This is a genomic window from Streptomyces sp. NPDC051109 (genome assembly GCF_044455885.1).
Lineage (GTDB): Bacteria > Actinomycetota > Actinomycetes > Streptomycetales > Streptomycetaceae > Streptomyces.
The window spans coordinates 1-91,289 of the sequence record NZ_JBITFF010000007.1 but is presented as its reverse complement, the minus strand read 5'-3'; the positions used below and the strand labels follow the sequence as shown (position 1 = coordinate 91,289).

Genomic DNA, 91,289 nt, shown 5'->3' with positions numbered 1-91,289 from the left:
GACCAGGACCAGGACCAGGACCAGGACCAGGACCAGGACCAGGACCAGGACCAGGACCAGGACCAGGACCAGGACCAGGACCAGGACCAGGACCAGGGGCCGCGCTCGCTGCCCCGCCAGCGGCGAGTGAGGTGGTCATGCGGACCTCCAGCGGTTGCCGAACGTGGTGACGACGTACGAGGCGGCCCCGGCGACCAGGGCGAGGAGCAGGGCGCTCGCGGCCGCCAGCCCGTAGTCGTGGCCCTTGAACGCGGCGCTGAAGACGTACATGGTCGGGGACCAGGACTCGCCCATCTCGGTGGCCCGCAGCTGGAGCAACTGCGGGGCGTCGAAGAGCTGGACGGCGCCGACGCAGGTGAAGAGGACGGTCAGGACGAGGGTGGGCCGGATGCTCGGCACCTTGACCTGGATCGCGGTGCGGACGGCCCCGGCACCGTCCATGGTGGCGGCCTCCAGGGTCTCGCGGGGGACGGCCTGGAGCCCGGCATAGAAGATGATCATGTTGTAGCCCATCCACTGCCAGGCCGAGATGTTGACCACGGAGAGCAGGGCCTCGTCGCGGCCGAAGAAGTTCCAGGAGATCCCGGCCGAGCCGAGGGCGTCGAGGACGGGACTGAGACCGGGTGTGTACAGGTAGAGCCAGACCATCGCGGCGATCAGGCCGGGGACGGCGTGCGGCAGGTAGAACGCGATCTGGAAGAACCGCCGGGCGCGGGCGAGGGCGGAGTCCAGGAGCAGGGCGAGGGCCAGGGCGCCGCCCACCATGACGGGTATGTAGAGCAGGCAGTAGACGGCGACGTGGCGGAACGAGGTGAGGAAGAGGGGATCGGACAGGGCCTTGGTGTAGTTCCCGATTCCACTGAAGACCTGCTGGGCTTCGCCGAATCCGAGGCCGGACCGCTCCTCGCGGAAGAGGCTGAGCCAGGCGGCGTACCCGATGGGGGCGACGGTCACGAGCGCGAAGAGGAGGAAGAAGGGCGCCATGAAGCCCGCCGCCGCGCTGCCGCCTCCGGTGGACCGGCCGGGGGAGTCAGTGCGGCGCATCAGCCGGCCAGGCCCAGGCCGCGGTCCTTGATGGCCTTCTCGGCGGCCGACTGGCCCTCGCTCAGTGCCTTGACCAGGTCCGGGCCGGAGGCGTTCTGCGCCGAGTTGACCTGGAGGTGGACCGGGCCCCAGGTCCAGCCGGGCACGATGGTCGCCGCGGCCGCGCCGGCCAGGCCGTACGGGTCCTGCCCCTCGAAGTAGCTCGTGTCGAACAGCTTCGCGGCCTCGGCCCGCATCTCGGCATTGGCCGGCAAGGCGCTGCTCGGCGACTTGAGCGAGCTGAGCCGCGCCTTGATCGCCTCCGGGTCGGTGGTGACCCAGGTGATGAACTCCGCCGCGGCCCTGGTCTGCTTGCTGCCCTTCGGCACGATGTACGAGGTGCCGCCGTACATGCCGGTGGCGGGCCTGCCGTCCCAGGTCGGCAGCGGGGCGATGCCCCACTTCCCCTTGAGGTCGGGGTAGTTCGCGAGGAACGTGCCGGCTGTCCAGGCCGCGCCGATGACGGTCGCCACCTGCCCGGATGAACGTTCCTTCGCCTCACCCTCACCCCACAGCGGGGTCTTCGACGCCACCCCGGAGGCCATCAGGCCGTTCCAGTACTCCGCCACCTTCTTCGAGGCGGGATCGTTGATCGCGACCTTCCACTTCTCCCCCTCGGTCCCGTACCACCGTGCACCCGCCTGCCAGGAGAGGCCGGCCAGCACCGCCGGGTCCCCACCGCCGAAGTTCGTGATCTTCACCGACGGATCGGCCTGGTGGATCTTCTCCGCGGCCGCCTTGTACTCGTCCCACGTCGTCGGCACGGCCACCCCGTGCTCCTCGAAGATGTCCTTCCGGTAGAAGAGTTCGAGCGGGGTGACGTCGAACGGCACGGCCCAGGTCTTGCCGCCCAGCTTCACCAGTGACTGGACCGCCTCCGGGAACTTCTCCGAGACGAGCTTCCCGGAAGTCCCGCTCAGGTCCTCCAGGTTCCCGCCGCTCGCGAACTCCGGGAGCGCCGAGTAATCCATCGTCGCGATGTCCGGTGCGTTGCCGCCCTTGACCGCGTTGGCCAGCTTCGCCGCCCCGTCCGGCCCGCCCGGTACCGCCGAGAACCGCACCCGGATGCCCGGGTGCGTCTTGTTGAAGGCGTCGGCCGTCTGCTGCGCGCCCGCGGACGAGGACCAGTAGGTCACGGTGACCGGCTGCGCCGGCGAACCGCCGGCCGCCCCGGCCCCGCCCGGCTTCTCCTCCCCTCCACATGCGGCGGCGAGCAGGGCCAGGCAGGCGACCGAGGCGGTCAGGAAGAGTCGGGGCATGCGGGAAGAGCGGAGGCTGCGCGCCATGGAGTGGCTCCTACGGTCGACCGCGGACAGCGGCGGATGGGAGAACGCGGCCCATCTTTTGTGCGAACAGGCACACCGTCAAGAGCGAATGCGCAACTCGATCGAAATGATCGCCCCAGGAGCTACTTCGTGTTTCTTATGAGCGGATCGTCAGCCGGGGAAGCAGCTCCACGTGCTGCCGGGGGCCGTCTCCGCCGCCGTCTCCGTCACCGTGGCCGTCACCCCCGCCCGGCGCCGTCAACCGGTCCAGCAGCAGCCCCGCCGCCCGCGCCCCCACCTCTCGCTTGGCCGGTGCCACCGCCGAGAGCGGTACGTCGGCCAGCCCCGCCACCTCGTCGTCGTAGGTGATCACGGCGAGGTCCTCCGGCACCCGTACCCCCCGCGCCTGGAGCCGCGGGATCAGCATGATCGCATCGGTGTCGCTGTGGATCAGAGCAGCGCTCACCCCGCCCGCCGTCACCGCCTCGCACAGGTAGTCAAGCGTCCGCGCGAAAAGGTCAGCGTCCGAGAGCGGGTCCGGCCCGACCGGCGGCCACGGCGGCGCCGGCTCCAGGCCGAGCGCGGCCACCGCCGCCTCGTACCCGGTCCGCAGCCGCGGCGTCGTCGGCGTCGCACGGCTGGCCAGCGCGATCCGCCGGTGCCCCCGCTCCACCAGGTGCTGCACGGCCGCCGCCGCGCCGTGCGCATGGTCCGAGGCCACCCGGTCCAGCGCGGCCGCCGGATGCCCGGGCGGGGCCCACCGCTCCACCAGCACCGTCGGAACCGGCAGCTCCGCGGTCCACGCCCCCTCGCCGGGGCCGGGCGAGCCGGCATCCCAGTTCGGGGTGAGCAGCAGCCCGTCCGCCCCGGTGGACAGCAACCGGTCCGCCTGCGTGCGGTCCTCGCCGGGCAGGTACCGGGTCAGGCCCACGGTCAGCCGCGCACCGCGAGCCTCGACCACCTCGCGGGCCCCGCGTACGACATCGGCGTAGTAGTACTCCGTGGTCGGCACCACCATGCCGACCACCAGCCCCTCGGCACCCGAAGCCGCCGGCGCCCTCCCGCCGGCCGGAGCCGCCCCCGGCGCCGATGCCCGGGTCGCCGGCGCGCCGCCCGGCCGCCCGGCCTCCACGCGGCTGACCACCCCGTGCATCCGGTGGATCTCGCCCCGGGCCGCCATCGCCTCGATGTCGCGCCGCAGGGTGACGGGCGAGACGCCCAACTCCTGCGCCAGGTCCGCCACGCGCACACTGCCCCGCGCCCGGACGAGCGCGAGCACCTGTGTCTGGCGCTGGTCCACGTGTCGTCTCAAGGTTTTCCCTACCCCCTGCGGTCTTCCGACGGCATCCGCGTCTGCGTCCGAGTCTGCGCTCTGCGTCTGTGTCCGTGCCTGTGTCTGTGTCCGTGCCTGTGTCCGTGCCTGCGCCGCCATCATAGAGAACCGAACCGATCGATTCGATCGTTTCCGATCAACCGGTCATTGACGGCGCGGACGCCGCGTTCATATATTCGGCGGAGTCCCGCACCTCACGGCATCACGACCTCTCTCGGGAGTCAGCGCATGCTCACGTACGACCAGGACGGATTCCGGCGCGCAGGGCGCCCCCACCGCATCGTGTCGGGGGCCCTGCACTACTTCCGGGTCCATCCGGACCTGTGGGAGGACCGGCTGCGGCGGCTGCGCGCACTCGGTGCCAACACGGTCGACACGTACGTCCCGTGGAACTTCCACGAGAGCGCCCCGGGCAAGGCCGACTTCACCGGCCCGCGCGACCTCGGCCGCTTCCTGCGCACCGCCCAGGACCTCGGCCTCGACGCCATCGTCCGCCCCGGCCCGTACATCTGCGCCGAATGGGACTTCGGCGGCCTGCCCGCCCGGCTCCTCGCCGTCGACGGCCTCCACCTGCGCTGCTCGGACCCGCGGTTCGAGGCCGAGGTCGACGGCTGGTTCGACCTCGTCGCCCCCGAGCTGCTGCCCCTGCTCGCGAGCCGCGGCGGTCCGGTCGTCGCCGTCCAGATCGAGAACGAGTACGGCTCGTACGGCAACGACACCCGCTACCGCGCCCACGTGGAACGGGCCCTGGTCGAACGCGGCGTGGACTGCCTCCTGTTCACCGCCGACGGGCCCGAGGACGCCATGCTCCAGGGAGGCATGGTCCCCGGCCGCCTCGCCACCGCCACCTTCGGCGCGCGGCCCGCCGAACGCCTCGCCCACCTGCGCCGCTACCAGCGGACCGGCCCGCTCGCCGCGATGGAGTTCTGGATCGGCTGGTTCGACCACTGGGGCGAGGACCACCACGTCCGCTCCGTCGAGGACGCGGCCGCCTCCCTCGACGAACTGCTCGCCACCGGCGCCTCCGTCAACCTCTACATGGCCCACGGCGGCACCAACTTCGGCTTCTGGGCCGGCGCCAACCACACCGGATCCCGCCCCGGGGACCCCGGCTACCAGCCCACGGTCACCAGCTACGACTACGACGCCCCCATCGGCGAGGCCGGCGAACTCACCCCCAAGTTCCACGCGTTCCGCGAGGTCATCGGCAAGTACGTGCCCCTGCCCGACGGGCCGCTGCCCCAGCAGCCGCCCCGCATCACCCCGGCCCTCGCCGTCCCCGCCGGCACCGCCCAGCTCCTGGACCACCTCGACCCGCTCGGCGGGGAGCCCGTGCCGCGCCCCGCGCCCGAGCCCATGGAGAAGCTGGGCCAGTCCCACGGGCTGATCCACTACCGCACCACCGTCACCGGGCCGCGCCCCGCGATGCCCGTCCGGATCGACGGCCTCGGCGACCGCGCGTACGTCTTCGCCGACGGTGAGCCCCTCGGCATCCTCGACCGCAACCGGCCCGACGAAGGGCTCGACCTGGCCGTCGGCGAGGCCGGGGCGGTCCTCGACGTCCTCGTCCGGGCCCAGGGCCGGGTCAACTACGGCCCGCTCCTCGACGACCGCAAGGGCATCCGGCGCGGCGTCCGGCACGGCCACCAGCAGCTGTTCGAGTGGGAGATCCGGCCGCTCCCGCTCACCGAACTCACCGGCCTCGGCTGGTCGTCGGAGACCGGGCAAACCCCGCAGGACACGGGCCGTCCGGTCTTCCACCGCTTCACGCACGCCCTCCCGGGCGACCCCGCCGACGGATTCGTCGACGTCTCCGGCTGGGGCACCGGCCTCGTCTGGCTGAACGGCTTCCTCCTCGGCCACTACGACACCCCGCGCGGCCCGCAGCGCACCCTCTACGCCCCCGCCCCGCTCTGGCGGGCCGGCCGGAACGAGATCGTCCTCCTCGAACTGGAACGCCCGGGCACCGACCTGCCGCTGCGCGACCGCCCCGATCTCGGCCGCCCCACCGTCGTCACCCTCGAATGAACCCGGGCCCATCGCGGCGGACCGTGGCGATGGGCCGGCGAAACCCCGGCGAACCCGCGGCGCACCCCTGTGCACCTCCCCGACTTCCCCTGAGAGAAGCTCTTCCCGTGAAGCGAACGAGCACCCGCCTGGCCGACGGCCGCGAGATCCTGTACTACGACGCCGACGACGGCGCGGCCCGCGCGGTCCCCGACACCCGCCCCCTCGACGCGTCCGCCACCTCCTCGGAGGTGCGCCGCGACCCGCTGCTCGGCGACGCCGTCGTCATCGCCTCCCACCGCCAGGGCCGCACCTACCACCCGCCCGCCGATGCCTGCCCGCTCTGCCCCTCCACCGGGGGGCGCGCGAGCGAGGTCCCGGCCCCGGACTACGACGTGGTCGTCTTCGAGAACCGCTTCCCCTCCCTCGCCGGCGACACCGGCCGCTGCGAGGTCATCTGCTTCACCCCCGACCACCGGACCTCCTTCGCCGAGCTCGACGAGGAGCGCGCCGCGCTCGTCCTGGCCGCGTGGACCGACCGCACCGCCGAACTGTCCGCCCGCGCCGGAGTCCGGCAGGTCTACTGCTTCGAGAACCGCGGCGCCGAGATCGGCGTGACCCTCGCCCACCCGCACGGCCAGATCTACGCCTTCCCCTTCATCACCCCGCGCACCACCCGCATGCTCGCCACCGTCGCAGCCCACCGCGCCCGCACCGGCGGCAACCTCTTCGAGGAGGTGCTCGCCGCCGAACGCGCCGAGCGCACCAGGGTCGTCCTCGAAGGGGAGCACTGGACCGCCTTCGTGCCGTACGCCGCGCGCTGGCCGTACGAGGTCCACCTCCACCCGCACCGCCGCACCCCCGACCTGACCACCCTGGACGACGCGGCCCGCGCCGAGTTCCCCGGCCTCTACCTGGAGCTGCTGCGCCGCTTCGACCGGCTCTTCGGAACGCCCGCGCCCACCCCGTACATCTCCGCCTGGCACCAGGCGCCGGTCTCCGGCGAGGGCCGGGCCGACTTCGGGCTCCACCTGGAGCTCTTCACGGTCCGCCGCACCGCTGACAAGCTCAAGTACCTGGCGGGTACCGAATCCGGGATGGAGGCCTACATGAACGACGTCCGGCCCGAGGACGCGGCCGCGCGACTGCGGGAGGTGGCGAGCCGATGAGCCGGGCCGCGGACGGATTCCACCGGCTGTACGGGTCCCCGCCCGAGGGGGTCTGGGCGGCGCCCGGCCGGGTCAACCTGATCGGGGAACACACCGACTACAACGACGGCTTCGCCCTGCCCTTCGCCCTCCCGCACCGCACCGAGGTGGCGGCGGCCCGCCGCCCCGACCGGACGCTGCGGATCCACTCCGCCGACGTCCCCTCGGGCGTCGTCACCCTCCACCTGGACCGCCTCGACCCGGCCCGCCCGCCCGAGGGCCCGGAGAGCTGGGCCGCCTACCCCGCCGGAGCCGCGTGGGCGCTGCTGGAGGCGGGCCTGCCCATCGGCGGCGCGGACCTGCACATCCGCTCCGACGTTCCCACCGGAGCCGGACTCTCCTCGTCCGCCGCCCTGGAGGTCGCCGCCGCCCTGGCACTCACCGACCTGTACGGGATCCCGCTCACCCGGCCCGAACTGGCCGCGCTGGCCCGCCGCGCCGAGAACGCCTACGTCGGCGTGCCCTGCGGGGTGATGGACCAGATGGCCTCGGCCTGCGCCACCGCGGGGCACGCCCTCCACCTCGACACCCGCACCCTCGAACAGCAGCACATCCCCTTCGACTGCGCGGCGGCCGGACTGCGCCTCCTCGTCATCGACACCCGAGTCAAACACGCCCTCGGCGACGGTGCGTACGCCCGGCGCCTGGCCTCCTGCCACGGCGCGGCCGCCGCGCTCGGGCTGCCCGCCCTGCGCGACCTCCCGTACGAGGACCTGGACCGGGCCCTGGCCCGCCTCGACGATCCGGTCCGGCGCCGCCGGGTCCGGCACGTCGTCACCGAGAACGAACGGGTCGTACGGGTGGAGGAACTGCTGCGCGCCGGGCGACTGCGCGAGACGGGCCCGCTGCTGACCGAGGGACATGCCTCGCTGCGCGACGACTACGAGGTCTCCTGCCCGGAGCTGGACCTGGCCGTCGCCACCGCCAACGCGGCGGGCGCCCACGGGGCCCGGATGACCGGCGGCGGCTTCGGCGGCTCGGCCTTGGCCCTGATCGACGCGGAGGCCGAGGCGACCGTGGCCCGGGCGGTCACGGAGGCCTTCGCCGCGGCCGGGTGCAAGCCGCCGCGCGTGACGGCGGCGGCCCCCGCCGCCGGGGCCGAACGCATTCTCTGACGGGCCGGCCGGGGTTCAACAGCCCGGTGGAGCCGAGGTTCAACCGCCCGGTGGACGAGGGTAGGGCCATCGGCAAGACTCTCGTCGATCTCTACTGACGTTCGGAGGAACGAAACGCATGCGCTACATCCCGCTGGGCAGTTCAGGTCTCCAGGTCTCCGCCGTCGGCCTCGGCTGCAACAACTTCGGCGGCCGCCTCGACGCCCAGGCCACGCGCGCCGTCGTCGACGCCGCGCTCGACGCGGGGATCACCCTCCTCGACACCGCCGACATCTACGGCGGGCTCGGCGGCTCCGAGCGCCACCTCGGGCAGGCCCTCAAGGGCCGCCGCGACCAGGTCGTCCTGGCCACCAAGTTCGGCTACGCGGGCATGTCGATGGAGTACGGGCCCGCCGCCGGATCCCGCGGCGGCCGCGCTTACGTCCGCCGGGCCGTCGAGGAGTCCCTGCGCCGCCTGGACACCGACCACATCGACCTCTACCAGCTCCACAGCCCCGATCCGGCGACCCCGATCGCGGAGACCCTGGCCGCGCTCACCGAGCTCGTCGCCGAGGGCAAGATCCGCTACATCGGCCACTCCAACTTCAGCGGCTGGCAGCTCGCCGAAGCCGCCCACGTCGCCCGCGAGACCGGCGCGGTGCCCTTCGTGTCGGCGCAGAACGAATGGTCGCTGCTCCAGCGGTCCGCGGAGCAGGAGCTCGTTCCGGCGGCCGTGCACTACGGCCTCGGGGTGCTGCCGTACTTCCCCCTCGCCAACGGCCTGCTGACCGGCAAGATCCGCCGGGGCGCCGCCGTTCCGGCCGGCTCCCGGCTGGAGGGCCGCGACGGCTACGTCACCGAGGAGCGCCTCGACACGGTGGAGGCGCTGGCCGCCGTCGCCGACAAGCACGGCCGCAGCATCCTCGAACTCGCCATCGGCTGGCTCTCCGCCCGGCCCGGCTGTTCCTCCGTGATCGCGGGCGCCACCTCCCCCGAGCAGGTGCGGGCCAACGCGGCCGTCGCCGACCGCCCCCTGGAGCCCGAACTGCTGGCGGAGATCGACGCGATCGCGGGGGCGTGAGCCCCGCCGTGCGCCGAGCCGTGCGCCGATCCGTCCGCCGAGCCGTGCGCCCGGCCGTGCGCCGAGCCGTGCGCCCAGCCGTCCGCCGGGCCGGGAGCCGGGCCGTGAACCGCACCCCGCGCCGCGTCCCGGGCCGGGCTCAGGCGGGCGCCCCCGTCAGTACCTCCACCTTTCCGGTGTCCAGCGAGTAGTAGGCCCCGACGACGCCGAGGGCGCCCTTCTCCACGAGGGGCCCCAGGTCGGAGTTGGCCCGCAGATCGTCGGCGGTCACCTTGATCTGGTGGTGCGTCATGGTGTCGACGGGGTCGGCGCCGGGGTCCTTCGCCGTCAGTTCGTACGCCGGCACCATCGCCTTCGCGAGCGCCTCCAGGTTGCCGGGCAGCGGCTTGCCCGCCTTCAGCGACTTGTACGCGGCCTCCACGGCGCCGCAGCGCTGGTGGCCGAGCACGACGACCAGCGGGGTCCCGCCCGTCATGGGCCCGTACTCGACCGAGCCGGTCACCACCGGGCCGACCGCCTGCCCGCCCGTGCGCAGCACGTACAGGTCGCCGAGCCCGGTGTCGAAGATCAGCTCGGGCGCCACCCGGGAATCGATGCAGGAGAGGACCACCCCGAAGGGGTCCTGCGCCTCGGCGACGAGCTCGCGCCGCTCCGGATCGCGGTCGGGGTGGTCGAGGTGGCCGCTCACCCAGCGCCTGTTGCCCTCCATCAGGCGTGCGAACGCCGCCTGCGGGGTGGCCGGCCGCGGCTGCGGGGCCGCGGTCGCCACCCGCGGGAGAGGGGCGGACGAGCACCCCGAGAGCGCGGCCGCGGCCGACACGAGGCCTCCGGCCAGCACGGCTCTGCGAGCGGGAAGTCCTGCTGTGTGCATCGGTCGTACCCCTCGGTGCCGCGCAGACGCGTCCGTACGTCGTGACGACCGCGATTGTTCAGCGCGCCGCGGGCGACCGGACGGCAGGCGCACGCGGCCGCCGCCACGATTGGCACAGACGGCCCACGCTCAGGACACGATGTCCTTGCGGGAGAACCCGCGGAACGCGAGCGCGAACAGCACCAGCGCGTACGACACCGACACCGCAGCCCCCTTGATCATCCCGCCCCACTCCAGATGCGGCTGCAGCGCGTCCGCCCACGCGAACTGCCAGTGCGCGGGCAGGAACTCCCGCCACGAGCCGAGTGCCGTCACCGCGTCCAGCACGTTGCCGACGATCGTCAGGCCGACCGCCCCGCCCACCGCGCCCAGCGGCGCGTCCGTCCGCGTGGACAGCCAGAACGCCAGCCCGGCCGTGACCAGCTGCGACACGAAGACGAACGCCACCACCAGCGCGAGGCGCGGCAGGGTCTCGCCTGCCGCCAGGGAGCCGCCCGTCGGCAGCTTCAGCGGTCCCCAGCCGTACGCGGCCGTACCCGCCGCCAGCGCCACCACCGGCAGCAGCACCATCGCCGCGAGGCTGAAGCCCAGCGCCACCACCAGCTTGCTCCACAGCAGCCGGGCCCGCGGCACCGGCGAGGCGAGCAGGTAGCGCAGCGAGGACCAGCTCGCCTCCGAGGCCACCGTGTCCCCGCAGAACAGGGCCACCGGCACCACCAGCAGGAAGCCCGCCGACACGAACAGACAGGTGGCCGCGAAGTTCGCGCCCGAGGCCGTGGCGGTGTCGATGAGCGTGATCCGGCCGTCCCCGCCGCCCCGGCGGCCGTCCTGCCCGCCGCCCACCGCGAATGCGATGATCATGACGAACGGCAGCGCGGCCAGCACCCCGCCCATCACCAGCGTCCGGCGCCGGCGCCACTGCCGCAGCGCCTCCACGCGCAGCGGCAGCGTACGGCCCGGCCGGTAGCCGGGCGCCACCTCCGTCGCGGCGCTCATGCCGCACCTCCGATCAGCGTGAGGAACGCGTCCTCCAGCCGGCGGTGCGGACCCACTGCGGACACCGGCACCTCCAGCCGTACCAGCTCGGCGATCAGCCCGGCGGCCGTCGCGCCGTCCAGCCGTACGAGCAGCCCGTCATCCGCGGCCGTCACCGCACCCACTCCCTCCAGCGCGGCCACCTTCGCCACGGTCCCTTCGTCCACCGGCCCGGCCAGCGCCACCAGCAGCGTGTCCCCGCCGCCCGTGATCTCCGCGACCTCGCCCGCCCGCACCAGCCGACCGCGGTCCATGACCACCAGGTGCGTGCACGACTGCTCGACCTCCGACAGCAGGTGGCTGGAGACGATGACCGTCCGCCCGCCCGCCGCATACCGGATCATCACGTCCCGCATCTCCCGGATCTGCGGCGGGTCCAGACCGTTCGTCGGCTCGTCGAGGATCAGCAGGTCCGGCATCCCGAGCATGGCCTGCGCGATCGCCAGGCGCTGTCGCATGCCCTGCGAGTACGTGCGCACCGCGCGCTCCAGCGCATCGCCGAGCCCGGCGATCTCCAGGGCCTCCGCCAGGTGCGCGTCCTCGGCCGGACGACCGGTGGCCCGCCAGTACAGCTCCAGGTTGGCCCGCCCCGTCAGGTGCGGCAGGAAGCCGGCCCCTTCGACGAACGCGCCGACCCGCGACAGCACCGGCGCCCCCGCCCGTACCGCGTGCCCGAACACCCTGATCTCGCCCGCGTCCGGTGAGATCAGGCCCATCAGCATCCGCAGCGTGGTCGTCTTCCCGGCGCCGTTGGGCCCGAGCAGGCCCAGGACCTGCCCCTTCTCCACCCGGAACGACAGGTCCCGCACCGCGTACCGGTCCTGTGCCCTCGCGTACCGCTTCGTCAGCCCCGTGATTTCCAGTGGTACGTCGGCCAGCGCCGGGTCGGGCTGCGGTACCCCGGCCCGCACCCCCGCACTCTCCCGGCCGGTCCTCCGGATCCCCAGCAGCGCCGCGGCCAGCAGCGCCGCACCCAGCGGCAGCTCCCAGGTCCACGCGGGCAGCCCCGCCGAGGCCGTCCGCACCCCGTCGGCCACCGGCACGGCCAGGGCGTCCCGCACCGCGACCGTGTACGTGGCCGGCGCGGCCGCGGACGCGTAGCCGAGGTCGGTGGCGGCGACGACGAGCCGCAGCCGGTGCCCGGCCTCCACGGCGTGGTCGACGGCGGGCAGCCGCAGCTCCACCGTCGCGCCCTGCTGCGCGTTCTCCACCCGTACCGGGGCGACCAGCTGGCTCGGCAGCACCTGCTGCCGCCCGTCGGGCCCGACGTCGTACACCTTGCCGAACAGGACGGCCGAACCGTCCGCAGCCGTCGACCTCACGTTCAGGGTGACGGTCGGGGCCCCGGTGACCCGTACCTCCTCCGTCAGCGGCTCCGACTCGAAGCGGGCGTTCTGCCCGGGGAAGTCCAGCGACAGCCCGGCCCCGACGGCGGCGAGCTGCCCGCCGAGCCCCGGCAGGGAGGACAGCGCGGGCGGGGCGCCGCCCGCCGGATTGGCGAAGCTCTGCTCCCGCCCGCTCAGGGCGAACTCCCGGGGAGCGGACGCCAGCCCCGGATAGCGCTCGCCGCTCGCGCCGCGCAGCCGGACCTCGCCGTCGGTGGAGTCGATGCCTCCGGAGCGCGAGACGCGGAAGGCCGAACCGGTGTCCGCGCCCCGCTCGTCCTTGAGGTAGCGGTCGAACCAGGCGGCCACCCGGTCCTCGACCCGGCCCGCCTCGCGCACGCCGCCGTCGTGCCCGCCGGCCGCCCAGTCCACCGAGACGGGCGCGCCGTTCGCCGCGATCGCCTTGGCCATCGCGTCGGCCTGGTCCAGCGGGAACAGGGAATCGTCCTGGCCCTGCACGATCAGGGTCGGCACCTTGATCCGGTCCCCGACCGCCGACGGACTGCGCCGCTCCAACAGGGCGCGGGCCTCGGCGTCGGGCTTGCCGGCCACGGCGACCCGCTCGTACATGGCGCACAGCTCGGGCTGGAACCGCCCGCAGGCGGTGGCGGTGGCCCCGGAGGGAGCGGGGGCGGCCGCCGCGCCGTCGCCGCCCGCCGCAGACGCCCCGGGCCGTATCCCGTCGGTCGAACCGGTGGTGAAGAAGAGCCCCGCCCACAGCTTCTTGAACACGCCCTGGGGGAAGAGGGAGTCCGCGAGGTTCCAGTAGGTGATCTGCGGGGCGATCGCGTCGACCCGCCGGTCGTATCCGGCGGCGAGCAGCGAGATCGCCCCGCCGTACGAGGCCCCCGCGACGCCGACGCGCGGATCGCCGTCCCCGTCGAGCCGCACCTCGGGCTGCTGCGCGAGCCAGTCGACGAGCCGGGACACGTCCTTGACCTCGTGCTCGGGATCGTTCAAGCCGATCTGCCCGCCGGAGCGGCCGAAGCCGCGCGCCGACCAGGTCAGGACGGCGTACCCGTCCCGTGCCAACCGCTCGGCCTGTGCGCGGACGTCGTCCTTGCTGCCGCCGAACCCGTGCCCGAGCAGCACCGCGGGCCGCTTCCGCCCGCCGCCGGCCGTGAAGTACGAGGTGTCGACGGCCGCGCCGGGCATCTCCACCATGCGGTCCTGGCGGTGCACGGCGGGCGTCTCGCCGGACGCGGCGGCGGTCCACGTACCGGCCCCCGCGACGACGGCGAGCGCGGCGGCCCCCGCGAGCAGGCGGGTACGGCGGCGCCGTGGCAGCCGGAGCTTCGGCAGTCGGGGCTTCATACGGGAACCCTAGACGCCGGGCCGCGGGCCCCTGAGCACCCCCCAGGCGGAACCGCACACCTCCTGAAGGAGTACCCGGACGGCCCGGCGTACCGCACCCGCGGTACCCGCAGCCGCGCTACCGGAGCCGACCTGCGGCGCACGCCGAGCGGCGGGAGGATGGCGGCATGCTGCTCGCCGAAGTCGCGCGCGTGTCCCGGGAGGTCGCCGAGATCTCCGCCCGCTCCCACAAGACCGCCCTGCTCGCGGAGCTGTTCGCCGCCGCGCCGCCCGAGGAGGCAGGGCTGGTCATCTCCTACCTCTCCGGGCGCCTCCCGCAGGGCCGGCCGGGCATCGGCTGGCGGGCGCTCGGCCGGGAGGTCGAGCCCGCCGCCGGCCCCACCCTGACCGTCACCGCCGTCGACGCGGCGGTGTCCGAGCTCGCCGCCGTCGCGGGCGCGGGCGCCCAGGCCGAGCGGCGCCGGATCCTCGACGCCCTGCTCGGCGCGGCCACCGAGCCCGAGCAGCGGTTCCTGCGCAGCCTGCTCTCCGGCGAGGTCCGCCAGGGCGCACTCGACGCGGTCGCCCTGGAAGGGGTCGCCGCGGCCGCCGGGGTACCCGCGGCCGAACTGCGCCGCGCCGCGATGCTCGACGGCTCGCTGCCCCGGGTGGCCGCCGCGGTGCTGGCCCACGGCGCGGAGGCCCTGCGCGGGGTCTCCCTGCGCGTCGGGCAGCCCGTACAGCCGATGCTGGCGAACACCGCCAAGTCGGTGGCCGCCGCCCTGGCCGCGCTCGGGCCCTGCGCGGTCGAGGAGAAGCTCGACGGGATCCGGGTGCAGGTGCACCGCGACGGGGACGACGTACGGGTGTACACGCGGTCCCTGGACGACATCACCGGCCGGCTGCCGGAGGTGGCGCAGCTTGCGCGGGCGCTGCCGGGGGAGCGGTTCATCCTCGACGGCGAGGTGATCGGCCAGGCGCCCGACGGCCGCCCGGTGCCCTTCCAGGAGGTCGCGAGCAGGGTCGGATCACGGGTCGACGTCGAGGCCGCCCGGCGGACGCTGCCCGTCGTCCCGTACTTCTTCGACGTCCTGGCCGTGGGGGACGAGGTCCTCCTCGACCTGCCGGTGCGCGAGCGGTACGCGGCGCTCGCCACCCTCGTGCCGGAGGATTCCCGGGTCCGCCGGCTCGTCGTCGAGGACGCACAGGAGCAGGCGGCCGCCGCCGAGGAGTTCTGGACCGAGACCCTGCACCGCGGTCACGAGGGCGTCATGGTCAAGGGCCTCGACTCCGCCTACGCGGCCGGACGGCGCGGCCGGCACTGGCTCAAGGTGAAACCGGTGCACACCCTCGACCTGGTGGTGCTCGCGGTCGAATGGGGCCACGGCCGGCGCACCGGACTGCTGTCGAACCTGCACCTCGGGGCGCGGGCCGCCGACGGCTCCTTCGCCATGCTCGGCAAGACCTTCAAGGGGCTCACCGACGAGATGCTGCGCTGGCAGACGGAGCGGCTGCGGGAGCTGGCGGTGGAGGACGACGGCTTCACCGTGCGGGTGCGGCCCGAGCTGGTCGTGGAGATCGCGTACGACGGCCTCCAGCGCTCCCCGCGCTACCCGGCCGGGGTCGCGCTGCGCTTCGCGCGGGTTCTGCGGTACCGCCCGGACAAGGGCGCGGACGAGGCGGACACGGTCGAGACGGTGCTCGGCGGCGGGTGAGTCGAGGGGCCGATGAGGCTTTTGCCTCAGAGGCAACGCACATTGCCAGGGAGGCAGGATTCTGGCTCAATCGGGGGCATGACATCCGGTCCTGCCCCCGGCCCCGAGGGTCCCGAGAGTCCCGACCAACCGGTCGGCCCCGACGGCGGCCCCGCCGACCGCTCCGACGCCGAAGAGCTGCCCTCCGTGGCACCGCAGCTGCGTGACCTGCGACGCCGCTCCGGACTCACCCTGGAGGCCGCCGCCGCGCGGGCCAGGCTCTCGCCCGCGCACCTGTCGCGGCTGGAGACCGGGCGGCGCCAGCCCTCGCTGCCGCTGCTGCTCGGACTCGCCCGCACCTACGGTACGACGGTCTCGGAACTGCTCGGCGAGACCTCCGCCGTCGCCGACCCCATCGTACGGGCGGGCGGTCCGGGCGCCCGCGAGGCCGACGGATGGACGTACTGGCAGGCCGGCGGCTCCGGCCGCGGCATGCAGGCGCTGCGCGTCCACGTCCCTCCCCCGGACACCGTCCGGGGGGACCCCCGCGGGCGCAGCCAGGGCGACCTGGTCCGCGTACATCCCGGCGAGGAGTGGCTGTACGTCCTCAAGGGGCGGCTGCGGCTGCACCTGGCCGAGGCCGAGTACCTGCTGGAGCCCGGGGACAGCGCGCACTTCGACTCCCTCACCCCGCACCGGATCGGCGCGGCCACCCCGAGCGGAGCCGACCTGCTCTTCGTCCACACCCTGCTGCAGAGCAGCCTCGCCGGGCTGTGCCTCGGCGGCGGCGGTGCCGCCGGCACGCCCGCACACCGCGGTTGACCCCTCCGATCCGTCCCAGTCCAGGAGCCCCCTCATGAAGGTCCAGTCGAAGTTCCCGCGCGGTCTGCTGATTCGGCTGGTCGCCTACTTGTTCGTCGGCCACCTCTTCGCCTTCTTCGTCTACCTCCTCTTCGTCCTGGGCGGCCAGAACCAGTAACCGAAGGCCGGGGTCCGCGACTCTGGAAACGTGCAGGTCCTGTCGCTACCCTCCGCGCATGATTTCCACGGTTGTCTGGGGTACCGGCAACGTCGGCCGTTTGGCCATCCGTGCCGTAGAGGCCCATCCGGCGCTGAAACTGGCCGCCGTCATCGTCCACCATCCCGACAAAATCGGCCGCGACGCGGGCCGGCTCGGTGAACTCGGCCACGACACCGGGGTCCTGGCCACCGACGACGTCGAAGCGGTCCTCGCCGCACGGCCGCAGGCCGTCGTCTACGCGGCCTCCGGCGACACCCGCCCCGACGACGCGCTGGCCGACATCACCCGGGCCATCCGGTCCGGCGCGGTCGTCGTCAGCCCCGCCCTCTACCCGCTCTACGACCACCGCAACGCCCCGCCCGAATTCCGCGATCCGGTGGCCGCGGCCGTCGCGGAGGGCGGCGGCTCGCTGTTCGCCTCCGGCGTCGACCCGGGCTGGGGCAACGACGTACTCCCGCTCCTGCTCAGCGGAGTCGGCGGCACCATCGACGCCATCCGCTGCCAGGAGATATTCGACTACTCCACCTACGACCAGCCCGACTCGGTCCGCCATCTCGTCGGGATGGGCCAGCCCATGGACTTCGAGCCGATGATGCTCATGCCGTCCGTCCCGACCATGGTGTGGGGCGGGCAGATCCGCATGATGGCCCGGGCCCTGGGAGTCGAACTCGACGAGATCCGCGAGACCGTGGACCGGCGCGCCCTCGACACCACCGTCACCACCCGCACCATGGGCGAGTTCGCGGCCGGAACCCAGGGCGCCATCCGCTTCGAGGTGCAGGGCATCGTCGAAGGCGAACCCCGCCTCGTCATCGAGCACGTCACCCGCATCCACGCCTCCTGCGCCCCGGACTGGCCGTCGCCGCCCGACGGCGGCGACGGCGCCCACCGCGTGATCATCGAGGGCCGCCCGCACATCGAGGTCACCGTCGAGGCCACCGACGAGGGCGAGAACCGCTCGGCGGGCGGCAACGCCACCGCCGTCGGCCGCCTGGTCGGAGCCATCGACTGGCTGGTGGAGGCCGGACCGGGCCTCTACGACGCCCTCGACGTCCCCCTGCGCCCCGCCATCGGCAAGCTCGGAAGGAAACAGCCATGAGGATCGACATACCCGAAGGCCAGCACCCGATCGAGTACGTGTGGGGCGACATGGTCCCCGGGATCGGGATGGCCGCCGCGAACTTCTCCCTGTCGGTGTACGCCCACACCACCCTGGGCCTGCGCGAGTTCGAGGCCGCGCGGCTGCGCGTCGCGCAGATCAACGGATGCGTGTTCTGCCTCGACTGGCGGACCGAGCGGGACGGGCAGAAGGTCGAGGAGGAGTTCCCGGACGCCGTCACCGACTGGCGCACCACGGACCGCTTCGACGAACGGACCCGGCTGGCGGCGGAGTACGCGGAGCGCTACACGCTCGACCACCACAACCTCGACGAGGAGTTCTGGGAGCGGATGACCGCGCACTACAGCCAGCTGGAGATCGTGGAGCTGACGATGAGCATCGGGTCCTGGCTGGCCTTCGGCCGGCTCAACCACGTGCTCGGCCTCGACAGCGTGTGCGTACTGCCGGGGCACTGACGCCGGTCGGCCAACGGGTCCGGGGCCGGTCGGCGTGTCCGGCGGCCCCGGTTCTGTTCTGCGGGCGGCCCTGCGGATCAACGGATCCGCGGACCCCCTACAGGTCGGTGGCGATGATCTTCTCGATGTTGCGCTCGGCGAGCGCCGTGATGGTGACGAACGGGTTGACGCTGGTGTTGCCGGGGATCAGCGCGCCGTCGATCACGTACAGGCCGGTGTAGCCGTGCAGGCGGCCGTAGTTGTCGGTGGCCCTGTTCAGGACCGCGCCGCCGAGCGGGTGGTAGGTGAGGTGGTCGCCCCAGATCTTGTTGGTGCCGAACAGGTCCGTCCGGTAGATCGTCCCCTCCTTGGAGTTGATCTTGTCGAAGATGCTCTTGGCCATGTCGATGGACGGCTGCTTCCACGCCGTCTGCCAGTTCAGCTCGACGTTGCCCGAGGCCGCGTTGTAGGTGAACTCGGCGCGGTTCGGGTTCTTGGTGATCGACAGGTAGAAGGAGGCGTACGTCTCGATCCCCGTCGGCAGCGGTGCCACCTCGGCGAACGCCCCGCCCGCGTCCCAGTTGTCGATGCCGCCGCAGGGGATGGAGGCCTGGACCTTGCCGGTGGGGTCCCACAGGTGGTTGGCCCGGCCGCACATGACGTTGCCGTTGTCGCCCCAGCCCTTGCCGATCTCGCCGTTCAGGGCGGGCAGCGCGCCGGTGGCCTTGAGCCTCACGAGCAGCTTGCTGGTGCCGACGCTGCCCGCCGCGAAGAACACCTTGTCGGCGACCACGGTCTTGGTGGCGGTGGTGGCCCCGGTGGTGTTGATCTGGTCGATGACGACGGTGTAGCCGCCACCCGACGCGGGGGAGACCGAAGTGACCTTGTGCAGCGGTGAGATGGTGACCTTGCCGGTGGCCCCGGCCTGCGCGAGATAGGTCTTCTGCAGCGACTTCTTGCCGTGGTTGTTGCCGTAGAGGATCTCCCCGGCGACCGCGGACTTGGGTACGGTCCCCGCCGCCTCCTGCTTCATGTAGTCCCAGTCGTACACGTCCGGTACGAAGACGAACGGGAACCCGGAGCGCTGGGCGTGCTTGCGGCCGACGCGGGCGAACTGGTAGCAGTCGACGGTGTCGAACCAGGCCGGGTCGACCAGGCCGACCCCGAGTCCGGCGTTGGCCCGCGGGTAGTAGGTGCTGTACATCTCCTCCGCGTCCACCGAGGGGAGGACGGCGCCGAAGTTCGCGCGCCTCGGGGTGACCGCCATACCGCCGTTGACCAGCGAGCCTCCGCCGACGCCACGGCCCTGGTAGACGATGATGCCGCCCATCTCCTCGGCGTCCAGGATCCCGGTGTAGCGGGGGATGTCCTTGTCGATCGGAAACCCGAGGAAATTGCTCAGGGGCTGCTTGGTCCTCGTCCGCAGCCAGTAGGAGCGCTGGTCGGGCGTGGTCGTATTGCAGAAGATCTTGCCGTCCGGGCCCGGGGTGTCCCAGGCCATGCCCATCTCGATCATGTGGACGTCGACGCCGGCCTGGGCGAGCCGCAGGGCGGCGACGGAGCCCCCGTAGCCGGTGCCGATCACGAGGGCCGGAACGTGCGCGCCGTTGTCGATGGGACCGGCGGCCTCTGCCGCCGGGGCGGCGGTCCGCGCGTGGGCCGGGGTGATCTGACCGGCGAGTGCCGCGGCCCCGAGAATGGAACTTGTTCTCGCTATGAATCCACGACGCGAGATTCCATTGGAGCCGGATTTGTGCAGGCCTTTGTCACTCATGTGACGTTCCTCACTCTCGGCGGAATGGGAACGAGTTCTACTGCTGGGTGCATGGGAAGTCACTACATACGTCAAGGTAACTTTCGGCCTGTCACGTGACAGGGCTGCCCGGCCGGGAGCGCCGGACCCACCCCAGGACCAGCAGCGAGGCGACCGCCGCGAAGGCGCACCAGGTGGAGGCGAATTCCAGCCGCCACAGCGCTGAGCAGGCCAATGCCCCGACGGCGAGCACCACGCCGAGGAGTCGCAGCCGCCGGTCGCCGGAGAGCAGCAGGGCGCCCAGCGTGGCGAAGAGGTAGCCCGCGAGGACGAGCGGTGTCCACGGAACCTTCACGCCGTAGCCGAGGGTGTGGCCCCGGACCTCGGCGACGGCCGGCCGGGTCGCCAGGCAGTACGAGAGCACGGCGGCGGTGGCGAGCCCGACGGCCGCCGGCCCCCACAGGCGCCGCCGGTCCACCGGAGCGGCCGCGAGCAGGACCCCGAACGGCACCCAGACCGGCAGCGCCGGAAGGGCGATCGCCACCCAGGCCGTGGTGGCCGGGCCGCAGCCGCCGCCCGCGCGCCATACGGCCGCCTCCACCAGCTGGTGGGCGCCCAGCAGCAGCGGCAGTGCGGCGACGGGCAGATCGCGGGGCCCCCGTACGCGCGCCACGCACACGATGCCGACGGCGGCGACGACCGCACCCGCCGTCAGATCGGCCGTGGCGTTCCAGCACATGGCGCGCCGGTCAGGGCTTCGCCGCCCTCGGAGGTTCGAGCGGCGGGGAGGTCGTCGCGCAGAAGACGTGGCACTCCGGGTGGCACACCGCTCCCGGCACGGGCTTGCGTACGGTGCTCCAGGCCACCACGGCGCCCGCCACCAGCAGACCCGCGCACCACAGCATGGCCCGCCCGAACGCGGCGTCGAACTCGGCCGCCGAGCGGTAGGCGTCCGGCCCCATGCCGGCCAGCAGGGGCAGCGCCGCGACCGCCAGCAGTCCGGCGGCCCGGGCGGCCGCGTTGTTGATGCCGCTGGCCAGGCCCGCCCGGCCGGGATCCACCGAGGACAGCACGGTCGCCGTCAGCGGGGCCACCAGGGCGACCATTCCCATCCCCATCACGACCATCGCCGGCAGCACGTCCTTCACGTACGAGGCCTGCGGCCCCACCCGCAGCATCAGCAGCATTCCGGCCGCGCACAACAGCGGCCCCACCGTGAGCGGGATGCGCGGCCCGATCTTCTCCCCGAGCGCCCCGGACCGGGCCGACAGCAGCAGCATCAGCGCGGTGGCCGGCAGCAGCGCGGCCCCGGCGGCCAGAGCCGAGAAGCCGGAGACCACCTGGAGCTGGAGCACGACGAGGAAGAAGAAGCCGCCGAAGGCCGCGTACACGAACAGGGTCACGATGTTGACGGCGGTGAACTGCCGGGAGGAGAAGATGCCGGGCGGCAGCATCGGATCGGCCCGGTGCCGCTCGACGTACACGAACACGGCGGACAGCAGCACGCCCCCGGCGGCCGAGGCGACCACGAGCGGGGACCCGGAGCGGGCCTCGATCAGCGCGTACGTCAGCAGGGCGAGGGCCGCGGCCCCCAGGGCGGCGCCGAGGACGTCGAACCGCCCGTGCGCCTGTGGGTCACGCGATTCCGGTACGTGTCGCAGGGCGATCGGCACGCACACCGCGGCCACCGGCACGTTCAGCAGGAACACCCAGCGCCAGCCGGGTCCGTCCACCAGCCAGCCGCCGAGGAACGGCCCGACGGCCGCGCCCACCCCGCCGAACCCCGACCACAGCCCGACGGCCCGGGCCCGGTCCTCGGTGGCGATCGAGCCCTGGATCAGCGCGAGGGAGCCGGGGGCCAGCAGCGCGCCGCCCACGCCCTGGAGGGCTCGCGCGGCCACGAGGACCCCGGCGTTGGGCGCGATACCGCACAGCAGCGAGGCGGCCGCGAACCACGCGACCCCGAGGACGAAGATCCGGCGCCGCCCGAAGCGGTCGCCGAGCGCCCCGCCGACCAGGATCAGTCCGGCCAGGGTGACCATGTACGCGTTGACCGTCCATTGCAGGACGGCCAGGTCGGCGCCCAGGTCCACCCCGATGGCGGGGAGGGCGACGTTGACGACGGTCGAGTCGAGCAGGGCCATGGTCGAACCGAGCACGGTGGCGACCACGATCCACCGGCCCTGGGCGCAGGACAGCTTCACGCCGGGCCCGGCCGGAACGCGCTCTTCCGTACCCGGCACTGGATCGGTCATGTCTTCAGGCTGACCCGCCGGTGCCGCGATGGCCACCCCAGGCGCGCAGCGTACGGCTCATTACGCCCTCTTGTAATGTCCATGACCCCTCCTTCACCATGACCGCGCACGTCGCGCACGCCCTTCCCGCACAACCTGCACACGGCGTCCGAGGAGGACCACACGTGGCCCAACGCAACAGGCGACGATCATTACGCGCGGCGCTCGCCGCTCTCACCGCAGCCGTGCTCCTGCCGATGGGGGCGGGCGTGGCGGCGGCCGCGCCGGAACCCGGCCCCGCTCCCGGAGCGGCGGCCGAGCGCAAGATCGAGCCGAAACTCCGCACCCAGCTCGACGAATCCGGCAAGGCCGTCTTCTGGGTGTATCTGGACAGCGCCGCCGACCTCACGGCGGCGGGGCGGCAGAAGACCCGCGCCGCCAAGGCGGAAACGGTTCTGCACGCCAAGCAGGAGCATGCCGCGCGCAGCCAGGCCGAGCTGCTCAAGGCCCTCGACGGGGCCAAGGCCGAGTACACCTCGTACTGGATCGTGAACGCCGTCCGCGTCGTGGGCAGCCAGAAACTCGCCGGCACCCTCGCGCAGCGCCCCGAGGTCGCCCGGATCGACGCCGACGACAAGGTCACCCTCCCCAAGCCCGCCGAGGGCAAGCGGGAGAAGGCCGGCGCCGACGCCGTCGAGTGGAACATCGACCGCATCAAGGCCCCGCAGGTATGGGAACAGCTCGGCGTGCGCGGCGAGGGCATCGTCGTCGCCAACATCGACAGCGGCGTCGACTACACGCACCCGGCCGTGAACGGCCAGTACCGCGGCAAGAACCCCGACGGGACCTACGACCACGACTACAACTGGTTCGACCCGGCCGGCGTCTGCCCCACCGCGGCCCCCTGCGACAACAACGACCACGGCACCCACACCATGGGCACCATGGTCGGTGACGACGGCGGCGCCAACAAGATCGGCGTGGCGCCCGGGGCCAAGTGGATCGCCGCCAAGGGCTGCGAGACCAACTCCTGCTCCGAGGCCTCCCTCCTCGCCGCCGGCCAGTGGATCGTCGCCCCGACCGACCTGAGCGGCCGCAACCCGCGCCCCGACCTCGCCCCGCACGTCGTCAACAACTCCTGGGGCAGCGCGACGCACGACGACTGGTACCAGCAGATCGTCGACACCTGGCGCGCCGCCGGCATCTTCCCCGCCTTCTCCAACGGGAACTCCGGCCCCGGTTGCGCCACGAGCGGCTCGCCCGGCGACTACGCGAGCTCCTACAGCTCCGGCGCCTTCGACATCAACGGAGCGATCGCGCCGTTCTCCTCGCGCGGCGCGGGCCCCGGCGGCATCGTCAAGCCGAACATCGCGGCCCCCGGCGTGAACGTCCGCTCCTCCGTCCCCGGAGGCGCGTACGAGGCCTTCTCCGGCACCTCCATGGCCTCACCGCACACCGCGGCCACCGTGGCCCTGCTCTGGTCCGCCGCCCCCGCCCTCGAAGGCGACGTCGCGCAGACCGAGCAGCTGCTGAACGGCACCGCCCAGGACACCGACAACGGCCAGTGCGGCGGCAACGCCGCCGACAACAACGTGTTCGGCGAGGGCAAGCTCGACGCGTTCGCCGCCGTCTCGGGCGCCCCGCGCGGCGCCATCGGCGCCGTCTCCGGCACCGTCCGCTCCGCCGGCGCCCCCGTCGCGGGCGCCAAGGTCACCGCAGCCGGACCGATCGGCCGTACGACGACCACCGCGGCCGACGGCACCTACACCTTCCGCTCCCTGTCGGTCGGCGACTACACGCTGACCGTCTCCAAGTTCGGCTACGGCCAGCAGACCTCCACGGCGACGGTGACCGAGAACGCCACCGCCACCGGCGACTTCACCCTCACCCAGGCCCCCTCCGGCAAGCTCACCGGCACCGTCACCTCGGCCGCCGGACCCGCCGCGGGGGCAACCGTCACCGTCACGGACACCCCGGTGACCGCGACCGCCGACGCGCAGGGCCGCTTCGAGGTCACCCTGCCGCACGGCACGTACGAGGTGCGGGCCGCGCACTCCTCCCGCTGCGTCACCGGCGGCAGCGCGCAGACCACCGTCACCGGCGACACGACGGTCGCGGTCTCGCTGCCCGAGCGCACCGACGGCTACGGCTACGCCTGCTCCACCCCGGGCGGCCGCCCGTACGCGGCGGGCGACCGGCAGCTCGCGCTGACCGGCGACAACACCACCGAGCGCGTCGACCTGCCGTTCCCGGTCCCGCTGTACGGCAAGACGTACGGCCAGGCCTGGATCGGAACGAACGGCACGGTCAGCTTCGGCGGCAACAACACCGGTGACGTCAACGGGGACCTCCCGAGCACGGCCACGCCCAACGCGGCGCTGTACCCGTTCTGGGACGACCTGGTCGTCGGTGCGGCCGGCAGCGGCTCGGGCGTGTTCACCGGCGTCACCGGCACCGCCCCGCACCGGACGTACGTGATCGAGTGGCGCGAGGTGTCCCACTGGTCGGCCCAGACCGACAAGTTCTCCTTCTCGGCGGCGATCAGTGAGGACGGCGCCGTCGTCTACACCTACAAGGGGACGGGAGGCACCGGCATCAAGGGCGGCTCCACGGCCACGGTCGGCGTGGAGAACGCGACCGGCACCGACGCCTTCAAGTACTCCTTCAACCAGGCCGGCATCACCGACGGGCTGGCCATCGCCTTCAGGACCACCAAGAGCGGCGTGGTCGCGGGCCGGGTACTCGACGCGAACGACGGCAAGGGTGTCGCGGGAGCCACGGTGACCGTCGGCTTCGGCGCCGAAGCCGTCACGGCCACCACCGCGGCGGACGGCGCCTACCTCCTGCAGGCCGGCTCCGGCAAGAATTCCTACACGATCCTGGCCGACTGGTACACGGGGGTGACCAACGCCTTCACCGTGGAACAGGGCGGCGTGACCGCAGTGGACCAGTCCCTGCGGACGGCGCGGGTCACCGCGTCCCAGCCCTCCCTGGAGCTCGTCCTCCCGGCGGGCCAGAAACGCGCCCGCACCCTCGAACTCGCCAACTCGGGCACCCTCGACTCGCGGTTCACCGTGGCCGAGGACGCGGCCTGGCTGACGGCCACCCCCGAGTCGGGGAACCTGGTGATCGGGGGCAAGGCCACCGTGAACCTGGCCGTCGACACCACCGGTCTGGCCGCCGGCTCGGTCCTCACGGCGAACCTGCGGATCAGCTCCGTGAGCGGCCGCAGCCCGGTCCTCACCGTCCCGGTCAAGGTCGTGGTCCCGCGCTACCAGGTGGCCCTGGACGCGGGCTCCGACTCCGCGGCCACGGACACGCTCGGGGACAGCTGGTCCCCGGACCGCAAGTACACCGCCGGCTCGTACGGCTACCAGGGCAGCTCCCAGGTGCACTCCACCGGGCGCACGATCGCCGGTACGGCCGATCAGAAGCTCTTCCGCAACGCCCGTGAAGGCATGTACGAGTACCGCTTCGACAACGTCCCGAACGGCACGTACACCGTGGAGCTCGGCTTCGCGGAGCTGTCGTCGACGAAGCCGAACAAGCGGGTCTTCGACGTGATGGCCGAGGGCACGCAGGTGCTGCCCTCGCTGGACATCGCGCTGGAGGCCGGCCCGTACACGGCCCTGACCCGGACGTACACGGTCACGGTCACGGACGGCGTGCTCAACGTCCGCTTCGTCGCGCACGGGGGGTACGGCAAGCCGCTGCTGAACTCCCTGCGCGTGACGGACCGCCCCGACAAGAGCTGACGGGTTCCGGCGGACAGGGGGCGGGCCACCGAAGGGCGGCCCGCCCCTGCGCGTGACCTCGCGACCAGCATCTCGGTCGTGGGGTCCGCGGCGTCCCGCAGCCGGTCGGGCACGGCGAAGTCCCCCGGCCGTACGGTGTCCGGCCCGCGTGCGCGAGCCGCTTCCCGGAGCCGGGCGGCGGCCGCCGGGACGCCGGGCCCGCGGGGCGGGCATTCGGGTGGCCCGGGCGAAATCCGCGCCGACTCGGGGGCGGTGCGGCCGGGCCGGGGGTCCGGCGGTGGTTAGCGTGGGGGACCATGACGCTCCAGAGCGACCGGGCCGATGCGGCCGAGCCGACCGGTGCGGTCGGGGTACGGATCAGGGACCTGTTGCAGGCCGCGGACCCCGGGGCGGTGTGGGCGGTCGGGGGAGTGGACGGGCTCCATGCCGGGTCGGCGGACGGGGACTCGCGCCTCGACGTCGGCGCGCTGATGCCCGTGCTCGCCCTGTGGCCCGTGATCGGGAGCCTCGTCGCCGAAGAGGCCCTGCGGCTGCACACCCCGCTCACGGCGTACGGGATCGAAGCCGCCGCGGGGACCACCACGCACCACCTCCTGAGCCACTCCACCGGCCCCACGGCCCACACCGCCCTCGCCCGCCTCGCCGAGCACCTCACCGGCAGCCCCCTCGCGGAACTCGCCGCCACCCGGATCTGGCACCCCCTCGGCATGACCGGCACCGGCTTCGCCGACGGCATCCTGCACGCACCCCCGACCGACCTCGCCCGCTTCCTGAGCCACCTCCTCTCCCCGGCGGAGCACCCCCTCGGCCGCGCATGGATCACCGAGTCCCTCCGCATCCGCACCGGCGAGCTGACCCCGGCCCGCGGGCTCCTCTGGCACCCGGCCCCGCACGGCACCTGGTCCTACGGGGACACCCGGACGCTCTGGCTCTCCCCGCGCCTCCACCGCTGGGCGCTCCTCCTCCCCACCCACCCCCCGGGCCCCCTCCGCACGACCTTCCGCGAAGCGGCCTTCGCGACGACCCCCCTTGCGGACACCCCCCACTAGGGCTGCCTGCCCGCCCGGGGCCGGATCCACCCCGGGCAGCGCTCGGGGCGCGGGTGCGGCGTGGGCGACGTACCGTGAGGGCGATGTCACCGACCGTTGGTTTCCGGCCGCGCGCGGAGGTACCCGGATGCGCACGCTTCACGAGGCCGCCGCCCTGGACGTCCTGCCGGAGGACCTCGCCCCGGCGGCCGGATCGCAGGGAGGTGGTGCGGCCATGACCGGTCCCGGTACGACCCAGTCCGCCGTCTCACGCGGGCAGCAGGCGCGGGCCGGCCGCGCCGGGGCGGTCCGGTTCGCGGCAGGCCGGGCCCTTCCGCTCCTCGTCCGGGGCCGCGGCTCCGGCGGCGTCCGTCCGGCCTTCTCCGCCGACACGCTGCGCGCTCTGCGGGACCGCCACGGCGGAGCCCCCGTGCTCGTGCGCGGGCTGTCCGGAGCCGTACTCCTCCTGCTCGACCGGCAGGAACTGCGTCAGTTCTACGAAGTCGAACCCGCCGCCGTCCTGTCGCCCGGCCCCGGCGGAATCCGCTCCTGCGCCGCCGTCCGCGCCGTCATCGCCGAAGAGGCCCGGCACCTGACCGCCGCCGCCACCCTCGACCTGGCCCGCGCCCGGCACACCGTTGCCCGGGCCGCCCGCCGGATCGTGCTCGGCGACGGCGCGGCCGCGGGGGCCGAGCAACTCCCCGGCCTGCTCGGCCGGCTCCGCCGCCGCGGCCGTGAGCGAGCGGCAGCCGACGGGCACACCCTGCTCGGCCGCTCCGCCGCCTACGCCGACCGCGAGGAACAGACCCTGCGGGCCATGGACGGCATCCCCGCCACCGTGCTGCGCACCCTGCTCCTGCTCGGCACCCACCCCGCCGAGCAGGACGCCGCGGCCGTCGAAGCCGCCGGCCGCGGCGCCCCCGAGGAACTGCCCCGGCTGCGGGCCTGCGTACGGGAGTGCCTGCGCCTGTACCCGGCGGTGCCGGACCTGATCCGCGTCACCCGTACGGAGACCGAGTGGCGGGGCGTACGCCACCCCGCCGGCACCACCGTCCTGCTGCCCGCCCACTTCCACCAGCGCGACCCGGAACACGTGCCCGCCGCGCACGTCTTCGTACCGGGCCGCTGGAAGACCCCCGGCGCGGACGAGGACGTCCGGATGGCCCCGTTCGGCCACGGCCCGGGCCGCTGCCCGGGCGACCGGCTGGGCCTGCTGATCACCACCGCGCTGTGCGCCGAGGTCCTGCGCCGCCGCCGGATCACGGCGACCCGGCCGGTACTCGACCCGCCCGGACCGCTGCCCCTGGCACTGGACCCGCGCGGCATCCGACTCACCCTCACCCGCCGCTGACCGCCGAACCCCGCTGACACCCGTCGCCGACGCCACCCGCCCCACCGACATCCCGCGAGGATTCCATGTCCGACGCCGCGACCTCCGCGCCCACCGACCCGGTCGCCGAGCTGCTCGACGCCCTGTGCCGCGAGCTCGCCGAGGCCGCCGACGCCGTCGGCGAAGCCGCCCGGCACGCCTCCGAACTGGCCCTCGGCACCCGGCTCCCGACCGCCGCCCTGGGGCGCCGCCGCGCCCGCTCACGGCACGGCTGGCGCACCCTCCTGCGCACCCTCACCGACCCCGCGGGCCTGGGCTGGGCACCGCGCGGCAGGGGCGTGGCGCGGGCCGGCTGGTTCGCCGGGATCCTCACCGGCCGCGAGAGCCTCGCCGTCAGCCTCGCCGTCTGCGGACTCAAGGCCCGCATCCGGGCGGCGAGCGCGGACCGGTCGGACCTGCTGGACGACCCCGACTGCGCGGCGATCCTCCGGGCCGTGGACGAGGACCGGCAGGCGGCGGCCGTCCGGGTGTTCCGCCGGCTCATGCGGGAGCGGGGCGCCGAGCGGGCGTTCGCGTTGCTGTCCCCGTCCTTCGCCGACCTGTTCGCCTGGAACGCGCTGACCGACGCGAACCCGTTCAACGACCACGCCGGCTGGCAGGTGGCCACCGGCCGGGCCGTGCCCCCGCAGCCGCTGCTCGGACTGGGCGCCGCCGTCCGGGCGTTCTTCGGCCGGGACCGGGACCGCGACCGGGACCAGAGTCGGGACCGCGACCGGGACCAGTGCCGGGACCGCAACCCGGACCAGGGTCGGGACCAAGGGCGACGCCCGGCCCCGACCGCCCCGCACAAAGGCTGCGTCCACACCATCGGCCTCTTCGGCACCGGCGGCATCCTCCTCGTCCAGCCCTGGCGCAGCCGGTGAGCCCCGCCACCCGGCTCCGGCGGCCCGGACCGCCGGACCCGGCCGACGGCCTGCGCGGCCACTCGGCCACCCTGCGCGCCCATGCGATCCGGCTGCACGCGGCAGCCGAAGCGCTGGACTGGCAGGGCCCGCAGGCCGACGCGTTCCGCGCCGAGGTCGCCGCCCTGGCCGACCGCTGCGCCACCGCCGCGAACGGCCTGGCGGCGGCGGCCGCGCAGCTAGAGGACGAGTGACAGCAGCAGGACGAAGCCCAGGCCGACGACCGAGATGATGGTCTCCATCACGGACCAGGTCTTGATCGTCTGCCCGACCGTCATCCCGAAGTACTCCTTGACCAGCCAGAACCCGGCGTCGTTGACGTGGCTGAAGAACAGCGAGCCCGACCCGATCGCCAGCACCAGCAGTGCCGTCTCCGTCGTCGACATGCCTGCGGCGAGCGGAGCCACCAGCCCGGCCGCCGAGATCGTGGCGACCGTCGCCGAGCCCGTGGCGAGCCGAATGGCCACGGCGATCAGCCACGCCAGCAGCAGGGCCGGGATCGACCAGCCCTTCGACAGGTCCAGGATCATCCGGCCGACGCCCGCGTCGATGAGGGTCTGCTTGAAGCCGCCGCCCGCGCCGACGATGAGCAGGATGCCCGCGATCGGGGCCAGCGACTTCTCCACCGTCGTCGAGAGCCGTTCCTTCGTGAACCCGGCCGCCCGGCCGAGGGTGAACATGCCCACCAGCACCGCCGCGAGCAGCGCGATCAGCGGGGAGCCCGCGACGTCCGTGACCCGCTGCAGGCCGTTCTCCGGATCGTCGACAACGATGTCCACAAGTGCCTTGACCAGCATCAGCGCCACCGGCAGCAGCACCGTGAAGACCGTCGCCCCGAACCGGGGTCGGTGTTCCAGCTCCGCAGAGGGCCGCTGCGGGACCATCTGCTCGGGCGCCGCGATGTCCACCCAGCGGGCCGCGTACCGCGAGAACAGCGGCCCGGCGATGACCACGGTCGGGATCGCCACCACCACGCCGAGCGCAAGCGTCACGCCGAGGTTCGCGTGCAGCGCGTCGATGGCCACGAGCGGGCCGGGATGCGGTGGGATCAGCCCGTGCATGACGGACAGGCCGGCCAGCGCCGGGATGCCGATCCGCATCAGCGAGTAGTGGCCGCGCTTGGCCACCAGCAGCACCACCGGGATCAGCAGCACGATGCCGACCTCGAAGAAGAGCGGCAGCCCGATCACCGAGGCGATCAGCACCATGGCCCAGGGCATCGCCCGGCCCTCGGCCCTGGCGAGGATGGTGTCGACGATCTCGTCCGCGCCGCCCGAGTCCGCGAGGAGCCGGCCGAGGATCGCGCCGAGCGCGATCAGCACGCCCACCCCCGCGATCGTGGCGCCGAGCCCGGCCGTGAAACTCACGACGGTCTTGTCCAACGGGGCGCCCGCGAACACCCCGAGGGCGAGCGAGCCGACCGTCAGCGCCAGGAAGGCGTGCAGCTTGAGGCGGGTGATGAGCAGGACGATGACGGCGATGCCCGCGAGGACGGCCACGCCCAGCTGGGTGTTCCCGGCCGAGGTGATCGGGGCGGGCGCGGCCGCTGCCAGTATCTCGACGCTGAGACCTGTCACGTGGGGGTTCCTCGGCTTTCTCGGGAGGGAGCGGCGTCCGGGCGGCCGCCGGGCAGCGCGGACAGCGAAGCCAGGGCCCGGTCGGTGATCTCCTCGGGTGGTCCGGACACGTCGACGACGACGCCGAGTTCGTCCTGTTGGAGCGGCTCCAGCGTGGCGAACTGCGAGTCCAGCAGCGCGGCAGGCATGAAGTGGCCCGTACGGGCAGCCATACGCCGCTCGATCAGCGGGCGTTCGCCGGTCAGGTGCACGAACACCGCGTCGGGCGCGGCGCCGCGCAGCCGGTCGCGGTAGGCGCGCTTGAGCGCCGACGAGGCCACCACCGCGCCCTCCCCGGCCGGCCGGGCCCTGATCCACGCGCCGATGGCGTCCAGCCAGGGCCGCCGGTCGTCATCGTCCAGCGGAATGCCGGCGGACATCTTGGCGACGTTGGCCGCGGGGTGGAAGGCATCGCCCTCCACGTACGGGACGCCGAGCGCGTCCGCGAGCAGCCTGCCCACGGTCGTCTTGCCCGTGCCGGCCACGCCCATCACCACCAGCACGCGCCGGGTGCCCCTCACTTCGTACCTCGCCGTCCTCGTCGACTCCGGTGTGTGTGCCTCACTGAAGCCCATTAAGTAGTACTTATTCAAGGGTTCAGCGGCAAACATCACATCTTTCGCCCATCGAGGGGTCGCCGTACGCTTGCGCCATGACCACCGAAGGCCAGGGACTCCACTCCCACGTGCTGGACACCCTGGGCCTCGCGATCACCGCGGGTGAGCACCCGCCGGGCAGCGTCCTGCGCACCGATGAGATCGCGGATCGCTTCGACGCCTCGCGCACCGTGGTACGCGAGGTCGTCCGCGTCCTGGAGTCCATGCAACTGGTCGAGTCCCGCCGCCGGGTCGGCGTCACCGTGCGCCCCGCAGAGGAGTGGAACGTCTACGACCCGCGCGTCATCCGATGGCGCCTCGCGGGCGCGGACCGCCCCCGCCAGCTGCGCTCCCTGACCGTGCTGCGCTCCGCGATCGAGCCGGTCGCGGCCGGCCTGGCCGCCGTCCGGGCCACCCCGGGCCAGTGCGCCGCGCTCACCGGGGCCGCCCTCGGCATGGTCAGCACCTCGCGCGGCCACCAACTCGATGCGTACCTGCGCCACGACATCGACTTCCACCGGATCGTGCTGAACGCCTCCGGCAACGAGATGTTCGCCCGGCTCGGCGACGTCGTCGCCGAGGTCCTGACCGGCCGTACGCAGCACGCCGTGATGTTCCCCGACCCCGACCCGGCCGCCGTCACCCTCCACGTCCAGGTCGCCGAGGCCGTGCGGGAGGGCGACGCGGCCCGCGCCGAATCCCTGACCCGGCGGATCGCGGTGGGCGCCCTGGAGGAGCTCGACGTCCTCGACCCGGCGCCCACCTCCCCGTGACCGGCCTCCGGAACCCGTCTAATGCGGGTCCGGGCGACGCGCGTGCGGGCGACACGCGCTCAGGCGGAACGCGTTCAGCCACCGCGCGTACGGGCAGAACGCCGCCTTCGGCCACGGCGCGTTCACGACACGTTCCCCACCGGCGCGTTCTCGAAGGCGGCGAAGTAGGCGGCGGCCATGTCCTCTTCGGCGTGGCCTGCGGCCGCGGCGCGGTGCAGACGGGCCGCCGTGGCCCGGGCCAGGTCGACCGCGACACCCGCCCCGTCCGCCGCCTCCGCGATCAGACCGGTGTCCTTCTCGGCGCCGTGCACCGTGAAGCTGGGCGCGAAGTCCCGTTCCAGGACGGCCTTCATCTTCGCCTGCAGGTACGGGTTGTCCATCGGGCCGCCGGTCACCGCCTGGGCGAACAGGCCCGGGTCCACCCCCAGCCCCTCCGCCAGCGCGAGGGCTTCGCCGACCGCGGCCGTCAGCGTGATCGCGTACCCGACCGTGGTCAGCTTGAGCCGGGTCGCGGCCCCCGCCTCGGTCCCGGCCCACAGCGTCTTGGCGCTCACCGCGTCGAACACCGGGTCCAGCCGCGGATCCGCCGGCCCGGAGGCCAGTACGACCAGCGTCCCCGCCTCGGCGGGCTGCCGGGTGCCCTGCACCGGGGCGTCCACGAACGCCAGGCCGTGCTCGCGGGCGAAGCCCGCCAGTTCGTCGAGCGCGACCACGCCGACCGTGCTCATCTGCGCCCACACCTGCCCCGCGCGCAGCCCCGGCACGGCGGCGGCCATCGCCTGCGCCACGGCCGCGCCGTCCGTCAGCATGGTCAGCACCACATCGGCCCCGGCGACCGCCTCGGCCGGGGTGTCCACGACCACCGCACCTTCCGCGGCCAGCGGTTCGGCCTTGTCACGGGTCCGGTTCCACACCCGCAGCCCGAGCCCGGCCCGCAGCAGGTTCCGTGCCATCCCCGAGCCCATGATCCCGGTGCCCAGCAGCGCGACAGTGTTCACGGCGTCACTTCCCTTCCGGATACGTCCAGTCCGTCCAGTCTCGCGCCGCAGGGCGCCCGGCGGGTCATCCCACGCCAGGTCACCCGGGCGCGGCCCGTCGTGACTCCGGCCGTGTCGTCCGGATCGGGCCGGGTCAGCCCTCGGCCGCCGCCGTGCGGGGGGTCGTCTGCTGGACCGCCCAGCCGTTGCCGTCCGGGTCGGAGAAGTAGACGAACGAGCCCCACGGCATGTCCTGGATCTCCGTCACCTCGACGCCCCGGCCGCGCAGGTCCTCGTACGCCTCCTCGATGTCGGTGACGACGACCTGCATGTTGTCCAGCGACCCCGGGGCCATCCGGGTGAGTCCCCTGCCCAGGGCGATCGAACAGGCCGACCCGGGCGGGGTCAGCTGCACGAAGCGGACGTCCTCGCTCACGGTGACGTCGTGGTCGGTGTGGAAGCCGACCCGCTCGTAGAAGGCCTTGGCCCGGTCGACGTCGGTGACGGGGACGGCGACCAGCTCCAGCTTGATGTCCATCGGTGCTCCACGTGCTCCACGACCGGTTCTCGGCGGCGGCCCGCCGCGCGGGCCTCCGGGCATCATGCCCCCGCGGCCGGTACGGCGCCGCCCGGCGCGGTGGTGTCCGCCGCGGCGAACTGGGTCCGGTACAGCTCCTCGTACCGTCCGCCCGCGGCCAGCAGCTCGGCGTGCGTACCGCGCTCCGCGATCCGGCCGTCCTCGACCACCAGGATCAGGTCGGCCGCCTGTACGGTCGACAGCCGGTGCGCGATCACCACCGCGGTCCGGCCCGCCAGGGCCTCGCCCAGGGCCTCCTGCACCGCCGCCTCCGAGGTGGAGTCCAGGTGCGCCGTCGCCTCGTCGAGGATCACCACCCGCTGCCGGGCCAGCAGCAGCCGAGCGATGGTGAGCCGCTGCCGCTCGCCGCCCGAGAGGCGGTAGCCGCGCTCACCGACCACCGTGTCCAGGCCGTCCGGCAGCGAGGCGACCAGCCCGTCCAGCCGCGAGCGGCGCAGGGCCTCCCAGATCTCCTCCTCGCCCGCCTCCGGCCGGGCCAGCAGAAGGTTGGACCGCACCGACTCGTGGAAGAGGTGCCCGTCCTGGGTGACCATGCCGAGCGTCTCCCGGATCGAGTCGGCCGTGAGGTCCCGTACGTCGACCCCGCCCAGGCGGACGGCGCCCGCGTCGGCGTCGTACAGCCGCGGCAGCAGCTGCGCGATGGTCGACTTGCCGGCGCCGGACGAGCCGACGAGCGCGACCATCTGTCCGGGTTCGGCGCGGAACGACACCTCGTGCAGGACCTGCGTACCGCCCCGGGCGTCGAGGACCGCGACCTCCTCCAGTGAGGCGAGCGAGACCTTGTCGGGGGAGGGGTAGCCGAAGGAGACCCGGTCGAACTCCACGGCCACCGGCCCCTCCGGCACCCGGCCGGCGTCCGGCTTCTGGCTGATCAGCGGCTTCAGGTCGAGGATCTCGAAGACCCGCTCGAAGCTCACCAGGGCGCTCATCACCTCGACGCGGGCGCCGGCGAGCGAGGTCAGCGGGGCGTACAGCCGGGTCAGCAGCAGGGCGAGGGCGACGACGTCCCCGGCGTCCAGGGTCCCGCGCAGGGCGTAGTATCCGCCGAGCCCGTAGACGAGCGCGAGCGCGAGGGCCGAGACGAGGGTGAGCGCGGTGATGAACGCGGACTGGGCCATCGCCGTACGGATCCCGATGTCCCGTACGCGAGCTGCCCGCGCGGCGAACTCGGCGGACTCGTCGGCGGGCCGCCCGAAGAGTTTGACGAGGGTGGCGCCGGGCGCGGAGAAGCGCTCCGTCATCTGCGTGCCCATCGCCGCGTTCAGGGTCGACGCCTCCCGCTGCATGGCGGCCATCCGCGCCCCCATGCGGCGGGCCGGGAGCACGAACACCGGCAGCAGGACGAGGGCCAGCAGGGTGATCTGCCAGGAGATGCCCAGCATCACGGCGAGCGTCAGCAGCAGGGTCACCGAATTGGCGACCACCCCGGAGAGGGTGTTGCTGAACGCCCGCTGGGCGCCGATCACGTCGTTGTTGAGCCGGCTGACCAGCGCGCCGGTGCGGGTGCGGGTGAAGAAGGCGACCGGCATCCGCTGCACGTGGTCGAAGACGGCCGTCCGCAGGTCCAGGATCAGCCCCTCCCCGAGGGTGGCCGACAGCTTGCGGGTGAGCAGCCCGAGCCCCGCCTCCGCCACCGCGATCACGGCGATGAGCAGGGCGAGCCGGGTGACCGTACCGCTGTCCTTCCCCTCCGTGATCGCGGTGACCACCCGGCTCGCGAGCACCGGGGTGGCGACCGCGAGCAGCGCGGTCACCACACTGAGCAGCAGGAAGAGGGTGAGCTCGCGGCGGTGCGGGCGGGCGAATGCGGCGACCCGGCGCAGGCTCGCCCGGGAGAGCGGGCGCCGGTCCTGCTGGGCGTTCATCGCGCTGTGCAGCGATGTCCAGGCGGTGACTTCCATGTCCATGCGGGGAACGCTAAGACCTCAACCAAACTTGAGGTCAATGGATTGGCCGGATCGGTACCGAACCCCCGCTCGTACGAGGGATGTTCAGCATCCTGCTCACTGTCGGCGGGGGGTGCCATCATCGGGGAATGACCCAGGGATCGACGCAGGGATCGACACAGGAACCAGGGTCCGATCGCTCCGGTCGGACGACCGCCGCCACCGTCTTGCACCTCTTCGAGCAACAGGCGCGGGACAACCCGCGGGACCACGCCGTCATCGCCGGCGCGGGCAGCCTCACCTACGGGCAACTGGACGTCCGCGCCAACCAGCTGGCGCACCACCTCATCGACGACGGACTGCCGCCCGGCGCCGTCGTGGCCGTCGCGACCGCCCGCCGGACCGAGATCGTCATCGCCCTCCTGGCCGTCCTCAAGGCCGGCGGCGCCTACGCCGTCATCGACGTCGAGGTCCCGCTCACCGGGCAGCGGCAGCTCGCCTCCCTCACCCCGTACGTCCTGCTCACCGATGCCGCCCACCACGCCAGGCTGGACGGCAGCGGGCTGCGGGTGATCCGCCTCGGCGCGGAGGCGGCCGGGATATCGGGCCGGCCCACCGGAGCGCCGGAGCGGCCCGAGCCCGGTGCGACCGCCGCCGTCCTGTTCACCGGAGCGGCGTCCCCGCGCGCCGTGCCCGTCGGCCACGACCGGCTGCTCGCCGCCCACAAGGGCTGGGTCGAGGTCATCCGGTCCGTCCCCGGGGACCGCCACCTGATCACCCACGGCCCGGACCTCACCCCGTTCGCGGCCGGCTGGACCAGGGCCCTGTGCTCGGGCGGCGCCCTCGTCCTGCCCGAGCGCGGGCCCTGGACACCCGAGGGAATCCGCCGGGCCGTCGAGACCGAACACGTCGGCGTGCTCCACACCGACCCGGTGGGTGCGGCCCGGCTGCTCATGCGCGCCGCCGCTGCCCCCGCCGGACCCGGCGCGGCATCCGCGGGCGGAGGGGGTGCGCGCGGCCGCCGTGAATCCGACCCGGCCCTGCGGTCGTTGCGCCTGGTCAGCGTCACCGGTGACCGGCTCTTCCTCGACGAGCAGGACGCCTTGCAGTCCAGGCTGCGGACCGGAGCCCGGCTGCTCAACGTCTACGGGCTCACCGAGGCGGCCGGCGCCGGCACCTGGTTCGAACTTCCCCAGCTGCCCGGCCCGTTGGACGACCCCGAGCAGCTCTCCCTGATCGGATCCCCCTTCCCCGGCTGCCGCGCGGACGCCCGCGACGGGCAGCTCCGCCTCACCCCGCCCGACGGCGGCGACGCGATCCCCACCGGCGACCTCGTGGAGCTGCGCCCCGACGGGCTGCTGGAGTTCCGCGGCCGGATCCGGGACCGGATCACCACGGCCGACGGCGCGTTCGACCCGCACGCCGTCGAAGCCGTCATCCGGAGCCACCCGGACGTCGGCGCCGTGCTGGTGGCCGAGGTCCCGGAGGGTGCCAACGGTGCGCGCCGACTGGTCGCCCACGTGGCACCGCCCGCCGACGCGCCGTCCTGGCCCCCGGCCGTCGACCTGCCGGACGGCGGACAGCTCCGCGAACACCTCGCGGGGAAGCTGCCCCGGGCGCGGATGCCGCAGAGCGTGATCCGGCTGCGCACCCTGCCCCGCACCCGCGCGGGCCAGGAGAACCGGGAGGCCCTGCCCCAGCCCGTGCTCACGGCGAAGCCCGGCCGGGGCGGCGCCGCGCAGGGCTCCGGGAAGTACACGGCCGCCGGCGGCGGTGCGCCCACCCCGTTCGGGCTCGTCGGCTGCGGCATACCGTTCCTGATCGGCACCGGCCTGCTCTTCTTCGTCCTCTCGAAGATCTTCTGGCCGGGCTCGACCGACCTGAGCGGCGTGCCCGCCCCCTGGGCGTTCCTCTTCTTCGTGCTCTACCTGTTCGAGGGAGCCGCGTTCGCCGCCGGGCTGGTGTTCCTCTTCGGGGGCCGCGCCCTGATGCTGCGCCACGGCCCCGGCCGGAGCCCCGGCTTCACCACGGCCGCGCACCTGGCGGTGGCCTACCTGCTCGTCGCCTGGTGGCCGCAGGACAACTTCTACCGGCTCGCGGCCAAGCACGACTGGCCGGTCCAGGCCGCCCTCGTCTACGTCTTCAACATCCCGCTGATGATCGCGGCCGTCGTCATCGCCTTCTACGTCACCCGGAAACCGCCTTCGCCCTTCGACTTCGAGGAGGCCGACGCCCCCGGGGGCTCCTCTCACCGCTGATGTCAGGCGAACGCCGCCCCCACGGCGAGCGCCCCCGCCCGTACCAGCGCCTCGGCCGCGTCCAGCACCTCCCTGCTGTGCGCGGCCACCAGTACGCCCAGCCAGGGCGCCGGGTCGAAGGCGCCCGTCGGGATCGCGGGCAGGAACACCGCCCCGAGCTCCGCGCAGCCCCGCTCCAGCGTCTCGCACAGCTCGTCGAGCGCGGCCCCGGGCAGCCTGGCCCCCAGCTCCACCCGGTCCGCGATCCGTACGAAGTGCCCGGCGCCGCGCAGCGCGTCGAGCCGGGCCGCCACCATGAAGGCGATCGACGGCCCGGTGAGCCGCAGGTTCGTCTCGGTCGGCGCCAACCGCCCCGCCCCGTCGGCGACGAAGTCCACGTCGAACCAGCCCCGGTAGCCGGCGGCGGACAGCTCCCGGCCCACCGCCTCACCGAACGCGAGCAGCGGCTCCTCCGCCCACGCGGGCACCACCCCGGGGCCCACTGTCGCCCCGCGGTAACCGGAGCCCGCCACGTCCATCACCGCGCCGCCCACCTCGTGCACCCGGCCGGCCTCGTCCACGAACCCGTCGTACGTCAGATCCCGCGGCTCGTCCGGGCCGGCCGGGCCGGACACGTACTCCTCCACCAGCAGCGGCCCGCGCGGGAGGCCGCGCAGCACCGCGCGGGCGCCGCCCGCGGCCCGGACCCCGTGGGGCGTCACCACGGTGGTGCCCGAACCGCCCACTCCGTGCTCCGATTTCAGCACCGTGCTCTCGCCCGCCCCGGCCCGGGCGGCCAACAGCTTCGCCGCCGCCCGCCGGTTGGGAGCCGGCCACTGCCCGGGGAGCAGGATCCGGGGGTGGCCGCCGCCCTCCAGGATCCGCCCGAACAGGCCGTGCGCCGCCGACTTGGACTCGTACCGCAGCTCGCGCGGCCGCCACGGCAGCCCGGTCAGCCGCGCGAAGGCCGCCGTCCGCCCCCACGGTACGAGGGGGAGTCCGGACGAGGTCAGCCGCGCGGCCAGGGCCGGCCGGACCCGTACGGCGTCCGAAAGTCCGGCATCCGGCGCCGGCCCGGGGCCGCCGTCCGCCAGGCCGTCGTAGACCTCCACACCCTCCCACTCCAGGACGCGTCCGACCCGCTCGATCCAGCCCGGCGGCACCGATCCGGGCAGTACCAGCGCCCCCGGCCACGGGCTGTAGAACGCCGCGAGGCAGGCGTAGTGGTGCGCGGCCCGCTGCTCGCGGTCCAGCGACGCATCGGCGAACTGGGCGTTGTACTCGGCGACATTGCCCACGTGCACGGCCGGTCCGCCGTCCGTCCAGGCCCGCGCCCAGTCGGCCAGCGGCGCGGGCGCCGCCTCGAACCGCACCAGACCGGCGGGCGGTTCGTCCCCGTCACCGGCCGCGCGGGGTCCGGGCGAGCCCAGCGCGCCCATCGCCCGGTAGAAGCCCGCCGCATGCGGGTCGGCGTCGATCAGCAGCCTGCGGAACCCCAGTTCGGCGCCCCGGCGCAGGGCGTCCCGGTACAGCCGCCGCCCCACGCCCCGCCCGATGGCCTCGGGCTCCACGAACAGGAGTCCCAGCCGCGCCACCGGCGGCGCGCCCTCCAGGGAGGCGAGCCCCAGCACCCGGCCGGCGGAGGCGTCCTCGGCCACCACGATCCGGCGGCCCGCCACCTCCTCGGCCGGGATCCGCAGTTCCGGCGCGCACGAGGCCAGGAACGAGGCGTCGTACCCCCAGTGCGCCTTGGAGCGGAGCACCAGCGCGGTGAGCTGCTCCGCCTCACCGGGCCGCGCCGCTCTGAGCTTTACCATTCCCTGACCTCCCCATGGCCTGCCGCGAGACCGTGCGATAGATTCGGCCACCCTGAGCCCCCTGACGGGAGGTGTCCCGTCACGTACGGCAGGTTCCTTCCCACCCCCGCGGAGAACGGCTTCCCCATGAGCGACATCATCGACGGTCTCGGCCGCACCAGCGCCTACGGCGCCCTCGGCCTGGTCCTGCTGATCCTCGGCATCGTCCTCGTGGACGTGCTGACGCCCGGGAAGCTCCCGAAGCAGATCTGGGAGGAGCGCAACCGGAACGCGGCCGTCATGCTGAGCTCCGCCCTCCTGGGCGTCGGCGGGATCGTCTTCACCTCGATCTGGACCACGTACGACGACTTCGGCAAGGGGCTGCTGTCCACCGCCGCGTTCGGGCTGCTCGGCCTGGTCCTGATGGGCCTCGCCTTCCTGGTGCTGGACTGGGTGACCCCCGGCAAGCTCGGCGCGATCGTCGTCGACCCGGAGCCGCACCCGGCGGTCTGGGTCACGGCCTCCTGCAACCTGGCGGTGGCCGCGATCGTCGCCGCGTCGATCGCCTGATCCGCCTGATCCGCCTGATCCGCCTGATCCGCCTGATCCGTCCGACCGTCGCGCGGACGTGGCGAGAGCGCCGTTCCCTCCGGGGAGCGGCGCTCTCGCCACGTCGGCGTACACCGGTGTGACGACCGGTGCTACGCAAGCCCCAGCGCGAACACCGCGAACCCTGCCGCCAGCACCCCCGCGAGCGTGCGCCGCACCGCCGTCGCCCGGGTCCACGGCTCCTCGAAGCGGCGGGCGTACCGGGCGATGCCCACCAGCAGCACCGCGAACACCGGCATCCACGCCAGCCGTGCCGCGATCCAGAGCGGACTGTCCGGCGCCGTCGTCAGACCCGTCAGCCCGCCCGCGAACGACGCGGGCACGGCCGCCGCCAGCATGGCCGTCTGGTGCCAGCACAGGATCGTCATCGCGCACAGGTTGATCACGACCACCGGAGCCCACAGCGCCGGCCTGGCGAGCAGCTTCGCCAGCCGGTCGCGCAGCAGCATCGCCGCCCCCGACTGCGCCGCGGCCAGGGCCAGTACCAGCAGCGACGGCGGGTGCGAGTTGGTCCGCGCCCCGCCCGGTACGCCCACCATCGACGCCGGGTAGTGGAACACCGCCAGCAGCGCGGCGAACAGCACGATCCCGCCCGCCAGCAGCAGCCGGGCCCCGCGCCGCCCGATCCGCCCCTCGCCCCAGGAAACGCCCAGCTGGTACGCGAACAGCCAGCCCGGCAGGATGTTCACCACCGCCAGCCAGGACGGCACGGAGTCGGAGAGCGGCCCGTACCGCAGGAAGTCCACCACCGCGACCGAGACGAGCAGCGGGGCCGCCGCCCAGCCGCCGAGCCGGTGCGCCGCCCGTACGCAGTACGGGGTCAGCGCGGTGACCACCACGTACACCCCGACGAACCACAGGGGCTGGATGACCAGCGTGGCCCCCGTCCGCAGCGTGGCCTCCGGCACCCCGGCCGCGTAGAGCACCGGCGCGGCCAGCGCCCACACGGCCGTGACCCCGAGCACCGGCCGCCCCAGCCGCGCGATCCGGCCCTTCAGCCAGGCCCCGGCGGATGCGGTGCGGCGGTGGTAGGAGAGCACCGAGGCGTAGCCGCCGACGAGGAAGAAGACGCCGAGCATCTGGAGCACCCAACTGGCGGGGGCCAGAGCGCCGAACGCGGAGAGCGGGCTGGCGTTGTGCAGCCCGCCCTCCGCGTCGCGGGTGAACCCGCCGAGCAGCCAGTGCCCCGTCGGCACGGCCAGCAGGGCGAGGGCGCGCAGCCCGTCGACGGCGCGGTCGCGGTGGGCGGGGGTCTGCCGGTCGATCCGGTCGGCGGCCTTCCTGAGCCGGGTCAGCGTGCTCATCGGACCTCTCCCTTCGCGATCGCGGCGAAGGCCGCCAGGGATTGGGTGCCGGGTGCCAGGTAGCCGGTGTGGCCGTGTACGTCGGCGGCCGGCACCCGGCGGGCGCCGAAGTCGGCCGAGGTCGGGTCGGCGCCGTGGCCGATCCCGGCGAACCGCACGTTCGGTACGTCGCCGATCCAGTCGGAGGGCCCCCGGGCCGCCCAGACACGGGCGCGGGTGTGCAGGTCGGCGACGGTGTCGGCGCGCATGCCGGGGGAGCCGAACACGACGATGTCGCCGGCGTCCGTACGCCCGGCCGCAAGGCCTGCGACCACTGAGCCGTAGCTGTGGCAGAACAGCACCGGGTCGGGCGCGCCGACGGCGTCCAGCCCCGCCGTGAACCGGGCCAGCCGGTCCGCGCCCGCCTCGGCGAGCCGCCCGGAGGCGGCGTCCAGACCGACGCCGACGGGGGTGGTGTAGCCGGTCCAGGCCACCACCGCGGTGTCCTCGCCGGCCGCGGCGCGCAGCGACCGTGCCATCCCGGCCGGCCCGGTGTTCGGCGCGCGCTTCGCGTCGTACGTGGTCGCGTCGCTGTCCGAGCCCGGCACGATCACCGAGACGTGCGCGGCCCGCCCCAGGTCCCCGAAGACCTCGACGACTTGGCCGCGCCCGCGCGGATCGAAGGCGAGGACCTGCCGGCCCGGCGCGGCGAGCGAGGCGTAGCGCGCCTCGCCGCTCGCGAGGACGGCCAGCCGGTTGGCCTCGTACCTGAGGCCGACGGGGGCGCCGTCGAGGTTGCCCACCACCAGCGGGTGGCGCCGTACGAGCTCCCGGCGCCCGGCGTCGTCGAGCCCGGCGAAGAACCGGGCCACGTCGTGCGGCGAGGCGCTCGCCGGGTCGGGCAGCGACCGGCCGGACGCGGTCTTCTCGGCCCGCCAGGCGGCGGTGCCGGGCGGCGGTCCGGTGACCGCCTGCAGGTTGTCGCCGGAGGCCCAGCCCGCGACCCCCCCGACCACGGCCACGGCCAGTGCGGCCGTGGCCAGTGTCCTTGCGAAGCGGCGCATGCCCCTTCTCCTCTCCTCGTGACGAGGAGGAAGGTAGGAAGAAGGTGTCGCGCCGCGCGTCGCACCGAGGAGCCAAGCCGGATGTCATACCCCGGTAGGGGGTGGAGGAGAAGTCAGTCCGAGTCGCCGGGCCGTACCAGGCCCGCCTCGTACGCGAAGATCACCGCTTGGGCGCGGTCCCGGAGGTCGAGCTTGGCCAGCACCCGCCCGATGTGCGTCTTCACGGTCTGCTCGGCCAGCACCAGGTGCCCGGCGATCTCCTGGTTCGACAGCCCGCGCGCGATCAGCTCCAGTACCTCGGTCTCCCGCGGGGTCAGCCCCTTCAGTCGCAGCGCCGGGTCCTTGCGCGGGGCCGGCCGCTGCCGGACGAAGTCCGCGATCAGCCGCCGGGTGACCGAGGGCGCGAGCAGCGCCTCGCCCGACGCGACCACCCGGACCGCCGCGATCAGATCGGCCGGCGGCGCGTCCTTCAGCAGGAACCCCGAGGCGCCCGCGCGCAGCGCCTCGTAAACGTAGTCGTCGATGTCGAAGGTGGTCAGCATCAGCACCTTCGGCCGGTGGACCACCCCCGGCGGCGGGTCCAGCAACTCCCGGGCCGCCGTCAGCCCGTCCATCTCCGGCATGCGCACGTCCATCAGCACCACGTCGGGATGCACCGTGCGCGAGACCTGCACCCCCTGCCGCCCGTCGGGGGCCTCGCCCACCACGTCGATGTCCGCCTGGGCCGACAGCAGGGCGGCGAACCCCGCCCGCACCATGGCCTGGTCGTCGACGATGATCACACGGATGGTCAACTGGCTTCCTCGGTCGGGTCGTTCGTCTGGTGGTCCGTCGGTTCCTGCAGGGGAAGGCGGGCCGCGACCCGGAAGCCGCCGTCGGGCAGCGGACCGGTGTCCAGCGTCCCGCCCGTCAACCGTACGCGCTCCCGCATGCCGACCAGACCGTGCCCGGTGCCCGAACTCCCCGGTTCCACCGTGGCGTCCCGGGCCGCCGGCCCGTTCACCACGAGCACGAGGATCTCGCCGGCGTCGTGCGTCACCGAGACCCGGGTCTCGGCGCCCGGCGCGTGCCGCACCACGTTCGCCAGGGCCTCCTGCACGATCCGGTACGCCGACAGGTCCACGGCCGGCGGCGCCGCCCGCTCCGCCCCCGCCGCGAGCGACAGCTCCACCGGCTGCCCGGCCCGTACGGTCGCCTCCACCAGCTGCTGGATCCGGCCGATCCCCGGCTGCGGGGCCAGCTCGCCCGCGCCGCCGGGAGCCCCGTCGCCCCCGTTGCCGCCGTTCGTCCGGTCGCTGCGCAGCACCGTCAGCAGCCGCCGCATCTCGGCCAGCGACTCGCGCGCGCTGGCCGCGATCGCGGCGAACTCCTCCTGCACCGGCTCCGGCATGCCCGGCAGGCGGTAGGGCGCGGAGTCCGCCTGCACGGTGATCACCGACATGTGGTGGGCCACCACGTCGTGCAGCTCCCGGGCGATCCGCGCCCGTTCCTCCAGCAGGGTCCGCCGGGCCCGCTCGGCCTCGCTGATGCTCTCCTGCTCGGCGATCCGCTGCTGCGCGTCGCCGATCCCGCGCAGTGCGCCCGTCACGGCGAGGAAGCTCCCGCTCAGCACGAAGAGCAGCGCGACCGTGGTGGTCACCCCGTCGGGCTCGAAGAAGCCGAGCACCACCCCGACGGCGCCCGTCACCAGCCACACCCCGACCAGCGTCCGGATCGACTCGCGCAGCCCCAGGCAGATCATCAGCACCAGGTAGCCGACGATGCACATCGGGGTCCACGGCCAGGCGTGCCCGGCCACCTTGTCGGCGTGCGTCAGCACCACCGCCCCGACCGTGTCCGCGACCAGGACCAGGGCCCACGCGGGCAGCGGCCGCGTCACCGCGAGCAGCAGCGGTACGGTCTGGGCCACGCCCAGCGCCCCCGCCCAGCCGCCGCCCGCCTCGTAGTCGTTGGTCAGCACGGCGATGGTCGACGGCAGCAGCACCATCACGAACAGGCCGACGACGGCGTACGGCAGTTTGCGCTGCCAGGCCTTCGGCGCCTGCGCGAACAGCGGCTCCGTCGCCCGGGCGGGCGTGCGCAGCACGACCGTGAACCGCATCGGGGGCCGGGCCCCCTTCGCGGGGGCCGGCGTGCCGGGGCGGGCTTCGTCGCGATCGCTCATGATCGGACCAGCCTATGCTCCGCAGGCGCTCCAGGAGGGCAGGAGTACGCTGCTCACGGTCGATCACGGGGGAGCCGGTACGCATGGGCACGGCAGCTGCGCTGGAGAAGCTCGTACCGGTGCTGCTGGCGTTCGGCGCAGGTGTACTGCTCGCCCGCCGCAAGACCGTCCCGGCCGAGGCCTCCAAGGCCTTCGCCGACTACGCCTTCCTCTTCGCCGTCCCCTGCTACCTCTTCGGCAACATCTACGCCAGCGACCTCGGCGCCCTCTTCAACTGGCACGCGATCGGCGCCTACGCCGCGGCCGCCGCCCTCGCCGTGCTCCTCATAGCCTTCGCCTCGAGCGCCCGCGGCCTACGCGATCCCCGCGACGTGGCGCTGCGCGTGATGGCCGGGGTCCAGGTGAACACCGCCTACTTCGCCGTCCCGGTGTTCATCACCTTCTTCGGCACGGCCGCGCCCATCTTCCCCGTCCTGCTCTTCCAGGTCTGCGTGCTCTCCCTCGTCGTCATCTCCATCATGGAGCTGGGCCGCGCCGGCCCGGCCACGGCCGGTCCCGGGCAGCGGCTCCGACGGGCCGTCGGCGCGTCGCTCGCCACCCCGGTGGTCCTGGCCTGCAACGCGGGGATCGTGCTCAACCTCCTCTCGGTGCACCTCCCGAAGGTGGTCCTGGACGGGGCTTCCTTCGTCGGCGACAGCGCCTCGCCGATCGCCCTGTTCGCCCTCGGTCTGCACCTCGGCGGCGTGGGACTGGACGTGCGGGGCACCTCCCGCGAGGAGATGGCCCTCATCGCCTTCAAGTGCCTGGCCTTCCCGCTGCTGGCCTGGGCGGTGTGCGGGCTGCTGTTCGGCGTACGGGGGGAGTGGCTGACGTACCTCGTCCTGATCGCCGCGATGCCCACCCCGCAGAACCTGTTCGTCTTCGCCCAGCGCTACGACGTGGGCGTGGACCTCTCCGCCTCACTGGTGATCAAGAGTTCGGTGGTCTCCCTGCTGCTGCTCCCGCTCTGGCTGCAGACGGTGGCCGGCTGACGGGGCCGAACCGGCGGCCCGCCGTTCGTTCCCCCGGGGGGCTTCGGTCGTTGACCCGGCATGGAGCTGCTGCCGACCATCGCGGCGCCGGGCGTCGGTGAACGGGCCGACGCCGCGGCCGATGCCGCCTGCCACCTCTACGACGCCGTCGCCCCCTGGAGCTCCGCCGAGCCCGGCGGGTGGAGCCGTACCGCGGCCGAGGACGCCGCCGAGACCATCGAGACCACCGCGCACGCGCTCGCGTACGCCCATCCGCGCGCCGGGGTCCTCCTGGCCCCGGTCCACGCCGCCCTCGCCGACCTGCGCCGCCAGCTCGGGCTGCCGCCCGCCGACCAGCTGACCGCCGACGGGATCCCGGCGAGCCCGCGTACGGTGGGCAACCCCCGGCGCACGCGCTGGGTACGGGTGCTCACGCCCCCTTCGCCCCGGCAACCGCCTGCTCGTACAACTTCTTGATCTCCGGGCCGAAGTACGAGCTGTACGAGGTGTCGGGGGTGTCCCCGCCCGTCTTCCAGCCGCCGATGACCCCCACGACGTCCCCGGTCTCGGTCACCTTGTCGTAGTTCTTCAGGAAGGGGCCGCCGCTGGTCCCGCCCGGGTATCCGGTGCAGTCGATCCGCAGGAACGATCCGGGGATCCCCGGATCCTTGCTGGTGAACTTGGTCGTACGGTTCACGCACAGCCGTGGGCGCGCGGCCGATGCCGGATAGCCGATCAGCGACACCTTCGCGTGCTCGTAACCGGCGCCGGTGACCAGGCGGTTGCCGCCGACCACGTCCTCGACGGGGAAGCCGTCGGCGTCCGGCCCGACCTGTGCGAAGGCCACGTCGAGCGTGGCTCCCCTGTCGGCGCCCAGGCTCTTGTAACGGGGGTCGATCCACACCTTGGACTTTCCGTCGGAGGCCCGCAGCACCGGGAACATCCCGTACGGCTGCGGGTTGTCCGCCGTGTACAGCGGTACGAAGGCCACCTGGCGGGCGTCCGTGCCGAGCAGGCAGTGCGCCGCGCTGAGCACCAGGTCGCGGCCGGGGGAGGAGACCACGCTCGCGGTGCAGAAGTACGCGCCTCCGCCCTTCATCACGAACATCCGGCCGACGACCGGGATCCCGTCGAAGTCCTGCCCGGTGCCGGGGTCCGTGGCCGCGACCGCCGACGCGGGGGTCATCGGCGCCGCGGACGCCATCCGGTCGGCCGTCCAGAAGGTCTCCGCCTCGCGGGCGGACCACCGGCCGGGCGGCGGCAGGGCACTCCCGGCCTCGGCCACCGGCAGCGGCCCGGCGGGCAGCAGCAGGGCGGCCGTCGCCGCCGCCACGGTCAACGTACGTCGCATGTCGAGCTCCTCTAGATGGCCTGCGGGAAGCGGAACAGCCGGTCCGGGTCGTAGGCGCGCCGGACGTCTTCGAGGCGGGCGAGGTTCGGCCCGTAGTACGCCTCGCGCCAGGCGGGCAGTTTCGGATCGATGTAGTTCTGGTACGCGCGGCCGCTCGCCCACGGGCGCAGGTCCTGCCACAGCCCGTCGAGCCAGCCCTGGTGCGCGGCCACCTGCGCGGCCGTCGCGGAGGCGGGCCAGTAGGCCAGGTACTGCGTGAGGAAGGCGCTGTCGCGGTGCACGAACGCGGTGTCGGCCGCCGCCGGCCGGTTCACCGCCCCGCCGCACTCGCCGGTGAACTGGACGACTCCGAGCCCGCCGGCCGGCACCGTCCGCCCGTAGCGCCGTACGGCGGCCAGCACCGCGGCGACGCCTGCGTCGGGCAGCCCGGCACCGTTCCAGAAGTCGGAGCGCCCGCCGTAGGAGTCCCGGCCGATCAGCCCCTCGGGGGCGCGGCCGGGCAGGGTGCCGGGCAGACGGCACTGCGCGGCGCTTGGCTCCGGACACCCCGACATGGCCCGCAGGGTCTCCTCGTAGGTGCGTACGACGGTCCAGCTGTCCCGGAGCGGCCGGCCGACCAGGTCGGACAGGCGGGTCAGCTGCCGGTCCAGCTCGGCGCGCCCGTCGAAGCACAGGACGCGCACGGCGGGGGCCGGGGCCGGGCCGCCTTCGACCAGGAACTCGACCTGGCTCCAGAAGGGGTCGGGGAGGGCGGCCAGCCAGCGCTGCCAGCCGCGCAGCAGGGCGCCGGAATCGGCTTCGGGCCAGTGGAGTTCGGCGTACGCGCAGTCGGTGGCCGGATGGGTGCGGAAGCGGAACTCCGTGGCCACGCCGAAGTTGCCGCCCCCGCCGCCGCGCAGGGCCCAGAACAGCCCCGGGTCACGGGTGGCGTCGACTTCGCGCACGACGGCGTCGGGGGTGACGACGGTGGCGCCGGTGAGGGCGTCGGAGGTGGTGCCGTGGGCGCGTGAGGCGAGGCCGAGCCCGCCGCCCAGGGTGAGTCCGGCGATCCCGACGGTGGGGCACAGGCCGGTCGGGACGGCGAGGCGCTGTGCGGCGAGGGTCCGGTTGACGTCGCCGAGCCGGGCTCCGGCGCCGATCCGGACGCCGGCCGCCCCTTCGACGAAGACCCCGCCATGGCGCCGACGTCGACGACGAGCCCGCCGGCGCAGGTGGACCAGCCGGCGTAGCTGTGGCCGCCGCCGCGCGGTACGACGGGGACGGCGCAGCGGCGCGCGAAGTCCAGGCAGACGGCCACGTCGGCGGCGTGTGCGGGGTAGGCCACCGCGCCCGGCGCGACGGTGTCGTAGCGGGGCTGGAACAGCTGCCGGGCCTCCGGGTAGTCGGGGTCGCCCGGCACCACCACCCGGCCGTCGATCCCGCGGGCGAGCGCCGCCCAGTCGGGTCCGCGGGCGGGCGCCGCCGCGACGGCGAAGGCGCCCAGCAGGGCTGCGGGAGCACTGCCCAGCAACTGGCGGCGGTGGAGGCTCATCCCTCCTTCCTGCCATCGCCCGGCCCGATCGCGGCGAAGGCGGGCCCAGGGGGAGGGCGCTGCCCCCCGAACGGCCCACGCCCCGGTAGGCCTGCCGCCCACCCCGCGGAAGTCCCCTCGCGTGCCGCCGCACTGCCGGGGATCGCCCCGCACGTGGGGACCGGCATGTACGGTTCACGCAGCGCCGTTGGGACCGCCGGCCGGACGAGGAAGACCGCAGCCGGTGCGGGGCCGCTGGGGGAGCCGTTGCCGAGCGGGAGGCAGGTCCGGAGGTGCTCGGCGGGGGCCCGATCAGGAGGGTGGCGGGAGGCCCAGGGGTGTCGTTCGAACCCCTGGGCTGCGACGGGGGCGTGAGGTGAGTACGGTCTGCCCATGCAGATCGACGGAGCCGGCAGGCAGCAGCGGGGGCATGTTCTTCTCATAGCGGGCGACGCCGCAGTACGGCGGCGGGCCGTTCAGGTCGCGCCCAGTGCGAATCTGGCCGCGCTCGGAGTGCTGCCCGCGTCCGTACTGCTCAACAGTCACGCCCCCAGTGACACCACGTACCTCGACGGGGCCCGGGATCCCAACACCGTGCTGATGCGGCTGCGCGCCGCCGCGGCGACCCCGGGGCCGCTGCTCGTCTACCTCTCCGGCCGGCTCACGCTCGACCGCCGCGGGCACGGCCTGCACCTCGCGCTCGCGGGAACCACGGCCTCCACCGTCCGCTACACGGCCCTGCCGTGGGACTGGCTGGGGACCGAGCTCGCGGCCCGCCTCACCGGCCCGACCACGGTGGTGCTCGACCTCGTCGCGGACAAATCCGCCTGGCCGGTGCTCCAGGAGTACGGGAGCCTGCCCGCCTCACCCTCCGCCGAGGTGTACGGGGTGGTCGTCCCGCCCGCCTTCGCCGGCGGGCCGCAGCAGGTGAGCGGCTACACCCGGAACTGGATCGACCAGCTGCGCCGCAGCCCCACCCGCCCCGCCAACCTTCAACTGCACGCCTTCGCCGTCGGGGCCGCCGCCCTGCCGCCCGGCACCCTCGTCCTGCCCGCCACGCGCGAACTCAGCGCGTCCGCAGCCCAGCAGGCGCCGCGGGAGCAGGAGCAGCAGGAGCTACAGCAGGTTCCCGACCCGCGGCCGCACATCCACGCCCTCGCCTCCGACGGCCGGCACCAGGAGGCCGCCACCCTCGCCCAGGCCTGGGAGCAGCACGTTCTCCAGACCCACGGGTACACCTCGCCCGAGGCCACGCACTGGGCCGAGATCCGGGCCGACCTCGCACGGATGGCCGGAAACTACCGCTCGGCGACCCAGCTCTGGATCAACGCCGGACACACCCGCCTGGAACACCAGCCTCCGGACGCCCCCGAGGTCCTCGCGGCCGCGGCGGGCGCCCTGTACTGCTGGACCCAGCTCAAGGACCAGGCGGCGGCCAGGGACTCCGGCCCCGAACTCGTCCGCCTGCTGCGCGCCCTGCCGAGCCTCGAACCGAGGCTCCTGCGGCTGACCCAGCAGCGACTGCAGGTACTGGAGGGCAGCCGCTAGAGGGAACCCCGAGCCGGTGTCCGCAAAGCCGTGCCGGACGCCGTGGGCCAGGCGGGACCTAGAGCCCCTTGCGGGCCAGGAGGAAGGCCTGGGGGGATTTCTCCTGGTCCACGGGGCGGCGCACCAGGCGGGCCACTTCCTCCAGGCCCGCCGCGGCGAGCAGGCCGGCGATCAGCTCCGGCGGGGTCCAGTACACGTCCAGCCCGACGGGGTGCCCGTACGCGTGCTCCAGCCGGAGCTTCTCCTCGCCCGCCTTGAACGCGATCAGCACGTGGCCGCCCGGCGCGAGCACGCGGGCGAACTCCGCGAACAGCGGCGGCAGTTCCCCCGGCGGGGTGTGCACCGTCGAGTACCAGGCCAGGACCCCGCCGAGCACCCCGTCCGCCACGTCCAGCGCCGCCATCGAGCCCACCTCGAAGCGCAGCCCCGGATAGCTCCGCCGGGCCACCGCGACCATCGCCGGGGACAGGTCGACGCCGAAGGCCCGTACGCCGAGCCCGTCCAGATGGGCCGTCACACGCCCCGGTCCGCAGCCCAGGTCCGCGACGGCGCGGGCCGCGCCGCCCTCGTCGCCGCGCACGCACTCGGCGAATGCCGCCAGCATGGCCCGCTCCAGCGGCCTGTTCGCCAGCTCCGTGCCCAGCAGCCGGGCGTAGTCGACGGCGACGGCGTCGTACGACACCCGCACGGAGTTCAGGTCCGAGGTCTCCTTCATGCCCTGTGACACTAGCCCGCCCGCCCCCGCCCGTAGGCCCCGGCCAGCGGATTGTCCAGCTCCGTCCACCGGTCGCCCGGGATTCCGGGGCTCAGCCGCATCAGCGTCAGGGCCTTGGTCGGCAGCGGTGCCGTCAGCAGGGCCTCCGTGTCCGCGGTGGCCGGGAGCCCGGCGGCCTCGGCCAGCGCCTCGCCGAAGGCCGCGGCCGAGCCCGCCGTGGCGCCCAGGGCCCCGGTCAGCAGGGAACCGAACAGCTTGCGCCGCAGCACGGTCACGTCGTCGGTGACCAGCCGGCCCGAGAGCGGCGGCACCGGCAGGCCGTGCCGGGCGAGCCGCTGCGGGCTGATCCGGATGTCGGCGAGATCGCGGTAGACCAGCCGCAGTGGTGCCCCCGTCGCGGACAGCACGACGAGCAGGTTCTGGCCGTGCGCCTCCAGCGCCACCCCGAGGTCCAGCACCCGCAGGCACACCGAGAGGGCGAGGCGGGCGAACTCGGCCCGCCAGGCGGCCGAGCGCGCGAACGGCGCCCCGCCCAGCGCCGCCACCGGTACCACCCGCTCGCCCGCCGCCGCGTCCGCGTACACCTCGGGCGGCTCGCGCAGCACCGCCGCCAGGTCGGGGCTGTGCGCGGTCGCGGCGCCCAGCGTGCGGGTGATGTGCAGCCGCCCGTCGAGCCGCTCCGACAGGACCTGCGCGAAGGCGGAGACCGCGGCGGCCGTCTCGATGGAGTACTCCGAGATGTCCCGCACGGAGGAGGTCAGCCGGGTGCTCAGCGCCGTCTTGACGTGTGCGCCGCCCGCCGAGGGGGCGAGGGTGCGCAGGGCCATCAGCGGATGCGCCGCGAAGCCGGGGCGCAGCGTCCCGGCCTGTCCCCGGCCCGTCTGTTTCAGGACGTGTTCCGCCTGCCACGGGTGCACCGGCAGCAGGAGTCGGCCACCATCGCGCAGATCGGCCGGCCAGGCGCCTGTGACCAGGCACTCCTCGGCCCGTACGGCGACCAGCCCGAGCTCGACAAGCGGCCGGTGCTCCGGCGCGTACGCCAGCTGCTCGGCCACCGAGAATCCGGGACGCGAGCGGCAGTTGGGGTGGTACGGATGGCCGTCGACCACCCGCTGCTCCCACTCCCAGGCGGCCTGCGGAGCCGCTCCCTCCGCGGCAGGCTGCCCGGCGCGGGACAGCGCGAGCGAGGCCGTGCTGTCGTCCAGCTCGGCGGCGAAGGCGTCCCCGTGCGGAACCCCCAGCGCCGCCAGGAGCCGCCCGGCCTGCCGGTAGGGGACGCCGTCGAGCAGCACCTCGTGGACGTACGGTTCGGTGGCGTACGGGTCCGGCGGCGGACCCTCCAGCCGCCTGCCCCCGGACAGCCGGAGCGTCAGGCCGCCGGGCCCGCCCTCGCGGCGCTCCACCCACGGCAGCGGTTCGAAGGCCAGCGCCCGCCAGAGCCGGGTCAGCACGGCGGCCCGGGCACCGCCGAGCGCGGCGCCGTAGGCGGAACCGAGGGCTGGTCGCACCTCGGCCAGTTCGGCGGACACGGCCTCTTCGGCCGGGGAGGCGGGGAGGTTCATGCTGGGGTGCAGGGCCCTGTTCCTCTCACGGGACGCTCACGGGTCTCTCAAGGGTGACGTGATGATCACGTCATCATCGCGGATACTGAAGATCACGGCCGGAGGTACGCCCCGCGACCCCGGCACCTGGGATGGACCGAATGGAATCCGTGGACCTCAACGCCGCAGCCGACGCGTACGCCGCCGCCCCCCTGCTGAACTGCCTGCTGAGGGAAGCGGCCGATCCCGCCGGGGAGCTCACCGCCGCGCCGGACGACGGCTGGTCGGTCCACCGGCTGCGCGGCAGCGGCCGGCTCCTGCGCGTGCGGGGCCCGCGCCGGCCGCGGAGCCCCGAGCTGCGCACGGCGGAGGGCTGGCGCCCGCTCAGCCACACCGAGCTGGTCAAACTGACCACCGACGAACTGCACCGGTACACGGGCGTCCCGAACGACGAGCTCCCGGTCGAGATCGCCGACAGCCGCGACGCCGTCGCCGCGCTGCTGGCCGCCCGCGCCGCGGCCGAGCCGCCGCAGGACCCGTACGTCCTCTCCGAGCAGTCCCTCGTCATGGGACACCCGTACCACCCCGCCCCCAAGGCGCGCGGCGGCGCGCCCGCCGCGAGCTGGCTGCCGTACGCCCCGGAGGCGTACGCCCGCCACCCGCTGGTCTTCCTGGGTCTGTGCGAGGACCAGGTGGCCGAGGAGGGCGGGCCGGCCGCCGCCGACGCGGTCGACGCGCTGGCCGGGCTGCTCGACGGGCCGCGCCCGCCGGCCGGATACCGGCTGCTGCCCGCGCACCCCTGGCAGCTGGAGCTGGTCGGCGGCTCGGCCGCCCTGCGCACGGCGTTCGCCGACGGGCGGCTGCTGCTCCTGGGCCCGGGCCGCCGTACGGTCCGGCCGACGGCGTCGATCCGCACGGTGTATGTGCCGGGGGAGGCCGACCTCTTCGTCAAGTTCAGCCTGGACGTCCGGATCACCAACGACGTGCGCCGGCTGTGGCGGCACGACCTGCTCAAACTGCGCCGTACGGACGCCGCGGTCGGGGCGGGATTCGCCGACCTGCGGCGCCGCGGGTCGAATGCGGTCTGGCTCGCCGACCGCGGCTACCGGACCGCGTCGTTCGCCTTCGAGGAACTCGCCGTGCTGGTCCGCGACGGACTCCACGCGCAGCTGGAGCCGGGGGCCGTGCCGCTCGCGTCCGCCGCGCTCGCGGAGGGGTTCGCCGGCAGTCCGCTGGCCGCGACTGCCGATCCGGCCGGCTGGTGGCGGCTGTACCTGCGCCATGTGGTGCCGCCCGTACTGGACCTGTTCGCCCGGCACGGCGTCGTGCTGGAGGCGCACCTGCAGAACACCCTCGTGGCGGTCGACGCCCAGGGCATGCCGGTACAGGCGCTGTTCCGGGACGCGGAGGGGGTGAAGCTGGTGCCGGAGACGGAGCGCGCGGAGGCCTGGCAGCGGCTGGTCTACTGCCTGGTCGTCAACCACCTCACGGAGGTGGCGGAAGCCCTGGCCGAGGCGCATCCGGGCACGGCCGCCGGGGTGTGGCCGGCGGTGCGCGAGGAGTTCCGGCGCTACGGGGCGGAGCACGGTCTGCCCGAGATCGCAGAGCTCCTCTCGGCCCCCTCCCTCCCGGCCAAAACGAATCTGCTGCTCCGCTGGACCAGCGCCGACGGCGCCGCGGCCCGCTACATCCCCCTCCCGAACCCGCTGCGAGACTGACCACCACCCGGAACAGGACCCTCAAAAGCGCAGGGCCCATGAGTCGATGTGGCCGGTGTAGCCCGCGAAGGCGTCGTACACCCGCAGTTTCCACACGCCGTTGGCGGTCTCCGACGAGGCGTCGATGGCGAACACCCCTCGCAGGTCGGCCTCGCCCCAGCCGGTGTAGCCGTCCTTGATCTGGTACACCGTGCCGTCGGGCGCGACCACATCGACCTGGAGGGTGCCGGAGTCCGGGTGCCTGATGTCGAGTTCCACGTCCAGCTGCGCGGGCGCGTGCCCGGGGACCCCGCTGACCGTGACCGGGGATTCGACCGGCTCCAGGTCCTCGACCGGGTAGTCCGAGGTGTTCGCGAAGCGCGGTCCGGGCACCCGGTTCGGCGCCGTGCCGACGTACAGCAGCCGGTCGGGCGAGCCCGGCCCGGCGTCGACCGTCGAGCCGGTCGTGGCCGCCGCGGTCAGGGCGCCCGCGACCTGGGCGGGCGTGGCCGTACGGTGGTCGGCGAGGTAGAGCGCGGCCGCGCCCGCCACGTGCGGGGAGGCCATGGACGTGCCGGACATGGTGGTGCTCCAGTCGTCCCCCCAGAAGACCGCCGAGGTGATCGAGTCGCCCGGGGCGAACAGGTCCACCAACGGGCCGTAGTTGGAGTACGAGGCGCGGGCGTCGCGGTTGTTGGTCGCCCCGACCGTGAGCGCCGCGGGCACCCGGGCGGGGGAGTGGGTGGAGGCGTCCGCGCTCTGGTTGCCCGCGGCCACCGCGTACGTGATGCCGGAGGCGATGGAGTTGCGTACGGCGGCGTCCAGCACGTCGTCGGGGTCGCCGCCCAGGCTCATGTTGGCGACGGCGGGCTTGACGGCGTTGCGGGTGACCCAGTCGATCCCGGCGACCACCTGCTCCGTGGTGCCCTCGCCCGACCAGTCGAGCACCCGGACGGCCACGAGCTTCGCCTTCTTCGCGACGCCGTACGTGGTGCCCGCGAGGGTCCCGGCGACGTGCGTGCCGTGCCCGTGCAGATCGTCGGCCTCGTAGTCGTCGTCGATGGCGTCGTACCCGTAGGAGGCGCGGCCGCCGAAGTCCTGGTGGCTGATGTTGACGCCGGTGTCGATGACGTACGCGGTCACGCCCTGCCCGGCCGAATCCGGGTAGGTGTAGCTCCCGTCGAGCGGGAGCCTGCGCCGGTCGATCCGGTCGACGCCCCAGGAGGGCGGCTCCGGCTGGGTGGCATCGAGCCGCAGCTTCCGGTTCTGCGCGACCTCGGCGACGGCGGGGTCCGCGGCGAGCCGGCGGGCCTGCCGCGCCGACAGTTCGACGGAGTAGCCGTTGAGGGCGGCGTCGTAGGTCCGGCGGATCGTGCCGCCGGAGCGTGTGACCACGGACCGGCCCCGTGCGGTACGGGCGCCCGCACGGGCCGGGTTCAAGAGGACGAGGTAGCTGCCGGCGACGGCTCCCGGCGCTCCGGCGTACCGAACGGTCCCCTCGGGCGGGCTCGCGGCCGAGGCACCGGTGTCCGCGCCGAGCGCGAGCGCCGCGGCGAGGGCCAGGACGGCCCCGCACCGCCACCACCCCAACTGCCGTAATCCATGTGACCCATGTAACCCGTGTGATCTGCGCAATCCGTGTGATCTGCGCAACTCCTGTGATCCATGCCATGTCTTGAGCATTCGGATCGAACCTCCCCCGTGAGTCGTCCGCTCAGACTGGGGGCGCCAAGGGGCCCTGCACAAGGCTGTTCACACAGGAGGAACCAGGCCCGCCGGTCGCGCGCGTGCGCGCGTGTAAGCGGACGCCCGCATTTCCGGCAATTCTTGACGTACAAGCCGAAAGAGACCACCATCTACGGCAGTCAAGGTCCCGCGCCGCAAGCCGACAAGCCCAAGGAGCGAACCCCATGCCCGCCTTTGCCCCGTCCTCCAGTTCCGAAACCGCCGCAGTCGTCCCCCGTCCGCGCCGCGACAGCCACGCCGCCCGGATCGCGGACCTGCCGCGGATCGAGGAGCCCAGGGAGGTGGCTCCCGCAGATGCGAGGGAGCTGTCACGGGTGTTCTTCCGGCGGCTTCGCGAACTGCCCGAGGGCACGCCGGAACACCAGTACGTCCGCAACGCGCTCATAGAGATGAACGCCTCACTCGTCCAGTACGCCGTCCGCCGTTTCCGCGGCCGGGGTGACGGAGGAGACATCGAGGACCTCGTCCAGGTCGGCGCCATCGGCCTGATCAAGGCCATCGACCGGTTCGACCCGGCTCTCGAGAACGAATTCGCCACCCTCGCCATGCCGTACATCACGGGCGAGATCAAACGGCACTTCCGCGACACCTCCTGGGCGGTCCGCGTCCCGCGCCGGCTCCAGGAGCTGCGCATCGACATCGCCCAGGCCAAGGAGCAGCTGACCACCACCCTCGACCGCGCGCCGACGGTCGCGGACCTCGCCGGCCACCTCCACCTCACGGAGGAGGAGGTCATAGAGGGTCTCGTCGCGGCCAACGGCCACACCACCGGCTCCCTGGACGCCCCGCAGGCGGAGCGCGGCGACGGCTCGGCCGACGGCCACACCCTCGCCGACGTCATGGGCGAGGAGGAGCCGGCCCTGGAGCGCGTCGAGGACATCCAGACCCTCGCGCCGCTGCTCGAACAGCTCTCGGACCGCGAACGCCGGATGCTGCGGATGCGCTTCGGCGAAGAGCTCACCCAGGCGCAGATCGGCGCCGCGCTCGGCATCTCGCAGATGCAGGTCTCGCGCCTGCTGACCCGTGTCCTCGCCCACCTGCGCGCCTCCATGCTGGAGGACCCGGCCCCGGACACCCCCTGAGCGGCCCCGGACACTCCCTGAGCGGGACCCGGACACTCCCCAGGCCCGACCCGGACCATCCGGCGTGAGGTGGATCACCTCCGCGTTTACCCCGCAGAGGCCTGGGCACCCGCGGATCCGGAGCGGACCCTTCCGCCGGCTGTCACGCGGCCGGCTCGGGTGCGGGCGGATCCCGTACCGCTCCACGGCCTGCGCCCGGCCCCCGTGGCCGGGCGCAGGCCGTTCCCGGTACGACCCGCGAGGTGTATGTGTCCACGCTCCAGGCCGAGCACGTCTACAAGGTGTTCGGAAGACGACCCGGCGACGCCGCAGCCGCGGTCCGCGCGCTCCGAGCCGGCGCCGGCCGCGACGAGCTGCGCGCCGACGGTACGACGGCCGCTGTGATCGACGCCTCATTCCGCGTCGAGCCCGGCGAGATCTTCGTCGTCATGGGTCTGTCGGGGTCCGGCAAGTCCACGCTGCTGCGCATGCTGAACGGACTGCTCGAACCCACCGAGGGGCGCATCCTCTTCGACGGGCAGGACCTCACCTCCCTGTCCAGGCGTGAGCTGCGCCACGTCCGCTCCACCAAGATCAGCATGGTCTTCCAGCACTTCGCGCTCTTCCCGCACCGCAGCGTGCTGGAGAACGCCGCCTACGGGCTGGAGGTGCAGGGCGTCGCCCGCGACGAGCGCCTGCACCGCGCCGCCGAGGCGCTGGAGCTGTGCGGTCTCGCCGGCTGGGAGGCCTCCTGGCCCGACGAGCTGTCCGGCGGCATGCAGCAGCGCGTCGGCCTGGCCCGCGCCCTGGCCACGGACGCCGACCTGCTGCTGATGGACGAGTCCTTCAGCGCGCTGGACCCGCTGATCCGCCGTGACATGCAGGACCAGCTGCTGGAGCTCCAGCAGCGGCTGAAGAAGACCATCGTGTTCATCACGCACGACCTCAACGAGGCCATGCGCCTCGGCGACGGCATCGCCGTCATGCGCGACGGCCGCATCGTCCAGCAGGGCACCGCGGAGGACATCCTGACCCGCCCCGCCGACGACTACGTCGCCTCCTTCATCCAGGACGTCGACCGTTCGCGCGTGCTCACGGCCGACGCCGTGATGACCGAGCCCGTCGCCGGCGGCTGCGCCTGCGGCTGCCCCAGCGTCACCGCCGACACCCCGATCGCCGACCTGTGCGCCGTCAGCGCCCGCGTCCCGCACGCCGTCGCCGTCACCGACGGAGCCGGGGTCGTCGTGGGCTCCGTACCGCAGGACCGCCTCGTCGCCTTCATCGGCGACGAACAGCGCGCCCCGGTGCGCTGCGCGGAGGTGGCCGCCTGATGCCCCGCCTGCACCTCGGCGCCTGGGTCGACAGCGGTGTCGACTTCCTCCAGCGCCACCTGTCCTGGCTGTTCGACGCCATCAGCGCGCTCGTCACCGGCCTGTACGATGGCATCCACGCCGTGCTCGACGCGCCCGCCCCGCTGCTGTTCGCCGGCATCCTCGCCGTCGCCGCATGGTGGCTGCGCGGGCTGCTCGCCGCGCTCCTCGCCTTCGCCGGCTTCGCGCTCGTCGACTCCGTCGACCTGTGGTCCGACGCGATGTCCACGCTCTCGCTGGTCCTCGTCGCGACCCTCGTCACCCTCGTGTTCGCGGTCCCGCTCGGGATCTGGGCCTCCCGGTCCGACCGGGTCAGCGCCGTCCTGCGGCCCGTCCTGGACTTCATGCAGACCATGCCGGCCATGGTCTACCTGATCCCCGGCATCATCTTCTTCGGTGTCGGCGTCGTGCCCGGCATCATCGCGACCATCATCTTCTCGCTGCCGCCCGGTGTACGGATGACCGAGCTCGGCATCCGCCAGGTCGACGCGGAACTCGTCGAGGCCGCCGACGCCTTCGGGACCACCCCGCGCGACACCCTCGTACGCGTCCAGCTGCCGCTGGCCCTGCCCACCATCATGGCGGGCATCAACCAGGTCATCATGCTGGGCCTGTCCATGGTCGTCATCGCCGGCATGGTCGGCGGCGGCGGGCTCGGCGGCGCCGTCTACCGGGCCATCGGCAACGTGGACATCGGCCTCGGCTTCGAGGCGGGCATCTCCATCGTCATCCTCGCCATGTACCTGGACCGGATGACCGGGGCGCTCGGCCGCCAGGTCTCTCCGATCGGCCGGCGCACGCTCGCCAAGGCGCAGGCCGCCGCGAGCGGCGCCGCCAAGTTGTGGAACCACCGCCCCCAGCCCGCCTACGCCGTCACCGGCGCGGTGGTCCTCGCCCTCGTTGCGGGCGGCCTGAACACCTTCGGCGGCTCCGCGCAGCCGGCCGCCGCGGGCGTCGACGCGATCGGCAAGGGCCGCAAGATCAGCATCGGCTACATCCCGTGGGACGAGGGCATCGCCTCGACCTACCTGTGGAAGGAGCTCCTGGAGCGCCGCGGTTTCCAGGTGGAGGCGAAGCAGCTGGAGCTCGGCGCCCTGTTCACCGGGCTCGCGGGCGGCCAGGTCGACTTCCAGACCGACGCCTGGCTTCCGGTCACGCAGGCCCAGTACTGGGAGAAGTACGGGAACAAGCTGGACGACCTGGGCTCCTGGTACGGGCCCACCTCCATCGAGCTGTCCGTCCCCTCCTACATGAAGGACGTCACCTCCCTCGCCGACCTCAAGGGCAAGGGCGCCGAGTTCAAGGGCCGGATCATCGGCATCGAGCCGAGCGCCGGCGCGATGGGGATCCTGAAGGGCAAACTGCTCAAGGAGTACGGCTTGGACGGCGAGTACCAAGTCGTCGACGGATCGACCCCCGGCATGCTCGCCGAGCTGAAGCGGGCCTACGAGAAGCACGAGCCGGTGGCGGTCGTGCTCTGGTCGCCGCACTGGGCGTACGCCTCGTACGACCTGAAGAAGCTTGAGGACCCCGAGGGGGCCTGGGGCAAGGGCGACGGCATCCACACCCTGGCCCGCAAGGGCTTCGCGGCGGACGAGCCCGAAGTGGCCTCCTGGCTGCGCTCGTTCAAGCTGACCGAGGCCCAGCTGACCGGCCTGGAGGCGAAGATCCAGGAGGCGGGCAAGGGCAAGGAACAGCAGGCCGTCCGCGGCTGGCTGAAGGATCACCCGGAGGTCGCCAAGGCCGCCTGACCGCCGCACGGCGGCGAAGGCGCCGACGGCCGGTGGAGCGTCTCCTCCACCGGCCGTCGGCGCCTTCGTCCGCTCCGGCGGAGACTACGGCGGGCCATCACCGGGAACGCACCCCTGACCTGCCGAGATCCTGGAGGATCGGCCCGTGTCCCGGAGGAGCGGGCCGTGGCACAGTGCCTGGGACACCACCGCCGCGACCAGGGAGCCCCCATGCGCGATCCGCACCCCGTGCCCCGGCTCGCGGCCGCCCCCGAGGCTCCTCCGGCCGAGCCGGGCCCGCTGCCGCGCTGCCCCCTGTGCGGGAGCGCGCCGGAGCGGGTCTCCTGGCGTCAGTGCCCTGGCAGGCCGGTGCTGCTGGTCTTCGGCCCCTGCGGCCACCGGTACGCCTCGCAGGCCCCGCCGGTCCTGGCCGTCACCCCGCCGCCGGGGAGGCCCGTACCGTTGGGGCCGCCGGTGACGCCCCTACCGCTGAGCAGCTGAGGAACGCGGCGATCCGCTCGGCGGACGCCTCCTCGCCGAGGATCTCGACGCCCGCCCCCTCGGCCTTGGCCCCCTTGCCGCCCGCCCCGTCGATCCTCGGGGCAGCCGGGCAGCCGGGCAGCCGGGCAGCCGGGCCGCCGGCCCGGCGGCTCGACCGGCCGCGCCCAGCGGGTGGCGTGAACCGGTCCCGGCGGCGGCCTGCGCGGCCGGGGAGTCCCGCTCGACGACGGCCCCGCCGATCCCGAACAGCAGGCGGGCGCGCCGCCCCGCGGCGGGAGAACGACGGCCCGGCGCCGTGCGCGGCGCGCACCTCATCGGCCCGCTCGAACCGGGCCGTGGTCAGCAGGACCCGCCCAACCGGCGCGCCACCGAGGCCTCCCGGCCGAGCAGGTCCTGCGGGCCGGACGCGTTCGCCGGCGAGAGCATCGCCGCCGTGCGCGCCACCTCCCCGGCCGCCACCGCGCTCCCGGCCACCTTCCCTGTCGGCGAGGCCGAGTCGGTGTGCTCCGGGTACCGCTCCTCGTACGCCTGTATCAGGGAGACGAGGAGGTCGAACGAGGCGTCGTCGAGCGCCGAATCGCCGGACCCGTAGTACGCGGCGGCGGCCCTGATGGCCGTACCGATCGCATCGGCGTACTCGTCGCGGGTGGTGAGGGCGGAACCGGCAGGAGCGGCGGTGGTGATCGTCATACCCCGATCGTCGCGCAGGCGTCTGACAACGCCCGAGCCCCGCCGGGGCCGGGGTCGACTCGACGCTCGTGGGACTGTTCAATGCCCGGGTGGTGAACTGGGCGCAGATGTACGACTGCCGCTGGGAAGTGGACCGTGTACCCGAGCTTCTGGCTCTGGTGGAGCGTGAGGACGACGCCGAAGCCTGGATTGAGCTGGGCTACCGGTTGATCCTTGAGCATGACCTGCTTTCGCCGGCCGGCCTCGCGGCCCTGCCCCGGCTGGTGCGCCTCGCCGTGGGCTGCACGCAGGCACGACATCTGGCCGGAGCGATCATGGCACGCGCGGCGAGTCACCACGACGGCGACGAACTGCTGGCTGACAGCGCAGAAGTGATCGCCGAGTTCGGAGCCCTCCTGGACCGGCACCTGCAGTCGCGGCCGGCCGACTACCTGGTCGCCTTCCGCGCGCTGCTGGCCGTACAGGAGCAATACCATTGGGCCAATGCCCTGGGGGACTTCGACGACGACTTCTATGAGCTGCCATGCCCCCACTGCGCGGTGGAGGTGACCATCGCCATCGGCGGCTACGGCCGCTATTCGGCGATCCGCGACTGGAACCTGGGCGACATCGACCGGCGTGACCTGCGGCCGAGTCCTGCCGAGGAGCTGTCGGGCGTCCGCCGATGGATGCACGAGATCGCGGTACGCGATGGGGAAGCCGTACTCGCCCAGGGAATCTCCCATCTGTTCGGCAAGGCCGAGTGCCCCAGTTGTGCCAGCGTCTTCACCATCGCGGACGAGTACGGGGCCGCAAACTGCCCAGTCCTGCGGTAGCACCGTGTGGCGTCAGCTCTTCGCCCCATCCCTGCTGGCCGGCCAACCTCGTCGACCGGCGCAATGTCGTGATGTCTCTCGTTCCAGGCCTCGGCCACGAGGGCCGGACCGCCACCTCACCAGCTGTTCGTGACACCAGCGCACCGTGCGGGCCTCGGTCTACCGTCGGAGCTCGACAGGCTCGGCCACCCACCGGTGGCCCATCGAGCGCACGCACGCCTGGCACCTTGCCCACCTTCAGATCTCCGCGTTCGTCGAGGGACGCGCCTTCGACGTCCTGGCCTCCAACCCGATGGCCGTCGCGCTCTCCCCGCGACTGCGGCCCGGTGAGAACCGGCTCCGTTGCCTCCTCCTCGACCCCGAGGAACAGGCCTTCCACCAGGACTGGACGAAAGCCGCCGCCGGCTTCATCGCCACCCTTCGCACCACCATCGGGGACGATATGGACGATCCCCGGTTCGTCGAACTCGTCGGAGAACTCGCACTGTCCAGCCAGCGGTTCCGCACCCTGTGGGCCCGACACGACGTCCGCAACTTCGACGGAGGCACCACCACCGTCAACCACCCAGTCGTCGGTGAACTACGGCTCCACCGCGACAAACTCCCCGTAGGCAACGTCATTCTGGTCGTCTACTACCCAGACAAGGACAGCGACAGCGCCGAGAAACTGCAACGCCTCGCCGCACTCTCACACACCGGGCCTACCGACACGGCGTGCAGCAGACCAGCAGACACCAGGCACCCGAAGACACCCTGAGGAACACCGGCCGTCCGGCGGCGCAGCCAGAACGAACGCGCCGTTATTTGCGCCGTTCGCAGACCGTCCAGGTGCCGTCGTCATGAGCCCCCGGCGTCCTTGTCGCGCAGGACGCGGCCGAGGGGGATGCCGTAGCCGTCGGTCATGCCCGGGCGCTTCATGCCCTGTTTGCCCCGGTCGACCGGTGAGCGTCCGGCCGCTTCGCCGCCGCCGGGGGCCTTGGGGATGGCGCCGTCCACGGGGCGATCTGGTCGAGGACGAGACCGACGATGCGGCATAGGCGTCGAGCGCGGTTTGCGTTGACTCGGCGAACAGGCCCGGGCGTATCCGTTGGTCGCGGCGGCTGTGGATCGTCGTGGCCGAGCAGGCGGAGCCCGCGATCGCCCCGTAGGAGCAGCCGGACCGGAGGACTTGAAGGAGCTTGTCGAAGATGAGCCGGTCACTGATCCGGCGCCGGTGGCAGCCCCACGGGTGGGCCGGATCGAACTCGGGCCGCTGCGGAACCTGTGCCTGTTCCGTCTGCCGGCTGGCCCCGCCCGCCGCCTATCATCGCCACCTCTAACGACCTGGGGAGAATTTAGGGGTCTCTCTGATTCACTGAGGCACATGGGGATCGGGGCACTCATGACACAGACGCGACGGCTGGCAGCACACGAGGGGCGGTGGATGGCGAGCCTCGGGCTGTGGGTCGCTCGGCGCTCGAACGGGGTGGGGGACGCGGACATCGCTGTCGGGTACGCGCGTGCTCAGGCGCCGACGGCGTATGGGCTGGTGTTCGTGTTCGCGGTCGAGACCGTCGGAGTGTCCTTCATGCTCGCCGCGTATCCGGTCGCCCACTTCGTCATGCTGCTCCTCGACCTCTACACGGTGGTTCTGGTTTTGGGACTGCACGCCGCCGCCGTCACACGCCCGCACGTCGTGGGGCCGGCCGAGCTGCGGGTACGGCGAGGTGCACGGCTCGATCTGCGGATACCCCTGGAACGGATCGCTTCCGCCCGTTACGACCTCCGCTTCCCGAACGCGAACAAGTCCGAGGTCGGTGTGCTGGACGTGGCCATTGCGTCGCAGACCTCGATCACTATCGAGCTGACCCAACCAGTCACCACCGTAAGCCTGTTGGGGCGGCGCACAGAGGTTCACACGGTCCGCTGCCACGCCGACGAACCGCAGACCGCCATCGCAGCGATCAAGAAGCTGCTGCCGATAGACAGCTGACAGGGCCGGCCCGGTCACCGCAGGTCGGTCATGCGGAACTGCGGACCGTGACATGAGACGGGCCGCACGAGTTGGTTGAGTTGTGAAGCTGACCTGGGCCCGTGCGGTCTGCTCCCATCCTGCCCTGTCCGGTGTCTCCCGCGTACATTCCGGCGAGTTGCTCGAAGAACTCGCGTCTCCGTGGGAGGCGGCGCGCGAGTCCGCACTACGTGATCAGCGTGGAGGGTGCTGGCGCCGATCGGCGGGGGTCGGACGCAAGCCGAAACTGGTCTTCGTCGACCGGCTGCTGGTCACCCTCATCCACCTGCGGCACGGATTGCCGCACGCGGTCCCGGCCGAGTTCTTCAGCGTGGACCGCTCCACTGTCTTCGCCGCGATCCGCCAGGTCCGTACCCTGCTCGCGGCCCGAGGCCTGCCTGGTCTCCGACCGAGCCGCCAAGCGGCCCAGCCGCCCCCCGCTCTGCGTCGCCAAGGCATCCAAGGGCCCGAAACGGACCGCGCCTCCGCCGAATCGGCTGGTCGTCACCGTGCCGGACCCCGGGGCGGCCTTGCCCTCGGGGCTTGAGCGGACTCCGGCCGGTTGAGCGGATCGGAGCTGCTGGGGACGAATGAGGATCGACACGCCGTGCCAGGCGTGGAATCCAGCTGACGAATGCTCAAAGGTGCTTGATGAGAGACGATTTCGAGCAGGATCCTTCAAGTGATCTCCGTGGGCCGCTATCTTGCCAGGCGCATGCCAAAGCGGTGTGTCCGCAAACCGGACCGCACGAGGAGCTGCCCCATGAGACTCATCCGCATCCCCAGGCGCACGCACAGTCGCATCCCCACCCGCACGCACAAGAAGGCCAAGCGGCAGCGGGCTCCCCTCGCCGCGCTGCTCGCAGCGGCCCTCGCAGTCGCCGGCCTGGCCGCCGCCGGTCCGATGACCTCACCGGCCGCCGCCGCCCCGGCGCCCGCCACGGCGGGCAACGCCACCGGCCTCACCCGGTCCGGGAACACGTTCACCGTCAGCGCCTCCGCCGGGGCGAAGGCCCGCATCGTCATCGCCCGCGCCGACATCTTCAGGCTCTGGCTCTCGCCCGACGGTGCCTTCAGCAACGATCCGGCCGGCTCCGACCTCGCCCCGACCACCGATTTCGGCCCGGTCGACGCCTCCTTCACCGACGCGGGCGCGTACTACCGCATCAGCACCGGCGCCCTGAACATCCGCGTCAACAAGACGCCCCTGCAGTTCTCCGTCTACCGCGCCGACAACGCCACCCTGGTCTGGCAGGAGACCCAGCCCACCTCCTGGACCGGCACCCAGACCACCCAGTACCTGGCGCGCGGCGCCGACGAGCAGTTCTACGGAACCGGCCTGCGCCTGGGCGAATGGGCGCTGCGCGGCAAGACCGTCCCGGTGGCCGTCGACAACAAGTGGCGCGAGAACAACAACGCCAGCCCGGCCCCCTTCTACATGTCCACCAACGGCTACGGCGTCATGCGCAACACCTGGGCCCCGGGCTCGTACGGCTTCAACGCCCCGACCACGCTCACCCACGACGAGAAGCGCTTCGACGCCTGGTACTTCACCGGTGATTCGCTGAAATCCGTCCTCGACGGCTATACCGATGTGAGCGGCAAGCCCTTCATGGCTCCGATGTGGGGACTGGAACTGGGCAACGCGGACTGTTTCAACGCCTCCAACCCCGCATACCAGGGCGACCACAACCGCCTGCGCCACCAGACCACCCCCGACGTGGTCGGATACGCCTCCGACGCCCGCGCCGCAGACATGCCCTCGGGCTGGTTCCTGCCCAACGACGGCTACGGCTGCGGCTACACCGCCCCGCTCAAATCGACCGTCGACGCCCTGAAGGCCAAGGGCTTCCAGACCGGACTGTGGACCTCCACCGGCCTCGGCTCCATCGCCGACGAGGTCGGCACGGCCGGCACCCGCGGCGTGAAGACGGACGTCGCCTGGATCGGCGGCGGCTACAAGAACGCCTTCACCGGCGTCCAGCAGGCCGTCGACGGCATCGAGAAGAACTCCGACGCCCGCCGCTACGTCTGGACCGTCGACGGCTGGGCCGGCACCCAGCGCAACGCCGTCGTCTGGACCGGTGACACCAACGGCACCTGGGACGACATGCGCTGGCACGTACCCGCCGTCACCGGTGCGGGCCTGTCCGCCCTCAACTACGCCTCCGGCGACGTCGACGGCATCTTCGGCGGCAGCCCCAAGACCTATGCCCGCGACCTCCAGTGGAAGGCCTTCACCCCCGCCTTCATGACCATGTCGGGCTGGGGCGCGACCAACCCGGCCGCCGGCTACCAGGACAAGCAGCCCTGGCGGTTCGCCGAGCCGTACCTCTCCATCAACCGCAAGTACCTCCAGCTCAAGATGCGACTGATGCCGTACCTGTACACCATGAGCCGTACCGCGCACGAAAGCGGTGTGCCGAGCACCCGCGCCATGGTCCTGGAGTACCCCGACGACCCGGTGGCCCGCGGCAACCTCACCAGCGGCCAGTTCATGGCCGGCGATTCCTTCCTCGTCGCTCCGGTCGTCTCCGACACCTCCGTCCGCGACGGCATCTACCTGCCCGCCGGGACGTGGACGGACTACTGGAGCGGGAGGACGTACGCGGGTCCGGGCTGGCTGAACGGCTACCAGGCACCGCTCGACACCCTGCCCCTGTTCGTCAAGGGCGGTGCGATCGTGCCGATGTGGCCGCAGATGAACTACACGGGCGAGAAGCCGGTCTCCACCCTCACCTACGACATCCACCCGCGCGGGAACTCCTCCTTCAGCCTCTACGAGGACGACGGGCTCACCCGCGCCTACCAGTCCGGCGCTTACGCCCGCCAGCAGGTGGACGTCACGGCCCCGGCCGCGGGCTCCGGCACGGTCACCGTCTCCGTCGGCGCCCCCACCGGCAGCTACGCCGGCAAACCGGCGTCCCGGGGCTACGAGTTCAGCCTGCACGTGGCCTCCGCGCCGGGCGCGGTCGCCGCGGACGGCACCGCCCTGGCCCGCCACGCGTCCAAGGCCGCGTACGACGCGGCCGCATCCGGCTGGTTCTTCGACGCGGCCGACCGCGGCGGCATCCTGTGGGTCAAGTCCGGTACGAAGTCGGGCGCGTTCGGCATCACGGCCACCGGCACCTCCGTCCCGGCGGCCGACCCGATCCCGGTGACCTCCGCCCCCGTCCCGCAGTCGGGGTGGACCCTGGTCTCCGCCGACAGCCAGGAGACCGCAGCCGAGAACGGCGCGGCCAAGAACGCCTTCGACGGCAACCCGGCCACGCTCTGGCACACCGCCTGGTCCTCGGGGACCCCGGCCGCGCTGCCGCACGAGATCCGCATCGACCTCGGCGCCCGCTACGCGGTCGACGGCCTCGGATACCTGCCCCGCCAAGACGGCGGCGTCAACGGCCGGATCGGCGGCTACGAGGTGTACGTCTCCGACAGCACCACGGACTGGGGCTCACCGGTGGCGACCGGAACCTTCGCCGACACCGCCACCAACAAGTCCGTCTCCCTGTCGGCGAAGACGGGCCGCTACCTGCGCCTGCGGGCCCTGACGGAGGCCGGCGGCCGCGGCCCCTGGACCAGCGCCGCCGAGATCAGCCTGACCGGGCGGCCCGCCCCGCTCCCGGCCGGCGCCACCCTCGTCCAAGCGGCCTCCGCCCGCTGCGCGGACCTGCCGTACAGCGCCACCGCACCGGGCACCGAACCCACCCTGTACACCTGCCACGGAGGCCCCAACCAGCGGTGGAGCCTGACGGCCGACGGCCGGGTCACCGGCCTGGGCGGCGTCTGCCTCGACGGTACGAGCGCCACCTCGGTCACCGTCCGTACGTGCAGCGGAGCCGCCGGCCAGAACTGGCAGCCGGGGTCGGACGGCAGCCTGCGTACGCTCGGCCAGTGCCTGGCCCCGGTCGGGGCGGCCACGGCGAACGGCACCAAGCTCACCCTCGCGGCCTGCGACGGCAGCCCCGCGCAACGCTGGGCCTTCACACCCTGACGAAACCGGTCGTCAGAGCCCGCCGCCGCCGAGCACGGCCTGGCAATCCCGCCGGGCCGGCTCGGTCAGCAACCCCCGCAGCCGGGTGAACAGGGCGGCCAGGCCCGGCCCGTGGGCCGCGCGGAACGCCGGATCGATCCGGGCGAGGTCCAGCTCGTTCGCCGCGGACAGCTCGGCGAAGTCCCGCCGGGACTGCCGGTCGGGGAAGTGGACGTGTCCGGTGAACCGGTCGCGGAACGCCGGCGCCACCGACGACACCGCCTCGTTGTCGGCGGCACCGGCACCGGCACCGGCACCGGCACCGGCCGCGCAGGGTACGTCGGAGGCGAGCGTCGGATACGATGCCGCGCGGTCGCAACTGGCGTAGAAGTAGACGATCTCTTCGGCCTCGGACCCGATCACCGCGGCCAGCTCGGCCCGCCGGCCGACCGGCAGCAGGGCGGTGGCGAAGCCGTCCGTCCCGTAGAACGCGTGGCACAGGCCCGCGAGCCGGAGCGCCGGCCTGGCTCCCCACGCCCCGAGCAGCGCGTGCACCCGTTCCAGATGTGCGAGCAGGGTGCCACCGGGGTGGAACAGCTGCCCGGCGCCGAGTTCACGCAGCAGCGCGAGCGCGCGCGCCTTTCGGAGCTCGACCGGTATAGGTGTCGGTGTCGGCATGGGCCTGGTCCTCTCCCGCGTCGTGCCCCGGTCAGGAGGGTGGGTCGACACCCGTCCCCGCCCGCGCCGGGTCCGGACCGTGGCGCGAGCGGGGACGGGTTGCCGCCCGGGGCCCCGAATGGATCGTTGTCCACCCGTAGATGCAAGTCAATCCTCTGATTCCCTATCAAGACCCAAGCCGCAGCTTGGAGTAGCGTGGCTCCGTGACTCTCGACGATCTCCGCGTCTTCGTGGCCGTCTGCCGGGCCGGCAGTCTCAGCGCCGTCGCCCGCGACCTCGGCTGTACGCAGTCGGCCGTCAGCCAACACGTCCGCCGCCTGGAAAGGCGGACCGGCACCGAGCTGCTGGAGCGGCACGCCCGGGGCGTCGTCCCCACCGAGGCCGGGCGCATCCTCCAGACGGCCGCCGCCGACGGCATCGCCGGGCTCGACGGAGCCCTGCGCCGCCTCGACGAACTCGTCCGCGGGGACAGCGGTTCGGTGCGCATCACCACCGGGGCGACGACGGTACGGCACTTCATGTCCGAGGCCGTCGTCGGCTTCCGGCGCCGCCACCCGCAGGTCAGCCTGGAGTTCCAGACGGAGAACTCCAGCCGCAGCTGCTTCGACGCGCTCGCCGCCGACGACCTGGACCTCGCCTGGATCACCATCGGCCGGCCCGTGCGCGGCATCGAGCAGCGCCCGGTGATGGAGCTGCCCTGGGTGCTCGCGGTCTGCGCCGACGACCCCCTCGCAGCCCGGTCCCGTGTCGAGCCCGCCGACCTCACCGGCATCCGCCACATCCGTCTCCCGGAGAACTCCGCCTCCCGCGCCCACCTCGACGCGTCGTTCGCGGAATCCGGCATCCGGATACGGTCCGACACCAGCGTGGCCGACTGGGACACCGCCCTGCTGTTGGCCGAACTGGGCCTCGGCCACGCCCTCGTGCCCGCCCTGCCCGGCTGGCGGGTCCCCGGATCAGAAGGCCCGCTGCGCCTCGTCCCGGTCCCGGACCTGCCGCCGCTCCCCGTCGGCTGGGCGGTCCGCCGCTGGGCGGCCCTGTCCCCGCTGGCCCGCGTCTTCGCCGACGACGTGGCCCGCAGCTGCACGGCCCGCGCCGCGCGGCAGCAGTGACGCCGGCAGCAGTCCCACGGCCGCCACCGCCGCCAGGGCGAACAGCGCGGTCGGCGAGGCCCCGGCGCCCGCGCCCCCGCCCGCCGCGACGGCGATGCCCAAGCTCGGGCCGACGTTCATCGCCGTCTGCTTGAGCCCGCCGACGACCCCCGCGTACCCGGCGGGTGCGTCGCCGACCACCGTGCCGGTGGCGGTCACCATGACCGCGGCGAACCCGGCGCCGAGCACCGCGAAAGCCGCCACGACCGCCGGGCCCGCCCCCGCACCCAGCCCGCCGACCCCGAGGACGACCAGCCCCGTACCGGCGAGCGCGGCCCGGCGCGGCCCGTACCGGCGCAGCGCGAGGCCCGCCAGCGGCGCGCCCACGACCATGCAGCCGGTCAGCGGGAGCACCAGCAGGCCGGTGGCGAGCGGGTCGAGCCCCCGTACGTCCTGGAGCAGGAAGGTCGCGGCGAACAGCGCCCCGAACATGCCGGCGGAGACGGCCAGCAGCAGCGCCATCGAGGCCGCGACCGGTCGTGACCGCGCCACGGCGGCCGGTACGAGAGGCTGCGCGGCCCGCCGTTCACACCGTACGAGCACCGCCGCGAGGGCGGCGGCCCCGCAGAGCCCGAGCAGCGTCGGCGGCGCGGCCCAGCCGTGGGCGGGTACGCCGGCCAGCGCGTGGACGAGCACGGCGAGGGCCGCGGCCAGCAGTGCCGCACCGGTCAGCGCGGGCCGGTCCGATCCGGGACCGTCCGGCACGGGCCCCCGCGACCCCGGCCGGGCCGGCGCGGGAACCCGTACGGCGAGGGCGAGCGCGGCGATCGCGAGGGCGATCGGCACGTTGAGCACGAACACGGAACGCCAGCCCGACTGCGCGACCAGCACGCCCCCGAGCAGCGGACCGGCCGCGGCGGCCGCGCCGATGGCACCGGTCCGGACCGCCACCGGGGTGGAGAGCCGGTCGGGCGGGTACGCGAGGCGCAGCAGGGCGAGGGTCGCCGGTTGCAGCAGGGCCCCGAACACCCCCTGGGCGGCGCGCAGGGCGATGACCCAGCCGATCCCGGGCGCGAGCGCGACCCCGGCGGAGGCGGTGGCGAAGCCGAGCACGCCGATGAGGAGCAGCCGCGGATGTCCGTACCGGTCGCCGAGGCGGCCGGAGATGACGAGGAGGGCGGCCACGGCGAGGAGATAGGCGGTGCTGGTCCACTGGACCTCGGCCACGCCCGCCCCGAGGTCGTGGCGCAGGCTGGGCTGCGCCACGCTGAGGACGGTCCCGTCGAGGGCGACGAGCATCGCGCCGCCGACGCTGACGAGCAGCGCGATCCGCTGCCTCGGGCGGGTCATGCCCGGTCCTGCCCGAGGTGGGCGTCGAGGGCGGCGTCGACGAGCCGTTCGACGCCGACCCGGGGGTCGGCGGCGTCGCCGAGTACCAGGGGCAGGCTGCCCCAGGCCCACAGCTGCGCCACGCCGTGCAGGTTGGCCCACAGGGCGGCGGCGGTCACCTCGGGGTCCCCGCCGGTCCGGCAGCGGGAGACGAGCCCGACGAGGAGGCGGAAGAGCGGGATCGTGGACTCGCGCAGCCTCGGCGACTGCGGCCCGGCGGATTCCCGCCCCGCGCTCTCGTGTCCCTCGCTGTCGAGCAGGTCGTGGCGGAACATCAGCTCGAACATCCCGCGGTGCTCCAGGGCGTAGCCGACGTACGCGCACCCGAGCGCCCGCACCTGCTCGCGTGGCGAGGGCGCGTGAGCGGTCGCCGCCGCGAACCTGCCGCCGAGGTCGGCGAATCCGCGCCGGGCGATCGCCGAGAGCAGGGAGTGGTGGGTGGGGAAGTAGCGCCGGGGCGCGCCGTGCGACACCCCGGCGCGGCGGGCGATCTCCCGCAGGCCGAGGGCGGCGGTGCCTTCGGTGAGCACGAGGTCGACGCCTACGTCGATCAGGCGTTCCCGGAGCGGGCTGTGCGAATCCATGGGCCGTGTCTACCAGGAACGAGTAGACACTGTCTACTCGCGTGCGGCCGGCCGGGCCGGCTCGTCGACCGGGCGGTGGGGGCCATGAACTGATACGGCAGTACCATGAAAATCTGCCGCCTCGCCGGGACTGTTCCCGCTCCGGGGGGCCATGACGGACCGAAACGGGCGGAGACACGGTGCCGAAGCGGGTGGACCACGAGGAGCGGCGCAGCCAGATCGCGGAGGCACTGGTCCGCGTCGCCGGCCGGCGCGGACTGCACGCGGTGGGCATGCGGGACGTGGCCGCGGAGGCCGGGGTCTCGCTGCGCCTCGTCCAGTACTACTTCCAGACCAAGGAGAACCTGCTCCTGTACGGGCTGGAGCACCTGGCCGCCGGCCTCGGCGCCCGGGTCGCCGAGCGGCTGCGGGCGGTGGGGCAGGACCCGGGGCCGCGCGCGATGATCGAGGCGCTGCTGATGGAGTCGCTGCCCACGGACGAGGCGAGCCGGACCTTCCACATCGTGTACACCTCGTACGCGGCGCTCGCGCTGACGGACGAGGCGCTCGCCGCCCAGCCGTTCATCGACAACCCGAACGCCGCCGAGGACGCCCTGACGGCACTCCTCCAGCAGGCGGTCGACGCGAAACTGGCCCCGCCGGACACGGATCCGCGCACGGAGGCGATCAGCCTGCTGGCGATGTCGGCAGGGCTCGGCACCAGCATCCTCGTGGGCCAGCGCACGCAGGAATCGGCGGCATCGGTGCTCCGCCACCACCTGGACCGGCTCTTCCCGGCGCTCCGCTGAAGGACCGGACCGGGCTGGAGCGGACCGGGCGGGATCGGGCCGGCCGGGCGGGGACGCAGGTGCTACGCCCCCGCGCCCTCCCGCGTGTTCCGGATCGCCCGCACCAGTCCGGCGACGAGGTTCGCCCGCTCGGCCATGGCGTCGACCACCACGTACTCGTGGTCGGCGTGGGCGCCGCCGCCGACCGCGCCGAGGCCGTCGAGGGTCGGTACTCCCACCGCCGCCGTGAAGTTGCCGTCGCTGCCGCCGCCGACCGACCGGCCTTCGAGGCCGGGGAGCAGCCGCTGGGCCACCGCGAAGAGATCGGCCGACGCCGACTCCGGCATCGGCGGCCGGCCGATGGACCCCTGGACCGAGATCTCCGCGTCTTCGAGGTGCGGGGCCAGCGCCGCGAACGCGGACTCGATGCGCGCTTGTTCGCGGGCCGATTCGACCCGTACGTCGGCGGTGACGGTGGCTTCGGCGGGAACGACGTTGTCCACCCCTCCCGCCGACGCGACGGTCGGGGTGACGGTCGTGCCGATCTCGGGCCGGCCGAGCGCGGCGATGTCCAGTACGAGGTGTGCCGCCTCGATCAGCGCGTTGACCCCGGCCTCGGGTTCGAGGCCGGCGTGCGAGGCCCGGCCGGCGACGGAGACGTGGAAGGAGCCGCAGCCCTTGCGCCCGGTCTTCAGGGCGCCGCCGTCGGCGGCGCCTTCGAACACCAGCACCGCGCCGCAGGCGAGGGCGCGTTCCTCGATGAGGGCCCGGGAGGAGGGCGAGCCGATCTCCTCGTCGGCCGTGACCAGGATCTCGACGCCCGACAGGTCGTCGAGCAGTGCGAGCCCGTGGATGGCCTGGACCAGGCCGCCGAGCATGTCGAAGACCCCGGGGCCGGTCGCGCGCCCGTCCTCGACCGCGAAGGGGCGGCGTTCGAGGGTCCCGAGCGGGAACACCGTGTCGTGGTGGCCGAGGATCAGCACCCGGGGCTCACCGCCGCCCGACCAGTGGACGTGCGGTCCGGTCTCGCTCTCGATGAGGACGGCCTCCCCGCCGAGGCGGTTCTCGATGACGGCGGCGACGGTTTTGGCCGATACCCCCAGCGCGTCGAGGTCCCGTGAAGGGGACTCGATCTCGACGAGTGTCCTGAGGTCCTCGATCATCGCATCCACACTCACATGGACGGCCGCTCGCATCGTCATGGCGCAAGGGTAGCCGCAGCGCCACGCCGCGCAGTCAGGGGAAGGGCGGCTGAAACCAGCGTGACCGGGACGAATGGGGCACCGGAGGGGATGATGGAGGGGAGGAGGTGTACGGGCCATGGCGGAGCATGACGGCGGCCCTTCGGCGGCGAACCTGGAGGAAGGCAAGCTGCTCAAGGAGCTGGAGGCCATCCACCGGACCCGCCACGAGACCCTGCTGTACGGGTCGGACGAGGCGCTGGTCACCCACACGCAGCGGATGAACGAGCTGGAGCACGAGTACGTACGCCGGCACCCCCGGCGCGCCCAGACGCCGGGGCGGACCCGGTCGGGCGCGCGGGCCCGCAGCGGCGAGGACTGAGAGGTCGCGCGGGCCGTACGGGCCTCACTTCTCGGCGTGCTCGCCCAGGTAGAACAGCAGCCAGATGAACCCGGCGAACACGTGCGTCCCGAAGATGTAGAAGAACGCGCGCAGGGCGACGCCCTTCTCCTTCCACTTCTCGCGCTGTGCCGCCGCGGCGGCGGGATCTTCGGTCTGGTCCGGCACGGCGGACCTCCGTTTCGAGTGCGGGCGGGGCGGGCCGGGGCGGGTTGGGGGCAGGGATGGATCGGGGGTTCGGGCGCGGGCCGGTGGCCGGGCATCAGCGTACGGGTGTGCCCTGAGTGTGAGCCTCCTTCGCCCCGAATGAGACGTTGATGTATCATTCGAGGCGAAGGAGGCTCATTGCTGTGCGCAGCGGTGGGCCTCCCCGCCCGCTCTCCCGAACGGAACCCCATGCACGCCCGCCTCCCCACCGCTCCACTCGATCCGCGCCGGTGGATCGTCCTCGCCATCCTTTCCGGCAGCCTGCTGCTGATCTCGATGGACACCACGATCCTCAACGTGGCCTTCCCCTCCCTCGTCGACGACCTCCAGCCCGGCGCCGTGCAGCAGCTGTGGATCATCGACGTCTACGCGCTCGCCCTGTCCGGCCTGCTCGTCACCGCCGGCGCCCTCGGCGACCGCTGGGGCCGCAAGCGGCTGCTCATGGCGGGCTTCACGATCTTCTCCGTCGCCTCCCTGATCGCCGTCTTCTCCACCGAGGCCTGGCACGTGATCGCGGCCCGCGCCCTCCTCGGCATCGGCGGCGCCGCGATCATGCCGTCCACCCTGTCGATCCTGCGCAGCGTGTTCACCGACGCCAAGGAGCGGGCCTTCGCGCTCGCCGTCTGGGCGGCCGTCTTCGGTGGCGGCATGGCGTTCGGCCCGGTCGTCGGCGGCCTCCTCGTCCAGGATTACGGCTGGCACTCCGCCTTCCTCCTGAACCTCCCCGTCGCCGCCGTCATCGTCGCGGCCGGCCTGCGCTACCTCCCCGAGTCCCGCTCCCCGCGCAGCAGCGGCCGCTGGGACTGGTGGGGCGTCGGCCAGTCGATCGTCGGCATGCTCGCCCTCGCGGGCGGCATCAAGCAGCTCGGCAAGAGCGGCGCCGCCGATCCGCTGCCGTGGGCCCTGCTCGCGCTGGCCGCCGTCGCGCTGACCGTCTTCGTACGCCGCCAGCTGCGCGTGGACAACCCGCTGCTCCAGGTCCGGCTGTTCGCCAAGCCCGCCTTCAGCGTCGCCGCCACCGCGATCTTCCTGCCCATGGTGGGCATGGGCGCGATCCTCTTCCTCGTCACGCAGTGGTTCCAGTACGGCCAGGGCTACACCCCGCTCGAAGCGGGCCTGCGCCTGCTGCCCGCCCCGCTCGCCCTGATCTGCGCGTCGATGGTGGCCCCCACGCTGATGCAGCGCTTCGCGATACGGCACGTGCTGGGTGCGGGACTGGTGGTCCTGGCCGCGGGCATGGCCCTGCCCTGGACCTTCCAGCAGTTCACCGAGCTCGGCTACCCGGCCTTCGCGGTGGCCCTCACGGTCATGGGCCTGGGCGCGGGACTCGCCACCACCGTCGCCTCGGTCACGCTGATCTCGGCCGCGCCGGCGGAAGAGGTCTCCAGCGCGGCCGCCATCGAGGAGACCTGCTACGAACTCGGCTCGGCCATGGGCGTCGCCGTCCTCGGCAGCATCGCGGCCGTCCTGTACCGCGGCAACCTGCCGGCCCTCGACCTGGACGGCGCCACCGCCGAGGGCGTCCGCGAATCCGTCGGCGAAGCCGCCCACATCGCCGAACGGCTGGGCGGCACGGTGGGCAAGGGCCTGATCGAGGCGGCCTCCCAGGCCTACACCCTCGCCATCACGCCGGCCTTCCTCATCGCGGGCCTCCTCGCGGTGGCCGCGGCGGCCACGACGTGGACGATGATCCCGCGCGACCTCCGGCCCACCGAGAACCACTGACCCGGCCGCGCCCCGGCGCCCGCGTCACCGCCGCAGCGGTGACGCGGGCGCCGGGCCCAGCGTGGTGGTGCCCGGCGCCGCGCGGTGGCCAAGCCCCGTACGGTACGCGTCCAACGCGGCCTCGATCCGTCCCGTACGCCGCAGCAGGTCGCCCAGCAGCCGGCACAGATCGGCCAGATCCCCGCTGGCCCCGCTGCGTTCCAGCAGGGTGAGCGCCTGGACGTAGTGCTCCTCGGCGGACTCGGTCTCCCCGCGCTCCTCGGCCATCAGCCCGAGCAGCCGGTGCGCCCCGCCCGCGTGCACGGCGCCGTGGCTGTCGCCCAGCTCCAGCAGCCCGGAGAGCAGTTCGGCGGCCTCCTCGCAGCGGCCCAGCCGGCGCAGTACGTCGGCCAGTTCCACCTCGACCTGCGCCGTGTAGAGGGCGGCCCGCCGGGCCGCGAGGATGTCCCGGGCCGTGCGCAACTCCGCCTCCGCCGCCGCCAGATCGCCGTTCTGCGCTTGTACGTAGCCCCGCATCCAGTGACAGTGCGCCAGATCGGTCCGCAGCCGCAGCTGCCGGTAGATCGCCTGGGCCTTGGCGAGGGAGGCGTCGGCGTCCGCCGGCCGCCCCGCTGCGAGGAAGGTGCGGGCGACCTGCCGGTGCATCCCCGCCACCAGCGCCGGATCGGCCACTTGCGGAGCCAGCGCCAGCGCCAGCTCGGCCGCGTGCGCGGCCCGGGCGTGGGCGCCCATGTCGATGTACGGGCTGATCACGGCGGCGTACAGCAGCACCAGCGCCTCCGGATCGGCCAGCCCGCTCGCGTTCAGCTCGTCGATGGCGGACTCGAGCAGGTAGCAGGCGTAGCGGAGCTCCCCGGCGAGCAGGTGCGCGACGGCCCGGCCGCGGATGGGGCGGGCCCGGCGGGGGAGCGGCTCGTCGGCCAGCAGCCGCTCGGCCTCCTCGAAGCGGCCGATGGCATCCGGGAGTTCCCCCGCCTCCAGTGCGCAGTCGCCGAGTCCGAGCAGCGCCTCCGCCCGTTCGGCGTCGAGGCCGAGCCGTTCCGCGTCCGCCAGCAGCTGTCGGTAGCGTACGGCCGCCTCTGCGGCGGCCCCCGTGGCCAGCGTCTGCTGGGCGTCCGTGAGGGCGAGGCGCAGCTCGGTGGCCAGGTGGGCGGGGCGGCCGGTGGCGAGCTCCTCGTACGAGGTGCCGAGCCGCTCCGCGAGGAAGCGCAGGGCCGTCTCGGAAGGCCGGACCTTGCCCGACTCCAGCGTCGAGATGTAGGCGGAGGTGTACGAGGGCTCCGCCAGTGCCCTTTGCGTGAGTCCGCGTTCGGCGCGCATGCGCTGAACCCTGCGGCCGATCTCGGCCGGTTCGTCCATGAAGACCCCCTGGTCGCTCCAACTCCCCATGGTGCAGGGGTGGCTGGCCATTGCGCACGTCCCGTGCGCCCCCTAGTTTAAGCAATCGGTTCAGCGCACTTATCGCACCGCTTAACTTCCGGTGACTTCCGGCCTCTTCCCGGGGAGAACTCCATGGACGCGTCCCTCCGCTTGACGCTGCGCGCCGCCTTGGCCGCGGCCTGTACGACGGCCCTGCTGCTGGCCGCGGGCCCGCTGGGCACGGCGGCCGCGGCACCACCGCCGATACCGTCACCGGCGAAGGCCGGTAGCGGTACCCAGGTGGAGATACCCGGGCCCGAGAACGGCACGGCCGCCGGATCCGGCCACGTCCGGGTCCCCGCCGCCGGGCAGGCGAAGAAGGCCCCGCAGCTCTCCGAAGCCGAGCGGGCGGCCGACGGCGAGGTCGGCAAGCTGGTCGACAACGGCCCGACCGCAGACCGCCTCGACATCGTCGTCATCGGCGACGGGTACACCGCCGCCGAGCAGGACCGGTTCCACGCCGACGCCCGGGCCAAATGGGCCGAGATCACCGCCGTCGAGCCGTACTCCACGTACCGGAACCTCTTCAACGTCTGGACGGTCGACGCCGTCTCCCACGACTCCGGCGTCTCCGGCGACCCCACGCCGGCCACCGTCCGCGACACCGCCCTCGGCTCGTACTTCTGGTGCGAGGACATCGAGCGGCTGCTCTGCATCGACCAGCCGAAGGTGGACGCGTACGTGGCGAAGGCACCGGCGGCCGATCTGGTCCTGGTCCTCTCCAACAGCACCAAGTACGGCGGGGCCGGGTACAACGAGCCCAGCGCCGCCCTCGGATACGAGGGGATATCGACCGCCTCCGCCGGCAACGCGAAATCCGGCCAGGTGGCCATCCACGAGACGGGTCACTCCCTGGGCAAGCTCGCCGACGAGTACTTCTACCCGAACACCCCGGGATACGAGAAGTACGACGGCCCCGAGCCCGTCGACTCCAACACCTCCACGCTGCCCGCCGACCGGATGGCCGCAGAGCGGGCCAAGTGGTACCGGTGGCTCGGCGCGGAATCGCCCGACGGCGGCAAGGTCGGGGCGTACGAGGGCGGCGGCTACTACGTCACCGGCCTGTACCGGCCCACCGACAGCTCGATCATGCGCGTGCTCGGCAAGCCCTTCAACCTGCCCGGCACCGAGGCGATGATCGCCGGCTTCTACCAGCACGCGAAGGCCGCCGCCCCGCTCACCCCGACCGGACGCACCCTGCGGCTGCGCAACACGGCGAAGGTCTCCGTGCCCCGGCTGGCCGGTGCGGACGGACGGCAGCTCGACGTCCGCTGGTACCTCGACGGCCGGGAGTTGAAGCGGTTCGCGGGCCGTACCGAGGTCGGGGTCGCCGAGCTGTGGCTGTTCGACCTGCGCACGCACAAGCTGTCGGTCACGGCCGAGGACCGCACCCCCTCGGTCCGCGACCCGAAGATCGCCCGCACCCTGAAGTCCACGGTCGACTGGAGCGTCCGCCTGTAGGGGGTGTCAGTACAGACACGGCTACAGACACGGCTCAGCCGGTCCCGTAGTCCTCCACGTACGTCGCGATCAGCTGGAGCAGGGCGTCGGCCCGCCGCCGGTCCCCGCGCTGCGCGCGCAGGGCCTCGTCGGCGGCCCGAAGCCGGGCCAGGGCAGCCGGTTCGCCGTCGACCACGTCCTCGACCACCGGCGTGGTGACCAGGTCCAGGCACTCGGTGAGCAGGCGGCGGGTGGCGGGGGACGGCGGGCCCGGATCAGGGTCGACGAAGCTGCTGGTCAGGTACTGCGCGGGATCGGTGAGGCTCCAGCCGACGACGGCGCCGCGCTGGACCAGAAGGGCGACATCGGGTGCGATGCCGATACGGGCATCCAGCGGCTCGTCCAGCACGTCGAGGTCGCGCAGGCCGGTCAGCACCGTGTCCCCGGGGGCCCGGCACAGCACCGAGCACCTCTCGTGCCGGAAGTCCCGGGCCTCGTCGGCGAGCAGCCCGCCCGGGCGTACTTCGGGCAGGCGGGGAAGGCGGGCGGCCTCCGCGGCGGAGGCGGACTCTTCCGGCCAGCGGAACTGCGCCGCGACGAGCTCGCGGCTGTCCGTGTCGAACCGGAGGACGTCCGGCGCGTCCCACAGCACCTCCTGGCTGCCGAAGGTGTCCGCGAGGAAGCGCTCACGCTCCGCCACATCCGCGTAGGGCGCGATGTCGACGGAGGCGTCACCGGTGAAGCGGGGCGTGATGCGCATCGGTTCGTCCGTCACCGTCGCGCGCCAGTCGCCGTCGAACGTCAACTTCGTGGTCATTCCTGCCTCATCTGATCTGCTTTGCCGGGGCCATGTATCCGTCCTTGAGGGGAACCCTGCCCTCCACGAGGTCTTCGTGGGTGATGGGCGGGTGGGGGTCCGTGGGATTCCCGCCGAGCGCCTTCGCCCCGCTGTCGCCCTTGATACCCGACGAGCCGTAGGCCGTGATGGCCTGGCCCTGGGTCTGGCCGGGCCCGTCGAGCACGACGATGTCCTCGCCCTGCCGGAAGATGAGCCTCTGGCCTGTTCCCGTCGACTGGTACACGGCATCCGGATTCTTCAGGATTTCCGTGACCCGTTCGTCGCTCATCGCGTGCCGCGTGTCCCCGTGGTACTCGCGGTGCTTCCTGAACCCCCCGTCCTCCGCTCTGTCGATGACGTCGTCCACGACCTTGTCGAGTCGCTTCTGGGCCTTCTCCTCCTTCGTGTACTTGGGCATGAGGCCCAGCGGGTCGCACCCGCTGTGCGGGTTGCCCACGTACGCGACCGGGTTCGGGGCGGGGGCCAGGCCCAGGGGGTCCGGGGAGGTGTAGCGGCCCGTTTCCGGGTCGTAGTGGCGGAAGTGGTTGTAGTGGAGGCCGGTCTCGGGATCGTAGTACTGGCCGGGGAAGCGGAGCGGGGTGTAGGTGCTGCTGTCGCGGGCCCAGGCGGTGGTGCCCCACAGGGTGGCACGGGAGCGCCAGGCGATGCCGCCCGCCTCGTCGATCAGCTCGGTGGGGGTGCCGATGAGGTCGGTGGCGATGGCGAAGAACCGGCGGTCGACCTCCTCCTGGCGGTCGTCGGCCGTCAGGATGCGCTCGGTCTGGGACAGCGGGACGCCTCCGCGGTGGTCCCAGGTGAGGGCGACCGTGTCCGGCCGGTCCGGGTGGTGGCTGGTCTGTTCGCACAGGGTCATGCCGTCCCAGGCGAACCGGACCTCCTCGGCCACGCTCTCGCCGTCGGCCGCGAGGCGCTGCTTCGCCGTACGGCGCCCGAGCGGATCGTAGCGGTACCTCCAGCGGGTCCCGTCGGGGGTGGTCACCGAGGTGAGGCGGTTCTCCGTGTCCCACGTGTAGCGCCAGGTGTCGGGCTTGCGGGAGAGCCGGGTCTTCTGCCGCAGGGTGACCCGCCCGAGGGCGTCGTACTCGAACCGGACGCCTCCGGCGCGGGTGAGCCGGGTTCCCGTGTACGTGCGCGGTCCGGTGGCCTCCCCGCCGGGGTGGCCGGAGGGCCAGGAAGCCGAGGTCTGGTTGCCGGTGGCGTCGTAGGCGTACCGCTCCGTCCAGCCCCGGGCGTGGACCGCGGTGACCCGGCCCGCCCGGTCCAGGTCGAACGTACGGGTGCCCGACAGCCGATCGGCGACGGACGTCAGACGGCCGTCGGCGCGGTAGCCGTAGGAACGGCTGTTGACGGCGCGCCCTGCCGCGGTGACGTGCTGCTCGGAGAGCCGTCCGGCCTCGTCCCAGGCCGAGGTCATGGTGACCGCGCCGCCGAAGACGCGGGCCAGCTCCCGGCCGGCGGCGTCGTGGGTGAAGTCGACGCGGCGGCCGCCCGTGGTGATGCGGTGGGCCTGTCCGTCGGCGCCGTAGGCGTACGAGGTGACGTGCCCGGTGGGCGTGGTGCGGCGCGTGCGGCGGCCCACGGAGTCGTAGGCGTAGCTGATGGGCCTGCCGTCGACCAGCTCGGTCTTGGTGTGTCCGCGGCGGTCGTACTGGTACCGCAGCTCCCCGTCCGGTCCGACCGCCTCCAGCAGGCGTCCGGCCCGGTCGTAGGCGTAGTTCGTCACCCGGCCGTCGACGTCCTTGACGATCGCCCGGCCGAGCTGGTCGCGCTCGAACGCGACGGTCCCGCCGAGCGCGTCGACGCGGGCGGCCAGCCGGCCCGCCGCGTCCAGCCGGTAGGTGAGGGTGCGGCCGTCGAAGTCGGTCTCGGAGACGATGTTGTCGGCGGCGTCGTACGTGTACGTCCAGGCCAGCCCCTGCGGATTGGTGACGCGGGTCAGGCGCAGCGCGGAGTCGTGCTCGAACTCGTAGCGGGCGCCGTCGGGTTCGGTGCGGGCGACCGGCAGGTCGCAGTGGGTGTACTCGAAGCGGGTCACCCCACCGGACGCGTCGGTGCGGGCGAGCAGGTTGCCCTCGCCGTCGTAGGTCCACGTCTCGGTGGCGCCGTCGGGTCCGGTGCGCCGGGTGAGCTGCCCGTCGGCGTCCCATTCCAGGAGGGTGACGCCACCCGTCGGACCGGTGATGCGGACCGGCCTGCCGAGGGCGTCGCGCTGCGTGCGGGTCACGGCGCCGGCCGGGTCGGTCACCTCCACGGGCAGCCCGGCCGCGTCGCACACCACGCGGGTGACGGCCCCCTCGGCGTCGGTGAGCGAGGTGAGGCGGGCGGCATGGTCGTACGTGTAGCGGGTGGTGGCGCCGGCCGGGTCGGTGACCGCCGTGCGGTTGCCGCGTTCGTCGTACTCGTGGAGCATGCGTGCGCCGTCCGGCGCGAAGACTTCCACGGGCAGACCGAACCGGCCCCGCACGGTGCGCAGTTCGCTCCCGTCGGGGCGTACGGCGCGGACGACGCGGCCGTCCTCGTCGTACGAGAAGACGGTCGTGAGGCCCAGCGGGTCGGTGCGGGACAGCAGGTTGCCACGCGGGTCGTAGGTGAAGCGGGTGGTGTGGCCCAGCGGGTCGGTGACGGCCAGCAGCTTGCAGCCGGGGCCGAACAGGTGGCGGGTCGCGTGCCCGTCGGGGGTGGTCAGGGTGGTGGTGTGGTGACCCGTCTCCGGGTCCGGCTCGGTGTACGTGAAAGTGAGCTGGATGTGGCCGGCCTCGCCGCCCTCCGCCACGACGCGGTCGCAGTCGTCGTAGACGTAGTCGTAGCGGGCGGCGTTGGAGTCGATCCAGGCGATGACGCGCCGGCGGTCGTCGTAGACGAACGTGGTGGTGGCGCCCGAGGGCTTGATGGCCCGGGTGAGGTTGCCGTCCTCGTAGCCGTAGCCCATCAGGGGCAGGTCCGTGCCGCCCTCGCCCGCGCCGGCCAGGGACAGGGCGGTGACCAGACCGTCGGTGACGGACACGGTCACCCGGTGGCCCGCCGAGTGCACCAGGGCCAGCGGCAGGCCGTCCTCGTCGCGGTCGACGGTGATCGTGTGGCCGTTGCGCTCGGTGATGGCCGAGAGCCAGGCTTCGCCGTCGCCCCCCGGCTCGCCGCCGGACGGGGCGGTGAAGTGGAAGACCAGGCCGCTGTCGGGCTCGGTGACCGTGTAGTCGCCCTCGGGGCCGCGGGCCAGCAGGGTGCGGCCCCGGCCCTTGTCCGGCCGGGTGGGCACACCGGGGGCCGGGTGCGGGTACGCGATCAACAGCCCTTCGGCGGTGACGTGGATGACGCCGGCCTCGTCGATCTCCAGCCGCTCGTCTACCGTGGACGTCCAGGCGGGTCCCAGGAAGCGCCCGACCGGGCAGCCGGATTCGGTGCGGCGGGTGAAGACCAGCGGCAGGATGCCCGGCAGTTCGAAGTCGGTCTGGGGCAGGAACATCCGCCCCGTGGCGAGGTCCACCGGGTCACCACCCCCCTTGCGGTCGCCGTCCGCGGTGTTGTGGCTGCCGTCGGGGGACTCCTCCACCCGGTCGCGCACCTTCGGACCCTTGACGTCGTCGAGGTGCTTGGCGGCCGTCCCCAACTTCTTGAGGGAGCCCAGGCCCTTGGAGCCGACGAGCTCGGGCAGGAGCTTGCCGATGCCCTCGCTGGGATCCTTCATGAACTCGTCGAGCATCTGCTTGCCCGCGCCCCACGGGTCGTTGGCCATGGTGACCAGTCCCGCGGCCGTCGAATTCAGGCTGGTGAGGTACTCGGCCGGGTGGGTGAGGTTGTAGGGGTCCATCGGGTTGAGAGCGCGGGCGAAGTTGGCGATGCCCGCCGTGCCCTTCACGACGCCGCCGAGCAGGTGGGTGGTGGCGAGGTCCAGGTAGTCGAGGCCGTCGCCGAGCTGCTCGGCGTACGAGGGCTTCTTCGGGGCGGCGTCCCGGGCGGCCTTGACGGCGGTGCGGAGGTTCTCGGCGACCTCGTTGCGCTGCTTGCGGGCGTTGTCGAGCTTGTCCTGCGCGGCGGTGGCCATCGCCTTGCCCGGGTCGGGGTAGTCGTCCCCGGGGCGGGGCGGCAGGGTCTCCTTCTTCGCCTTGTACGCGTCGTTGTACTCCTTGACGAGCTTGTTGTGCGCGGTGCGGGCGTCCTCGGAGGCCTTCTTCGCCTTGTTGTAGTCGTCGAGGGCCTCCTTCGCCTTGCCCTGCGCCCATTCGACGGTCTCGGCGAAGCGGCCCATGGCGTCGGCGGCCTTCTCGAAGGCCGAGGCGGCGGTGAACCAGCGCGGCGGCTCCTTCGCGACGGAGTCGCGGAACGCGCCGGCGGTCTCGCCCCTGAGCCCGTCGGGCCGGGTCAGGCTCTTCAGGCCGTTGCCGACGGATTCGAAGGCCTTCCTGAAGTCATTCAGGTGGGCGACCTGCTCGCGGATCTTCGAAGGGCTGCCGTAGACCAGCTTCTTCGGGTCCTCGGTCTGGCCGAGTTCGAGTTCCTCCACGTCCGCGCCGAGCCGGTTGGCGGCCGAGCGGCTCTTCTCCCGGATCCAGTCGCCCGCATCGTCGAGGCCGACCTCCTCCGCTAGGTCGGCCGTCTTGTCGCCGGCCCACTCGATGGCGTCGCCGACCCCCTCGACGGCGTCCTCGGCCACGTCCTCGACCGAGTCGGGTATGTAGTCGCGCCATCCCATCAGTTGCCGCCCCCGTCGCCCTGCGCCTGGTCCAGCAGGTCCTTCAGGGAACCGATCTTGCCGGTGGAGGTCACCGTGTCCTTGGTGTCCGACCAGGTCTTCTCGATGTCCTGCGCGCCCTTCTCGAACGACTCGGCGCTGTAATCCGGCTTGTAGACGTCCGCGCTGAAGATGTTCCCCCAGGACTTCTGCTCGATCTCGTCCTCGGTGGCGTGCGGATTCCCGTACGCGGCGTTCGCGGCCACCTTGAACGCACCCTGGATGTACTGGTCCTCCTCCCACATCGTCCCCGCGGCGATGCCCAGGTTGCCGGCCAGGGTGGATGCGTCCTGGATCAGGGCGCGCACGCCCCACTCCCAGCGCTCGCAGAAGTCCTCGAAGTCCGTGGCCAGTCCCGCGTGCCCGGTCTCCATCCCCGTCATCGACAGGTTCTCGAAACCCGCCCCCTGCGAGGCCCCGGCCGCATCGCCGGACTCCCTCAACTCCGCTATCGCCGCGCGCAGACCGACCTGGATCGATGCGACCGCCGCCGGCGAGACCTCAAGGTCCCCGTCGCCCGCCATCAGGCCACCGCCCCGCCGGCGATGTCGACGGCGCAGGCATCGGGGACGATCCCGGCGACCGGCGGAAAGAGCATCGACCCGTCCTGGTCGGCCACGTTCACCGCCACCCCGGCCGGCCCGTCGACCTGAGGAACGACCGCGTCGACCAGCCGCGCGCCGAGGACCGCCAGGTACGGCCACTCCCGGCCGTCCTCCCCGCGGGCCCGGGCGAACCGGAACAACGCCTCCTCGCCGGTGAACGCGTAGAACCAGCGGATCCCGCCCGATCCGGCCGACATCAGACCACCGGCGGCATCACCGGCCCCGGCGCCGTCACCGGCGGCAGCGGCGTCGCGGGTGACCGGAACGAGCAGTGTGGCGCGGCGGAACTCGCCCACCAGACGCCCCGGATTTCCCCGGCCCTCCCGGAAATCGGCTATCTCGTCTGGCAGTCCCATGGCTGTGCGCCCCCTCTGCAAGTTCCATCTGCAAGGAGTGAACAGTACCTCGATGGCTGAAATGGCCTGAAGGGGCGAGGCGTCGGACGGCACACGAAATCGACCCCACGCGCGTGCGTCGTGCCAATACTCCGAACGGGAGCCCGGGTTGCTCCGGCGACCGACGCCGGTCCGGGGCGTTCCCGTGCATGGCTGCGCCGCGGCGCACTCGGCGGCCACGTACGGCGCGTTGCCGTTGCATACGCCAGGTGGTTCTGCGAACCGCCGCCGAGGGGGCGCAATGTGATCGTCGGTCGAGTGCAGCTCAGGCGCCGGCCGCGTACGTCCAGAAATCGCGCATCACGGCCGGCGGGGTCGGGCTGTTCATCGCCCGCTGGGTGAGCAGGACGGAGACGGTGCCGGTGGACGGGGTGATGTGGCCGGCGGTTCCGGTGCCGCCGATCCAGCCGTACCGACCCGGCACGTTCCACGGATCGCGGGTCGTGACGTCCACCGAGCCGCCGAACCCCCAGCCCTGGCCCTCCAGGAACAGCTCGCCGCCGGCCCGCTGGGCCGGGGTCAGCCAGTCGGTCGTCATCCGCTGCACCGACTTGGCCGACAGGAGCCGGCCCCGGCCCCCGTCCAGCGCCCCCTCCGCGAGCAGCATCCGGCCGAACGCGCACCAGTCGTCGGCGGTCGAGACCAGGCCCCCGGCGCCGGAGGGGAAGGCCGGGAGGCTGCTCCACTGCCCGTGCGGGGCGTCGGCCGGTTCGAGGCCGCCACCGCCCTCGCGGTAGAAGGTCGTGAACCGGCCCAGGTCGGCGGCCGGGACGCAGAACCCGGTGTCCGCCATGCCCAGGGGCTCGAAGATCCGCTCGGCCATGAACTCGGGCAGGGACTGCCCGGAGACCCGGGCGATGAGCACGCCCAGGATGTCGGAGCAGGTGTTGTACAGGAAGGCCTCGCCCGGCTGGTACAGCAGCGGAATGCCCGACAGCGTCTTCAGCCAGGCGTCCGGCGCCGCCGTGCGCTGCGGCTCCGGCGGCCCCTGCTTCAGCTCGTCGACCAGCGGCGCGACCGCGGGCAGCGAGAAGTCGGACGGGAACCCGTACCCGGCGCGGGAGGTGAGCAGGTCGAACACGGTGATCGGGCGGTCGGCCGGCACCACGTCGTCGAGCGGGCTCGCGGGCGTACGGGCGACGAGGGGGGAGGCCAGCTCCGGCAGCCACGGGGCGATCTCGTCCTCCAGGGCCAGCAGGCGCTCCTCGACCAGCGTCATGACGGCCGCGGCCGTCACGGGTTTGGTCATGGAGGCGATCCGGAAGATCGAGTCCCGGACCATCGGAGCCGTGCCCTCGACGTCGGCCGAGCCGACGGCCGCCACCTCCACCCGGTCGCCACGGGCCACCAGGCCCACCGCCCCGGGCAGCGATCCGCTGCCCACGTGCCGTTCCAGGATGTCGCGCAGCTCGCTCATCACTCCACCTCTCCCGATCCCGCTCCGGATGCCTGCTTCACAGACTCCCGCAGCGCCGCGCATTCATCGGCCGGACGCGCGGCGGACGCACGGGGGAGGACCGGAAGGATCACCACCAGTAGGCGGGGTACCTCGGTGCCTTGCGCCGGATGCGCGAAGCGGCGTACCCGGTCAGGACGAGCAGCACCGTCGCGCCGAAGAGCAGAGGGACGAACCGGGCGGGGGCCGGGCTCTGGAGCACGATCACGACGGAGGTGGCGCAGGCGGGCGAGTGCGGGGTGCGGGCGGCCATCAGCAGCGCGAGGGTGACCCCGGCCGCGACGGCCGCGGCCCAGGCGCTGCTGCCGGCGGCGGCGAGGGCGCCGTAGCCGACGGCGGTGCCCAGCAGATGGCCGACGACCACACCGCGCGGCTGGGCCAGGGGCAGGGTGGGGGCGCTGTGCACGAGGGCGGCGCTGGCGGCCAGCGGCGGTATGAGCACCGGCTCGTGGAGCAGCGCCCCGATCCCGACGAGCCCCAGCAGCACCGATGTCACGGCGCTGGTGCTGTGGAACGCGGCCGCGGTGGTGGGGCGGGCGGGAGCCCGGCCGGCGGTGAGCCGGGACCGGGGGGAACCGGCGGCGGACTCGGAGCCAGGGGCGGTGGCGGACGGGGACGGGGACGGCAGGACGGTGCTCATGTGCAGGTTCCGGGGCAGGACGACGGGGCGAATGCGGTCGAGGCGGCACGGGGGCAGGGTGATCAACCGCCGCCCCGGCCTCGCGCCTGTCCTTGGTACGGCCGACGCAGACCGGCTACGACCTTATCCGTCAGGTGTGCGGAGCCCGCTCCGGGGGAGGGATACGGGTAAGGAAGGACGAAACATGACGACGCACGCCCACGACGCAGAGGTGCCCCCACCCGCCGCCCCGGCCGATCCCGCTGCCCCGGCCGATCCCGCTGCCCCGGCCGATTCCGTCGGCGCCGATCCCGCCGGCCCGGCCGAGGGTGGAGAGTCGGCCTGCCTGCTCCACCTGGTCTGCCCCGACTGCGGACGGCTCGCGACCGTTCGCGGCGCCCGGTCCTGCTCCCGTTGCGGTGCCCCGCTCCCGGCCCCCGGCTCCTGACGCCGCCGAGACCGCGGCCGCGCCGGATATCCGGTGGCCCGGGCGAGGGCGGCGGTCCTAGGGTGCGAGCCATGACGATCATGGGCTCCGAAGCCGTAGACCGATCCGTGTACCTGACCGCACAGGCGCTCCGGAGGGTGGCGCACCTCGACTGGTCCGTCCCCGCCGCGGGCCTGGAGTGGAGCTGTTACGACACCGCCGTCCACGTGGCGAGCGATTTCACCGGGTACGCCACCCAGCTCACCGGGCGCTCGACCAGCGGGTACGCCCCCTTCGACATCAGCGCCGACCCCGGCACCAGCCCCGAGGGCCTGATCCAGGTCATCGAGGCCACCGGGGGCCTGCTGTCCGCCGCCGTGGCCGTGACCGACCCCGAGGTCCGTGCCTGGCACCCGTACGGAATGGCGGGCCCGGACGGATTCGCCGCGATGGGCGTCGTCGAGACGCTCCTGCACACCCACGACATCCTGAACGCCCTCGGCGTCCACGACTGGGCACCCGACGCGGACCTCTGCGAGCAGGTCCTCGACCGGCTCTTCCCCCAGGCACCGCGCGACATCGCCGCCCCGTGGCCGACCCTGCTGTGGGTGACCGGCCGGGGTGAACTCCCGGGCCTGCCCCGCCGCACGGCGTGGCGCTGGTACGCCGAACCCATCGCCACGGAACGCGTCGTGCTCTGCGAGATCTCCCCGCTCGTCGCCGGGGACCTCCGCGACGGCGGCACCGGCGGCTTCGCCTGGGCCGAGGACGGCCCCGGCGAGGGCACGCGGGTCGCCTCCGGGATGGTGGCCAAGGCGCGGGAGGAGGGCACGTTCCGCCCGGGATGGGGCGCGTACGCCGTCGTCCGTACCCGGGACCGGCGCGCGATCGGCGGGATCGGCTTCCACGGGGCCCCCGACGCCGAGGGGAACGCGGAGGTCGGCTACGACCTCGTACCGTCGGCCCGTGGCAACGGGTACGTCACCGACGCGCTGAAGGGCCTGGTCGCCTGGGCCTTCGGGCAGCCCGGCGTGACCGCGCTGCACGCCAGGGTGGACGAGGACAACGCGCCCTCCCAGGGCGTGCTCGTCCGGGCGGGCTTCGAGCGGACGGGCTCCACCGAGGGAGGCGAAGCCCGTTACATCCTGCGGGCGGCCCGCCGGTAGCCGCGGGCTCAGTGGCCGCTGCCCAGTGGCCGCAGTTGGTGACCCACTTGTGGGAGGAGATGCGGTCGTTCCACTCCCACGGGATGTTGCCGGCCGAGCCGTTCGGGGCGCACGTGGACGCCCCGCCGTAGCCGATGTGCTCGTAGACGCGGACGCCCCCGAAAGAGCCGGCGTACCCGTTGTCCCACCAGGACGAGGCCCGGTCGTTCATCGGCCAGGGTCCGCCCGTCGGGGCTGAACACCACCGAGCCGACGACGTCGGTGTGGCCCGCGAGACCCGACGGCGCGGTGCTGGCCTCCGGCGGCTTCGATGCCACCCTCCGGCTGGCGGGGACCGGCGAGGCGCGGCTCATCGCGGACGCCTGCGCGCACACAGGACCCCGGATCACCCGCGCCCAGTGGTCCGCGCACCTGCCGTACGTCGCGTACTCGCCGCCGTGCAGCGGGCTGGAGCAGCGTCGTTGGGACCCCGTGGGGACGCCGGACGGTAGCCTCGGGTGGACGCCCGACACCGGCCCGGAAGGCAGGTCCCGATGGCGAGTTCAGCCGATGCACCAAGTACTCCTCCTCCGCCTTCTTCTCCTTCTCCTTCTCCGGCTTCCTCCGCTTCCGCGCGTTCCCCGGTTCCCGTGATCGACCTCGGGCCGTGGCGGTCCGGTGGGGCCGGGGCGCGGGAGCGGATCGCCGCCCGCGTCGACGAGGCCCTCCAGGCCGCCGGGTTCCTGCTGATCACCGGGCACGGAGTGGATCCCGGGCTGCCCGCGCGGATCCGGGAGGCCGCCAAGGAGTTCTTCCGGCTGCCGCCCGAGGCGAAGGAGCCGTACGCCGTCGCGGTCGGCGGCCGCGGATGGCTGGGACCGGGCGCCGAGGCCAACAGCTACGCGGAAGGGGCGGCCTCGCCGCCCGACCTCAAGGAGTCCTGGTCCTGTGCGGCGGACGAGCCCACCGGGGATCCGTCCGTGGACGCCGAATGGTTCCGGCCGAACGCCTGGCCGGCCGAGGTGCCGGCGCTGGGGCCACTGGCCGTCGAGTACATCGCCCGGATGCGGGCCCTGTCCGACGAGCTGCTGGAACTCCTCGCCACCGCACTCGGCCTCGCCGCCGACCACTTCACCCGCCACACCGGGCACCCCACCTGGGGGTTCAACCTCAACTGGTACCCGGGCACGGAGGTGCTCGGCGAACCCCTGCCGGGCCAGTTCCGCATCGGGGCGCACACGGACTTCGGGACGGTCACCGTCCTCGACCGCGAGCCGGGCTCGGGCGGCCTCCAGATCCACACCGACGCCGACGGCTGGCAGGACGCCCCGTACGACCCGGCCGCGCTCACCGTGAACATCGGCGACCTGATGGCCCGCTGGACCGGGGACCGCTGGCGCGCCGGCCGCCACCGGGTGCTGCCGCCGCCCGCCGACGCGCCGGCCGAGGAGCTCGTCTCGCTGGTCTACTTCTACGAATGCGACCCGCACACCCGGGTGGAGTCCCTCCCGGCGCCGGTCGGCCGGGTGGTCCACGACCCCGTGGACTCCCACGCCTACCTGCGGGCGAAGCTGGACGCGATCACCGTGTCCTGACCTGTTCGGAGGCGGTGACCGGGGACGCGGCGGCCGCCCGGGCGGACCCGATTACCGCTGGTCGGCGCTGTTCGGCAGGATGGGGGCATGACCGAGATCCGCACCCCCCGCCTGCTCCTGCGCCGCTGGACCGACGACGACCTCGTCCCCCTGTCGGAGATCAACGCCGACCCCGACGTCATGCGCTGGATCGGCGACGGCTCCACCCTCGACCTGGACGAGACCGCCGAGGAGATCGAGCGCTGGGAGGAGGAGTGGGACGAGGAGGGCTTCGGCCTGTTCGCCGTCGAGCTCCTGGCCTCGGGCGAGCTGATCGGGGCGGTCGGGCTGACCGTGGCGCAGTCCCCCCCGGAGGTACGGGACTTCGTCGCGATCAGCTGGCGGCTCGGCCGCCCGTACTGGGGCCAGGGCTACGCCTCCGAGGCGGCTCAGGCCTCCCTGGAGTTCGCCCTCCAGGACCGCGGCCTCGACCGGGTCATCGCGGTGAACCGGTCGGGCCACGAGGAGTCCGAGAACGTGATCCGCAAGCTCGGCATGGTGCTGGACCTCGACACGACGGACCCGGAGAACGGCCACCTGCTCCAGGTCCACAGCATCGACCTGACGGAGTACGAGGGCTGATACGGGGCCCGACCCGCGGGCTCGGTCCGCGGCCTAGGTGTATTGCCCAGTGAGGTTGGGGACGCGGCTGGCGGGTGGTTTGCCTGCGAGCGCGGTGTGTCCGCGGTGGTGATTGTAGGTGTGCAGC

Annotated in this window: 74 protein-coding genes and 5 pseudogenes; 39 read left to right on the top strand and 40 right to left on the bottom strand. The window is 73.4% G+C overall.

The genetic code is table 11. The features are described from left to right. Nucleotides 1-135 precede the first annotated feature (135 nt). The 3 genes from ACIBAD_RS15435 to ACIBAD_RS15425 all read right to left on the bottom strand — a co-directional run bounded on the left by ACIBAD_RS15435 (nucleotide 136) and on the right by ACIBAD_RS15425 (nucleotide 3,660). Nucleotides 136-1,044, bottom strand: coding sequence for a carbohydrate ABC transporter permease (locus ACIBAD_RS15435; RefSeq protein ID WP_398907022.1), 909 nt, complete (start codon nucleotides 1,042-1,044; stop codon nucleotides 136-138). Beyond that, nucleotides 1,044-2,369 carry an ABC transporter substrate-binding protein gene (locus ACIBAD_RS15430; protein WP_398907020.1) on the bottom strand — a complete coding sequence of 442 codons (1,326 nt, stop codon included), beginning with the start codon at nucleotides 2,367-2,369 and terminating at the stop codon, nucleotides 1,044-1,046. Before ACIBAD_RS15430 ends, ACIBAD_RS15435 begins: the two co-directional genes overlap by 1 nt. A 136-nt stretch (nucleotides 2,370-2,505) precedes the next feature. After that, nucleotides 2,506-3,660, bottom strand: coding sequence for a substrate-binding domain-containing protein (locus tag ACIBAD_RS15425; RefSeq protein WP_398907018.1), 1,155 nt, complete (start codon nucleotides 3,658-3,660; stop codon nucleotides 2,506-2,508). Between the two features lie 249 nt (nucleotides 3,661-3,909). Here ACIBAD_RS15425 and ACIBAD_RS15420 point away from each other — a divergent pair, with 249 nt between their 5' ends. The 4 genes from ACIBAD_RS15420 to ACIBAD_RS15405 all read left to right on the top strand — a co-directional run bounded on the left by ACIBAD_RS15420 (nucleotide 3,910) and on the right by ACIBAD_RS15405 (nucleotide 9,071). Next, a complete protein-coding gene (locus tag ACIBAD_RS15420; RefSeq protein WP_398907015.1) occupies nucleotides 3,910-5,709 on the top strand; it encodes a beta-galactosidase family protein in 1,800 nt (599 codons plus the stop codon). Between the two features lie 107 nt (nucleotides 5,710-5,816). After that, nucleotides 5,817-6,857, top strand: a complete 1,041-nt coding sequence (gene galT, locus ACIBAD_RS15415) for a galactose-1-phosphate uridylyltransferase (protein ID WP_398907013.1) — start codon at nucleotides 5,817-5,819, stop codon at nucleotides 6,855-6,857. Beyond that, nucleotides 6,854-8,011: a galactokinase gene (galK, locus tag ACIBAD_RS15410; RefSeq protein WP_398907011.1), complete on the top strand. Its 1,158-nt coding sequence runs from the start codon at nucleotides 6,854-6,856 to the stop codon at nucleotides 8,009-8,011. The genes galT and galK overlap by 4 nt, the downstream gene beginning before the upstream one ends. A 118-nt stretch (nucleotides 8,012-8,129) precedes the next feature. Beyond that, a complete protein-coding gene (locus tag ACIBAD_RS15405; protein WP_134069199.1) occupies nucleotides 8,130-9,071 on the top strand; it encodes an aldo/keto reductase in 942 nt (313 codons plus the stop codon). A gap of 139 nt (nucleotides 9,072-9,210) precedes the next feature. Here the strand turns inward: ACIBAD_RS15405 and ACIBAD_RS15400 are convergent, their stop codons facing one another. The 3 genes from ACIBAD_RS15400 to ACIBAD_RS15390 all read right to left on the bottom strand — a co-directional run bounded on the left by ACIBAD_RS15400 (nucleotide 9,211) and on the right by ACIBAD_RS15390 (nucleotide 13,676). Beyond that, entirely contained in the window at nucleotides 9,211-9,840 is a 630-nt protein-coding gene (locus tag ACIBAD_RS15400) for a carbonic anhydrase (RefSeq protein ID WP_398907008.1), read from the bottom strand. A 231-nt stretch (nucleotides 9,841-10,071) separates the two neighbouring features. Further along, on the bottom strand, nucleotides 10,072-10,938 hold the full coding sequence (locus ACIBAD_RS15395; protein WP_398907006.1) for an ABC transporter permease: 867 nt from the start codon (nucleotides 10,936-10,938) through the stop codon (nucleotides 10,072-10,074). Continuing rightward, on the bottom strand, nucleotides 10,935-13,676 hold the full coding sequence (locus ACIBAD_RS15390) for an alpha/beta fold hydrolase (protein WP_398907004.1): 2,742 nt from the start codon (nucleotides 13,674-13,676) through the stop codon (nucleotides 10,935-10,937). The genes ACIBAD_RS15395 and ACIBAD_RS15390 overlap by 4 nt, the downstream gene beginning before the upstream one ends. A 167-nt stretch (nucleotides 13,677-13,843) precedes the next feature. Between ACIBAD_RS15390 and ACIBAD_RS15385 the strand changes: the two genes are divergently transcribed. From ACIBAD_RS15385 to ACIBAD_RS15365, 5 genes are all read left to right on the top strand, one after another. Next, a complete protein-coding gene (locus tag ACIBAD_RS15385; RefSeq protein ID WP_398907002.1) occupies nucleotides 13,844-15,370 on the top strand; it encodes an ATP-dependent DNA ligase in 1,527 nt (508 codons plus the stop codon). A gap of 78 nt (nucleotides 15,371-15,448) precedes the next feature. Further along, nucleotides 15,449-16,171, top strand: coding sequence for a helix-turn-helix domain-containing protein (locus tag ACIBAD_RS15380; RefSeq protein WP_398907000.1), 723 nt, complete (start codon nucleotides 15,449-15,451; stop codon nucleotides 16,169-16,171). A 34-nt stretch (nucleotides 16,172-16,205) separates the two neighbouring features. Continuing rightward, nucleotides 16,206-16,328, top strand: coding sequence for a DUF6126 family protein (locus tag ACIBAD_RS15375; RefSeq protein WP_053692330.1), 123 nt, complete (start codon nucleotides 16,206-16,208; stop codon nucleotides 16,326-16,328). A 58-nt stretch (nucleotides 16,329-16,386) separates the two neighbouring features. Continuing rightward, a complete protein-coding gene (locus ACIBAD_RS15370; RefSeq protein ID WP_134069195.1) occupies nucleotides 16,387-17,469 on the top strand; it encodes a dihydrodipicolinate reductase in 1,083 nt (360 codons plus the stop codon). Beyond that, on the top strand, nucleotides 17,466-17,945 hold the full coding sequence (locus tag ACIBAD_RS15365; RefSeq protein WP_134069194.1) for a carboxymuconolactone decarboxylase family protein: 480 nt from the start codon (nucleotides 17,466-17,468) through the stop codon (nucleotides 17,943-17,945). Before ACIBAD_RS15370 ends, ACIBAD_RS15365 begins: the two co-directional genes overlap by 4 nt. 97 nt (nucleotides 17,946-18,042) lie before the next feature. On the opposite strand, the gene ACIBAD_RS15360 is transcribed toward ACIBAD_RS15365, so the two are convergent. From ACIBAD_RS15360 to ACIBAD_RS15350, 3 genes are all read right to left on the bottom strand, one after another. Continuing rightward, on the bottom strand, nucleotides 18,043-19,698 hold the full coding sequence (locus ACIBAD_RS15360) for a GMC oxidoreductase (protein ID WP_134069193.1): 1,656 nt from the start codon (nucleotides 19,696-19,698) through the stop codon (nucleotides 18,043-18,045). A 91-nt stretch (nucleotides 19,699-19,789) separates the two neighbouring features. Then, nucleotides 19,790-20,416, bottom strand: coding sequence for a DUF6629 family protein (locus ACIBAD_RS15355; RefSeq protein WP_398906996.1), 627 nt, complete (start codon nucleotides 20,414-20,416; stop codon nucleotides 19,790-19,792). Nucleotides 20,417-20,426: 10 nt separating this feature from the next. Beyond that, a complete protein-coding gene (locus ACIBAD_RS15350) occupies nucleotides 20,427-21,932 on the bottom strand; it encodes an MFS transporter (RefSeq protein ID WP_134069191.1) in 1,506 nt (501 codons plus the stop codon). Nucleotides 21,933-22,030: 98 nt separating this feature from the next. Here ACIBAD_RS15350 and ACIBAD_RS15345 point away from each other — a divergent pair, with 98 nt between their 5' ends. From ACIBAD_RS15345 to ACIBAD_RS15325, 5 genes are all read left to right on the top strand, one after another. Next, a complete protein-coding gene (locus tag ACIBAD_RS15345) occupies nucleotides 22,031-25,666 on the top strand; it encodes a S8 family serine peptidase (RefSeq protein WP_398906994.1) in 3,636 nt (1,211 codons plus the stop codon). 296 nt (nucleotides 25,667-25,962) lie between these two features. Then, entirely contained in the window at nucleotides 25,963-26,715 is a 753-nt protein-coding gene (locus ACIBAD_RS15340) for a hypothetical protein (protein WP_398906992.1), read from the top strand. Nucleotides 26,716-26,842: 127 nt separating this feature from the next. Then, on the top strand, nucleotides 26,843-28,045 hold the full coding sequence (locus tag ACIBAD_RS15335; RefSeq protein ID WP_134069188.1) for a cytochrome P450: 1,203 nt from the start codon (nucleotides 26,843-26,845) through the stop codon (nucleotides 28,043-28,045). Between the two features lie 65 nt (nucleotides 28,046-28,110). Next, a complete protein-coding gene (locus tag ACIBAD_RS15330) occupies nucleotides 28,111-28,947 on the top strand; it encodes a hypothetical protein (protein WP_398906990.1) in 837 nt (278 codons plus the stop codon). Beyond that, complete coding sequence (locus ACIBAD_RS15325; RefSeq protein WP_134069186.1) at nucleotides 28,944-29,180, top strand: hypothetical protein; 237 nt, start codon at nucleotides 28,944-28,946, stop codon at nucleotides 29,178-29,180. The genes ACIBAD_RS15330 and ACIBAD_RS15325 overlap by 4 nt, the downstream gene beginning before the upstream one ends. On the opposite strand, the gene ACIBAD_RS15320 is transcribed toward ACIBAD_RS15325, so the two are convergent. Beyond that, complete coding sequence (locus tag ACIBAD_RS15320) at nucleotides 29,166-30,563, bottom strand: gluconate:H+ symporter (RefSeq protein WP_398906987.1); 1,398 nt, start codon at nucleotides 30,561-30,563, stop codon at nucleotides 29,166-29,168. The genes ACIBAD_RS15325 and ACIBAD_RS15320 overlap by 15 nt on opposite strands. Then, nucleotides 30,560-31,093 carry a gluconokinase gene (locus tag ACIBAD_RS15315; protein ID WP_398907354.1) on the bottom strand — a complete coding sequence of 178 codons (534 nt, stop codon included), beginning with the start codon at nucleotides 31,091-31,093 and terminating at the stop codon, nucleotides 30,560-30,562. The genes ACIBAD_RS15320 and ACIBAD_RS15315 overlap by 4 nt, the downstream gene beginning before the upstream one ends. A 161-nt stretch (nucleotides 31,094-31,254) precedes the next feature. Between ACIBAD_RS15315 and ACIBAD_RS15310 the strand changes: the two genes are divergently transcribed. Further along, nucleotides 31,255-31,971, top strand: coding sequence for a FadR/GntR family transcriptional regulator (locus ACIBAD_RS15310; protein ID WP_398906985.1), 717 nt, complete (start codon nucleotides 31,255-31,257; stop codon nucleotides 31,969-31,971). Nucleotides 31,972-32,093: 122 nt separating this feature from the next. On the opposite strand, the gene ACIBAD_RS15305 is transcribed toward ACIBAD_RS15310, so the two are convergent. The 3 genes from ACIBAD_RS15305 to ACIBAD_RS15295 form a co-directional block, all read right to left on the bottom strand. Further along, a complete protein-coding gene (locus ACIBAD_RS15305; protein ID WP_398906984.1) occupies nucleotides 32,094-32,969 on the bottom strand; it encodes an NAD(P)-dependent oxidoreductase in 876 nt (291 codons plus the stop codon). Nucleotides 32,970-33,102: 133 nt separating this feature from the next. Then, the gene (locus tag ACIBAD_RS15300; RefSeq protein ID WP_134069182.1) at nucleotides 33,103-33,486 is read right to left on the bottom strand and encodes a VOC family protein; all 384 of its coding nucleotides are present in this window, start codon (nucleotides 33,484-33,486) and stop codon (nucleotides 33,103-33,105) included. A 62-nt stretch (nucleotides 33,487-33,548) separates the two neighbouring features. Continuing rightward, complete coding sequence (locus ACIBAD_RS15295) at nucleotides 33,549-35,453, bottom strand: ABC transporter ATP-binding protein (protein WP_398906981.1); 1,905 nt, start codon at nucleotides 35,451-35,453, stop codon at nucleotides 33,549-33,551. Nucleotides 35,454-35,581: 128 nt separating this feature from the next. Between ACIBAD_RS15295 and ACIBAD_RS15290 the strand changes: the two genes are divergently transcribed. Next, complete coding sequence (locus ACIBAD_RS15290) at nucleotides 35,582-37,690, top strand: AMP-binding protein (RefSeq protein ID WP_398906979.1); 2,109 nt, start codon at nucleotides 35,582-35,584, stop codon at nucleotides 37,688-37,690. A 2-nt stretch (nucleotides 37,691-37,692) separates the two neighbouring features. Here ACIBAD_RS15290 and ACIBAD_RS15285 read toward each other — a convergent pair whose 3' ends face one another. Then, complete coding sequence (locus tag ACIBAD_RS15285) at nucleotides 37,693-39,486, bottom strand: GNAT family N-acetyltransferase (RefSeq protein ID WP_398906977.1); 1,794 nt, start codon at nucleotides 39,484-39,486, stop codon at nucleotides 37,693-37,695. A gap of 126 nt (nucleotides 39,487-39,612) precedes the next feature. On the opposite strand from ACIBAD_RS15285, the gene ACIBAD_RS15280 reads away from it, so the two are divergent. Beyond that, complete coding sequence (locus ACIBAD_RS15280) at nucleotides 39,613-40,035, top strand: DUF350 domain-containing protein (protein ID WP_134069178.1); 423 nt, start codon at nucleotides 39,613-39,615, stop codon at nucleotides 40,033-40,035. 131 nt (nucleotides 40,036-40,166) lie between these two features. Here ACIBAD_RS15280 and ACIBAD_RS15275 read toward each other — a convergent pair whose 3' ends face one another. From ACIBAD_RS15275 to ACIBAD_RS15260, 4 genes are all read right to left on the bottom strand, one after another. Beyond that, nucleotides 40,167-41,378, bottom strand: coding sequence for an acyltransferase (locus tag ACIBAD_RS15275; protein WP_398906974.1), 1,212 nt, complete (start codon nucleotides 41,376-41,378; stop codon nucleotides 40,167-40,169). Next, the gene (locus tag ACIBAD_RS15270) at nucleotides 41,375-42,421 is read right to left on the bottom strand and encodes an alpha/beta hydrolase (RefSeq protein WP_398906972.1); all 1,047 of its coding nucleotides are present in this window, start codon (nucleotides 42,419-42,421) and stop codon (nucleotides 41,375-41,377) included. The genes ACIBAD_RS15275 and ACIBAD_RS15270 overlap by 4 nt, the downstream gene beginning before the upstream one ends. Nucleotides 42,422-42,534: 113 nt before the next feature. Continuing rightward, the gene (locus ACIBAD_RS15265) at nucleotides 42,535-43,215 is read right to left on the bottom strand and encodes a response regulator transcription factor (protein ID WP_134069175.1); all 681 of its coding nucleotides are present in this window, start codon (nucleotides 43,213-43,215) and stop codon (nucleotides 42,535-42,537) included. Beyond that, entirely contained in the window at nucleotides 43,212-44,585 is a 1,374-nt protein-coding gene (locus tag ACIBAD_RS15260) for a sensor histidine kinase (protein WP_134069174.1), read from the bottom strand. The genes ACIBAD_RS15265 and ACIBAD_RS15260 overlap by 4 nt, the downstream gene beginning before the upstream one ends. A gap of 83 nt (nucleotides 44,586-44,668) precedes the next feature. Between ACIBAD_RS15260 and ACIBAD_RS15255 the strand changes: the two genes are divergently transcribed. Beyond that, a complete protein-coding gene (locus tag ACIBAD_RS15255) occupies nucleotides 44,669-45,616 on the top strand; it encodes an AEC family transporter (protein ID WP_134069173.1) in 948 nt (315 codons plus the stop codon). Between the two features lie 60 nt (nucleotides 45,617-45,676). Beyond that, a complete protein-coding gene (locus tag ACIBAD_RS15250; protein WP_398906968.1) occupies nucleotides 45,677-46,072 on the top strand; it encodes a hypothetical protein in 396 nt (131 codons plus the stop codon). On the opposite strand, the gene ACIBAD_RS15245 is transcribed toward ACIBAD_RS15250, so the two are convergent. From ACIBAD_RS15245 to ACIBAD_RS15230, 4 genes and pseudogenes are all read right to left on the bottom strand, one after another. Next, the gene (locus tag ACIBAD_RS15245) at nucleotides 46,026-46,946 is read right to left on the bottom strand and encodes a trypsin-like peptidase domain-containing protein (protein WP_134069171.1); all 921 of its coding nucleotides are present in this window, start codon (nucleotides 46,944-46,946) and stop codon (nucleotides 46,026-46,028) included. The genes ACIBAD_RS15250 and ACIBAD_RS15245 overlap by 47 nt on opposite strands. An 11-nt stretch (nucleotides 46,947-46,957) precedes the next feature. Continuing rightward, nucleotides 46,958-47,890 carry a BBE domain-containing protein gene (locus ACIBAD_RS15240; protein WP_398907352.1) on the bottom strand — a complete coding sequence of 311 codons (933 nt, stop codon included), beginning with the start codon at nucleotides 47,888-47,890 and terminating at the stop codon, nucleotides 46,958-46,960. Nucleotides 47,891-47,893: 3 nt separating this feature from the next. Further along, nucleotides 47,894-48,085 (bottom strand): annotated as a pseudogene (locus tag ACIBAD_RS15235) (FAD-binding protein); the annotation flags it as partial. A 41-nt stretch (nucleotides 48,086-48,126) separates the two neighbouring features. Further along, a pseudogene (locus ACIBAD_RS15230) lies at nucleotides 48,127-48,477 on the bottom strand (FAD-binding protein); the annotation flags it as partial. A gap of 372 nt (nucleotides 48,478-48,849) precedes the next feature. On the opposite strand from ACIBAD_RS15230, the gene ACIBAD_RS15225 reads away from it, so the two are divergent. Further along, entirely contained in the window at nucleotides 48,850-50,004 is a 1,155-nt protein-coding gene (locus ACIBAD_RS15225; RefSeq protein WP_398906966.1) for a hypothetical protein, read from the top strand. Nucleotides 50,005-50,062: 58 nt separating this feature from the next. Here ACIBAD_RS15225 and ACIBAD_RS15220 read toward each other — a convergent pair whose 3' ends face one another. Both ACIBAD_RS15220 and ACIBAD_RS15215 read right to left on the bottom strand, forming a co-directional pair. Beyond that, the gene (locus ACIBAD_RS15220) at nucleotides 50,063-50,719 is read right to left on the bottom strand and encodes a class I SAM-dependent DNA methyltransferase (RefSeq protein ID WP_398906964.1); all 657 of its coding nucleotides are present in this window, start codon (nucleotides 50,717-50,719) and stop codon (nucleotides 50,063-50,065) included. A gap of 11 nt (nucleotides 50,720-50,730) precedes the next feature. Beyond that, the gene (locus tag ACIBAD_RS15215; protein WP_134069167.1) at nucleotides 50,731-52,281 is read right to left on the bottom strand and encodes an IucA/IucC family siderophore biosynthesis protein; all 1,551 of its coding nucleotides are present in this window, start codon (nucleotides 52,279-52,281) and stop codon (nucleotides 50,731-50,733) included. Nucleotides 52,282-52,412: 131 nt separating this feature from the next. On the opposite strand from ACIBAD_RS15215, the gene ACIBAD_RS15210 reads away from it, so the two are divergent. After that, complete coding sequence (locus ACIBAD_RS15210; protein ID WP_398906961.1) at nucleotides 52,413-53,978, top strand: IucA/IucC family protein; 1,566 nt, start codon at nucleotides 52,413-52,415, stop codon at nucleotides 53,976-53,978. A gap of 21 nt (nucleotides 53,979-53,999) precedes the next feature. On the opposite strand, the gene ACIBAD_RS15205 is transcribed toward ACIBAD_RS15210, so the two are convergent. Next, nucleotides 54,000-55,547: a S8 family peptidase gene (locus tag ACIBAD_RS15205; RefSeq protein WP_398906959.1), complete on the bottom strand. Its 1,548-nt coding sequence runs from the start codon at nucleotides 55,545-55,547 to the stop codon at nucleotides 54,000-54,002. A gap of 320 nt (nucleotides 55,548-55,867) precedes the next feature. Here ACIBAD_RS15205 and ACIBAD_RS15200 point away from each other — a divergent pair, with 320 nt between their 5' ends. The 4 genes from ACIBAD_RS15200 (at nucleotide 55,868) to ACIBAD_RS15185 (ending at nucleotide 60,365) form a co-directional block, all read left to right on the top strand. Beyond that, a complete protein-coding gene (locus ACIBAD_RS15200; protein WP_398906957.1) occupies nucleotides 55,868-56,785 on the top strand; it encodes a SigB/SigF/SigG family RNA polymerase sigma factor in 918 nt (305 codons plus the stop codon). Nucleotides 56,786-57,033: 248 nt separating this feature from the next. After that, nucleotides 57,034-58,095 (top strand): betaine/proline/choline family ABC transporter ATP-binding protein, encoded by a 1,062-nt coding sequence (locus ACIBAD_RS15195; RefSeq protein ID WP_119094674.1) that lies wholly within the window; start codon nucleotides 57,034-57,036, stop codon nucleotides 58,093-58,095. Beyond that, complete coding sequence (locus tag ACIBAD_RS15190; RefSeq protein WP_398906955.1) at nucleotides 58,095-59,885, top strand: ABC transporter permease/substrate binding protein; 1,791 nt, start codon at nucleotides 58,095-58,097, stop codon at nucleotides 59,883-59,885. The genes ACIBAD_RS15195 and ACIBAD_RS15190 overlap by 1 nt, the downstream gene beginning before the upstream one ends. A gap of 165 nt (nucleotides 59,886-60,050) precedes the next feature. Further along, complete coding sequence (locus tag ACIBAD_RS15185; RefSeq protein ID WP_398906953.1) at nucleotides 60,051-60,365, top strand: hypothetical protein; 315 nt, start codon at nucleotides 60,051-60,053, stop codon at nucleotides 60,363-60,365. A 339-nt stretch (nucleotides 60,366-60,704) separates the two neighbouring features. On the opposite strand, the gene ACIBAD_RS15180 is transcribed toward ACIBAD_RS15185, so the two are convergent. Beyond that, nucleotides 60,705-61,055 (bottom strand): hypothetical protein, encoded by a 351-nt coding sequence (locus tag ACIBAD_RS15180; RefSeq protein ID WP_398906951.1) that lies wholly within the window; start codon nucleotides 61,053-61,055, stop codon nucleotides 60,705-60,707. A gap of 68 nt (nucleotides 61,056-61,123) precedes the next feature. On the opposite strand from ACIBAD_RS15180, the gene ACIBAD_RS15175 reads away from it, so the two are divergent. Together ACIBAD_RS15175 and ACIBAD_RS15170 are read left to right on the top strand one after the other, a co-directional pair. Next, nucleotides 61,124-61,870, top strand: coding sequence for a hypothetical protein (locus ACIBAD_RS15175; RefSeq protein ID WP_398906949.1), 747 nt, complete (start codon nucleotides 61,124-61,126; stop codon nucleotides 61,868-61,870). Between the two features lie 226 nt (nucleotides 61,871-62,096). Continuing rightward, nucleotides 62,097-62,627, top strand: a pseudogene (locus tag ACIBAD_RS15170) (transcriptional regulator); the annotation flags it as partial. A gap of 107 nt (nucleotides 62,628-62,734) precedes the next feature. On the opposite strand, the pseudogene ACIBAD_RS15165 reads toward ACIBAD_RS15170, so the two are convergent. Continuing rightward, nucleotides 62,735-63,137, bottom strand: a pseudogene (locus ACIBAD_RS15165) (IS5/IS1182 family transposase); the annotation flags it as partial. Nucleotides 63,138-63,293: 156 nt separating this feature from the next. On the opposite strand from ACIBAD_RS15165, the gene ACIBAD_RS15160 reads away from it, so the two are divergent. From ACIBAD_RS15160 to ACIBAD_RS15150, 3 genes are all read left to right on the top strand, one after another. Next, nucleotides 63,294-63,842, top strand: coding sequence for a hypothetical protein (locus ACIBAD_RS15160; protein ID WP_398906947.1), 549 nt, complete (start codon nucleotides 63,294-63,296; stop codon nucleotides 63,840-63,842). Nucleotides 63,843-63,924: 82 nt separating this feature from the next. Next, entirely contained in the window at nucleotides 63,925-64,407 is a 483-nt protein-coding gene (locus ACIBAD_RS15155) for a transposase family protein (RefSeq protein WP_398906945.1), read from the top strand. Nucleotides 64,408-64,623: 216 nt separating this feature from the next. Next, complete coding sequence (locus ACIBAD_RS15150; RefSeq protein ID WP_398906943.1) at nucleotides 64,624-67,851, top strand: TIM-barrel domain-containing protein; 3,228 nt, start codon at nucleotides 64,624-64,626, stop codon at nucleotides 67,849-67,851. A 12-nt stretch (nucleotides 67,852-67,863) separates the two neighbouring features. Here ACIBAD_RS15150 and ACIBAD_RS15145 read toward each other — a convergent pair whose 3' ends face one another. Then, nucleotides 67,864-68,508: a DUF6817 domain-containing protein gene (locus tag ACIBAD_RS15145; RefSeq protein ID WP_398906941.1), complete on the bottom strand. Its 645-nt coding sequence runs from the start codon at nucleotides 68,506-68,508 to the stop codon at nucleotides 67,864-67,866. Between the two features lie 203 nt (nucleotides 68,509-68,711). Here ACIBAD_RS15145 and ACIBAD_RS15140 point away from each other — a divergent pair, with 203 nt between their 5' ends. Then, nucleotides 68,712-69,620, top strand: a complete 909-nt coding sequence (locus ACIBAD_RS15140; RefSeq protein ID WP_398906939.1) for a LysR family transcriptional regulator — start codon at nucleotides 68,712-68,714, stop codon at nucleotides 69,618-69,620. Here ACIBAD_RS15140 and ACIBAD_RS15135 read toward each other — a convergent pair. Both ACIBAD_RS15135 and ACIBAD_RS15130 read right to left on the bottom strand, forming a co-directional pair. Continuing rightward, nucleotides 69,582-70,949, bottom strand: a pseudogene (locus ACIBAD_RS15135) (MFS transporter); the annotation flags it as partial. The gene ACIBAD_RS15140 and the pseudogene ACIBAD_RS15135 sit on opposite strands and share 39 nt — an antisense overlap. Continuing rightward, the gene (locus ACIBAD_RS15130; RefSeq protein WP_398906937.1) at nucleotides 70,946-71,572 is read right to left on the bottom strand and encodes a TetR/AcrR family transcriptional regulator; all 627 of its coding nucleotides are present in this window, start codon (nucleotides 71,570-71,572) and stop codon (nucleotides 70,946-70,948) included. The pseudogene ACIBAD_RS15135 and the gene ACIBAD_RS15130, both read right to left, overlap by 4 nt. A 179-nt stretch (nucleotides 71,573-71,751) precedes the next feature. Here ACIBAD_RS15130 and ACIBAD_RS15125 point away from each other — a divergent pair, with 179 nt between their 5' ends. Next, entirely contained in the window at nucleotides 71,752-72,360 is a 609-nt protein-coding gene (locus ACIBAD_RS15125) for a TetR/AcrR family transcriptional regulator (RefSeq protein ID WP_134069155.1), read from the top strand. Nucleotides 72,361-72,422: 62 nt separating this feature from the next. Here the strand turns inward: ACIBAD_RS15125 and ACIBAD_RS15120 are convergent, their stop codons facing one another. After that, the gene (locus ACIBAD_RS15120) at nucleotides 72,423-73,541 is read right to left on the bottom strand and encodes a M20 family metallopeptidase (RefSeq protein WP_134069154.1); all 1,119 of its coding nucleotides are present in this window, start codon (nucleotides 73,539-73,541) and stop codon (nucleotides 72,423-72,425) included. A 118-nt stretch (nucleotides 73,542-73,659) separates the two neighbouring features. Between ACIBAD_RS15120 and ACIBAD_RS15115 the strand changes: the two genes are divergently transcribed. Continuing rightward, nucleotides 73,660-73,902 (top strand): DUF6158 family protein, encoded by a 243-nt coding sequence (locus ACIBAD_RS15115; RefSeq protein WP_134069153.1) that lies wholly within the window; start codon nucleotides 73,660-73,662, stop codon nucleotides 73,900-73,902. 24 nt (nucleotides 73,903-73,926) lie between these two features. On the opposite strand, the gene ACIBAD_RS15110 is transcribed toward ACIBAD_RS15115, so the two are convergent. Further along, a complete protein-coding gene (locus ACIBAD_RS15110; RefSeq protein ID WP_166682000.1) occupies nucleotides 73,927-74,088 on the bottom strand; it encodes a DUF6126 family protein in 162 nt (53 codons plus the stop codon). Between the two features lie 228 nt (nucleotides 74,089-74,316). On the opposite strand from ACIBAD_RS15110, the gene ACIBAD_RS15105 reads away from it, so the two are divergent. Then, complete coding sequence (locus ACIBAD_RS15105) at nucleotides 74,317-75,852, top strand: MFS transporter (RefSeq protein ID WP_398906933.1); 1,536 nt, start codon at nucleotides 74,317-74,319, stop codon at nucleotides 75,850-75,852. Nucleotides 75,853-75,876: 24 nt separating this feature from the next. Here the strand turns inward: ACIBAD_RS15105 and ACIBAD_RS15100 are convergent, their stop codons facing one another. Further along, nucleotides 75,877-77,211 (bottom strand): tetratricopeptide repeat protein, encoded by a 1,335-nt coding sequence (locus ACIBAD_RS15100; protein ID WP_134069151.1) that lies wholly within the window; start codon nucleotides 77,209-77,211, stop codon nucleotides 75,877-75,879. A gap of 153 nt (nucleotides 77,212-77,364) precedes the next feature. Here ACIBAD_RS15100 and ACIBAD_RS15095 point away from each other — a divergent pair, with 153 nt between their 5' ends. After that, nucleotides 77,365-78,732, top strand: a complete 1,368-nt coding sequence (locus tag ACIBAD_RS15095) for a M64 family metallopeptidase (RefSeq protein ID WP_134069150.1) — start codon at nucleotides 77,365-77,367, stop codon at nucleotides 78,730-78,732. Nucleotides 78,733-78,766: 34 nt separating this feature from the next. Here the strand turns inward: ACIBAD_RS15095 and ACIBAD_RS15090 are convergent, their stop codons facing one another. The 6 genes from ACIBAD_RS15090 to ACIBAD_RS15065 all read right to left on the bottom strand — a co-directional run bounded on the left by ACIBAD_RS15090 (nucleotide 78,767) and on the right by ACIBAD_RS15065 (nucleotide 87,395). Continuing rightward, complete coding sequence (locus ACIBAD_RS15090) at nucleotides 78,767-79,528, bottom strand: hypothetical protein (RefSeq protein ID WP_134069149.1); 762 nt, start codon at nucleotides 79,526-79,528, stop codon at nucleotides 78,767-78,769. Nucleotides 79,529-79,535: 7 nt separating this feature from the next. Further along, on the bottom strand, nucleotides 79,536-84,260 hold the full coding sequence (locus ACIBAD_RS15085) for a putative T7SS-secreted protein (RefSeq protein ID WP_398906930.1): 4,725 nt from the start codon (nucleotides 84,258-84,260) through the stop codon (nucleotides 79,536-79,538). Then, a complete protein-coding gene (locus tag ACIBAD_RS15080; RefSeq protein WP_398906928.1) occupies nucleotides 84,260-84,823 on the bottom strand; it encodes a hypothetical protein in 564 nt (187 codons plus the stop codon). The genes ACIBAD_RS15085 and ACIBAD_RS15080 overlap by 1 nt, the downstream gene beginning before the upstream one ends. Then, entirely contained in the window at nucleotides 84,823-85,260 is a 438-nt protein-coding gene (locus tag ACIBAD_RS15075; RefSeq protein WP_398906926.1) for an SseB family protein, read from the bottom strand. The genes ACIBAD_RS15080 and ACIBAD_RS15075 overlap by 1 nt, the downstream gene beginning before the upstream one ends. A gap of 304 nt (nucleotides 85,261-85,564) precedes the next feature. Beyond that, a complete protein-coding gene (locus ACIBAD_RS15070) occupies nucleotides 85,565-86,716 on the bottom strand; it encodes a serine hydrolase domain-containing protein (RefSeq protein WP_398906924.1) in 1,152 nt (383 codons plus the stop codon). A 109-nt stretch (nucleotides 86,717-86,825) separates the two neighbouring features. Next, nucleotides 86,826-87,395 (bottom strand): HPP family protein, encoded by a 570-nt coding sequence (locus ACIBAD_RS15065; RefSeq protein ID WP_398906922.1) that lies wholly within the window; start codon nucleotides 87,393-87,395, stop codon nucleotides 86,826-86,828. 184 nt (nucleotides 87,396-87,579) lie between these two features. Between ACIBAD_RS15065 and ACIBAD_RS15060 the strand changes: the two genes are divergently transcribed. From ACIBAD_RS15060 to ACIBAD_RS15045, 4 genes are all read left to right on the top strand, one after another. Further along, nucleotides 87,580-87,822, top strand: coding sequence for a hypothetical protein (locus ACIBAD_RS15060; RefSeq protein WP_398906920.1), 243 nt, complete (start codon nucleotides 87,580-87,582; stop codon nucleotides 87,820-87,822). 71 nt (nucleotides 87,823-87,893) lie between these two features. Further along, complete coding sequence (locus ACIBAD_RS15055; RefSeq protein WP_134069142.1) at nucleotides 87,894-88,967, top strand: GNAT family N-acetyltransferase; 1,074 nt, start codon at nucleotides 87,894-87,896, stop codon at nucleotides 88,965-88,967. Between the two features lie 629 nt (nucleotides 88,968-89,596). Then, a complete protein-coding gene (locus tag ACIBAD_RS15050; RefSeq protein WP_398906917.1) occupies nucleotides 89,597-90,541 on the top strand; it encodes an isopenicillin N synthase family dioxygenase in 945 nt (314 codons plus the stop codon). Nucleotides 90,542-90,628: 87 nt separating this feature from the next. After that, entirely contained in the window at nucleotides 90,629-91,162 is a 534-nt protein-coding gene (locus tag ACIBAD_RS15045) for a GNAT family N-acetyltransferase (RefSeq protein WP_398906915.1), read from the top strand. The last annotated feature ends 127 nt before the right edge of the window (nucleotides 91,163-91,289 follow it).

Excerpts from the sequence above, each read along its gene's own strand:
- ACIBAD_RS15435 (WP_398907022.1), bottom strand. The coding sequence starts at position 1,044 with ATGCGCCGCACTGACTCCCCCGGCCGGTCCACCGGAGGCGGCAGCGCG.
- ACIBAD_RS15430 (WP_398907020.1), bottom strand. The coding sequence starts at position 2,369 with ATGGCGCGCAGCCTCCGCTCTTCCCGCATGCCCCGACTCTTCCTGACC.
- ACIBAD_RS15420 (WP_398907015.1), top strand. The coding sequence starts at position 3,910 with ATGCTCACGTACGACCAGGACGGATTCCGGCGCGCAGGGCGCCCCCAC.
- galK (WP_398907011.1), top strand. The coding sequence starts at position 6,854 with ATGAGCCGGGCCGCGGACGGATTCCACCGGCTGTACGGGTCCCCGCCC.
- ACIBAD_RS15405 (WP_134069199.1), top strand. The coding sequence starts at position 8,130 with ATGCGCTACATCCCGCTGGGCAGTTCAGGTCTCCAGGTCTCCGCCGTC.
- ACIBAD_RS15395 (WP_398907006.1), bottom strand. The coding sequence starts at position 10,938 with ATGAGCGCCGCGACGGAGGTGGCGCCCGGCTACCGGCCGGGCCGTACG.
- ACIBAD_RS15390 (WP_398907004.1), bottom strand. The coding sequence starts at position 13,676 with ATGAAGCCCCGACTGCCGAAGCTCCGGCTGCCACGGCGCCGCCGTACC.
- ACIBAD_RS15385 (WP_398907002.1), top strand. The coding sequence starts at position 13,844 with ATGCTGCTCGCCGAAGTCGCGCGCGTGTCCCGGGAGGTCGCCGAGATC.
- ACIBAD_RS15380 (WP_398907000.1), top strand. The coding sequence starts at position 15,449 with ATGACATCCGGTCCTGCCCCCGGCCCCGAGGGTCCCGAGAGTCCCGAC.
- ACIBAD_RS15375 (WP_053692330.1), top strand. The coding sequence starts at position 16,206 with ATGAAGGTCCAGTCGAAGTTCCCGCGCGGTCTGCTGATTCGGCTGGTC.
- ACIBAD_RS15370 (WP_134069195.1), top strand. The coding sequence starts at position 16,387 with ATGATTTCCACGGTTGTCTGGGGTACCGGCAACGTCGGCCGTTTGGCC.
- ACIBAD_RS15365 (WP_134069194.1), top strand. The coding sequence starts at position 17,466 with ATGAGGATCGACATACCCGAAGGCCAGCACCCGATCGAGTACGTGTGG.
- ACIBAD_RS15360 (WP_134069193.1), bottom strand. The coding sequence starts at position 19,698 with ATGAGTGACAAAGGCCTGCACAAATCCGGCTCCAATGGAATCTCGCGT.
- ACIBAD_RS15355 (WP_398906996.1), bottom strand. The coding sequence starts at position 20,416 with ATGTGCTGGAACGCCACGGCCGATCTGACGGCGGGTGCGGTCGTCGCC.
- ACIBAD_RS15350 (WP_134069191.1), bottom strand. The coding sequence starts at position 21,932 with ATGACCGATCCAGTGCCGGGTACGGAAGAGCGCGTTCCGGCCGGGCCC.
- ACIBAD_RS15345 (WP_398906994.1), top strand. The coding sequence starts at position 22,031 with ATGACCGCGCACGTCGCGCACGCCCTTCCCGCACAACCTGCACACGGC.
- ACIBAD_RS15340 (WP_398906992.1), top strand. The coding sequence starts at position 25,963 with ATGACGCTCCAGAGCGACCGGGCCGATGCGGCCGAGCCGACCGGTGCG.
- ACIBAD_RS15335 (WP_134069188.1), top strand. The coding sequence starts at position 26,843 with ATGCGCACGCTTCACGAGGCCGCCGCCCTGGACGTCCTGCCGGAGGAC.
- ACIBAD_RS15330 (WP_398906990.1), top strand. The coding sequence starts at position 28,111 with ATGTCCGACGCCGCGACCTCCGCGCCCACCGACCCGGTCGCCGAGCTG.
- ACIBAD_RS15315 (WP_398907354.1), bottom strand. The coding sequence starts at position 31,093 with ATGGGCGTGGCCGGCACGGGCAAGACGACCGTGGGCAGGCTGCTCGCG.
- ACIBAD_RS15310 (WP_398906985.1), top strand. The coding sequence starts at position 31,255 with ATGACCACCGAAGGCCAGGGACTCCACTCCCACGTGCTGGACACCCTG.
- ACIBAD_RS15300 (WP_134069182.1), bottom strand. The coding sequence starts at position 33,486 with ATGGACATCAAGCTGGAGCTGGTCGCCGTCCCCGTCACCGACGTCGAC.
- ACIBAD_RS15295 (WP_398906981.1), bottom strand. The coding sequence starts at position 35,453 with ATGGACATGGAAGTCACCGCCTGGACATCGCTGCACAGCGCGATGAAC.
- ACIBAD_RS15290 (WP_398906979.1), top strand. The coding sequence starts at position 35,582 with ATGACCCAGGGATCGACGCAGGGATCGACACAGGAACCAGGGTCCGAT.
- ACIBAD_RS15285 (WP_398906977.1), bottom strand. The coding sequence starts at position 39,486 with ATGGTAAAGCTCAGAGCGGCGCGGCCCGGTGAGGCGGAGCAGCTCACC.
- ACIBAD_RS15280 (WP_134069178.1), top strand. The coding sequence starts at position 39,613 with ATGAGCGACATCATCGACGGTCTCGGCCGCACCAGCGCCTACGGCGCC.
- ACIBAD_RS15275 (WP_398906974.1), bottom strand. The coding sequence starts at position 41,378 with ATGAGCACGCTGACCCGGCTCAGGAAGGCCGCCGACCGGATCGACCGG.
- ACIBAD_RS15270 (WP_398906972.1), bottom strand. The coding sequence starts at position 42,421 with ATGCGCCGCTTCGCAAGGACACTGGCCACGGCCGCACTGGCCGTGGCC.
- ACIBAD_RS15260 (WP_134069174.1), bottom strand. The coding sequence starts at position 44,585 with ATGAGCGATCGCGACGAAGCCCGCCCCGGCACGCCGGCCCCCGCGAAG.
- ACIBAD_RS15255 (WP_134069173.1), top strand. The coding sequence starts at position 44,669 with ATGGGCACGGCAGCTGCGCTGGAGAAGCTCGTACCGGTGCTGCTGGCG.
- ACIBAD_RS15250 (WP_398906968.1), top strand. The coding sequence starts at position 45,677 with ATGGAGCTGCTGCCGACCATCGCGGCGCCGGGCGTCGGTGAACGGGCC.
- ACIBAD_RS15245 (WP_134069171.1), bottom strand. The coding sequence starts at position 46,946 with ATGCGACGTACGTTGACCGTGGCGGCGGCGACGGCCGCCCTGCTGCTG.
- ACIBAD_RS15225 (WP_398906966.1), top strand. The coding sequence starts at position 48,850 with ATGCAGATCGACGGAGCCGGCAGGCAGCAGCGGGGGCATGTTCTTCTC.
- ACIBAD_RS15220 (WP_398906964.1), bottom strand. The coding sequence starts at position 50,719 with ATGAAGGAGACCTCGGACCTGAACTCCGTGCGGGTGTCGTACGACGCC.
- ACIBAD_RS15215 (WP_134069167.1), bottom strand. The coding sequence starts at position 52,281 with ATGAACCTCCCCGCCTCCCCGGCCGAAGAGGCCGTGTCCGCCGAACTG.
- ACIBAD_RS15210 (WP_398906961.1), top strand. The coding sequence starts at position 52,413 with ATGGACCGAATGGAATCCGTGGACCTCAACGCCGCAGCCGACGCGTAC.
- ACIBAD_RS15200 (WP_398906957.1), top strand. The coding sequence starts at position 55,868 with ATGCCCGCCTTTGCCCCGTCCTCCAGTTCCGAAACCGCCGCAGTCGTC.
- ACIBAD_RS15190 (WP_398906955.1), top strand. The coding sequence starts at position 58,095 with ATGCCCCGCCTGCACCTCGGCGCCTGGGTCGACAGCGGTGTCGACTTC.
- ACIBAD_RS15180 (WP_398906951.1), bottom strand. The coding sequence starts at position 61,055 with ATGACGATCACCACCGCCGCTCCTGCCGGTTCCGCCCTCACCACCCGC.
- ACIBAD_RS15160 (WP_398906947.1), top strand. The coding sequence starts at position 63,294 with ATGGCGAGCCTCGGGCTGTGGGTCGCTCGGCGCTCGAACGGGGTGGGG.
- ACIBAD_RS15150 (WP_398906943.1), top strand. The coding sequence starts at position 64,624 with ATGAGACTCATCCGCATCCCCAGGCGCACGCACAGTCGCATCCCCACC.
- ACIBAD_RS15145 (WP_398906941.1), bottom strand. The coding sequence starts at position 68,508 with ATGCCGACACCGACACCTATACCGGTCGAGCTCCGAAAGGCGCGCGCG.
- ACIBAD_RS15130 (WP_398906937.1), bottom strand. The coding sequence starts at position 71,572 with ATGGATTCGCACAGCCCGCTCCGGGAACGCCTGATCGACGTAGGCGTC.
- ACIBAD_RS15120 (WP_134069154.1), bottom strand. The coding sequence starts at position 73,541 with ATGACGATGCGAGCGGCCGTCCATGTGAGTGTGGATGCGATGATCGAG.
- ACIBAD_RS15115 (WP_134069153.1), top strand. The coding sequence starts at position 73,660 with ATGGCGGAGCATGACGGCGGCCCTTCGGCGGCGAACCTGGAGGAAGGC.
- ACIBAD_RS15105 (WP_398906933.1), top strand. The coding sequence starts at position 74,317 with ATGCACGCCCGCCTCCCCACCGCTCCACTCGATCCGCGCCGGTGGATC.
- ACIBAD_RS15100 (WP_134069151.1), bottom strand. The coding sequence starts at position 77,211 with ATGGACGAACCGGCCGAGATCGGCCGCAGGGTTCAGCGCATGCGCGCC.
- ACIBAD_RS15095 (WP_134069150.1), top strand. The coding sequence starts at position 77,365 with ATGGACGCGTCCCTCCGCTTGACGCTGCGCGCCGCCTTGGCCGCGGCC.
- ACIBAD_RS15090 (WP_134069149.1), bottom strand. The coding sequence starts at position 79,528 with ATGACCACGAAGTTGACGTTCGACGGCGACTGGCGCGCGACGGTGACG.
- ACIBAD_RS15085 (WP_398906930.1), bottom strand. The coding sequence starts at position 84,260 with ATGGGATGGCGCGACTACATACCCGACTCGGTCGAGGACGTGGCCGAG.
- ACIBAD_RS15080 (WP_398906928.1), bottom strand. The coding sequence starts at position 84,823 with ATGGCGGGCGACGGGGACCTTGAGGTCTCGCCGGCGGCGGTCGCATCG.
- ACIBAD_RS15075 (WP_398906926.1), bottom strand. The coding sequence starts at position 85,260 with ATGGGACTGCCAGACGAGATAGCCGATTTCCGGGAGGGCCGGGGAAAT.
- ACIBAD_RS15070 (WP_398906924.1), bottom strand. The coding sequence starts at position 86,716 with ATGAGCGAGCTGCGCGACATCCTGGAACGGCACGTGGGCAGCGGATCG.
- ACIBAD_RS15065 (WP_398906922.1), bottom strand. The coding sequence starts at position 87,395 with ATGAGCACCGTCCTGCCGTCCCCGTCCCCGTCCGCCACCGCCCCTGGC.
- ACIBAD_RS15060 (WP_398906920.1), top strand. The coding sequence starts at position 87,580 with ATGACGACGCACGCCCACGACGCAGAGGTGCCCCCACCCGCCGCCCCG.
- ACIBAD_RS15055 (WP_134069142.1), top strand. The coding sequence starts at position 87,894 with ATGACGATCATGGGCTCCGAAGCCGTAGACCGATCCGTGTACCTGACC.
- ACIBAD_RS15045 (WP_398906915.1), top strand. The coding sequence starts at position 90,629 with ATGACCGAGATCCGCACCCCCCGCCTGCTCCTGCGCCGCTGGACCGAC.